Origin of the sequence: Pseudomonas sp. Z8(2022) (genome assembly GCF_025837155.1) — a bacterium.
Taxonomy (GTDB): domain Bacteria; phylum Pseudomonadota; class Gammaproteobacteria; order Pseudomonadales; family Pseudomonadaceae; genus Aquipseudomonas.
Window position 1 is genome coordinate 2138695 of record NZ_CP107549.1, and the last position, 110594, is coordinate 2249288.

General features: G+C 61.4%; 110 protein-coding genes and 1 pseudogene (2 of these 111 only partly in view). 62 read left to right on the top strand and 49 right to left on the bottom strand.

Translation table 11 applies throughout. The features are described 5' to 3' along the window. Positions 1-203, top strand: the 3' portion of a protein-coding gene (locus OEG79_RS10165) for a DUF3291 domain-containing protein (protein WP_264148594.1). The gene continues 34 nt to the left of window position 1, outside the view; 203 of the gene's 237 nt are visible here — the last part of the coding sequence; its start codon lies off the left edge, out of view; its stop codon occupies positions 201-203. A gap of 14 nt (positions 204-217) precedes the next feature. Beyond that, positions 218-1411, top strand: coding sequence for a winged helix-turn-helix domain-containing protein (locus tag OEG79_RS10170; protein ID WP_264148595.1), 1194 nt, complete (start codon positions 218-220; stop codon positions 1409-1411). A gap of 113 nt (positions 1412-1524) precedes the next feature. On the opposite strand, the gene OEG79_RS10175 is transcribed toward OEG79_RS10170, so the two are convergent. The 7 genes from OEG79_RS10175 to OEG79_RS10205 form a co-directional block, all read right to left on the bottom strand. Further along, on the bottom strand, positions 1525-2280 hold the full coding sequence (locus OEG79_RS10175; protein WP_264148596.1) for a M48 family metalloprotease: 756 nt from the start codon (positions 2278-2280) through the stop codon (positions 1525-1527). A 161-nt stretch (positions 2281-2441) separates the two neighbouring features. Next, positions 2442-3788, bottom strand: coding sequence for a class II 3-deoxy-7-phosphoheptulonate synthase (locus tag OEG79_RS10180; protein ID WP_264148597.1), 1347 nt, complete (start codon positions 3786-3788; stop codon positions 2442-2444). A gap of 93 nt (positions 3789-3881) precedes the next feature. Next, positions 3882-5675, bottom strand: a complete 1794-nt coding sequence (locus OEG79_RS10185) for an N-acyl-D-amino-acid deacylase family protein (protein ID WP_264148598.1) — start codon at positions 5673-5675, stop codon at positions 3882-3884. Further along, the gene (locus OEG79_RS10190) at positions 5672-6415 is read right to left on the bottom strand and encodes a sulfite exporter TauE/SafE family protein (RefSeq protein WP_264148599.1); all 744 of its coding nucleotides are present in this window, start codon (positions 6413-6415) and stop codon (positions 5672-5674) included. The genes OEG79_RS10185 and OEG79_RS10190 overlap by 4 nt, the downstream gene beginning before the upstream one ends. Then, the gene (locus tag OEG79_RS10195) at positions 6412-7194 is read right to left on the bottom strand and encodes an SDR family NAD(P)-dependent oxidoreductase (RefSeq protein ID WP_264148600.1); all 783 of its coding nucleotides are present in this window, start codon (positions 7192-7194) and stop codon (positions 6412-6414) included. The genes OEG79_RS10190 and OEG79_RS10195 overlap by 4 nt, the downstream gene beginning before the upstream one ends. Beyond that, positions 7194-8120, bottom strand: coding sequence for a bile acid:sodium symporter family protein (locus OEG79_RS10200; protein ID WP_264148601.1), 927 nt, complete (start codon positions 8118-8120; stop codon positions 7194-7196). The genes OEG79_RS10195 and OEG79_RS10200 overlap by 1 nt, the downstream gene beginning before the upstream one ends. Before the next feature lie 2 nt (positions 8121-8122). Next, a complete protein-coding gene (locus OEG79_RS10205) occupies positions 8123-9451 on the bottom strand; it encodes a flavin-containing monooxygenase (RefSeq protein ID WP_264148602.1) in 1329 nt (442 codons plus the stop codon). Between the two features lie 136 nt (positions 9452-9587). On the opposite strand from OEG79_RS10205, the gene OEG79_RS10210 reads away from it, so the two are divergent. Together OEG79_RS10210 and OEG79_RS10215 are read left to right on the top strand one after the other, a co-directional pair. Then, on the top strand, positions 9588-10361 hold the full coding sequence (locus OEG79_RS10210) for a spermidine synthase (RefSeq protein WP_264148603.1): 774 nt from the start codon (positions 9588-9590) through the stop codon (positions 10359-10361). Between the two features lie 275 nt (positions 10362-10636). Further along, positions 10637-12349, top strand: coding sequence for a DEAD/DEAH box helicase (locus tag OEG79_RS10215; protein ID WP_264148604.1), 1713 nt, complete (start codon positions 10637-10639; stop codon positions 12347-12349). A gap of 86 nt (positions 12350-12435) precedes the next feature. Here OEG79_RS10215 and OEG79_RS10220 read toward each other — a convergent pair whose 3' ends face one another. From OEG79_RS10220 to OEG79_RS10230, 3 genes are all read right to left on the bottom strand, one after another. Beyond that, entirely contained in the window at positions 12436-12834 is a 399-nt protein-coding gene (locus tag OEG79_RS10220) for a transcriptional regulator (RefSeq protein WP_264148605.1), read from the bottom strand. A gap of 139 nt (positions 12835-12973) precedes the next feature. Next, positions 12974-13471, bottom strand: a complete 498-nt coding sequence (locus OEG79_RS10225) for a DUF934 domain-containing protein (protein WP_264148606.1) — start codon at positions 13469-13471, stop codon at positions 12974-12976. Beyond that, complete coding sequence (locus OEG79_RS10230; protein WP_264148607.1) at positions 13455-15113, bottom strand: nitrite/sulfite reductase; 1659 nt, start codon at positions 15111-15113, stop codon at positions 13455-13457. Before OEG79_RS10230 ends, OEG79_RS10225 begins: the two co-directional genes overlap by 17 nt. Before the next feature lie 443 nt (positions 15114-15556). Between OEG79_RS10230 and OEG79_RS10235 the strand changes: the two genes are divergently transcribed. Then, positions 15557-16606, top strand: a complete 1050-nt coding sequence (locus tag OEG79_RS10235; RefSeq protein WP_264148706.1) for an ABC transporter substrate-binding protein — start codon at positions 15557-15559, stop codon at positions 16604-16606. Here OEG79_RS10235 and OEG79_RS10240 read toward each other — a convergent pair whose 3' ends face one another. After that, complete coding sequence (locus OEG79_RS10240; RefSeq protein WP_264148608.1) at positions 16607-16834, bottom strand: DUF2970 domain-containing protein; 228 nt, start codon at positions 16832-16834, stop codon at positions 16607-16609. A 118-nt stretch (positions 16835-16952) separates the two neighbouring features. Between OEG79_RS10240 and OEG79_RS10245 the strand changes: the two genes are divergently transcribed. Genes OEG79_RS10245 through OEG79_RS10260 form a run of 4 tightly spaced genes read left to right on the top strand, consistent with a single transcriptional unit; the run spans position 16953 to position 20730 of the window. After that, positions 16953-17774 carry an AraC family transcriptional regulator gene (locus OEG79_RS10245; protein WP_264148609.1) on the top strand — a complete coding sequence of 274 codons (822 nt, stop codon included), beginning with the start codon at positions 16953-16955 and terminating at the stop codon, positions 17772-17774. 45 nt (positions 17775-17819) lie between these two features. Continuing rightward, positions 17820-19223 (top strand): NAD(P)/FAD-dependent oxidoreductase, encoded by a 1404-nt coding sequence (locus tag OEG79_RS10250; protein ID WP_264148610.1) that lies wholly within the window; start codon positions 17820-17822, stop codon positions 19221-19223. Positions 19224-19257: 34 nt separating this feature from the next. Further along, a complete protein-coding gene (locus OEG79_RS10255) occupies positions 19258-19599 on the top strand; it encodes a cupin domain-containing protein (RefSeq protein ID WP_264148611.1) in 342 nt (113 codons plus the stop codon). A 54-nt stretch (positions 19600-19653) separates the two neighbouring features. After that, positions 19654-20730 carry a polyamine ABC transporter substrate-binding protein gene (locus OEG79_RS10260; RefSeq protein WP_264148612.1) on the top strand — a complete coding sequence of 359 codons (1077 nt, stop codon included), beginning with the start codon at positions 19654-19656 and terminating at the stop codon, positions 20728-20730. A gap of 65 nt (positions 20731-20795) precedes the next feature. On the opposite strand, the gene OEG79_RS10265 is transcribed toward OEG79_RS10260, so the two are convergent. From OEG79_RS10265 to OEG79_RS10275, 3 genes are all read right to left on the bottom strand, one after another. After that, positions 20796-22679 carry a methyl-accepting chemotaxis protein gene (locus OEG79_RS10265; protein WP_264148613.1) on the bottom strand — a complete coding sequence of 628 codons (1884 nt, stop codon included), beginning with the start codon at positions 22677-22679 and terminating at the stop codon, positions 20796-20798. A 126-nt stretch (positions 22680-22805) separates the two neighbouring features. Further along, entirely contained in the window at positions 22806-23858 is a 1053-nt protein-coding gene (locus OEG79_RS10270) for an RNA methyltransferase (protein ID WP_264148614.1), read from the bottom strand. A gap of 45 nt (positions 23859-23903) precedes the next feature. Beyond that, a complete protein-coding gene (locus tag OEG79_RS10275; RefSeq protein ID WP_264148615.1) occupies positions 23904-25643 on the bottom strand; it encodes an N-acyl-D-amino-acid deacylase family protein in 1740 nt (579 codons plus the stop codon). 114 nt (positions 25644-25757) lie between these two features. Here OEG79_RS10275 and OEG79_RS10280 point away from each other — a divergent pair, with 114 nt between their 5' ends. After that, complete coding sequence (locus OEG79_RS10280) at positions 25758-26762, top strand: AraC family transcriptional regulator (RefSeq protein WP_264148616.1); 1005 nt, start codon at positions 25758-25760, stop codon at positions 26760-26762. A 10-nt stretch (positions 26763-26772) separates the two neighbouring features. Here OEG79_RS10280 and OEG79_RS10285 read toward each other — a convergent pair whose 3' ends face one another. Continuing rightward, entirely contained in the window at positions 26773-27819 is a 1047-nt protein-coding gene (locus OEG79_RS10285; protein ID WP_264148617.1) for a DUF2914 domain-containing protein, read from the bottom strand. 139 nt (positions 27820-27958) lie between these two features. Between OEG79_RS10285 and OEG79_RS10290 the strand changes: the two genes are divergently transcribed. Continuing rightward, a complete protein-coding gene (locus tag OEG79_RS10290) occupies positions 27959-28252 on the top strand; it encodes a DUF1883 domain-containing protein (RefSeq protein WP_264148618.1) in 294 nt (97 codons plus the stop codon). A gap of 213 nt (positions 28253-28465) precedes the next feature. On the opposite strand, the gene osmE is transcribed toward OEG79_RS10290, so the two are convergent. Then, positions 28466-28801 (bottom strand): osmotically-inducible lipoprotein OsmE, encoded by a 336-nt coding sequence (gene osmE / locus OEG79_RS10295; RefSeq protein WP_264148619.1) that lies wholly within the window; start codon positions 28799-28801, stop codon positions 28466-28468. Positions 28802-28952: 151 nt separating this feature from the next. Beyond that, on the bottom strand, positions 28953-32663 hold the full coding sequence (gene metH, locus OEG79_RS10300) for a methionine synthase (RefSeq protein WP_264148620.1): 3711 nt from the start codon (positions 32661-32663) through the stop codon (positions 28953-28955). 152 nt (positions 32664-32815) lie between these two features. Between metH and OEG79_RS10305 the strand changes: the two genes are divergently transcribed. After that, on the top strand, positions 32816-35092 hold the full coding sequence (locus OEG79_RS10305) for a fatty acid cis/trans isomerase (protein ID WP_264148621.1): 2277 nt from the start codon (positions 32816-32818) through the stop codon (positions 35090-35092). A 226-nt stretch (positions 35093-35318) separates the two neighbouring features. After that, on the top strand, positions 35319-35903 hold the full coding sequence (nfuA, locus tag OEG79_RS10310; protein ID WP_264148622.1) for a Fe-S biogenesis protein NfuA: 585 nt from the start codon (positions 35319-35321) through the stop codon (positions 35901-35903). A 48-nt stretch (positions 35904-35951) separates the two neighbouring features. Here nfuA and OEG79_RS10315 read toward each other — a convergent pair whose 3' ends face one another. From OEG79_RS10315 to OEG79_RS10330, 4 genes are all read right to left on the bottom strand, one after another. Beyond that, on the bottom strand, positions 35952-36179 hold the full coding sequence (locus tag OEG79_RS10315) for a DUF1272 domain-containing protein (RefSeq protein WP_264148623.1): 228 nt from the start codon (positions 36177-36179) through the stop codon (positions 35952-35954). Positions 36180-36279: 100 nt separating this feature from the next. After that, entirely contained in the window at positions 36280-36546 is a 267-nt protein-coding gene (locus OEG79_RS10320; protein ID WP_264148624.1) for a hypothetical protein, read from the bottom strand. Positions 36547-36718: 172 nt separating this feature from the next. Then, a complete protein-coding gene (locus OEG79_RS10325; protein WP_264148625.1) occupies positions 36719-37912 on the bottom strand; it encodes a catalase family protein in 1194 nt (397 codons plus the stop codon). Between the two features lie 33 nt (positions 37913-37945). Next, complete coding sequence (locus OEG79_RS10330; RefSeq protein ID WP_264148626.1) at positions 37946-39820, bottom strand: di-heme-cytochrome C peroxidase; 1875 nt, start codon at positions 39818-39820, stop codon at positions 37946-37948. A gap of 227 nt (positions 39821-40047) precedes the next feature. Here OEG79_RS10330 and OEG79_RS10335 point away from each other — a divergent pair, with 227 nt between their 5' ends. Together OEG79_RS10335 and OEG79_RS10340 are read left to right on the top strand one after the other, a co-directional pair. Next, positions 40048-41253, top strand: coding sequence for a sigma-54-dependent transcriptional regulator (locus tag OEG79_RS10335; protein WP_264148627.1), 1206 nt, complete (start codon positions 40048-40050; stop codon positions 41251-41253). A gap of 67 nt (positions 41254-41320) precedes the next feature. Continuing rightward, entirely contained in the window at positions 41321-41788 is a 468-nt protein-coding gene (locus tag OEG79_RS10340; protein ID WP_264148628.1) for a DUF3429 domain-containing protein, read from the top strand. Here OEG79_RS10340 and OEG79_RS10345 read toward each other — a convergent pair. Genes OEG79_RS10345 through OEG79_RS10360 form a run of 4 tightly spaced genes read right to left on the bottom strand, consistent with a single transcriptional unit; the run spans position 41756 to position 45180 of the window. Continuing rightward, the gene (locus tag OEG79_RS10345) at positions 41756-42307 is read right to left on the bottom strand and encodes an AAA family ATPase (RefSeq protein ID WP_264148629.1); all 552 of its coding nucleotides are present in this window, start codon (positions 42305-42307) and stop codon (positions 41756-41758) included. The two genes, OEG79_RS10340 and OEG79_RS10345, sit on opposite strands and share 33 nt — an antisense overlap. Continuing rightward, a complete protein-coding gene (pnuC, locus tag OEG79_RS10350; protein ID WP_264148630.1) occupies positions 42304-42873 on the bottom strand; it encodes a nicotinamide riboside transporter PnuC in 570 nt (189 codons plus the stop codon). The genes OEG79_RS10345 and pnuC overlap by 4 nt, the downstream gene beginning before the upstream one ends. A 50-nt stretch (positions 42874-42923) precedes the next feature. Next, positions 42924-43538, bottom strand: coding sequence for a hypothetical protein (locus tag OEG79_RS10355; protein WP_264148631.1), 615 nt, complete (start codon positions 43536-43538; stop codon positions 42924-42926). A 7-nt stretch (positions 43539-43545) separates the two neighbouring features. Further along, complete coding sequence (locus OEG79_RS10360; protein ID WP_264148632.1) at positions 43546-45180, bottom strand: methyl-accepting chemotaxis protein; 1635 nt, start codon at positions 45178-45180, stop codon at positions 43546-43548. A gap of 250 nt (positions 45181-45430) precedes the next feature. Between OEG79_RS10360 and OEG79_RS10365 the strand changes: the two genes are divergently transcribed. The 3 genes from OEG79_RS10365 to OEG79_RS10375 all read left to right on the top strand — a co-directional run bounded on the left by OEG79_RS10365 (position 45431) and on the right by OEG79_RS10375 (position 47946). Beyond that, a complete protein-coding gene (locus OEG79_RS10365) occupies positions 45431-46261 on the top strand; it encodes an undecaprenyl-diphosphate phosphatase (protein WP_264148633.1) in 831 nt (276 codons plus the stop codon). After that, positions 46258-46980, top strand: coding sequence for a cold shock and DUF1294 domain-containing protein (locus OEG79_RS10370; RefSeq protein WP_264148634.1), 723 nt, complete (start codon positions 46258-46260; stop codon positions 46978-46980). Before OEG79_RS10365 ends, OEG79_RS10370 begins: the two co-directional genes overlap by 4 nt. A gap of 192 nt (positions 46981-47172) precedes the next feature. Continuing rightward, positions 47173-47946, top strand: a complete 774-nt coding sequence (locus OEG79_RS10375) for a hypothetical protein (protein WP_264148635.1) — start codon at positions 47173-47175, stop codon at positions 47944-47946. On the opposite strand, the gene OEG79_RS10380 is transcribed toward OEG79_RS10375, so the two are convergent. Beyond that, complete coding sequence (locus tag OEG79_RS10380) at positions 47941-48288, bottom strand: MmcQ/YjbR family DNA-binding protein (RefSeq protein ID WP_264148636.1); 348 nt, start codon at positions 48286-48288, stop codon at positions 47941-47943. The genes OEG79_RS10375 and OEG79_RS10380 overlap by 6 nt on opposite strands. A gap of 243 nt (positions 48289-48531) precedes the next feature. Here OEG79_RS10380 and OEG79_RS10385 point away from each other — a divergent pair, with 243 nt between their 5' ends. Continuing rightward, positions 48532-50388, top strand: a complete 1857-nt coding sequence (locus OEG79_RS10385) for a diguanylate cyclase (protein ID WP_264148637.1) — start codon at positions 48532-48534, stop codon at positions 50386-50388. 69 nt (positions 50389-50457) lie between these two features. Here OEG79_RS10385 and OEG79_RS10390 read toward each other — a convergent pair whose 3' ends face one another. The 4 genes from OEG79_RS10390 to OEG79_RS10405 form a co-directional block, all read right to left on the bottom strand. After that, on the bottom strand, positions 50458-51846 hold the full coding sequence (locus tag OEG79_RS10390; RefSeq protein ID WP_264148638.1) for an efflux transporter outer membrane subunit: 1389 nt from the start codon (positions 51844-51846) through the stop codon (positions 50458-50460). Further along, positions 51843-55022 (bottom strand): efflux RND transporter permease subunit, encoded by a 3180-nt coding sequence (locus OEG79_RS10395; RefSeq protein ID WP_264148639.1) that lies wholly within the window; start codon positions 55020-55022, stop codon positions 51843-51845. Before OEG79_RS10395 ends, OEG79_RS10390 begins: the two co-directional genes overlap by 4 nt. A 27-nt stretch (positions 55023-55049) precedes the next feature. After that, the gene (gene mexE, locus OEG79_RS10400) at positions 55050-56288 is read right to left on the bottom strand and encodes a multidrug efflux RND transporter periplasmic adaptor subunit MexE (RefSeq protein WP_264148640.1); all 1239 of its coding nucleotides are present in this window, start codon (positions 56286-56288) and stop codon (positions 55050-55052) included. A gap of 185 nt (positions 56289-56473) precedes the next feature. Then, on the bottom strand, positions 56474-57388 hold the full coding sequence (locus tag OEG79_RS10405; RefSeq protein ID WP_264148641.1) for a LysR family transcriptional regulator: 915 nt from the start codon (positions 57386-57388) through the stop codon (positions 56474-56476). A gap of 218 nt (positions 57389-57606) precedes the next feature. Here OEG79_RS10405 and OEG79_RS10410 point away from each other — a divergent pair, with 218 nt between their 5' ends. From OEG79_RS10410 to OEG79_RS10420, 3 genes are all read left to right on the top strand, one after another. Next, on the top strand, positions 57607-58629 hold the full coding sequence (locus OEG79_RS10410) for a zinc-dependent alcohol dehydrogenase family protein (RefSeq protein ID WP_264148642.1): 1023 nt from the start codon (positions 57607-57609) through the stop codon (positions 58627-58629). Between the two features lie 59 nt (positions 58630-58688). Continuing rightward, positions 58689-59579 (top strand): chemotaxis protein CheV, encoded by an 891-nt coding sequence (locus OEG79_RS10415; protein ID WP_264148643.1) that lies wholly within the window; start codon positions 58689-58691, stop codon positions 59577-59579. A gap of 336 nt (positions 59580-59915) precedes the next feature. Then, on the top strand, positions 59916-60779 hold the full coding sequence (locus tag OEG79_RS10420; protein ID WP_264148644.1) for a helix-turn-helix transcriptional regulator: 864 nt from the start codon (positions 59916-59918) through the stop codon (positions 60777-60779). Positions 60780-60824: 45 nt separating this feature from the next. On the opposite strand, the gene OEG79_RS10425 is transcribed toward OEG79_RS10420, so the two are convergent. Beyond that, positions 60825-62030, bottom strand: coding sequence for an NAD(P)/FAD-dependent oxidoreductase (locus OEG79_RS10425; RefSeq protein ID WP_264148645.1), 1206 nt, complete (start codon positions 62028-62030; stop codon positions 60825-60827). 122 nt (positions 62031-62152) lie between these two features. On the opposite strand from OEG79_RS10425, the gene OEG79_RS10430 reads away from it, so the two are divergent. Next, positions 62153-63652, top strand: a complete 1500-nt coding sequence (locus tag OEG79_RS10430) for a PLP-dependent aminotransferase family protein (protein WP_264148646.1) — start codon at positions 62153-62155, stop codon at positions 63650-63652. Positions 63653-63689: 37 nt separating this feature from the next. Here OEG79_RS10430 and OEG79_RS10435 read toward each other — a convergent pair whose 3' ends face one another. The 4 genes from OEG79_RS10435 to imuA all read right to left on the bottom strand — a co-directional run bounded on the left by OEG79_RS10435 (position 63690) and on the right by imuA (position 70357). Continuing rightward, entirely contained in the window at positions 63690-64943 is a 1254-nt protein-coding gene (locus OEG79_RS10435; protein WP_264148647.1) for an OprD family porin, read from the bottom strand. A gap of 314 nt (positions 64944-65257) precedes the next feature. After that, positions 65258-68326 carry an error-prone DNA polymerase gene (locus tag OEG79_RS10440; RefSeq protein WP_264148648.1) on the bottom strand — a complete coding sequence of 1023 codons (3069 nt, stop codon included), beginning with the start codon at positions 68324-68326 and terminating at the stop codon, positions 65258-65260. Continuing rightward, entirely contained in the window at positions 68323-69732 is a 1410-nt protein-coding gene (locus tag OEG79_RS10445; protein WP_264148649.1) for a Y-family DNA polymerase, read from the bottom strand. Before OEG79_RS10445 ends, OEG79_RS10440 begins: the two co-directional genes overlap by 4 nt. A gap of 7 nt (positions 69733-69739) precedes the next feature. Next, entirely contained in the window at positions 69740-70357 is a 618-nt protein-coding gene (gene imuA / locus OEG79_RS10450; RefSeq protein WP_264148650.1) for a translesion DNA synthesis-associated protein ImuA, read from the bottom strand. 186 nt (positions 70358-70543) lie between these two features. Here imuA and OEG79_RS10455 point away from each other — a divergent pair, with 186 nt between their 5' ends. Both OEG79_RS10455 and OEG79_RS10460 read left to right on the top strand, forming a co-directional pair. Beyond that, on the top strand, positions 70544-70870 hold the full coding sequence (locus OEG79_RS10455) for a hypothetical protein (RefSeq protein ID WP_264148651.1): 327 nt from the start codon (positions 70544-70546) through the stop codon (positions 70868-70870). Then, positions 70867-71286: a DUF1810 domain-containing protein gene (locus OEG79_RS10460; protein WP_264148652.1), complete on the top strand. Its 420-nt coding sequence runs from the start codon at positions 70867-70869 to the stop codon at positions 71284-71286. Before OEG79_RS10455 ends, OEG79_RS10460 begins: the two co-directional genes overlap by 4 nt. 3 nt (positions 71287-71289) lie before the next feature. Here the strand turns inward: OEG79_RS10460 and pdeM are convergent, their stop codons facing one another. From pdeM to OEG79_RS10480, 4 genes and pseudogenes are all read right to left on the bottom strand, one after another. Next, complete coding sequence (gene pdeM / locus OEG79_RS10465) at positions 71290-71970, bottom strand: ligase-associated DNA damage response endonuclease PdeM (protein WP_264148653.1); 681 nt, start codon at positions 71968-71970, stop codon at positions 71290-71292. Positions 71971-71980: 10 nt separating this feature from the next. Further along, positions 71981-74593 (bottom strand): ligase-associated DNA damage response DEXH box helicase, encoded by a 2613-nt coding sequence (locus tag OEG79_RS10470; protein ID WP_264148654.1) that lies wholly within the window; start codon positions 74591-74593, stop codon positions 71981-71983. Beyond that, positions 74593-76132 (bottom strand): annotated as a pseudogene (locus OEG79_RS10475) (ATP-dependent DNA ligase). The gene OEG79_RS10470 and the pseudogene OEG79_RS10475 overlap by 1 nt, the downstream one beginning before the upstream one ends. After that, positions 76129-77136 (bottom strand): ligase-associated DNA damage response exonuclease, encoded by a 1008-nt coding sequence (locus OEG79_RS10480; protein ID WP_264148655.1) that lies wholly within the window; start codon positions 77134-77136, stop codon positions 76129-76131. The pseudogene OEG79_RS10475 and the gene OEG79_RS10480 overlap by 4 nt, the downstream one beginning before the upstream one ends. A gap of 391 nt (positions 77137-77527) precedes the next feature. Here OEG79_RS10480 and OEG79_RS10485 point away from each other — a divergent pair, with 391 nt between their 5' ends. After that, entirely contained in the window at positions 77528-77782 is a 255-nt protein-coding gene (locus OEG79_RS10485) for a hypothetical protein (RefSeq protein WP_264145000.1), read from the top strand. Positions 77783-78051: 269 nt separating this feature from the next. On the opposite strand, the gene OEG79_RS10490 is transcribed toward OEG79_RS10485, so the two are convergent. After that, a complete protein-coding gene (locus tag OEG79_RS10490; RefSeq protein WP_264144991.1) occupies positions 78052-78252 on the bottom strand; it encodes a hypothetical protein in 201 nt (66 codons plus the stop codon). Between the two features lie 110 nt (positions 78253-78362). Here OEG79_RS10490 and OEG79_RS10495 point away from each other — a divergent pair, with 110 nt between their 5' ends. The 9 genes from OEG79_RS10495 to OEG79_RS10535 all read left to right on the top strand — a co-directional run bounded on the left by OEG79_RS10495 (position 78363) and on the right by OEG79_RS10535 (position 84040). After that, a complete protein-coding gene (locus tag OEG79_RS10495; protein ID WP_264144992.1) occupies positions 78363-79400 on the top strand; it encodes a phage/plasmid replication protein, II/X family in 1038 nt (345 codons plus the stop codon). Positions 79401-79408: 8 nt separating this feature from the next. Further along, positions 79409-79633 carry a hypothetical protein gene (locus tag OEG79_RS10500; protein WP_264144993.1) on the top strand — a complete coding sequence of 75 codons (225 nt, stop codon included), beginning with the start codon at positions 79409-79411 and terminating at the stop codon, positions 79631-79633. A gap of 65 nt (positions 79634-79698) precedes the next feature. Next, positions 79699-80001, top strand: coding sequence for a hypothetical protein (locus tag OEG79_RS10505; protein ID WP_264144994.1), 303 nt, complete (start codon positions 79699-79701; stop codon positions 79999-80001). A 101-nt stretch (positions 80002-80102) separates the two neighbouring features. Then, the gene (locus OEG79_RS10510) at positions 80103-80303 is read left to right on the top strand and encodes a hypothetical protein (protein WP_264144995.1); all 201 of its coding nucleotides are present in this window, start codon (positions 80103-80105) and stop codon (positions 80301-80303) included. Positions 80304-80319: 16 nt separating this feature from the next. Beyond that, a complete protein-coding gene (locus OEG79_RS10515) occupies positions 80320-80520 on the top strand; it encodes a major capsid protein (RefSeq protein WP_264144996.1) in 201 nt (66 codons plus the stop codon). Between the two features lie 538 nt (positions 80521-81058). Continuing rightward, positions 81059-81967 (top strand): virulence factor TspB C-terminal domain-related protein, encoded by a 909-nt coding sequence (locus tag OEG79_RS10520; protein WP_264144997.1) that lies wholly within the window; start codon positions 81059-81061, stop codon positions 81965-81967. A gap of 1 nt (position 81968) precedes the next feature. Then, entirely contained in the window at positions 81969-82271 is a 303-nt protein-coding gene (locus OEG79_RS10525; protein ID WP_264144998.1) for a DUF2523 domain-containing protein, read from the top strand. An 8-nt stretch (positions 82272-82279) separates the two neighbouring features. After that, the gene (locus OEG79_RS10530) at positions 82280-83467 is read left to right on the top strand and encodes a zonular occludens toxin domain-containing protein (RefSeq protein ID WP_264144999.1); all 1188 of its coding nucleotides are present in this window, start codon (positions 82280-82282) and stop codon (positions 83465-83467) included. 318 nt (positions 83468-83785) lie between these two features. Continuing rightward, a complete protein-coding gene (locus OEG79_RS10535; RefSeq protein ID WP_264145000.1) occupies positions 83786-84040 on the top strand; it encodes a hypothetical protein in 255 nt (84 codons plus the stop codon). A 269-nt stretch (positions 84041-84309) separates the two neighbouring features. Here OEG79_RS10535 and OEG79_RS10540 read toward each other — a convergent pair whose 3' ends face one another. Further along, a complete protein-coding gene (locus tag OEG79_RS10540) occupies positions 84310-84510 on the bottom strand; it encodes a hypothetical protein (RefSeq protein ID WP_264144991.1) in 201 nt (66 codons plus the stop codon). A 110-nt stretch (positions 84511-84620) separates the two neighbouring features. Here OEG79_RS10540 and OEG79_RS10545 point away from each other — a divergent pair, with 110 nt between their 5' ends. The 9 genes from OEG79_RS10545 to OEG79_RS10585 all read left to right on the top strand — a co-directional run bounded on the left by OEG79_RS10545 (position 84621) and on the right by OEG79_RS10585 (position 90298). After that, positions 84621-85658: a phage/plasmid replication protein, II/X family gene (locus tag OEG79_RS10545; protein WP_264144992.1), complete on the top strand. Its 1038-nt coding sequence runs from the start codon at positions 84621-84623 to the stop codon at positions 85656-85658. Between the two features lie 8 nt (positions 85659-85666). Beyond that, positions 85667-85891, top strand: coding sequence for a hypothetical protein (locus tag OEG79_RS10550; RefSeq protein ID WP_264144993.1), 225 nt, complete (start codon positions 85667-85669; stop codon positions 85889-85891). A gap of 65 nt (positions 85892-85956) precedes the next feature. Beyond that, positions 85957-86259, top strand: coding sequence for a hypothetical protein (locus tag OEG79_RS10555; protein ID WP_264144994.1), 303 nt, complete (start codon positions 85957-85959; stop codon positions 86257-86259). Between the two features lie 101 nt (positions 86260-86360). After that, positions 86361-86561, top strand: coding sequence for a hypothetical protein (locus OEG79_RS10560; protein ID WP_264144995.1), 201 nt, complete (start codon positions 86361-86363; stop codon positions 86559-86561). A gap of 16 nt (positions 86562-86577) precedes the next feature. Beyond that, entirely contained in the window at positions 86578-86778 is a 201-nt protein-coding gene (locus tag OEG79_RS10565) for a major capsid protein (RefSeq protein WP_264144996.1), read from the top strand. A gap of 538 nt (positions 86779-87316) precedes the next feature. After that, positions 87317-88225, top strand: coding sequence for a virulence factor TspB C-terminal domain-related protein (locus OEG79_RS10570; protein WP_264144997.1), 909 nt, complete (start codon positions 87317-87319; stop codon positions 88223-88225). Between the two features lies 1 nt (position 88226). After that, positions 88227-88529, top strand: coding sequence for a DUF2523 domain-containing protein (locus tag OEG79_RS10575; protein WP_264144998.1), 303 nt, complete (start codon positions 88227-88229; stop codon positions 88527-88529). 8 nt (positions 88530-88537) lie between these two features. After that, positions 88538-89725 (top strand): zonular occludens toxin domain-containing protein, encoded by a 1188-nt coding sequence (locus OEG79_RS10580; protein ID WP_264144999.1) that lies wholly within the window; start codon positions 88538-88540, stop codon positions 89723-89725. Positions 89726-90043: 318 nt separating this feature from the next. Continuing rightward, positions 90044-90298, top strand: coding sequence for a hypothetical protein (locus OEG79_RS10585; RefSeq protein ID WP_264145000.1), 255 nt, complete (start codon positions 90044-90046; stop codon positions 90296-90298). A 269-nt stretch (positions 90299-90567) separates the two neighbouring features. Here OEG79_RS10585 and OEG79_RS10590 read toward each other — a convergent pair whose 3' ends face one another. Then, positions 90568-90768, bottom strand: coding sequence for a hypothetical protein (locus OEG79_RS10590; protein ID WP_264144991.1), 201 nt, complete (start codon positions 90766-90768; stop codon positions 90568-90570). Between the two features lie 110 nt (positions 90769-90878). Between OEG79_RS10590 and OEG79_RS10595 the strand changes: the two genes are divergently transcribed. From OEG79_RS10595 to OEG79_RS10630, 8 genes are all read left to right on the top strand, one after another. Then, positions 90879-91916 carry a phage/plasmid replication protein, II/X family gene (locus tag OEG79_RS10595; RefSeq protein WP_264144992.1) on the top strand — a complete coding sequence of 346 codons (1038 nt, stop codon included), beginning with the start codon at positions 90879-90881 and terminating at the stop codon, positions 91914-91916. A gap of 8 nt (positions 91917-91924) precedes the next feature. Then, positions 91925-92149 (top strand): hypothetical protein, encoded by a 225-nt coding sequence (locus tag OEG79_RS10600; protein ID WP_264144993.1) that lies wholly within the window; start codon positions 91925-91927, stop codon positions 92147-92149. A gap of 65 nt (positions 92150-92214) precedes the next feature. Continuing rightward, complete coding sequence (locus OEG79_RS10605; RefSeq protein WP_264144994.1) at positions 92215-92517, top strand: hypothetical protein; 303 nt, start codon at positions 92215-92217, stop codon at positions 92515-92517. Between the two features lie 101 nt (positions 92518-92618). After that, complete coding sequence (locus tag OEG79_RS10610; RefSeq protein ID WP_264144995.1) at positions 92619-92819, top strand: hypothetical protein; 201 nt, start codon at positions 92619-92621, stop codon at positions 92817-92819. 16 nt (positions 92820-92835) lie between these two features. Beyond that, a complete protein-coding gene (locus tag OEG79_RS10615) occupies positions 92836-93036 on the top strand; it encodes a major capsid protein (RefSeq protein ID WP_264144996.1) in 201 nt (66 codons plus the stop codon). Positions 93037-93574: 538 nt separating this feature from the next. Then, positions 93575-94483: a virulence factor TspB C-terminal domain-related protein gene (locus tag OEG79_RS10620; RefSeq protein ID WP_264144997.1), complete on the top strand. Its 909-nt coding sequence runs from the start codon at positions 93575-93577 to the stop codon at positions 94481-94483. A gap of 1 nt (position 94484) precedes the next feature. Then, on the top strand, positions 94485-94787 hold the full coding sequence (locus OEG79_RS10625) for a DUF2523 domain-containing protein (RefSeq protein ID WP_264144998.1): 303 nt from the start codon (positions 94485-94487) through the stop codon (positions 94785-94787). 8 nt (positions 94788-94795) lie between these two features. Next, positions 94796-95983, top strand: coding sequence for a zonular occludens toxin domain-containing protein (locus tag OEG79_RS10630; protein WP_264144999.1), 1188 nt, complete (start codon positions 94796-94798; stop codon positions 95981-95983). 199 nt (positions 95984-96182) lie between these two features. Here OEG79_RS10630 and OEG79_RS10635 read toward each other — a convergent pair whose 3' ends face one another. Further along, positions 96183-97094, bottom strand: a complete 912-nt coding sequence (locus OEG79_RS10635; protein ID WP_264145001.1) for a bifunctional GNAT family N-acetyltransferase/nucleoside diphosphate kinase regulator — start codon at positions 97092-97094, stop codon at positions 96183-96185. A 284-nt stretch (positions 97095-97378) separates the two neighbouring features. Here OEG79_RS10635 and OEG79_RS10640 point away from each other — a divergent pair, with 284 nt between their 5' ends. Both OEG79_RS10640 and OEG79_RS10645 read left to right on the top strand, forming a co-directional pair. Then, positions 97379-98551: a ferritin-like domain-containing protein gene (locus OEG79_RS10640; protein ID WP_264145002.1), complete on the top strand. Its 1173-nt coding sequence runs from the start codon at positions 97379-97381 to the stop codon at positions 98549-98551. A 10-nt stretch (positions 98552-98561) separates the two neighbouring features. Continuing rightward, positions 98562-99281: a ferritin-like domain-containing protein gene (locus tag OEG79_RS10645; protein WP_264145003.1), complete on the top strand. Its 720-nt coding sequence runs from the start codon at positions 98562-98564 to the stop codon at positions 99279-99281. A 43-nt stretch (positions 99282-99324) separates the two neighbouring features. Here OEG79_RS10645 and OEG79_RS10650 read toward each other — a convergent pair whose 3' ends face one another. Together OEG79_RS10650 and OEG79_RS10655 are read right to left on the bottom strand one after the other, a co-directional pair. Beyond that, entirely contained in the window at positions 99325-99588 is a 264-nt protein-coding gene (locus OEG79_RS10650; RefSeq protein WP_264148707.1) for a DUF2061 domain-containing protein, read from the bottom strand. A gap of 38 nt (positions 99589-99626) precedes the next feature. Further along, positions 99627-100136: a ferritin-like domain-containing protein gene (locus OEG79_RS10655; RefSeq protein WP_264145004.1), complete on the bottom strand. Its 510-nt coding sequence runs from the start codon at positions 100134-100136 to the stop codon at positions 99627-99629. 282 nt (positions 100137-100418) lie between these two features. Between OEG79_RS10655 and OEG79_RS10660 the strand changes: the two genes are divergently transcribed. Beyond that, the gene (locus OEG79_RS10660) at positions 100419-101900 is read left to right on the top strand and encodes an FAD-dependent oxidoreductase (protein ID WP_264145005.1); all 1482 of its coding nucleotides are present in this window, start codon (positions 100419-100421) and stop codon (positions 101898-101900) included. 21 nt (positions 101901-101921) lie between these two features. On the opposite strand, the gene OEG79_RS10665 is transcribed toward OEG79_RS10660, so the two are convergent. The 3 genes from OEG79_RS10665 to OEG79_RS10675 form a co-directional block, all read right to left on the bottom strand. Next, positions 101922-102350 carry a PA2169 family four-helix-bundle protein gene (locus tag OEG79_RS10665; RefSeq protein ID WP_264145006.1) on the bottom strand — a complete coding sequence of 143 codons (429 nt, stop codon included), beginning with the start codon at positions 102348-102350 and terminating at the stop codon, positions 101922-101924. 87 nt (positions 102351-102437) lie between these two features. Beyond that, a complete protein-coding gene (locus OEG79_RS10670; protein WP_264145007.1) occupies positions 102438-102902 on the bottom strand; it encodes a ferritin-like domain-containing protein in 465 nt (154 codons plus the stop codon). 127 nt (positions 102903-103029) lie between these two features. Beyond that, positions 103030-103581 carry an ATP-dependent Clp protease proteolytic subunit gene (locus OEG79_RS10675; protein ID WP_264145008.1) on the bottom strand — a complete coding sequence of 184 codons (552 nt, stop codon included), beginning with the start codon at positions 103579-103581 and terminating at the stop codon, positions 103030-103032. A 393-nt stretch (positions 103582-103974) separates the two neighbouring features. Here OEG79_RS10675 and OEG79_RS10680 point away from each other — a divergent pair, with 393 nt between their 5' ends. Beyond that, a complete protein-coding gene (locus OEG79_RS10680; protein WP_264145009.1) occupies positions 103975-104388 on the top strand; it encodes a CopD family protein in 414 nt (137 codons plus the stop codon). Between the two features lie 79 nt (positions 104389-104467). Here OEG79_RS10680 and OEG79_RS10685 read toward each other — a convergent pair whose 3' ends face one another. After that, positions 104468-104926, bottom strand: coding sequence for a DUF2231 domain-containing protein (locus OEG79_RS10685; protein WP_264145010.1), 459 nt, complete (start codon positions 104924-104926; stop codon positions 104468-104470). Positions 104927-105073: 147 nt separating this feature from the next. Between OEG79_RS10685 and coxB the strand changes: the two genes are divergently transcribed. The 6 genes from coxB to OEG79_RS10715 all read left to right on the top strand — a co-directional run. Further along, a complete protein-coding gene (gene coxB / locus OEG79_RS10690) occupies positions 105074-105964 on the top strand; it encodes a cytochrome c oxidase subunit II (protein ID WP_264148708.1) in 891 nt (296 codons plus the stop codon). Further along, complete coding sequence (ctaD, locus tag OEG79_RS10695) at positions 105961-108492, top strand: cytochrome c oxidase subunit I (protein WP_264145011.1); 2532 nt, start codon at positions 105961-105963, stop codon at positions 108490-108492. Before coxB ends, ctaD begins: the two co-directional genes overlap by 4 nt. Next, positions 108492-108845: a hypothetical protein gene (locus OEG79_RS10700; protein WP_264145012.1), complete on the top strand. Its 354-nt coding sequence runs from the start codon at positions 108492-108494 to the stop codon at positions 108843-108845. Before ctaD ends, OEG79_RS10700 begins: the two co-directional genes overlap by 1 nt. Continuing rightward, on the top strand, positions 108836-109657 hold the full coding sequence (locus tag OEG79_RS10705; RefSeq protein WP_264145013.1) for a cytochrome c oxidase assembly protein: 822 nt from the start codon (positions 108836-108838) through the stop codon (positions 109655-109657). The genes OEG79_RS10700 and OEG79_RS10705 overlap by 10 nt, the downstream gene beginning before the upstream one ends. Before the next feature lie 273 nt (positions 109658-109930). Next, positions 109931-110248, top strand: a complete 318-nt coding sequence (locus OEG79_RS10710) for a hypothetical protein (protein ID WP_264145014.1) — start codon at positions 109931-109933, stop codon at positions 110246-110248. 105 nt (positions 110249-110353) lie between these two features. Then, positions 110354-110594 carry the 5' portion of a hypothetical protein gene (locus tag OEG79_RS10715; RefSeq protein WP_264145015.1) on the top strand. Its footprint extends 119 nt past the window's final position, so 241 of the gene's 360 nt are visible here — the first part of the coding sequence; its start codon is at positions 110354-110356; its stop codon lies off the right edge, out of view.

Here is a 110594-nt window from a genome sequence, read left to right on the forward strand (position 1 = left end):
CCTGGATGAAGGCGCCACTAGCGTCGCCGCAGATGGCTGATTTCGTCGCCAACCTTGAGCGCATCAATGCCCTAGCCGAGGACTCGCCCGTTTACATCTGGCGTTTGCAGGACGAAGCGGCCGAGCGCCTGGCCCATCTACGCGAGCACGGTGCCACGGAGCATGCATTTACCTTTCGCCATGCGTTTGCGGCGCCGGCCTGATAGGCTGAGTCGCCATGACCGACTCTCTTTCCCTCGCCGAAGCTCGCCGCCTGGCCCTGGCGGCTCAGGGCTTTGGCCGAACCCCGCGCGGGGCCGTTGCCCACAAGCACTTGCAGGCGCAGATCGAACGTCTCGGCGTTTTGCAGATCGATTCGGTCAACGCCCTGGTGCGAGCGCATTATCTTCCGGCGTTTTCCCGGCTCGGTCATTACCAGGCCGAGCATCTCGACGAACTGGCCTGGAGCCGCGGGCGGCGCCGTCGTCTGTTCGAATACTGGGGGCACGAAGCCTCGTTGTTGCCGCTGGAGCTATACCCGCTACTGCGCTGGCGCATGCGTAGGGCCGCCGACGGCCTGGGCATCTACCGGCAACTGGCGAAGTTCGGTGTGGAGCGGCGCGACGTGATCGAGTCCGTGTTGCAGGCCGTGCGTGAGCGCGGCGCGTTAGGTGCCGGTAGCCTCAGCAGCCGCACCGAGAAGGCCGGCCCCTGGTGGGACTGGAGCGCTGAAAAGATGGCGCTGGAATGGCTGTTCGCCGCAGGTGAGGTGACGGTGGCTGGGCGGCGGGGCTTCGAGCGTTTGTACGATTTGCCGGAGCGGGTGATACCGGCGGCGATGCTCAACCAGGCCGAACCGGATGAAGACGAGGCGCAGAGGCGCCTGTTGCTGCGCTCGGCTGATGCCCTGGGCGTGGCGACCGAGAAAGACCTGCGCGACTACTACCGGCTCGATGCCGGTGACAGCAAGCGACGTATCGCCGAACTGGTGGAGGCCGGCGAGTTGCACGCGGTTAGGGTGCAGGGCTGGCGGCAACCTGCGTACTGCCGGGGCGAGTCGCGCATTCCGCGACGAGTGCGCCATAGCGCATTGTTGTCGCCCTTCGACTCGCTGATCTGGGAGCGCGACCGTACACAGCGGTTGTTCGACTTCCGCTATCGCCTGGAAATCTATACCCCGCAGGCCAAGCGTGTGTATGGCTACTACGTGCTGCCATTTCTGCATCATGAACGCCTGCTGGCGCGGGTGGACCTGCGTAGCGAGCGAGCAGCCGAACGCCTGGCGGTACATGCGGTGCATCTGGAGGATGCGCCGTTGAGCGAGGAAGCGTGCCTGGCGCTGGGGGATTCACTGCGTGCGCTGGCGCACTGGCTGGGGCTGGACGAGGTGTGGCTGGCGCCGAGCGTCAGCCTGCGCGGACTAGTGGGCTAGCCGCCATTCACAACTTCAATTCATCGAGGCGCCGGATGTTCGGCCTCGTCTGGCAGGTGTAGTACAGCGGTGAGCCGCTGGGAAAGGGGCCGCGTTGCAGCCCCTCGAGGCGCTTACTTGGCAGCCAGACGGGTACGCATGTTGTTGGCACGGTCGCTGGAGCCCGGGTGCGAGGAGAACATGCTGCCCTCGCCGCCGCCCAGCTTGGCCAGTTTCTCGAACGCTGTGACCAGGCCTTCACGCGGGATGTTGCGCTGAGTCAGCAGGTCGAAGGAGAAATTGTCGGCGGCGTTTTCCTGGCTCTGGGAGAACTGCGCATTGACCAGTTTCTCACCCAGGGCACCGATCTGCGATGCGGACAGGACGGCGACGGTGCTATTGCCGGAGCCGGCAGCGGCATTGCGCGCCGCGTTGGTAGCGTAGGCGGTCTGCATGGCCTTCTTGCTGTGACCGAGGGCGACGTGACCGATCTCGTGTCCGAGCACACCTTCCACTTCGTTGTCGGTCATCAGGTCCATCAGGCCGCTGTAAACACGTACGCAGCCGTTGGCCATGGCCCAGGCGTTGACATCATCGGCCTGGTAAACCTTGTAGGTGATCGGCGTGCCGCTGATCTGATGGCCGAGGTTGTTGGCGATCTTGTCCAGGCGCTTGGTGTAGGGGCTGTTCGGGCCGGCGATGTTGGCCTCGGCGTCCATCTGGGCGCAGGCCTGGTCGGCCATGCTGCGCACTTCGGCGTCACTGAGGGTGACCGCCTGTACGGCCATCAGACCGGATTGCAGCATGGCGTCGGGAGACATGTTCTGGCAGCCGGTCAGCAGAGCGGCGCCGGAGAGGGCGAAAGCGGAGAGGGTGGTTCGCAGTTGCATGAAGCATCGTCCTTGTTGGTGGTGTTGGCCGCGAGTCCTTTCCGGCTGGGTAGCATTTTCGGCACCTGCACGGCGCTCGCGTTGGGGTGGCATTATGCCTGACAGGGCTCAGAAGAAGTGCGAGCCGGTTCGCGCCCTGGCCGCTGGCCAGGCGCAGCGATTCAGCGGCGGACCTGCTTCAGCGTATCGGCGATCATGAACGCCAGCTCCAGGGACTGGTCGGCATTCATGCGCGGATCGCAATGGGTGTGGTAGCGATCAGACAAACCGTCCTCGGTGATCGGTCGCGAGCCGCCGATGCACTCGGTGACGTTCTGGCCCGTCATCTCGATATGGATACCGCCGGCGTAGGTGCCCTCGGCCTGGTGCACGGCGAAGAACTGCCGTACCTCGGCGAGGATCTGTGCAAAGTCGCGGGTCTTGTAACCGCTGCTGGCCTTGATGGTGTTGCCGTGCATGGGGTCGGAGCTCCACAGCACCTCGCGGCCCTCGCTCTTGACCTTGCGCAGCAGGCGCGGGAAGTGCGCCTCGACCTTGTCGGCGCCCATGCGCACGATCAGGTTGAGGCGGCCCGGGTCGTTGTCCGGGTTGAGCGTGTCGATCAGGTGAATCAGCTCGTCCGGATCCATGCTCGGACCGACCTTGACCCCGATGGGGTTCTCGATGCCGCGCATGAATTCGACGTGCGCGCCATCCAGCTGACGGGTGCGGTCACCAATCCACAGCATGTGCGCCGAGCAGTCGTACCAGCGGCCGGTGAGACTGTCACGGCGAACGAAGGCTTCCTCGTAGTTGAGCAGCAGAGCTTCGTGGGCGGTGAAGAAGCTCACTTCGCGCAACTGCGGCGCGCTGTCCATGCCGACCGCGCGCATGAAGGCCAGGGTCTCGTCAATGCGATTGGCGAGTTGGTGGTACTTCTCGGCCAGAGCCGAGTTGGCGATGAAATCGAGGTTCCACTGGTGCACTTGGTGCACGTCGGCGAAGCCGCCCTGGGCGAAGGCGCGCAGCAGGTTGAGGCTTGCGGTGGCCTGGTGATAGGCCTGCAGCAGTCGCTCCGGGTCGGGTACGCGGCTGGCAGCGTCGAAGCCGATACCGTTGACGATGTCGCCACGGTAGGCGGGCAGGGTGACGCCGTCGATGGTTTCGCTGCCGGATGAGCGCGGCTTGGCAAACTGGCCGGCCATACGCCCCACCTTGACCACCGGGCACCCGGCGGCGAAGGTCATGACGATGGCCATCTGCAGCAGCACCTTGAAGGTGTCACGAATCTTCGCCGCGGAAAATTCGGCGAAACTCTCGGCACAGTCGCCGCCCTGAAGCAGGAAGGCGCGCCCCTGGGTCACTTCGGCAAACTGACGGCGCAGCTCGCGCGCCTCGCCGGCGAACACCAGCGGCGGGTAGCCGGCCAGGGTCTGCTCGACGCGGGCAACGTGGGCGGCATCAGGGTATTCAGGCTGCTGCTGGATGGGCTTGACCCTCCAGCTATCGGGACTCCAGGCGTGCGACATGCTGCGTCTCTAGCGATTGATCGACGGAGGCGCATGTTAACCGATAAGCCCTGTAAGCCGTATGGGTACATGCGCCTGCTGCCGCGCGATGCATCATGCGGTCGCTGCACCACCGAACTGCGGTGCCGGCTGCTGGCGCAGCAGCACGTCGCGGCTTGGCAGGAAACGGCCGTACTGCTGGATCTTGCCCAGCTCGTCCGGGTATTCCAAGCCACGCTGATAGGCGATGCGGCCATTGATCAGGGTCATCTCCACCGCGGCATCGTTACGTTTGACCACCCGTTCCAGGCCGAGCACCTCCATCGGCGCCTCGTGCAGTTCGTCCAGACTGTCGTCGAGACCTTCGGGGTTGATCAGGACCAGATCGGCGCGGTCACCGACGCGTATGTAGCCGGCGTCCACCCCGATGAAGTCGGCCAGTTCACCGCTGCAGCGCCGCACCGCCTGGCCCAGCTCCATGAACGGCTCGTTCGCCAGCTCGGCGTCACGCACGTACTTGAGAAAGCGCAGCGGGAAGTTGTACTGGGCGATGGAGCGCAGGTGCGCGCCGGAGTCGGCGAAGCCCGGGTGGGTCCAGGGGCTGGCCAGCAGCTTGCGCATGATAGGTTCGCGCTGGTTGCCGTAGCAGGTGGTCCACTTCAGGTCTTCGCGGTATTGGCAGGCCAGCTCGAAGTAGGCGTCCACCGCATCCAGGCCGCGGCTTTCGCCGAGCTGTTTGAAATTCTTGCCGACCATCGACGGGTCCGGGCACTCGGTTACCCAGCAGTCGGAAAAGTCGCGGTGCCACAGGCCCTTGGTGAGGATGGCCTTGACCTGCTTCTTGAACAGGGCGCGGAACTCCGGCTCTTTGACCTTGGCATAGAGTTCGTCCGGGTCCTTGATGTTGCGCAGGATCTCGCCGGCACCGAACTCCTCGAAGGCGTTCACGTTGAGCCCTTCCAGGCGCAGGGTGAAGGGCGCCGGGAGGGTCTGCCAGCGGAAGTGGCCGCGCAGCACCTTGTTGGCCAGCCAGCCGGAGAGACGGGTGAAGCGGTGCAGCAGCGGCTGCGACTTGAGATCCAGCGCGGTGAGCATGGTGCACTTGAGTGGCTTGCGGAACCAGCCGTGGGCCTGCCAGAGGAAGGCGAACACGTTGACCTTGGTCACCGCATTGGGCGCGCCCTGCAGCACGGCACCGCGCCTACGGAGGATGGCGAACAGCCGCGAGAACTCCTTCCAGCTGGCGAAGGTAGAGGGCAGCGGGCTGGACCAGGCCCGGTCGCCGTCCATCTTGTCCAGCCGCGTGGTCATCACCGAAAGGCCGATGCAGCCGGCGTCCAGTGCTTCTTCCAGCAACTGCTCCATGCGCTGCATTTCCGCTTCGGTCGGCTTGACCCGGCTGGTGGCACGCTCCAGGCCCATGACCGCCACGCGCAGCTCGGAGTGACCGAGGAAGGAGTTGACGTTGGGGCCAAGCGCCAGCTGGTCGTAGAAGGCGCGGTAACCAGCCGCGTCACGCCAGGTCTTCTTCTCCTGGAGGATCGGCAGCACGTATTCGCGCGGTACTGCCTCGACGCGGGTGAACAGGTCGGAGCAGTCCTCGGCATCGGCCAGCACCATGCTGATCGAGCAGGAGCCGATGGTGACGGTGGTCACGCCGTGGCGCACCGATTCCTTCAGCGCCGGCGCGGCGATGACCTCCGCATCGTAGTGCGAGTGAATTTCCAGAAAGCCCGGAGTGAGCCATTTGCCGGTGGCGTCGATGACGTTCGCACAGCCGCTTTCGTCCAGCGGGCTGAGGCTGAGCACGTCGATGCGGCCATTGCGGATGCCGACATGGCGTTGCACGCCGGGTGCGCCGGTGCCGTCGAAGTACAGGCCGTTCTTGATGATGATGTCGTAACTCATAGCAATCTCCAGGGCGCCAGCAGCAGGATGCCGGTGGCCAGCAGCAGGATGTAGATGGCGATGCGGAAATGACGCTCGTCGAAGCGCCGGTGCAGGCGTTCGCCGAGCCAGACGCCAAGCAGCAGCAGCGGGGCGTAGCCAAGCACTTGCGGCAGGGCGGGTTGCAGGCGTCCGTCGAGCAGGAAGGCGAGGGTCAACAGGCTGTTGAGGGTGAACCAGACACTGATCAGGGTGGCGCGCAGCCGGGCTTTGTCCAGTTGGGTGCCCGCCAGGCCGAACACCAGTAACGGGCCGCCCGAGGCGAACAGACCATGGCTGAGTCCGGCTCCAAGGGTGATCAGACGAGTCAGCCACTGTGGCCGGACCGGCAGCACTGCGGCATGGCGCAACCGCCAGAGCTCGCGTCCGGCGAACCAGAGGATGAGTGCGCCAAACACTGACTTGAGCGCCTGGGTGTCGAGGTAGGGCAGCAGCCAGTAGCCCAGCAGGGTGCCGGCCACCATGCTCGGCAGGATGGTGCCGAGCAGCAGGCGCACGTCGACCATGCGCCAATGGCGATACACCAGATAACCGGTCATGCAGATGTTCAGTGGCACCAACACTGGCAGCAACTGATCGATTGGCAGCAGCAGGGCGCCCAGTGACAGGGCGATGACGATGCTGCCGAAGCCGGTGATGGCCTCCAGCGTATAGGCCAGCAGTATGAATGCGCCCAGCGCATAGGGAACAAAGGCGCTCATGCCATCTCTCCGGCGAAACGCTGACTCATCTTGCGGTAGTAGAAACCGGGAGCCAGGCGCCAGAGCAGGCTGGCCAGCCAACTGCCGCGATCGGGGAACAGCCGTTGCTGGCGCCGATGCAGGGCAGCGACGATCTGCGCGGCCATCCAGTCGGCACCGCGAATGGCGCCGACGGTCGAACGTGCATGTGCAGCCGGCCTGCCGTCCGCGCCCAGCGCGTTGCGCTCGATTGGGGTGTCGAGAAAGCTCGGGTAGACCATCAGCAGGCCGATGCCGTCACGGGCGATTTCCGCACGCAGCACCTCGAAGGCCTGGCCCAGTGCGCTCTTTGCCGCGCAGTAGCCGGCACGGCCGAGCACCGGCATCCAGCCGGCCATCGAACCGATGGCGACGACCTGCCCGGCGCTTTCGCGCAGCAGCGGCAGGGCGGTCAGGGTCAGTTCCAGCGGCGCGTGGAAGTCCACCGCCATGACCTTGCGGAACACCGCCGGTGCGGTGTTTACGGTGGGCGACCGATGGGTGATACCGGCATTGTTGATCAGCACGTCCAGGCGACCGAAGCGAGCACGGCAGGAGTCGATCAGCTGCTTGTGCAGCGCAGGGTCGGTGATGTCGCCACTGAGCCCCAGAACGCGTTCCTCGCCCAGCTCGGAAACCCGCGCGGCCAGGCCGTCTGCGTCGATGTCGGTGAGCAGCAACGCATCGTCGCGGGCATGGCAGGCACGTGCGAGCTGCCAGCCGAGGCCGCTGGCGGCCCCGGTGATAAGGGTCACGCGCATCAGGATTCTCCCAGCTGCGGTATCGCGGCCGGCTCGCCTGCCGGCGGACGGCGCGACCAGAACCAGGCCAGGCTCAGCCCCGATACCAGGTGCCAGCAGCCCCAGAACGCCGCGATCAGTACCATACCGCCGGCCTGCGGGAAGAAGGTGAAGATGATCACCAGCCCCAGGGCGGAGTTCTGGATGCCGGTTTCCAGCGTCACGGCGCGCGCATCCTCTTCGCTCAGGCGGGTCAGGCGCGCGCTGCAGTAACCGATCAGCAGGGCCAGCAGGTTGTGCCCCACCACCAGCCAGAAGAACAGGTGGAAGTGGCTGACGAACTGGTCGAGGTTGCGGCTGAAAGCCAGGCCAACGAAACCCAGCATCACCGCCAGACTGGCCAGGCGCAGCGGTTTTTCAACGCGCAGGGTCAGCATGGGGAAGCGCCGGCCGATGGCCATGCCGGCAATCAGCGGTACACCAAGCACCAGCACCACCAGTAGCAGCAGGCCCAGCGGGTCGATGTCGATTTCGGTGAGCAGCGGTCGGGTATGCGGGTTGAGCCAGGCATACAGAGCGAAATTAAACGGCGTCAGTACGCTGGCCGCCAGGCTGGAAACGGCGGTCATGCTGACCGATACGGCCACGTTGCCGCGCGCCATCCAGGTCATGATGTTGGAGAAGCTGCCGCCGGGGCAGGCCGCGACCAGGGTCATGCCCAGTGCCAGTTCCGGCGGAATCCGCAGCAGCCAGCAGGCCAGGCAGGTCAGTGCCGGCAAAAGCAGGAACTGCGCCAGCAGGCCGATGAAGGGCGCACGGGGAGAACGCACGATGCGGCGGAAATCCTCGGCGCGCAGTTCGAGCGAGACGCCGAACATCATCAGCGCAACGATCAGGTTGATCAGCACCAGGCTGCTCGGGTCGAAGGCGATTCTAACCTCGTCCATCCTCAGACCTCCTGTACCGCAGGCAGGGTGGCGCTGCTCAGTTCGCGGCGCAGTGCAGCACTGTGCTCGGCGATGCGCCGGCGGTAGCTGTCCTTGTGTACGTAGTAGGCCATGCGCTCGAGCTCAAGATAGCGATAGCCTCCGTCGACGCGTTGCCCGGCCTGTTCACGGATGGTCTTGCGCAGAGCCTGCGCCGCGGGGCTGCCGGCCTGAAGCTGGCGGATGTACAGCGCGACCAGTTCGGCCTGCTCATCGCGACCCTGCCAGCCGAGGCCCGATGCTTCGACCATGCCGAGCATGAAGATGTCATCATGTTCGGGGTGGAACACGTTGAGGTACAGCTGCGGTGCACCGGCACCTTGCGGCCAGTTCAGCTCGCTGCGCTCGATGAACGGGTAATCGAGCTTGTAGCCGGTGGCCATGAGGATCAGGTCGTAGTCGGCCTGCTGGCCATTGGAGAAGGTCACGCTCCGGCCATTCACTGCGGTGATATCACCACGCGGACGGATGTCACCGTGGCCAATGTGATGCAGTACCAGCGAGTTCATCACCGGATGCGATTCGTACAGGCGATAGTCGGGATCGGGCAGCCCGTACTGCGAGGGCTTGCCGACCAGGGCGCGCACCAGCAGGCCGTCGAGCATCTGCTTGAGCCGGCGTGGCAGTTTGATCGCGCCGCCGAAGGTATCGGTGGGCTTGCCAAGGATGAACTTGGGCAGGAAGTGGTAGCCGCGGCGCACGGAGATGTCTACCGAGGCCGCACGGTGCACGGCATCAACTGCGATATCACAGGCCGAGTTGCCGCAGCCGACCACCAGCACGCGCTTGCCGGCGAAGATGTCGGCGCTCTTGTAATCGCTCGAATGCAGCAGCTCACCGCTGAAGGCGCCGGGCAGAGGCGCCAGATTCGGCGTGTGCAGGGTTCCGTTGGCGATCAGCACACCGTCGAAATGCCATTCACGCTGCTCACCGTTGCGCTCGCTGATCAGCTTCCAGCCCTGCGTCTGACGCTCGACTCGCAGCACGCGAGTGTCGAACTGGTAGTGCTCATACAGGCGAAAGTGCCGCGCGTAGTCACGGAAATAGCGGCGCATCTCGCTGTGATGCGGGTAGGGCGCCACTTCGGCGCGCATGGGGAATTCACGGAACTCGGTGGTGCCCTTGGAGGAAATCAGGTGGGCCGAGTGGTACATGGTGCTGTGCGGATTGTCGATGTCCCACAGACCGCCGACGTCGCTATGCAGCTCGAAGCCGACGAAATCGATGCCGTGTTTTTTCAAATGCCGGGCCGTGCACAGGCCCATGGGGCCGGCACCTATGATGGCGTACATGGAGAACCTCGTTATTGTTATGAGTAGCAGCGCAAGTGTGAGAATTATCGCGTGACCCGGGGCCTGCGATTCAATGACAATCGGCGCCTTCGACCCGCCGCTTGTGGTTCGGGATGTCACTGTGGGAGAAGTATCGATGCCTGGGTTGCCGCCAGACGATGAAATGCAGGACGAAGTCCTGCTGGCCGAGGTGCACGATGCGTTCGGGGTGATTCGCGTGGTGCAGATCGGCGCCTACCGCTTTCTCGAGTTCGGTGATGCCATCGAACAGAGCTGCGTATTCCAGAGCGATCCCAGCTGGCTCGAGTACGACTACACCCGTGCCATGCTGCTTGGCGCGCTTTGCCACGATGCGCCGGAAACCGCGCTGTTTCTCGGCCTCGGCGCCGGCAACCTGACCCAGGCGTGTCTGAAGTACCTGCCGCTGGAGGATGTCGAGGCCATCGAGCTGCGCCCGGACGTGCCACGTCTGGCCATGGAATACCTCGGCCTCGACGATGATCCGCGGCTGACCATTCGCATCGGGGATGCCATCGAGCTGCTCGACAGTGCGGAAACCGCCGACCTGATCTTTCTCGACCTGTATACCGATCAGGGGCCGGGCGTCGGTCACCTGGCCTGGCGCTTTCTCGAAAACTGTCGTGAGAAGCTCAACCCGGGCGGCTGGCTGATCATCAACCAGTGGGCAGGCAACGACGGCAAGCCACTGGGAGCGGCGCTGCTGCGCGGTCTCTATCACCGGTATTACTGGGAGTGCCCGGTGAAGGAGGGCAATGTCGTACTGCTGATTCCGGCCGACCTCGACCAGCGTCTGGACATGGTTCGTCTGCAGGCGCGTGCGGTCGAGCTGGCGCCGCGCCTGGGCTATTCCCTGCAACCGCTGATCGACGCCCTGCGCCCGGCTACCTGAGGCCAGGGGCCGTCTGAAACCCCGGCAGGGCGCAGTGCAGAAAGGCGCAGAACATAAAAAAACGCACCCTGGCCGGGATTTTCCGGTATGATGCGCGCCGGCCATTTCATTGGCCACGTTCAGGTAGTGCAACTCGCCCGGAAAATTGACTTCCGGCAGCCAGTCCCAAGCGGACTATCCTTGACGATTCACTTTCATCACGTTTTCGCAAATCCCGCCGACCAGGCTGCCAGGGTGACCCACAAGGTCTTACAAGGCACGCGCAGCTTTGGGACATGGGCCTTTGCGGATGCATTAGAGGCAGACCCATGACCCAGGAAACCGGCGGCTTCGCCGCGCTCGGACTTCATCCCAATATTCTCGCCGCCCTGACCGCAGTCGGTTACGAAGAGCCGTCTCCGATTCAGGCCCAGGCCATTCCGGTGATCCTCGCCGGCCACGACATGATCGGCCAGGCGCAGACCGGCACCGGCAAGACCGCGGCCTTCGCGCTGCCGCTGCTGTCGAAGATCGATGCGGCCAAACGCGAGCCGCAGGTACTGATCCTTGCTCCTACCCGCGAGCTGGCCCTGCAGGTGGCCACCGCGTTCGAAACCTATTCCAAGCAGATGCCGGGCGTTAACGTCGTCGCCGTCTATGGTGGCGCACCGATGGGCCCGCAGCTCAAGGCCATCCGCCAGGGCGCGCAGATCATCGTGGCCACCCCGGGCCGCCTGGTCGACCACCTGCGTCGCGACGAGAAGGTGCTGTCCACCATTCAGCATCTGGTCCTCGACGAAGCTGACGAAATGCTCAAGCTGGGTTTCATGGACGATCTGGAGATCATCTTCGAAGCCATGCCGGAAAGCCGCCAGAGCGTGCTGTTCTCCGCGACCCTGCCGCATTCGATCCGCGCCATCGCCGAGAAGCACCTGCGCGAGCCGCAGCACATCAAGATCGCCGCCAAGACCCAGACTGTCTCGCGCATCGAGCAGGCGCACCTGATGATCCATGCTGATCAGAAGACCAACGCCGTGCTACGCCTGCTGGAAGTCGAGGAATTCGACGCGCTGATCGCCTTCGTACGAACCAAACAGGCCACCCTGGATCTGGCCAGCGCGCTGGAAGCCAAGGGTTTCAAGGCCGCTGCGCTGAATGGCGATATCGCCCAGAACCAGCGCGAGCGCGTGATCGAGTCGCTCAAGGATGGCCGTCTGGACATCGTCGTCGCCACTGACGTCGCTGCCCGTGGTATCGACGTGCCGCGCATTACCCACGTGTTCAACGTCGACATGCCGTACGACCCGGAGTCCTACGTACACCGTATCGGTCGTACCGGCCGTGCCGGCCGCGATGGTCGTGCGCTGCTGCTGGTGACTCCGCGCGAGCGCCGCATGCTGCAGGTGATCGAGCGGGTTACCGGGCAGAAGGTCGGTGAGGTGAAACTGCCGAACGCCCAGCAGGTGCTGGATGCGCGCATCAAGAAGCTGACCAGCAGCCTGGCGCCGCTGGTTGCTGACGCCGAAGCCAGCCATGGCGATCTGCTCGATCGCCTGACCGCCGACATCGGTTGCAGCCCGCGTGCCCTGGCCGCTGCGCTGCTGAAGAAGGCCACCAACGGCCAGGCGTTGGATCTGGCCAGCGTCGAGCGCGAGCAGCCGCTGGTGCCGGGCGTTGGCGCCCCGCGTGAGCGTCGCGAGCGTGATGGTGACCGTGGCGGCGAGCGTGGCGAATACCGCGAGCGTCGTGCGCCGATGCCGCTGGCCGAGGGGCGCGTGCGTTGCCGTACCGCACTGGGCACTCGTGACGGCATCGCTGCGAAGAACCTGCTGGGCGCGATCCTCAACGAGGGCGGTCTGGCGCGCGAAGCCATTGGCCGCATCCAGATCCGCGAGACCTTCAGCCTGGTCGAATTGCCGGAAGATGGCCTGGACCGTCTGCTCGGCAAGTTGAAGGACACCCGCGTCGCCGGCAAGGCGCTGAAACTGCGCCGCTACCGCGAAGATTGATCCGGCAGGTGTGATGCCTTGCCCGTGATCAGCAGAACGCCGCGCCCCGATAAAGGGCGCGGCGTTTTCGTTTCTGCATCGGTCTGTCAGCCGGTTTCGAGATTGGCCTTTGGCGCCAGGCGGTCGAATACCTCGGCTGTCAGTGCCGCCTCACCGGCTTCGTCGAGCACTTCACGCGGGTGTTCGCTGCCGGGAATGCTGCTGTCGAGCATGCTCAGTAACTGAGCGCCGCGCGCAGTAAGAATGAAGTTCTCGCCGTTGCCACCTTCTTCCTCTGGACGTGGCTCGATAAAGCCGTTGTGCAGCAGGCTCGCTTCGTAGCGGGCGGCCTCGGCGCGCAGATGGTCAAGGTTGGCCACGGGTTCGCCGGCGTTTTCATGCTCTTCGGCCAGGTCTTCGGCGTAGCGACGCGGGGCAAAGGGTTTGCCGGCGGAGTTCTGTGCCTCGTGCAGCAGGCGTTCGATCAGGTCCCAGTCATGTTTCATGGCGGTACTCCCTAAGCGATGGGCTTATAGGGTCCGACTTCACTGGCGCGGTACGGTTCGACCCAATTGCCTGAGCGGTCCGTGCAAAGCAAAACGCCCCGAACCAGTCGGGGCGTTTCAGGTGCCTTGCCGGCTGCGATCAGGCGCGGCGGCGGAACAGCGGTTGTGGCTGGTCGGCCGAAGCCTGGTAGACCTCGCTGTAGTCGTCGAAGGCCTTCAGTGCGTCGTACGGGTCCTTGTCGGCGCGCACGGCGAAGGCGTCGAAACCGACGCGGCGCAGGGCGAACAGCTGGTCACGCAGGACGTCGCCGATGGCGCGCACTTCGCCCTTGTAGTTGTAGCGGGTGCGTAGCAGGTAGGCGCTGGAGGAGTGACGGCCGTCGGTGAAGGCAGGGAACTCCAGAGCGATGACCTGGAAATGTGCCAGGTCATCGGCGATTTCCTCGATTTCCTCGCCGGCTTCCAGCCATACGCCGAGACCGCCATCGCGGGCCTTGAGCGCGTGCGCATGCTCGCGCCAAAGGCTCAGCGGAACGATAATGTCGTCGCAGTTGGGGATGGCGTCCAGGGTCACGTCCTTGGCCAGCAGATGCCAGGTTTCGTCGACCACCTGACCGTTCTTAATGATTCGCTGCATAGACGCGCTCCTTGAACGGGTCGATACCGATGCGGCGGTAGGTATCGAGGAAGCTTTCTTCTTCGGTGCGTTGTTCGACATAGACGTTGATGATCTTGTCGATCACGTCCGGCATGTCGTCCTGGGCGAAGGACGGGCCGAGAATCTGCGCCAGGCTGGCTTCGCGACCGGCGCTGCCGCCGAGCGAGACCTGATAGAACTCCTGGCCTTTCTTGTCCACGCCGAGAATGCCGATGTGGCCCACATGGTGGTGACCGCAGGCGTTCATGCAGCCGGAGATGTTCAGGTCGATGTCGCCGATATCGAACAGGTAGTCGAGATCGTCGAAGCGGCGCTGAATGGCTTCGGCCACCGGGATCGACTTGGCGTTGGCCAGGGAGCAGAAATCGCCACCTGGGCAGCAGATGATGTCGGTCAGCAGGCCCACGTTCGGTGTGGCGAAACCCTGTTCGCGCAGCTCGCCCCACAGGGTCAGCAGCTGACGCTGCTCGACGTCGGCAAGGATGATGTTCTGGTTGTGGCTGTTGCGCACTTCACCGAAGGAGTAACGGTCGGCCAGATCGGCGATGGCGTCGAGTTGCTTGTCGGTGACGTCGCCCGGCGCCACTCCGGTGGGCTTGAGCGACAGGGTTACGGCCACGTAGCCGGGTTTCTTGTGGGCAAAGGTGTTGCGCTGGCGCCAGCGGGCAAAACCCGGGTGCTCGGCGTCCTGCTGGGCGAGCAGGGCAGCTTCGTCCTGCAGGGAGAGATAGTTCGGGTCGACGAAGTGGGCGGCGACACGGGCGACTTCAGCCTCGGTCAGAGTGGTCGGGCCGTCCTTGAGGTGCGCCCATTCGGCGTTGACGCGCTCGGCGAACACCTCGGGAGTCAGCGCCTTGACCAGGATCTTGATGCGCGCCTTGTACTTATTGTCGCGACGGCCATAGCGGTTGTACACGCGCAGGATTGCGTCGAGGTAGCTGATCAGGTGCTGCCAGGGCAGGAATTCGTTGATGAAGCTGCCGACGATCGGAGTACGACCCAGGCCTCCGCCAACGGAAACACGGAAGCCCAACTCGCCAGCCTCGTTCTTCACCGCTTCCAGACCGATGTCATGGACTTCGATGGCCGCGCGGTCGCTGACTGCACCGTTGACGGCGATCTTGAACTTGCGCGGCAGGTGGCTGAATTCGGGGTGGAAGGTCGACCACTGACGGATGATTTCGCACCAGGGGCGCGGATCGACGATCTCGTCCTTGGCCACGCCGGCGAACTGGTCGGTGGTGGTGTTGCGGATGCAGTTGCCGCTGGTCTGGATGGCGTGCATCTGTACGGTGGCCAGCTCGGCGAGAATCTCCGGCACGTCTTCGAGATCCGGCCAGTTGAACTGGACGTTCTGACGGGTGCTGATGTGGGCGTAGCCCTTGTCGTAGTCGCGGGCGATCTTGGCCAGCATGCGTACCTGGGTGGACGACAGCAGGCCGTAGGGTACGGCGATGCGCAGCATGGGCGCATAACGCTGGATATACAGACCGTTCTGCAGGCGCAGCGGGCGGAATTCCTCGCCGCTCAGCTCTCCGGAGAGATAGCGGCGGGTTTGATCGCGGAACTGCTTGACGCGATCCTCGACGATCTTTTGATCGTACTGGTCATATACGTACATGAAGGGTCCTGTTTTCAGGCTACTTACTGCCAATCAGCGCGCACGGCCGCGCACTCCCCGAGGAGCCGGGGCACGATACCAGCTCAGGTTTATGCGTAAAAGTGATGTTTGAATATATAAACCTGCCTTTAGGGAATAAGACTGGTGCAGAGCATAACCAGATGGTTTGAGCGAAGGCCGATGCTGGTCTTAAATGCTGTGTGCGTCACCCACAATCACAAGAAGAGGGGGAGCCATGAGCGAACACACCAATACGGACAATTCCGACAGCGTCATTGATGCCTGGGCGATCTTCTGCCTGATTCTGATTGCAGTGGGCACGGCGGTTTTCTGGGTCAGCGGGCAGTGAGGACAAAGGCCGGCGTGCATTAGCTGTCGGCCTTTTTTCATTTGCGTCTTATACTGCGCCCCGTTAACTGAGGAGGGGCGGTGTGATCAGGTGGATGCTGGGCCTGGGGTTACTGTGGTGTTGTTCACTGGTGGCAGCGCAATCGCGTGTGCCAACGGTGGTTTTTCTCAGCCCCGGCTATTCCAATGAACCGTTCTGGACCGACTATGCCCACTACATGCAGGACGCTGCAGGCGATCTCGGCTTCGAGCTGAAAGTGCTCTACGGCGAGCGCGATATGACGCGCATGCTGGGCAACGCCCGGCAGGTTCTGGACGGGGAGCTTCCCGATTACCTGATCTTCACCAACGAGCAGTTTCAGGGGCCTTTGCTGCTACGTCTGTTCGAAGGTACTCAGGTACAACTGTTCGCCCTGCACAGCACGCTCACCGAAGAACAGCAGGCTCTGATCGGCGGCAGCCGCGAACGTCATCGCAACTGGCTGGGAAGCCTGGTACCCAATGATGAAGAGGCCGGGTACCTGACGGGGCGTGACCTGATCGCGCTCAGTCACGGCGAACCGGCCGAAGTGCTGGCGTTCACCGGAGTCAAGCAGACACCTTCTTCGGTGTTGCGTCTGGCCGGCCTGCAGCGTGCGCTGAACGAGGCGCCGCACGTGCGCCTGGTGCAGGCCGTGCATGGTGAATGGCTGGAGCAGCGTGCCTACGAACAGGCGGTCAGCCTGTTGCCGCGCTATCCCGGAGTGAGCCTGGTCTGGTCCGCCAATGATTCGATGGCTTTCGGTGTCATGCAGGCGGCAGTGGAGCAGAAGCGGAAACTGCACTATTCCGCGCTGAACAACTCGGCGCGGGTGCTGCAGGCGCGTATCGATGGAAAGATCGACGTCCTGGCCAGCGGACATTTCCTCCTGGGCGCCTGCGCGATGGTGATGCTCCATGATCACTATCACGGGTTTGACTTCATCGAGCGTGGCGGCAAGGACCAGGTGGCGCGTTTGCTGCGCACGGTCGACGGCAGCGAGTCGCAGAAGCTGCTCAAGCGTCTTGGTCAGGAGGATATAGGCATGGACTTCCGTCAGTTCAGCGCGGTGTCGCAGCCACAACAAGAGCGCTACGACTGCTCGATTGCACCGCTGCTGGACTGATCAGCCGGTTGCCAGGTGCAGGATCAGCTTGACCGCGCCCAGCAGCACGATCACGAACAAGGCAGTGAAGATGACCCCGAGCAGAATGAAGTGACTGGGTTTGCCGCGGCTGAAATCGCGGCTGCGGTTCTTCCCGCTCTGTACGCCGAGCGCTGCCGCCAGCACGCTCTGCAGCATCTCGCGCAGCGTCAGCGGGGCCTGTTGAGGGTCTTTGTGCTGATCAGTCATGGTCAGTCTCTCCTTCGTTCCTGCAAGCATAGCCCGCAACCTGCCTGGCGGCACGAGGGGGCTAGGCTGGCTTCAGCGAATCAGGCAATCTGCCAGCGCCTGACCAACGACGCTTACCATGCCTGACGACCTTTTTGCCGACGACGCCGCGCAGACCGAGCGCACCCGCGAAACCATCCTGCTCTATCACCTGAGCTGGAAACATCGCGACCTCGAAGCGGTGATGGCGCTGTATCACCCCGATATCGAATACAACGATTTCTATCAGCAGCGTTGCATGCGTCTGGCCGATTTGCGCGAGTACGTCGAGGCCAACCTGCCGCGCCGCCCAGGCGAGTTGCTGGAGCACATCGATCGTATTCGCATCGATGGTCATACTGCCTTCATCCAGTACCGCACCAGCCTGCAGGGCGGAGAAGGGCTGGTGTCGTTTCGCACCGGTGAAGCCATCACTGTGCGTGACGGGCTGATCTGGCGTATCAACGAATACGCCACCCTGGTGCGCGAGCTTCGTGGCACCAGCGAAACCGTCACCTCGCGCCCGGCGATCAGCCGCCTGGGGCTGTCTACGCGTCAGCTTGGGCAGCTGGCGCAGGATCTTCAGGATTATTTCCAGCGCAGCCAGCCCTTTCTCGACCCGGAGCTGGACCTGCAGCAGGTGGCAGCGGCGACCGGTTACAGCCGCAACCAGATTTCCCATCTGCTCAACCAGGTTCTAGGCGAAAGCTTCTATCGCTACGTCAATCGCGCTCGTCTGCAGTACCTGCTCGATGGCTTGCAGGCAGGAAGCGACCTCAAGCGCATCGACGAGTTGGCCTTTGCCGCTGGCTTCAATTCGTTGTCGGCTTTTTATAGCTGTTTCAAGCGTTACACCGGGCTGTCGCCCAAGGCGTATCTCAAGGAAATTTCCTCGCGGGCACGCACGCAAGACAGCGCCTGATCGCCACTACTAGCCTTGCGTCATCAACCGATGACGGAGGCGTGGATGAACTGGCGCAACATCAGTCTGTGGATAGATCAGCTCGATGATCCACTACAGGCGCGGCCCAGCCTGCTGCACGATATTCAGGCAGACGTGGCCATCATTGGCGCCGGCTACACCGGCTTGTGGACGGCCTATTACCTCAAGCGCCAGGCACCGCAGCTGCGGGTGGTGATCGTGGAAGCCGAGACCGCCGGCTTCGGTGCTTCCGGGCGCAATGGTGGCTGGCTGATGGGCAACCTGCTTGGCGAAGACCGGTTGCTCGCCGGCTTGCCGGCAACCGAGCGCAAGGCCTCGTTCGAACTGCTGCACGCCATTCCCGATGAAGTGGCTGAGGTCGTCGCCCGTGAAGGGATCGACTGCGACCTGCGCAAGGGTGGGGTGCTGTATTGCGCAGCGCGTTATCCGGAGCAGGAGTTGCGCCTGCGGGACTATCTCAAGGAGCTGCGTGCACTGGGCCTGAGCGAGGACGACTACCGCTGGCTGCCGCCGAGCGAACTGGCTGCGCAGCTGCGCCTGGCCAATGCCTATGGTGCGCTGTACAGCCCGCACTGCGCGACCATTCAGCCCGCCAAACTGGTACGGGGCCTGGCGCGTTGCGTCGAAAATATGGGTGTCGAGCTCTACGAGCGCAGCCCGGTGATCGACTGGCAGCCAGGCCAGGTACGCACGGCACAGGCTCGTGTGACGGCCGATTGGGTGGTGCCGGCTATCGAGGGTTACGCGGCCACCTTGTCGCCGCTGGGTAATCATCAGTTGCCGGTGCAGAGCCTGATCGTGGCCACCGAGCCACTACCGGCGGACGTCTGGGCCGGTATCGGCCTGGAGCGCGGGCAGGCGTTCAGTGAATTCAGCCGCCAAGTGACCTACGGCCAGCGCAGCCTCGATGATCGTCTGATCTTCGGCGCACGCGGCGGTTATCGTTTTGGTGGACGTCTGCGCAGCGATTTCAACCTCACCGAAGAAGAACTGGGCCTGCGCCGCTATTTGATGGGGGAAATCTTCCCGCAACTGCGCAGCGTCCGCTTCAGCCACTCCTGGGGCGGCAACCTGGGCATGGCGCGGCGCTTCCAGCCGCACATGCTACGTGACTCACGCAACCGCATCGCGTTGTCTGGCGGCTACGGCGGCGAGGGTGTAGGTGCCAGCAACCTGGGCGGACGCACGCTGGCAGATCTGATTCTGGGGCGCGACAGCGAACTGCTACGCCAGCCCTGGGTGCTGAGTGACAGCCCGATTTCCCGTTTGCCTCGCTGGGAGCCCGAACCCTGCCGCTGGCTCGGTTACAACACGATCATCCGCAGTTTCGTTCACGAGGACGAAGTACTCGCCAACCCACGCAGCCCAGCCTGGCGGCGGCGTCTGGCGCAGGCGTTGGCTGCGCGTATGGAAAGCCTGATGGGCTGAGCGAATGCCAGCCGTCCCTTTATCTGGAGTCCCCATGAACATTACCCATTTTCGTGACACCCCCAACATCGTTCTGGATGTGTCCAATCCTGTCGCCGTCCCGCTGGGCGAGCCGGTGGCTGTCGCTTCGACCACCAGTGTCGAGCGCAGTGACGGCGTCGAGACCGGGGTATGGGAATGCACGCCGGGGCGCTGGCGCCGGCAGATCGTGCAGCAGGAGTTCTGTCACTTCGTGGCTGGGCGTTGCACCTTCACGCCTGACGGCGGTGAGCCTATCGAGATCCACGCGGGCGACGCGCTGATGATGCCGGCCAATACCGTCGGCATCTGGGACATACAAGAAACGGTGCGCAAGACCTATGTGCTGATCTTCTGACCAGCACCTTTTCAGTGACTGCCTAAAACAACAAGACCATCGACGAGGTATTCCATGCTGAAGAAACTCCTGCCGTGTCTGATCCTGGCCGGCACCGCCCATGCCGCTGACAGCGTGCGCATCTACAACTGGACCGACTACATCGCCCCGGACACCCTCAGGGAGTTCGAAAAGATCAGCGGCCTGGGCACCCATTACGATGTCTATGACAGCAACGAGACGCTGGACGCCAAGCTCATGGCCGGGCGCTCCGGCTACGACGTGGTGTTCCCTTCCAACCACTTCATGGCCCGGCAGATCCAGGGTGGTGCGCTGAAGAAACTCGATCGCAGCAAGCTACCGAACTGGAACAACCTCAACCCGGTGCTGATGAAGGCGCTGGAGGTCAATGATCCGGGCAACGCACACGGCTTCCCTTACCTGTGGGGCAGCACGGGTATCGGTTACAACGTCGACAAGGTGCGTGCGGTGCTGGGCGATGCGGTGAAGATGGACAGCTGGGACGTACTGTTCGATCCGGCCAAGCTGGCCAAGCTCAATGAGTGTGGCGTCGCGATCCTCGACAACGGCCCGGAAATGCTGCCGATTGCCCTGCATCATCTGGGGCTGCCGCACCACAGCAAGAACCCCGAGGACTACAAGCGCGCCGAAGCGCTGCTGATGGAGATGCGCAAGAACGTGCGCTACTTCCACTCCTCCAAATACGTTGGCGATCTGGCCAATGGCGAAATCTGCATGGCGGTCGGCTTCTCCGGCGACATCATGCAGGCTGGCGCGCGTGCTGCCGAGGCAGGCAATGGTGTGAAGATCCAGTACGAGATCCCGAAAGAAGGCGCGCCGATCTGGTTCGACATGGTGGCCATGCCGGCCGATGCCGGCAACGAGGAGGGGGCCTACGCCTTCATGAACTACCTGCTGCAGCCAGAGGTGATGGCGGGTATCAGCAACCATGTGAAATACGCCAACGGCAACCTCAAGGCCGATAGTCTGGTCGATCCCGCGCTCAGGGCAGACCCGACCGTTTATCCGCCTGAGGCGGTGATGGACAAGCTGTACACGCTGGAGGCCATGCCGCTGAAAATCGACCGGGTGCGCACGCGCATCTGGAGCAAGGTCAAGAGTGGCGTCTGATCGCTACGATTAAAAAGCCCCGGCATGCCGGGGCTTTTTCTTGCGCGTGATCTGAGGCGCTTGGCTCAAACCTTGAACCGGCCGAGCAGACGATCCTGCTGGCCGACTTGCTCCACCATCGAGGCGCACTGCTGTACCTGCTGTTCAGCGCCACCGGCTAGTTCATGGCTGATGTCGCGGATGTTGGTGGTGTTGCGGTTGATTTCCTCGGTGGTAGCGCTCTGCTCTTCGGCTGCGGTGGCGATCTGCAGGTTCATGTCGTTGATGCGGGTGATCGCCTCGCGAATACGGCCGAGCATGTCGTTGGCCGCATCAGCCTCTCCGGCGGTCCTGCTGGCGGTATCGCGGCTCTGCTGCATGCGGCTTTCGGCCTGACGCACGCCGCCTTGCAACTGGTCGATCATCTGGCGGATTTCCTGCGTGGCCTGTTGCGTGCGTGAAGCCAGAGAGGGGACTTCATCGGCGACCACGGCAAAGCCCCGGCCGGACTCACCGGCGCGCGCGGCTTCGATGGCTGCGTTCAGCGCCAGCAGGTTGGTCTGTTCGGCGATGCTGGTGATCACCTGCAGAATCGACTCGATATTGTGGCTGAGCTTGGCCAGTTCGTTGATCGCCTGGCTGGTCTCGTCCATCTCATCGGCCAGATGGCGGATCGCCGAACTGGATTGCGAGACCACGCGCACGCCGTTCTCGGTTTCCTCGTTGGCGGCGACCGCAGCCTGGGCTGCAGCCTGGGCATTGCGCGCCACTTCTTCGGCAGTAGAGGCCATCTCCTGCATGGCGGTGGCCAGCTGGTCGAGCTCCTGCAGTTGCTCCTGCAGACGTCGGGCTGCCTGTTCCGATTCGTTGGAGGTCAGTGCGGTGCTTTCACGAACCTGATGCGAACTGCTCATCACATCGCCAATCAGCGTCTGCAGAGTCTGCAGGAAGTGGTTGAACTCCTGCGACAGCTCCCCGATCTCGTCGTTGCTGGAGATCGCCAGACGCCGGGTGAGGTCACCTTCACCGCTGTTGATTTCGCGCAGCGAGCTGCTGAGCAGACCCAGAGGTTTGAGCAGCTTGCCCATCAGCAGGCCAAGCACGACCAGGCTGATGGCCACGCCGACCACGGTGCCGACTATCGCCAGCCAGGTCAGACGGTTGGCTTCGGCCATTACCACGCTCTCGTCCAGCACCACACCGATGTACCAGTCCATACCGCGCAGGTTGGACAGTGGCGTGAAGGAAACCATCAGGTTCTGCCCGCCGGCCTCGATCTCGCGCAGCTCCTTGTCGAGCGCAGGGCTCTGGCCATCGAAGAGCGAGCTGTAGGGCTTGCCGTTGTAGTCGGCATCGGGGTGGGAAATGATGTTTCCTGAGCGGCTGAGCAGAAAGGCGTAGCCGGCGCCATTGAAATCCAGGGTGTTGACCGCATCGGCTACCGACTGCAGGCGGATATCGCCACCGAATGCGCCGAGAACTTTGCCGGCATCACTGATTCGGGCCACGGCGGAGATGAGGATCTCGTTGGTGGTGGAATCGACGTAGGGTTCGGTCAGCACTGCCTGGCTGCCGGCCTTGCCGGATGCATACCAGGGGCGCTTGCGGCCATCCCAATCGGCACTGGGGTTCCAGTCATCGCTGTTCTTGATTGGTTTGCCGTCGGCCTCCAGCGCACCGAAGATCAGAATGAATTCGCTCTTGAGCAGTGGCGAATCGAACACGCGCTGGTTTTCTTCAGGGCTGTAGTTGCTGTCGATGATCTGCGACATCAGGTCGATCAGACGCAACTTGGCGTTGAGCCAGTTTTCGATCTGGCGCGCCAGCGCGTTGCTTGACTCGGAGATGCTGGATTCAACCTGATCGCGCAGGGTATCGCGTACCTGGCTGACCTGAGACAGCGACAGCAGGCTGGTAGTAAGAAACAGCACTGCAGCGGCCGCAATGCCGACCTTGTGGGCGATCTTCATGAATGGCTCCTAGTACACCTGAACGGCGGGACTACATCGATGCAAGGCAGACAAACCGGGTACAGCGCCGGTTTTTTCCGGCAGGGCTTATCGCCTCTCTGTACGCTCTTTATCGGTCTGTAGCGCTTACTCTTGAGTCCTGGCCGCTTTTCTGTGCAGGCGACTGGTATTGATCACGTCCACTGCGCGGGCGCGGAGCTGACCGCAGCCGCCGTCGACATCCTGGCCGGCCGAGTTGCGCACCTTGGTCAGCACGCCACGGCTGTGCAGGTAACGCACCATTTCGACGATGCGCTCGCCATCCGGGCGCTGGTAATCGTCGGCTTCCAGGCTGTTGTAGGGGATCAGGTTGAGCACGGCGAACTTGCCCTTGAACAGGCGCAGGATGTTGTCCATCTCTTCCTGGCTGTCATTGACGCCCTTGAGCAATGTCCACTGGTACTGGATCGGGTAGTCGATGCTGCGGGCATAGGCTTCACCCAGCTCCATCAACTGTTCCGGGTCGATGCGCGGCGCTCTGGGCAGCAGGCGCTGGCGCAGCTCGGCGTTGGTGGTGTGCAGCGACAGCGCCAGGGCAGGGCGCACACGCTGCTTGGGCAGGCGCTCGAACACACGGGGATCGCCGACCGTGGAGAACACCAGGTTGCGGTGACCGATGCCGCCTTCGGTACCGAGCAGGTCGATGGCTTCCAGCACGTTGTCGAGGTTGTGCGCGGGTTCGCCCATGCCCATGAACACCACTTTCTTCACCGCACGCCGGCGACGACCCAGCACCACCTGAGCAACCATTTCGGCAGCACTGAGCTGGCGCAGCAGGCCGCTCTTGCCGGTCATGCAGAAGGTGCAGCCGACGGCGCAACCGACCTGGCTGGAGATGCACAGGCCGTCGCGAGGCAACAGCACGCTCTCGACCATCTGCCGGTCGGCCAGCTCCACCAGAAGGCGCGATGAACCGTCAGCGCCCGGATGTTCGGCACTGACCCGGGCCAGCTGCTCAAGGCTGGCGGCAATGGCTGGCAGCCCTCCACGTACCGTCAGCGGCAGGAAGTTCTCGGTTTTCTGATGCCTGGTGCCGGTATCCAGCGGCTTGCCCTGCAGCCAGGCACGGGTGATGCGCCCGATATGCTGGGGTTTGGCGCCGAGGTCGGCGAGGCGTTGGTTGAGTTCGGAGAGCTGCATGGGGCGCGCATGCTACCACTGCCGCGCGCACCTGCGTAGGCCGTTTCAGCGGGCGGCGAGGAACTGGCCGAAACCGCGTTCGTTGCCCAGGTCAGGGGCGATACGCTCTTCGTCCACGGCCAGCCTGCCGTTGATCAGCACGTGGCTGACACAGCCTGGATTGCGGCAGACCATGCGCTGGATGCCGAAGCCCTGCATCTCGTCCCAGTTTTCCCGTTCCAGGTTCTGCTGCAGTCCGGTCGGGTCTAGCACCACCAGATCGGCACGATCGCCCGGGCGGATGTAGCCGGCCTCGATGCCGAGCCAGTCGGCCTGCTCGCCGGTGAGGCGGTGCACGGCACGCTCCAGGCTCATCACCGGCTGGCCTTCGTCGTGGCTTTCCTTGACCAGTTTGAGAAAGCGCAGCGGCAGGTTGTAGAAGGCCATGTTGCGGATGTGTGCGCCGGCGTCGGAGAAGGTGATCAGGGTGTTCGGGCTTTGCACCATGCGCCGCAGTTTCTCCTGGCGGTGGTTGCCGATCACGGTGAACCAGCGCAACTGACGGCCGTACTGCACCACCATGTCGAGGAACAGGTCGACCACGTGCAGACCGCGCTCCTGCGCCACCTCGGCAAAGTTGCGGCCGACCAGCGAGGCGTCCGGGCAGCCGAGGATGACTGCATCGCCGAAGTCGCGTTGCCAGACCCGCGGCGACAGCTTGTCCGAGTAGAACTTGCGGAAGGTGCGGCGGTACTGCTCGTCTTGCAGCAGTTTGTTGCGCTCGAGCTGATCCTTGACGTCGAGGGCCATTTCGCCTGCGCCGAATTCCTCGAACAGCACCACATCCATGCCGTCGGCATAGATGGCGAAGGGGGTCGGCAGCAGCTGCCAGCGGAAGTCGCCGCCGAGTCGGTTGGTCAACCAGCCGGAGAGGCGGGCGAGGAGCGCCAGGCTGCGATTGCCCTTGAGGTCGAGCAGGGAGATCAGCGTGGTCTTCAGCGGCTTGCGCAGCAGGCCGATGGCCTCGCCCAGGTACTGGGTGATCTGCAGCGGATTGGCCGCGTTCGGCGCACCCTGGTGCACACGGCCGCGCTGGCGCAGCAGGCGGTTGAGGCGGCGCACCTCGCGCCAGCGCGCGTAGGTGCTGGGCAGGCTTTTCGACCACTCGCGGTCGCCGTCGATCTTGTCCCACTTCAGGCACATGGTGGACAGGCCGAGGAAGCCGCAGTCCAGTGCCTCGCCGAGTACCGCCTCCATGCGCTGCATCTCGGCCTCGCTGGGTACCACCTGGCGGTCGGTGGCGCGGTGCAGGCCCATGACCGAGACGCGCAGGTCGCTGTGACCTAGGAAGCTCACCAGGTTCGGGCCGAGCGGCTGCTGGTCGACGAACTCGCGCCATCGCCGCGGGCTGTTCCAGGTCTTGCGCTCGTGCAGGATCGGCAGCACCTTCTCGCGCGGCACGGTTTCCACCCGGGTGAAGATATCCGAGGCATCCTCGGCGTCGCTGCAGACCATGCTCAGCGAGCAACTGCCGACCAGCACCGTGGTCACGCCGTGGCGCACCGACTCGGAAAGGCTGGGGGCAACCATCAGCTCGGCGTCGTAGTGGGTATGGGTGTCGAGGAAACCCGGGGTGATCCACTTGCCCTGGGCGTCGATGACCCGCTCGGCCAGGCTGGCGTCGAGCGGCTCGGCGCTGACCAGGGCAATTCGCCCGTCCTTGATCGCCAGGCTGCGGATGGCGGAGGGGACAGGGCTGCCGTCGAAATAGCGGCCGCCCTGGATGATCAGGTCGTAGTGGGACATGGCTGTGGCCTCGGCTCTTGTTGTTGTGAGATCAGACTAGGCGCCTGTGCAGTGCAAAACTTGTCATTACACGACAGTGTTGGCATCTTCGCGTTGTCTGCCGGGAGGGGCGCCATGTCCGTTCGCTATGAAGTACGCAGTGCAGCCCTGACCGGGCTGGCAGCCGCGGTAACGAGCCTGGGGGGCGATCTGCAGACGCTCCTGGCACGCGTGGGCATGAGCGCTGATGCGCTGGACGACGGCGATGGTCCGATTCGCATCGATCAGTTGATCCGTCTGCTGAACGAAGCAGCCGTGCAGCTGGAGTGTCCCGATCTGGGCCTGCGCGTGGCTGGCCACCAGGGGCTGGAGATGCTCGGTCTGCTGGGCCGCCTGCTGGTGCGCGAGGCGAACCTGCAGGCCGCCTTCACGGCGGCTCAGCGCTACCTGGCGCTGCACAACAAGGCCGAGCATTGGCAGCTGCTGACGCTGGAGGGTCGTATTCAGGTTCGCCGTATCGAGCATTTCTTCGCGCTGGAGGGAGCGCAGCAATATCGGGAGATGGCCATCTGCGCCTATGCCCGCCTGGTGCGTGCGGTAGGCGGCGCCGACCTGCGCCCGCTGCGGGTGGAGTTCAGCCATAGCCCGGTAGCTCCGCGTGCCCGCTATCGCCAGCATCTGGGCTGCGAGGTGCTGTTCGATCAGGAATACGACTGCCTGGTGTACGACGCCAGTATCCTGCAACGCCCGGTACTGTCCATGGCTCGCGATGATGCCCAGCGCTTCGAGGAGGTGCTGCGCGGACATCTGGACAGCCTGCAGGACAACCTGGAGCTGCAGGTGCGCAGCCTGATCGTGCAGACCCTGGGCATGCGCCAGCATTCGCTCGGGCATATCGCCGAACTGCTCGGCCTGCATCCGCGAAGCCTGCAGAGGCGCTTGCGGGATGAAGGGCTGTGCTTCAAGCAACTGGTGCATCAGGTGAAGATGGATACTGCCGGTTGGCAGGTAAGGGCATCAAGCATGCCGCTGACGTTACTGGCCGATGTGCTCGGCTACGCCGACCAGGCGGCCTTCAGCAAAGCCTTTCGCAATCACTTCGGCCAGTCGCCCTCGAGCTGGCGCAAGGTTCATCGCTGAAAGGCGGTCGCTAGAAAGGTGGTGCGCTCGGCTTGCGCTGCGCAGAGGCGACCACCTCGAAACGCAGCACGCCGATCATCTGCCCGGCCTCGGTGACCACTCGCACCCGCCAGCGCCCTTCGGGGGAGGCAGGGAAGTTGAGCTTGTGCGTCCAGGCACGATAACCCTCCTTGCGCCCGCCGCTGATGTTCAGGGCAATGCGATCGACTTCCCGGCCGTTGTGCTGCCAGACGTGATAGATGCGCTCGTTGAGGCCGCGTGGGGCATTGATCGAGGTGTAGGCGTAGAGACCGTTGGCATGCAGGCGCTGCGGCGTGATCTGCGTCAGGCTCTCGCCGGGCGTGCGCTGTTTGCCGTCGAAGCGGTCACTGATTGCCACTTCGGTCAGCCACAGGGTTGCCGGCGGTACCCATACCCGTGCCATCCAGCCGGCGCTGGCCATGGCCAGTGGCAAGACGGCAAGCAGCAGGATGCGTCGCCAGCCGGTAGCACCGACCAGTCCCGGCAGGCTCGGCAGCGCCAGCAGCGTGGCGGCCGCCAGGGCGATGCGATAGCTCTGCGGCGTGCTGAGGTGAAAGATGACCGGTAGGGCAGTGAGCGTCACCGCAAATAGCGTCAGGCTGTGAAATATCAGCAGCAGCCAGCGTCGGGGAGCCAGCCAGCGGTAGTAGACCGGGTCGGTAATCGATACCAGTGCAGCGATCGCCAGCAGCCCGCTGAACAGCAACTGGCCACTGTTCCAAGTGGTAGTGATGAAGAAGAACGGCAGGACGAAGAACAGGCTTTCTTGATGGATCATCTGCGTGCCGTAGCGCAGCAGCGGCAGCGGTAATTCGAAACCGAAGCGTCGTGCGATGCGTTCACGCAACAGGCTTTCCAGGATCAGCCAGACCCAGCTGACTACCAGCACTACGCCCAACACCTTGGCCAGATGTGCCTGGCGGTCGACCAGCAGAAAACTGGCCACCCCCGAGACGAAGCCGAACAGCGCGACCAGCCCGGGATAGCGCTTGAGCAGGGCAATCAGAAGGGGAATGCGGTCGAGCAGGGCTTTCATGGGCGCGGAGCGTTGGGGTGTTGGGCGCGCATCCTAGGCAGCGTCCGCTTCGGGTGCAAGCGAGTCGTCAGCTGCGCTGGCGATGCCGCGCCGCTTGCGGCAGTATTGCGCCCCCGTTTCACCACCGAGTCCGAATACGATGAAATTCATCCATCAACGCGAGCATCTGGAAGAGGGCGATCTGGTGGTCATCCAGTGTTCGCAGCCCTGCAACATCCGCCTGATGAACGATGCCAACTTTCGTGCCTTCAGGAACCGTGGTCGGCACAGCTACCACGGCGGGGCGTTCATCAAGTTTCCGGCGAAGATCCGCGTTCCCTCCAGCGGTTTCTGGAATATCACCCTGGATACCGTTACCCGGCGCGCCGTGAGCATGACGCGCAAACCGCAGATGGAATACAGCATCAGGATCGTTCGCCGCCCGGGCGCCTGATCGCCGCTGCTGCGGCTCGAGAAAAAAGCTAAACGCTGGTGGCCGTTTCGCGGTCACAACTCCTGAATTCCGAAAAAGGAGAGCCAGCATGCTCAAGTTTCTAGGCGGCACCGTCGGTATCATTTTCATCATCGGCCTGATCGTGGTGATCGGGTTGCTGAAACTGATCTTCTAGCCATACCAGCCCCGCTGCAAGCAGCGGGGCTGGTTGCATCAGAGCCTCTTGCGCTGGTTGCCCTGGTGTTGTTCGCAGGTCATGAAGCCCTTGCTGTCTACCCGCTCGCTGAGGTCGAAGTCCACGTAATAGGGCTGTTCCAGTCCATCGACGTTCATCACGTAGTTGTTGCAAGTGCCGCCGGTGACGTCGTTCTGTACTTCCGAAGAGGGCGGCCCGCCCAGAGTGCGTACCTGTTCCTTGGTCATGCCGCGTTCGACCTGCTTGACCAGAGGCTCGTTGCGAAAGGTCACGTAGTCAACCGGGTTCTCCATAGTCGAACAACCACTCACTGCGGCCGCTACGGCCAGTACTGCAAGGCTGTGTTTGTACATGTCATCGCTCCGTCGAATGAGCCGAAATGGCTCGACAGAATTTGGAGCGGTGCTCATGCAGGGAGTTCGTGTTTTTCGATGATCGGCGCCAGTTGCCTGGGTGTTGCTCGCCTGTGAATGAAAAGAGCCCGCTTTCGCGGGCTCATTTGCATCAGTCGTCGTAACCGAGGTTCGGCGCCAGCCAGCGTTCGCTGACCGCGATATCCTGGCCCTTTCGCTCGCTGTAGCGCTCGATCTGATCCTTGTCGACCTTGCCCACGGCGAAGTACTGCGCTTCAGGGTGGGCGAAGTACCAGCCGGAGACGGCGGCGGCCGGGAACATGGCGTAGTGCTCGGTGAGGAACACGCCACTGCGACCGGCCTTGTTGTAGTCGGCCGCGGGATCGAGCAGTTTGAACAGCGTGGCCTTTTCGGTGTGATCCGGGCAGGCCGGATAACCAGGGGCAGGGCGGATGCCCTTGTACTGCTCGCGGATCAGCGCGTCGTTGTCCAGTTGCTCGTCCTTGGCGTAACCCCAGTACTCCTTGCGCACGCGTTCATGCAGCCATTCGGCGCAGGCTTCGGCAAGGCGGTCGGCCAGTGCCTTGACCATGATCGAGTTGTAATCATCGCCCTTGGCCTCGTAGGCCTTGGCCACTTCCTCGGCACCGATGCCGGCGGTGGTGATGAAGCCGCCGACGTAATCAGTCACACCGCTTTCTTTCGGCGCGACGAAGTCGGCCAGCGACAGGTTCGGCTTGCCGTCCGGCTTGATGGTCTGCTGGCGCAGGTGGTGCAGGGTGGCGAGCGGCTCGCCGTTCTCCCCGTAAACCTCGATATCGTCGTCCTGCACCTGATTGGCCGGCCAGAAGCCGAACACGGCGCGGGCCTTGATCAGCTTCTCGTCAATCAGCTTGCGCAGCATCGCCTGGGCGTCATTGAACAGGCTGGTGGCCGCTTCTCCGACCACTTCGTCGGTGAGGATGCGCGGGTATTTGCCGGCCAGGTCCCAGGAGATGAAGAACGGCGTCCAGTCGATGTATTCGGCCAGCACGTTGAGGTCGATGTCGTCCAGCACCTGTGCGCCGGTGAAGCTGGGTTTCGGCGCGCTGTAGCCGGCCCAGTCGAAGGCCGGCTTGTTGGCGATGGCGTCGGCATAGCTCAGACGCTCGGTGCGGGTCGCCCGGGCGGCAGTGCGCTCACGCACCACTACGTATTCGTCGCGGGTCTTCTGCACGAAGTCGGCCTTCAGCTCCCTGGACAGCAGCTGGGTGGCCACGCCTACGGCACGCGAGGCGTCGGTGACGTAAACCACCGCGTCGTTGCTGTACTGCGGGTCGATCTTCACCGCGGTGTGGGCCTTGGATGTGGTTGCACCGCCGATCATCAGCGGCAGGGTAAATCCCTGGCGCTGCATTTCCTTGGCGACATGCACCATCTCGTCCAGCGACGGAGTGATCAGACCGGACAGCCCGATGATGTCGCACTTCTCGGCAATCGCCGTCTGCAAGATCTTCTCTGCCGGCACCATTACGCCCAGGTCGACGATGTCGTAACCGTTGCAGCCCAGCACCACGCCGACGATGTTCTTGCCGATATCGTGCACGTCGCCCTTGACAGTAGCCATGAGGATCTTGCCCTTGGCTTCCGGCTTGTCGCCTTTCTCGGCTTCGATGAAGGGGATCAGGTGCGCCACGGCCTGCTTCATCACCCGGGCGGACTTGACCACCTGGGGCAGGAACATCTTGCCCGAGCCGAACAGATCGCCGACCACGTTCATGCCCGCCATCAGCGGCCCTTCGATCACTTCGATCGGGCGCGCGCATTGCTGGCGGCATTCTTCGGTGTCTTCCACGATAAAGGCGGTGATGCCCTTGACCAGAGCGTGTTCCAGGCGCTTGTCCACCGGCAGCGAACGCCATTCCTCGTTCTCGACTTCCTTGGCCGCACCGTCACCCTTGTATTTGTCGGCGATGGCCAGCAGCGCCTCGGTGGCACCGTCGTTACGGTTGAGCACCACGTCCTCGACCGCATCGCGCAGCTCTTTGGGAATCTCGTCGTAGATCTCCAGCTGACCGGCGTTGACGATGCCCATGGTCAGGCCGTTCTGGATCGCGTAGTAGAGGAATACCGAGTGGATTGCCTCGCGCACGGGGTTGTTGCCGCGGAACGAGAACGACACGTTGGACACGCCGCCGGAGCTCAAGGCGAAGGGCAGGTTGTCGCGAATGAAGGCGCAGGCCTCGATAAAGTCCACCGCGTAGTTGTTGTGTTCCTCGATGCCGGTGGCCACGGCGAAGATATTCGGGTCAAAGATGATGTCTTCCGGCGGGAAGCCCACTTCGTCCACCAGGATGTCGTAGCTGCGCTTACAGATCTCTTTTTTGCGTTGCGCGGTATCGGCCTGGCCGACCTCATCGAAGGCCATCACCACCACAGCGGCGCCGTAGCGCTTGCACAGCTTGGCGTGGTGCTTGAAGGCCTCGACACCTTCCTTCATGGAGATCGAGTTGACGATGCCCTTGCCCTGGATGCATTTGAGGCCGGCTTCGATCACTTCCCACTTGGAGGAGTCGATCATGATCGGCACGCGGGAGATGTCCGGCTCGCCGGCGATCAGGTTGAGGAAGCGGACCATGGCAGCCTTCGAATCGAGCATGCCTTCGTCCATGTTGATGTCGATCACCTGGGCACCGGCTTCAACCTGCTGCAGGGCGACTTCCAGGGCCTCGGTGTAGTTCTCCTCGCGGATCAGCCGGGCAAACTTGGCCGAACCGGTGATGTTGGTGCGCTCGCCGACGTTCACGAACAGCGAATTGCGGTCGATGGTGAAGGGCTCAAGGCCCGACAGCCGGCAGGCCTTGGGGATGTCCGGAATCGCACGCGGCTTGTGCCTGGCCACGGCTTCGGCAATCGCCTTGATATGCGGCGGAGTAGTGCCGCAGCAGCCGCCGATGATGTTGAGCAGGCCGCTGGCAGCAAACTCCTCGACCACTTCGGCCATCTGCTCCGGGGTTTCGTCGTATTCGCCGAAGGCGTTGGGCAGGCCGGCGTTGGGGTGGGCGGAGACGTGGGTGTCGGCCTTGGCTGCCAGCTCGGCCAGGTACGGACGCAGCTCCTTGGCGCCGAGGGCGCAGTTCAGGCCGATGGAGATCGGCTTGGCATGGCGGACCGAGTTCCAGAAGGCCTCGGTGGTCTGGCCGGACAGGGTGCGGCCGGAGGCATCGGTGATGGTGCCGGAGATCATGATCGGCAACTCGACGCCGTCTTCGTCGAACACCTGCTGCACGGCGAAGATCGCTGCCTTGGCGTTCAGGGTATCGAAGATGGTCTCGATCAGGATCAGATCGGCGCCGCCTTCGATCAGGCCGCGGGTGGCCTCGGTGTAGTTCTCTACCAGCTCGTCGAAGGTGACGTTGCGGTAGCCGGGGTCGTTGACGTCCGGGGAGATCGAGCAGGTGCGGCTGGTCGGGCCGAGCACACCGGCGACGAAACGCGGGCGGTCCGGGGTTTCCAGGGTCTTGGCGTCGGCCACTTCACGGGCCACGCGGGCGCCAGCCACGTTCAGCTCGTAGACCAGATCCTCCATGTCGTAGTCGGCCTGGGACACGCGGGTAGCGTTGAAAGTGTTGGTTTCCAGGATGTCGGCACCGGCATCCAGATATGCCTTCTCGATAGCGGCAATGATCTGCGGCTGGGTAAGCAGCAGCAGGTCGTTATTGCCCTTGACGTCGCTGGGCCAGTCGACGAAACGCTCGCCGCGGTAATCGGCTTCCTCCAGCTTGTAGCTCTGGATCATGGTGCCCATGCCGCCGTCGAGGATCAGGATGCGCTCCTTCAGGGCTTGCTGGAGGGCTTGGAGGCGGGCGCTGCGATCGGACATGAGAACTACCTGAGCAAAGCTGGAACAAAGGTGCGCGATGATAGCAAAGCTGCAGGGTTCTGGAGCGCCTTGGCGGTTTCCATGAATTTCATTCATGTTGCTGAGATCGCCGTCTCGCTAGAATCGTCGGCACCGGATTCAAGGACGTGGCCATGCTCAAGCCTGCTGCACTGCTATTTCTTTCCTTCGCAGCTGGCCTGGCCCGCGCCGAAGCAATTTCCTACATTGATGACGTTCAGCCCATCCTCACTCACAAATGTGTGGCCTGCCACTCCTGTTACGACGCGCCCTGTCAGCTCAATCTCGGCAGCGGTGAGGGCATTCTGCGTGGCGCCAGCAAGCAACTCGTCTATGACGGCACGCGTACCAAGGCGCAGCCGACCACGCGGTTGTACCTGGATGAGCAAGGCGAGGGCGCTTGGCGCAAACGCGATTTCCATTCGGTGCTCGATGGTCAGAGCGGTCAGGCTGCGCTGATCAAGCGCATGCTGGAACTTGGGCGAAGCCGACCGCTCGAGCCCAACGCCAAGTTGCCCGACAACCTGGATATCGCCATCACTCGCGCCAACAGTTGCCCGACGCCGGTCGAATTCGCTGCCTATGCGCAGAAAAATCCCCATGGTGGTATGCCATTCGCCGTAACCGGCCTGAGTGATGGCGAGTACGCCACTCTGCAACAGTGGATGGCGCAAGGAGGTGCTGTTACCGAACAGACGCTTGAGCCCAGTGCGGCCGAGCTGCGCCAGATAAAGCAGTGGGAAGGCTTTCTGAATGCTCCCGGTGCGCGACAGGACCTGGTGTCGCGCTGGTTGTACGAGCATCTGTTCCTCGCTCATTTGTACTTCGGGGACGGCGAGCCAGGGCATTTTTTCCAGATCGTGCGCTCCCGTACCCCTGGCGGCCAACCCGTCGATCCCATCGCCACCCGTCGCCCGAACGACGATCCCGGTTCCGAGTTCTACTACCGCCTGCGGCCGATTCAGGGGGTAATCGTGCACAAGACGCATATCACCTATCCCCTGGGCGAGGACAAGCTGGCACGGGTCAAGGCGCTGTTCTTCGGCGAGGACTGGGCACTCGACGCGGTACCGGGTTATGGCGCGCAACGTCGTGCCAACCCGTTCGAAACCTTCGCCGCGATCCCGGCAAAGGCGCGTTATCAGTTCATGCTCGATGACGCCGAATACTTCGTGCGCACCTTCATCCGTGGCCCGGTGTGCCGCGGGCAGATCGCCACCGATGTGATTCGCGACAATTTCTGGGCGTTGTTCCAGGCGCCGGAGCACGATCTGTACATCACCGATGCCGAGTATCAGCGCGAGGCCACGCCACTGTTGGCCATGCCTGGCCAGTTCGACGATATCGGCGATCTGCTGGGGCTGTGGCGCAACTATCGTGACAAGCGCAACGCCTATGAGCGCTTGCGCAAGGATGCCTACGCCGACGCGCCGCCGGCGGACTGGGAACATGTCTGGAGTCGCAACGACAATGCGCTGCTCTCGATCTTCCGCCAACACGACAGTGCATCGGTTCGCAAAGGGCTGTTGGGGGAGGTTCCGCAAACCCTCTGGTGGCTGGATTACCCGCTGCTGGAGCGCACCTACTATCAACTGGTGGTCAACTTCGATGTATTCGGCAATGTCTCGCACCAGGCGCAGACACGCCTGTATTTCGACCTGATCCGCAACGGTGCGGAGGTGAATTTCCTGCGCCTGTTGCCGGCTCCTTCTCGCGAGGGTTACCTCGACGACTGGTATCAGAACAGCGGAAAACTGAAGATGTTGCTGGATTACACCTCGGTCGATCACCGCTCGCCAAGCGCCCTTGGACTGACGGACAAGGACCCGAAGAAGCAGTTCGCCGAACAGTTGCTGCAACGCTATGCGAGGCTCAATGCACGGCCTGATCCGATCAACCGCTGCCTGGGGGCGCACTGTTATCGCAACGGTCTACCCAAGGAGCTGCAGCAGGCCGAGCAGGCACTGTCGCGTCTGGCCAGTCGTCCGGCAGCGGGCTTGCGGGTGATTGATCATCTACCGGAAGCGACCATGCTGCGGGTGGAGCTGGGCGACGGCTCGCGCGAGATCTACAGCCTGCTGCGCAACCGTGCACACAGCAACGTGGCCTTCATGCTGGGTGAGGAGCTGCGCTATCAACCGCGCCTGGACACCCTGACCATCTACCCGGAAGTGCTGAGCAGTTACCCGAACTTCCTGTTCAGCGTGAAGGCCGGTGAGGTGGATGCCTTCGTCAGACAGATGGAAGGTGTCAGCAATGCAAAATCCTTCGAGCGTATCGTTCAACGCTGGGGCGTGCGCCGCAGCCATCCCGAGTTCTGGCGTTATTTCCACGATCTGGCCGAGCATATCCGTGAAACCCAGCCGCTGGAGGCAGGGGTACTGGATATGAACCGCTACCAGAATCTCTAGCAAAGCGCGAAAACAGCGCGCCTCTGCCCATACACCGGCCTTTCTCCCGCCAGTGAGGTCGGACCTTGGAGCGTTCAGTCAGGCAACCGGTCTGAAACCAGCGAAGAAGGATTTCGGTTAGCAAACCGAGCGAGAGGGTTGTGGCTGCTATCCCGAGTAATTTAGTAGGACTTTATTCGGGTCGTCACTTGGCGTACAATCTGCCGCATGACCGTGAGGAGTTGCCATGAGTGCCATCACCATTACCCAAGCTGCCGAAGACTATCTGGCTGAGCTGCTGAGCAAGCAGGACACCCCGGGTATCGGCATCCGCGTTTTCATCACCCAGCCGGGTACGCCCTATGCGGAAACCTGCATCGCCTACTGCAAGCCGGGTGAGCAGAAGCCTGAAGACACCGCCGTTGGGCTGGCCAGCTTCACGGCCTGGATCGACGCGATCAGCGAGCCTTTCCTCGAAGATGCCGTAGTCGACTACGCTACCGACCGCATGGGCGGCCAGCTGACCATCAAGGCGCCGAACGCCAAGGTGCCGATGGTCAACGAGGATAGTCCGCTGAACGAACGCATCAATTACTACCTGCAGACCGAGATCAATCCCGGTCTGGCCAGCCACGGCGGCCAGGTCAGCCTGGTCGACGTAGTCGATGAAGGCATCGCCGTGTTGCAGTTCGGTGGTGGTTGCCAGGGCTGTGGTCAGGCTGATTACACCCTCAAGGAAGGTATCGAGAAAACCCTGCTCGAACGTATTCCCGAACTCAAGGGTGTGCGTGACGTGACCGACCACAGCAATCGCGAAAACGCCTATTACTGATAGGCGCTTGCGCATGAAAAGGGGCGACAGTTGTCGCCCCTTTTTTGTTCAGGCCTTGTGCACGCGTTTGCTGGAGGCAGGAAAACGTTTGAGTTTTTCCGCTGGACGGATCGGCCGCCTTACCAGTTCACCGCCACAGTTCGGGCAGCGTAATGCCAGAACCGACTCGGCGCAGGAGCGGCAGAAGGTGCATTCGAAGGAGCAGATCAGAGCGTCAGGACTGGCTGCCGGCAGATCGCAGTCGCAGTTCTCGCAATTGGGGCGCAGTTCAAGCATCGTCCGGACTCGGCACGTTGGGGTTGCAGGAGTCTGCAATCTTCGGAGAGCCGGGTGCAACGGGAAAATCTGGGGGCGCGCAAGGCGCCCCGGAAAGGACTTACTCGGGCATGCTCCACGGTGCCAGGTCGAAACCCTGGCTACGCAGCTCGTCGCGGGAACGCTGCAGCGCCTCTTCCAGCTGTTGCGGGTCGGTATAGGTTGCGCTGGACAGTTGGCGACCGAGCAGACGGGTGCTGGTGCGGTCGACGACGCTGATGTTGACGATACCGGTGCCATTCTGCGCTTCCCAGGCCACGCACTGGAACGGGCGGAAGGCGCGATCGGCAATCAGCAAGGCTTCGTTGAAACGCAGTGGTGTATTCATGGGTTCGGTATCTCCGAGTTGATCCCAACAATTTAATTGCGGCCAGCATGTTGGCCTTACATTGCTGTTGATGAACTCAATGAACCCAAAAGTCACAGGTTGCTGGAAAAAGTTTTATTGCTGCGCGAAGTGCCTCAATTAAAACTTCGGACGTCTCGGCGATTACAACTTTCTACTGTGAAAGTTCCACCTCTGCCTGCCCGTCCTTTACCTGCGGCTCAGGCGCAGCGGGGGGCGGAGCGTTGCGCTGATGTCGGTAGGCACTTACCGCTTCATATACCGACTTGCGCAAACGGTTAATCCCACCGATAGGGCGGTGTTCGGGCAACGCATGCCAGGGGTTGAAGGACAAATTGTCGCAGAACAGGTTTTGTTCGTGACTATCGAAGTCCTGAGGTTGCACGGTTATGCGCGCGACGCTTTCGAAGGGCGATATCTTTTCACTCCATACCACTGTCGGATCTTCGATGGGCATGTAGTACTGCGCGTTCTGTTTTTGCACCTGAAGTTCGAAGCATGCGGGGGCGCGATCCAGTGACAGCTGCTGGTAAAGCGCGTTGCGCAGGAAATTGGGCAAATCGGTGTTCTGTTCCGGCAACTCATAGGGTGGGCAATTCTGCGGTGCCGGTATCACACGGTACTTGATGTTCAGCTCACCGAGCTTGAACGGAGCGATGGAGTTGTAGGTCGTAGCCACCGGGCTTTGCGGTGCAGGCGCCAGGGTCTTGAGCGCGATGATCATGTGGCGTATTTCCCAGGTTCGCGGGTCCCAGCTGGGAAAGAACGCCTGGACCTTCTTGCCGTCAGCCTGGGCGGCGAAGTTGCTGCGATACTCGGCCACGTCGCGCACGAAAAAGGCCGGGTGATTGAACATCACGAAATCCTGCTCCCCGGCATGTGCCGGGTTCTTCATGAGTTTTTCACCTGGCACGTCGAGCAGCTTCAGAGCCATGCCGCGGGCATCGCGGGCGCGGTCGAACTGCGGGTAGGCATTGCCGTTGGACAGACGCATCCAGGCTTGCCAGGTATGCCCTGGCTCACTGAATACGCCGTGGCGCAAGGATTCGTCCAGTGTGTCCAACACCTGTACCTCGGCTCTGACGCAACCGTGTGCCTTGGCATGGGCGTCGCGCAGTACGCGGGTATTGTCACGGTGCTGTTCGACGATGCGCACCGCATCTTCAATGATCAGCCGGCTCAGGGCGGCTTCATCCGGGGCGATCTCTTCCTGGGTGGAAACCGGGCCGGAGAATTTCCAGGCGTAATAGGCTTCGCCCAGTCCCCAGCCAACCAGACCGACGAGCGTGACGGTCAGCAGCAGTTTGCCAAGCAGACGACCCAGCCAGATCCAGAAGCGTTTCAACATCGTTGCAATCCTTGTTCTTGGTATCGGTTGAAATCAGCCTTCGCAGCTCGGGCCCGGCGTCCAGGGGCGTACCGGCACATCACTGAGCTGGCTTTCCAGTTCGGCATTGCCGAGCACCTTGAGGTATTCGATCAGTGCCAGGCGCTCGTCTGGTGACAGGGCCCGGCCGATCACACCTTCCTGACGGCAGCCATCGCGGAACTCGTGGCCACCGTTGCCATTGCCGGTGATGCGGGTGTCGAACAGGAAGCCGCCGGCGAACTGCTCGCTGCGATAGCCCACCCGTACCGGATCGTATTCAAAGTTGCCGACCCAGAACTGAGGCTGCCGTTCATAAACAGGGGAGAGCAGTTCGAACAGATTGGGTACCGAGCCGTTGTGCAGAAAAGGTGGCGTGGCCCAGATACCGTCGAGCGGGCGCGCCTTGTAGCCGCGTTTCTCCTGTACGCCGATGGGCAGGCCGTAACCGTCCATTTTCTCGCGCTGACGTGGTCCTATGCCGGCGTCCTGATAGGCGCGGTTTTCCACATAGGCGGTGATGTAGGCCAGGGCCTTGGCACTGGAGATGTTCTTGAAGTCGATGTCATCAAGATTGGCGCCGAATAGCTTCACATCCAGCTTCGACAGCTCGGCCTTGGTCCAGCCCAGCCGGCTGATGTCGAAACGATGGTCGGCGATGTTGTTGGCCGTGGTCGGATCGGTGCCGACGATGGTGAGCGGCACCACGCGCATGCGCCACTCGGGATCGCGTGATGGTGCCAGGCGCTCGTTGTGCGGCTTGGGATCGGCCGCGTGGCAGTAGGCGCAATTTTCAAGATAGAGTGCCTTGCCGCGGCTGGCTTGGGGCAGGTCCACCTTGCCGAATATGGCTTGCGGCCATTTGGGTGGCTGCAGCTGCTTAAGGGTTTCTTCGAGGGTATACAGGTCGTGCAGGCGCACGCCTGAGGCGTAACGGTCGGCTTCGGCCACGCCTTGGCCGTGTTCATCAAGCAGGTGCAGGCTGGCGCCTACGCCAAGAGCCTCGCCGACATTGCGCGCCATTGGCTGCATGGCCGAACCATTCCACTGTACCCAGTCGAATTTCCAGATATCCCAGAGATGTGGATAGCTCACCGGGGCATTGGCGACTCGGTAATTGACGGCGTCCAGCGCGTCGCCGAATACGGTGTTGGCGATCCGCCCGAATGCATCGGTACGGCCAAACCCTTCTTCGGTCGGGTAAAGACCGCGATGCCAGTCGTTGAATGCCGTCGCCAGCAGGCGGTCGAGTACCTGCTTGAACTCTTCACGTAGCTGGTCACGGCCCTGCGGATACCGGTCCCCCAGAACTTCCTGAGCGAAACGACGGAATTTCAGCGGGTTGTAGTAAGTGAAGGCCATGCTCATGCCCAGCGCCTGACCGAAGCCTCCGCCGCGCAGAGTGGGAACGGTGGATGCCAGCGAGTGCAGGGCGGCGCCACCGTCGATACGCACGGCCTGGCCCTTGTAGCGCAGTTCGCCGGTGTGACAGGCGGCGCAACTGATATCGAGAAAGTGCTCTCCGCTCTCGCTGTCCTGATGGCGGGTAAAACCCACGGGCAGGTTGCCCGGATTGAGTGCGCTCGGCTGCTGCTGAGGATCGGTGAGAAAACCGAAGCGGGCGAGGTGATCGAGACGAGCGAACTTTTCAGTCCCGAATGGCATCTCCAGGGCGCTGAACCAGTCGTAGCGCAGTCCCTTAACCGTGGTGCCTTGCGGTGTGTAGTAATAGGTCTGGCGCTGCTCGTCGCTCCATTGCTGCAAATAATGCAACTCTCTGGGCTGCTGGTAGGTCGGCAAGTTGGGGTTGGCCACGTAATACAGGGCCACTGCCAGGACTATCAGCGCCAACAGAATGACGAGCTTCAGGGTACGACGGAGCAGACGCATCGGAAACATCCTTGTAGCGTTCTTATTAGTTCGCCTCTTATGCCAATACTGCAGAGTGTTGGCAAGGTGCCATCGTTCCGATAATGCAATCTACGCAATAACTAACAGGAACAAGGTTTATAAATAAATGATCCATTAAACGTCAAAGTTCTTGCTAGCGTTACAGTTAGAAGCGCCAACGCATTGTTTTTATTGAACTTACAAAATAATGGCGCCAAGGATGAAGTATGGAGGCGGTATCCGTCCTATCACGGCATCTGCTGGTGCTAGAACCTTTCGCAGTATGTGAGTGGCTGACCGAGTCGCTGCAGGCTGCGGGTTGGACCTTGCAGCCATGTACGCCAGAAACGGTCCATGAGCACTTTGGCGATGCGCTTTTGCTTCACCTCGATCAACAACCTGGCCATATTCGCAACGACCTGCGTCATGCAGGCCTGGCGTGCGTGGCATTGGTGAGTACTCAGCTCGCGAAGTCGAACGATATAGAGGAGCTGCTCGCTGATTGGCTCTTCGCGGCGCTGCCATTACCGGTGGACATGGCAAGCCTGCTGGAAACCTTGCAGCAGGCGCAGGCCTGCACGCGCCTGCTCAGGTTGAATAGCGGGCGGCAGCCGCTGCATTTTCTGGGCAACAGTGGCCCGGCGCGAAGTCTGCGCAAGCAGGTGGATCATCTGAGCCGGATCGAAGCCCCATTGCTCATCAGCGGCGAGCGGGGCAGCGGCAAGCATATGCTGGCTCGCTTGCTGCACCAGCGTTCATCGCGCCAGACACAGCCCATGCGCTTCATGGATTGTGCCGCGCACTTCGACGACGCGACGATGGCCGCTTCGAATGCCACCACTGTTCTGCTGGATAATGCCGCAGAGCTGTCCGATGCAGCCCAGCAGCGCCTGCTGACATACCTGTTGGCTCATCCCCGAGCCGCGCTAGTGACTCTGGATCGAGGGGAACTGACGCAGGCGGTGCAGCAGGGACATTTCAGTCGGGCTCTGCATCATCTGCTGGCAACGCAACAACTGCACACGCCGAACCTGCGCGAGCATCCCGGCGATCTGTTGCTGCTGGCCGAGCATTTCGCCAAACAGCACGGCGCACTGATCGGCCGGCACCACCGGCGTTTCAGCGAGGACGCGATCAACGCCATGATCGGTCATGCGTGGCCGGGCAATGTGCGCGAACTGCACCATCGCGTGGTCCGGGCGCTGGTACGAGCACAGGAGCGACAGATTCTGGCGACCGATCTGGAACTGCAGCCGATTGCGCTCGATAGGGACGCGCCGGTGACGCTTGAGGAGTACATCCTGCGAGCCGAGCGCCAGGCGCTGAACGACGTGCTCGCGCGCTACACCCACAACATGAGCCAGGCGGCGCGCTCGCTCGGGATTTCCCGGCCAACCTTCTATCGCCTGTTGCACAAGCATCGCTTGCGCTGAGGCTCTTGCTGTAACGCCGGGGAAACACTGCTAAGGTGCTCGTCGAACTAACGCCAAGGAGATCTGCATGCACCCGTTCGACGCCGCGAAGCCGCCGAAGCTGGCCATGTTGCTGGGGTACGCCGGGCTGTTGCCATTCGTCGGTGGCGCCCTGGGTATCTGGGTGATCCCCTTGGGCTGGCGACCTTTCGTGCTTGATGCACTGCTGGATTTCTCGGCCGTGATCCTGGCCTTCATGGGGGCCATTCACTGGGGCCTGGCGATGCGCGCGGAAGAGACCGACGAGCATGCCCAGTTGCAGCTGGGGCTTTCGGTGATTCCCCCGTTGCTGGGTTGGGCTGCGCTGGCCGGCGGGCTGCCCGTGAGCCTGTCGCTGCCGATCTTCCTGTTTGCCTTCATCGGCCTGTATCTGGCCGATATGCATGCAGTGCGCGTCGGGCTGGCGCCGCAATGGTACCCGGCGCTGCGCACGCCTCTGACGGCGGCGGTCTGTCTGAGCCTGTTAGTGGCCTGGGCCAGCGTGCTGATCAGATGATCCGAGTAGCGCCGCCACCTGCTCCAGCGCCGCCTGGCGCCGTTCGCTCCAACTGCCGGACAACTCGCTGAACGGCTGGCGGTGCAGCAGCAGCCAGTCCCGGCAGGCGCGATGAAACACCTGGCGCTCACTCAGCTGCGGTTGGCAGCGCTGGCCATCCTCGACCCAGGGCACTCCAGCGGGATCGAGCAGCAGGTGCTGGTCATAGTGACGTGCAAGCAGCTCGTTCTCCAGCCAGTCCGGGCAATCGTCAAACAGGCACCGGCTCCACAGCATGTTGCTCAGCAGGTGCGTGTCGAGAATCAGTAGCGAAGGTCTGACAGCCCGAGCGGTGTCCTCCCAGGCCAGTTGGCCGCGGGCGATTTCGGCAATATCGGCGTAGCAGGTATCCCGCTGCTGCGTGTCGATGAAGTGGCGGACGTATTCGCCTACCACCACGCCGCCGAAGTGCGCCTGTATTTCCCCCGCCAGCCAGCTCTTGCCGCTGGATTCCGGCCCGGTCAGTACCAGTACTTTCATGGTGCAGTCTGCAAGGCAGAGTCGCGGCGCCAGCTCAGCCAGCCGCTGACAGCCAGGGCAGTGAAGGCTGCGTAGAGCGCGGCGGTGAGCAACAGCTCGCTATACAGAAAGAAGGCTACGTAGCAGAGGTCCACGATTACCCACAGTGCCCAGCATTGCAGGCGTTTCTGCGCCATCCACAATTGCGCGACGAGACTGAAGGCCGTCAGTGCCGAGTCCAGCCAGGGTGAGCTGGCGTCGGTATAGGTGACCATCAGGTAGCCGAGCAGCCAGGCGCCGAGAGCCCCTGTCAGCAGGCCGGCAGCAAGCGAAAGGAATCCCAGTCTGCTGACCTTGCGCCCGTCGTGACGTTCGCCGCCGCGGGTCCACTGCCACCAGCCGTAGAGTTGCAGGGCGGCGAACAGCAGTTGCAGGAGCAGGTTGGAGTACAGGCGCCAGTCGTAGAACAGCCAGGCGTAAAGCAGCACCATGACCAGCCCGATGGGCCAGCACCAGGGATTCTGCCTGACGGTCAGCCAGACCGCGATGATGCCGAGCCCGGCAGCAATGAGTTCGAGCCAGGACATGCGGCGTCCTCAAAGAGAAAGGGGCTGGCGATTGTACTGATGTCGCCGGTTCAGCACACCAGGCTGTCGGCCTGCCGGTAGAGCATCAGCAACTTGCGGGTAATGGTCTGCTGGATGTCCTCACGCTCGAAGCTCGACAAGCGCTCCAGGCGCGCCAGTTGCAGGCGATGCAGGTGGATGTAGGGCATCTGTTGGTCGAACTCGCGCAGATCGCCCTTCATCAGTACGGGAAGGAACAGATCACCGATCTTCTTCTGGTTGCTGATGATCTGCGCCAGAGCCGGTTTGAATGGCATCGTCTTCGGGGCCGGCCCGCCGTCCTTGATCTGGGTGCTGAGCAGCAGACCGGGTTTGCCCTGCACCTTGCCCGGCAACACGCACAGACCGGTCTTGCGAATAGCCTGGCTGTCGATGCCGTGCAGGGTGTCGTGGAAAGCGTAGGGGTTGGGCAGCACCACCATCTTGCGTCCGAGGTCGGTGGGGAAGTGCAGGCTGTAGTTGGTGTACAGCTGCCCCACCGATTCGGAGTAAACGCACAGACGGTTCTCGAACAGCTTGATGAAGCGTTCAGCCAGCTCCCGCCGGGCCATGCTGTCCAGGTCCCAGATCAGGTCCTGGTTCTGTGGCCGACTGAAATCGACCTCCTGATGCTGCATGCTGCTCATGCGTGCCTCATACGCGGAACTGCCCGAGCAGACGATTGAGTTGGTCGGCCAACTGTTTCAGATGCTGACTGGCCGCGCTCGACTGTTCGGCAGCCTCGGCGGTGTTATGAGCCAGCACTGCGGTCTGCGTAACGTTCTGATTGATGTCTTCCACCACGTGCGACTGTTCCAGGGTGGCGCTGGCGATAGACGCGTTGAGCCCGGTCAGGTTACGCAGCGACTGGGCGATCTGGGCGAGGCTTTCGCCGGCCTGGCTGGCTTGCTCCACGGTCAGTTGAGAGGCGCGGCTACTTTCGTGGATGACTTTGACGGCCGCCTCGGAGTTGCCCTGCAGGCGCTCGATCATGCTCTGGATTTCGGCAGTGGACTGCTGTGTACGCTGGGCCAGAAGCCGCACCTCGTCCGCAACCACGGCAAACCCCCGGCCCTGTTCGCCAGCGCGCGCCGCTTCGATGGCTGCGTTGAGTGCGAGCAGGTTGGTCTGCTCGGCGATGGAGCGTATCACTTCCAGCACGCTGCCGATCTGCGTGCTTTCGCTGGCCAGCGACTGGATGACCTCTACGGCCTTGTCGATGGTGCCCGAGAGCTGGTCGATCTGGCGCAGGCTTGCTTCGATATTCTGCTGGCCCTGACTGGCCTGATCCTCAGCCGAATGCATTTCGCTGGAAGCGTGCTCGGCGTTCTTCGCCACGTCCTGGACGCCGTAGGTCACCTCATTGACAGCGGTAGCCACCAATTCCATCTGTTGCGCCTGTTGCTGGCTGTGGCGTTGCGCTTCACTGGAAATGTCGCCGAGTGTCCGCGCGGCCTGATCCAGCGAGCCGGCCGAATCGAGCATCTGCCGGATGACGTGGCGCAACTTCTCGGTAAAGGCGTTGAAATGCTTGGCCAGCGAGGTGAGTTCATCGCGGCCGTGGGCGTCCAGGTTGCGGGTCAGGTCGCCTTCGCCGCTGGCGATGTTGGCCATGGCGTCCACGGCGGCCTGTAGCGGCTGCACGATGCTGCGGGTGATCAGCACCACCAGTGCGGTAAGGAGGAGGGCGATCAACAGGCCGATGCTCATGGCTTTGATCGCCTGGGCCCTGAATTCCTCCTGCACGTCATCGACATAGACGCCGGAACCGATGATCCAGCCCCAGGGCTGGAACAGCTCGACGTAGGAAATCTTCGGTACGGGATCGCTGGCACCCGGCTTCGGCCAGCGGTAATCGACCTGGCCGGCGCCCTTGCTGCGGGTGATGGCGACCATCTCGTTGAACAGCGCCTTGCCATCCGGGTCCTTGAACCCCGAGAGATTCTGTCCCTCAAGCTTGACGTTCATCGGATGCATGAGCATGACGGGGGTCTGGTCGTTGATCCAGAAGTACTCCTGACCGTCGTAGCGCAGGCCGCGTATCGCTTCCATCGCCTGTTTCTGCGCGTCTTCGCGGCTCAGGGTGCCGGCGCTTTCCAGATCATGGAAGTATTTGAGGATACCTGCCGCACTCTGCACCACATGCTCGGTCTTCTCCGATTTGCTGAGGTAGAGGTCGGCATGGATCTGGCGCAGCATGTAGGTGCCTTGCAGGATCAGCGTCAGGATGGCCAGGGCCAGAATCAGCCACAGGCGGCGGCTGATGGGAAGACTGCGTAAGCTATTCATGGACGAATACCAGGATGTTGTAATTATCGACAACCGAGCGCCTCCAGGATGCGCGAGCCAATACTGTCACATTGAGGCGTTATTCACTCTAGTTGTCTGATAGCATTTCGGCAGCTGGGCGCAGAACCTGAACAAGCACTTGCCCAGCCCCACGCGAGGAACCTCCGCGGTGGGTTTGTGTCCCACGGCCGGGCCTATGTTCACGTTTCAGTTTTACGCGTAGGTGAGTCGCCGCGCTTTGGGGGATTTGATGGATATCTGGATGGCCTTTCAGGCCCTGATTCTGGGCACGGTGGAAGGCCTGACCGAGTTCTTGCCCATTTCCAGTACCGGGCATCTGATCGTGGTCGGTGACCTGCTGGGCTTCGAGGGGGAAAAGGCAACCGCATTCAAGATCATCATCCAGCTTGGCGCCATCCTGGCCGTCATCTGGGAATTTCGCGCGAAAGTGCTCGGCGTGGTAATGGGCTTGCCCAATGATCCGAAGGCCCAGCATTTCACCTTCAATCTGCTGCTGGCATTCATTCCGGCAGTCATCTTCGGTCTGGCCTTCGCCGATCTGATCGAACACTGGCTGTTCAATCCCATTACCGTTGCCATGGCACTGATCATCGGTGGTGGCGTCATGCTTTGGGCCGAGAAGCGTAATCATGCGATCAGGGCCGAAACGGTGGACGAGATGAACTGGAAGCTGGCGCTGAAGGTAGGCTTCGCCCAGTGTCTTGCGCTGATTCCCGGCACTTCGCGCTCGGGCGCCACCATTATCGGTGGCCTGGTATTCGGTCTGTCGCGCAAGGCCGCTACCGAGTTCTCCTTCTTCCTGGCCATGCCGACCATGGTGGCGGCCACGGTCTATTCGCTGATCAAGTACCGCGACATTCTGCAGATGAGCGATTTGCCGTTTTTCGCCGTCGGTTTCATCAGCACCTTCATCGTCGCGATGATCACCGTGCGTGCTTTGCTCAGATTCATCACCAATCACAGCTACGCAGTGTTCGCCTGGTACCGAATCGCTTTTGGTCTGCTGATTCTCGCCACCTGGCAATTGCACCTGATCGACTGGAGCACTGCGCAGCCGTGATCGATACCGAGCGCAAGGGGCGCCTGAAAAGCTGGGATGACGACAAGGGCTTCGGTTTCATCCAGCCGCAGGACGGTGGAGCCGAGGTTTTTGCACATATCTCCGTGATGCGCGGTGATCGCCGGCCGCAACTCGGTGACGAGGTGCTGTTCATCCAAGGGCGTGATCCTCGCGGCCGGCCGCGCGCCGAGCATATGCGTCTGGCGGGCGCGCTGAGTCTCGATCGCCAGGCGATCCGGCGAGAATCAAGGCGTCCGGAAAAGGCTGCTCCGGCCGCACGAAGGCCTCCTGCCAGGCCTGCGCAAAAGGCAGTAGCGCAAGGATCCATCCGGAATTTCTCCAGCAAGGCCGTGATATTCGCGCTGCTGTGCGCATTGCCGTTGCTCGGTGCCTTGCAACTGTTCGGCAAGGGGTTCTGGTGGCTGTTGCCGCTTTATCTGCTGGCCAGTCTGCTGAGCTTTGCCCAGTACTGGCTGGACAAGCGCAGCGCCCAGACTGGAAGTCGTCGTACGCCCGAAAACACCTTGCACCTGGTAGAGCTGGCCGGGGGATGGCCAGGCGCGCTGATTGCCCAGCAGACCTTCCGCCACAAGACGCGCAAGGCGTCCTATCAGGCGATTTTCTGGCTGATCGTCGCGGCTCATCAGGCGTTCTGGATCGATCTGCTGCTACTCGACGGCAGGTATGTAGCGCACTACATCCTGTCACTGACGGCGTAGCAGGACAGGCTGCGGAGGCACTGGCATTTACCCGAGGTAAACGACTATTTTTGGAGTCCGGAGTCCGCAGGGGAGGGACTCCGTCAGCCTGGCGAGAGCAGTATGCCAACGACAATAACAATGAAAAAAAGCAGGGCAGCCGGCGCGGGACAGCGCCTTGCGGCCTGTGTCCGAATCTTTGGCCTCGTCCTGTTGGGCTGGCTTTCCGTTTCCGCGCATGCTTCTGCCGTGGTGCACCTGGCCCTGGGCGGCACGCCCGAGTCAGTAGCCTATTCCCGCCTGCTGCTCGAGCAGGCTCTTGCCTTGGGGGAACATCGGGTCGTCGTGCAGGAGCTTGGCAATCTGCCGATGACGCGCCTGGAGCTCATGTTGCAGCGTGGGGACGTCAGTGCACTGATCCTGGGGCCTACAGCAGAGCGTGAGCGCCGGTTTCTGCCGGTTCGGGTGGATATGACCGACAATCTGGTCAACCAGCGCATCCTCTTCATTCCCAAGGGGAGGCAGGCGTTGTATGACTCGGTGCGGGGGCTGGAGGACTTTCGCCGTCTGCAGCTGGTGGCAGGCATGGGCTCGGCCTGGGCGGATCGGACCATCTGGGAAATGAACGGCCTGCCAGTGACGACTGTCGACGGGGACTGGAAACGGCTCTACCGCATGGTGGCCTCGCAGACGCGGCCGATCGACTATCTGCCTCGCGGCGCCCACGAGATGGCGAGTGAGTGGAGCCAGCATCCCGGCCTGGAAGTGGAGCGCAACCTGGTATTCAGCTACGCACAGGATCACATTCTCTACGTTTCACCGGCGCGCCCGGAGCTGCACCGGTTACTGCAGGAACTGTTGCCGCAGGCACAACGCAGCGGTCTGATCCGCCGCCTGGCCAGGGAACACTATCGTCAGGTCTTCGAGCCTCCAGTCAGCCTGCAGCAGCGACGGATCATTCACCTGGAGATGACCACCCCGCTATAGCAGCAGCCCCGGCTGCAGGCGTTTCGGCAGCCTGCGCACTACCAGCTGATGCGAGCGAGTCAGCAACTGGCGCAGTTCGTCGTCGCCCAGAGGCAGTTGTCGGCTGCTCATGCTGATCCAGTGTGCGCGGGCCAGATAGGGTGCAGGGCGAATGCCCGGGCGGTCGACATAGCCGAGGAACAGGTCGTCATCGACCTTGAAGGCCAGATCCTCGCCGACGAAGTGGAGAATGGCGAACATCTTGTTGCCTGCCACCGAAAACACCCGATTGCTCCCCCATTTGATGTCTTCGCGAGCGCCAGGCAAGGCGAGACAAAAGGCGCTGATCTGATCCGTTGTCATGAATGTCTCCTTGAAGGTCTGCAGCGCAGTCTAGTGTGCGCTGCGCCAATAGGCTGCTGCGTTCTGTTATCTGGCGGGGCGGTTTCCACTGGGATAGCGTTCCTGCCCAAGCCGAGGACGGTGCACGTCAGACCGAATTGCCAGCAATTCATGGCTTTTCGGCATCATGTATGGCTGTCCTGTAGACTCCGCGTCCCGTGATCATCCGCGAGCTGGCGCCATCTGCTGCCGGTCGATACCCCCATGAAAGCCCGTAGCCGCTTCTGGTTCATCCTCTGTCTGCTGTTCAGTCTGTCGGTATCGGCCATGCCGGCCTGGGCTGGTGCTCGGCTGCTCGACGCTGCAGGCGAGAACCAGTGGCCACTGGCCCTGACCACCCATGTCGGTTTGCTGGAAGATCCTTCGCGGACGCTGACACTGGCGGATGTCAGTTCCCCCGGGTTCGCCGGGCGATTTCACTTCGAGCAGGCCGACAGTGCCTCCTTCGCCCTGGGTTTTACCCGCTCGGCCTACTGGTTTCGTCTGGATATCGGCAACTCCGGCGAGCAGCCAGTGAGCCGTTTGTTGGTGGTGGACAATCCACGCATTTCCTTTGTCGATGCCTTCGTGCCGGACGGGCAGGGTGGTCATCACAGCTGGTTCACCGGGGCGGACCGGCCGCAGAGCGCCAAGGCGTACAGCAACCGCAACTTCGTCTTCCCGCTGCACCTGCCGGCCCACTCGCGCCAGGTGATCTACGTTCGGGTCGAATCGAGCATCGGCCTGCTGGTACCACTGAAACTCTGGTCGGTGGAGGCGTTTCATGCCTACGAGCGCGAGGACTACATGGCACGTGCCGGCTACATGGGCATTGCCGTGGCGATGATGCTGTTCAACCTGATGCTGTTCATTGCGCTGCGTGACCGCCTCTACCTGCTCTACGTGATCTTTGTGCTGTGTGCCGTCTGCGCACTGACGGTCAAGAACGGCATGGCGCCGGACTGGACATTGTTCGGCCTGCCGCTCAACTCCAACGTGGCGTACTACTCGGGCGCATCGCTCGCGCTGAGCGGGATGCTGCTGTTTATGCGCCGCATGTTGCAGACCTCACACCTACTGCCGCGAACCGACCGCTGGTTGTTGGCGCTGGTGGCCATATATCTGGTTTCACCACTGATCTATGCCAACATCCTGCCGCAGGTCTCACGTATGGCCATCGTGGTCAATCTGCTCACGGCGCTGATAATGATGGGGGTGGGTCTGGTCTGTGCCTTCAAGCGTCAACGCAGTGCCTACTTCTTCCTCGCAGCCTTTGGCCTGCTGATTCTCGGCGGTGCCACCACCACCCTGCGAGCCCTGGGCATCTTGCCGACCAACGCATTCACCGAAGACGGCCTGCAGATCGGCTCGTCACTGGAGATGCTGCTGCTGGCCTTCGCCCTGGCCGATCGCATCAACGTCATGCGTCAGGAAAAACTCCAGGCCCAGGCCTGTCTGCTGCAAACCCAGACGCAGCTGGTGGAAACCCTGCAACGCTCCGAGCGTGACCTCGAGGACCGTGTCGCGGCCCGGACCGCAGAGCTGCAGGTGCTCAACAGCCGCCTGGAAGTTCTCAGCCTGACCGATGCCCTGACCGGACTGGCCAACCGTCGGCATTTCGATGAGGTGCTGGCCAGGGAGTGGAAACGTGCCCAGCGTCTCGGCGAGCCCCTGGCCCTGGCTGTGGTGGATGTCGACTGGTTCAAGGCCTACAACGACCATTATGGCCACCCGGCCGGCGACGCCTGCCTGCAGCAGGTGGCGAACATCCTGAAGTCAACCATCAGCCGTTCCACCGACCTGGCGGCGCGTTACGGCGGCGAGGAGTTCGTATTTCTCGCACCAGCCACGGGGCTGCCTGGCGCACGGAGCATGGCCGAGAAGCTGGTGAGCACCGTGGCTGGGCTGGAACTGGCGCACGCTGCATCGCCTCTGGGCCATATCAGTATCAGCGTAGGGGTAGCGGTAATGCAGGGCGAAACTGCTGGCGCTGCGCAAGTCCTACTGCAACGCGCCGATGCAGCCCTGTACCAGGCCAAGAGCCGGGGGCGTAACCAGGTGGTATGCGATGGGCAGGTATAAAAAAGCCCCAGGGTGTCGACCCCAGGGCCAAGGGCGGTCGGCAGGGCTACCGACCAGGGGAGAGCAGGTTCAGGCCTGTGGCTGCCAACCACCACCGAGCGCCTTGTAGATCGCGACGATGCCGCTGTACAGCTCGACTTCGGCCGAAGCCTGGGCATCCTCCGCAGCCAGACGCTCGCGTTCGGCGTCCAGCAGCACGAGAAAGTCCACCGTGCCTTCGCGATAGCGAATCGCCGCCTGCTCGGCAGCCGCGCGGCTGGCTTCGGCCTGGCGCACCAGGGAAACCAGACGCTGCTGACGTTTGGCGTAGTCGCTGAAGGCGTTTTCAGATTCCTCCAGTGCCAGCAGCACCTGCTGCTCGTACTGCGCCAGGGCACCGTCGGCCTCGGCTTCGGCGCCGCGCAGACGGGCGCGCACGCTACCCAGATCGAAGGCTGCCCAGCTGATGCTCGGTGCCACACCCCAGGCGCGTGCCGCCGAGGCGCCCAGCTGCGAGCCACGACCAGCGGTGAAACCGAGAAAACCGGAGAGGCTGACGCGCGGGAACAGGTCTGCGGTCGCCACACCTACGTCTGCCGTCGCTGCCGCCAGTTGCCTCTCGGCTGCCTGGATATCCGGACGGCGACGCAGCAGTTCCGCCGGGTTGCCGATCGGCAGCGCCTTGGCGATCACCGGCAAGGGCCGTGGCGCCAGGTCCACCTGCAACTGCTCCGGCCGCTGGCCGAGCAGGGTGGCGATGCGGTTCTGCGCCCGTACCTGCTGCGCCTGCAGTTGTGGCAGGCTGGCTTCGGTGGCCGCGAGACGGGCATCGGCGCGCAGTACATCGAGCTCGGTGCCGACACCGGCATCACGCAACTGCTCGGTGATGGCGCGCGAGTCCTGCTGATTCTTCAGGTTCTCGCGGGCGATGCTTTCGCGCAATTGCGCGCCGCGCAGGGTGCCGTAGGCATCGACCAGTTCGGCAATCAGGCTGACCTGTAGCTGGTAGTAATCCGCCTCGGCCACTTCGATGCGCGCTTCGCTGGCTTCCAGCTGGCGCTGGATGCGGCCGAACAGATCCACTTCCCAGGCCATGTCCAGACCCAGGTCATAACGCTCCTGACGGATGCGCTGGTCCGTGGTCGGCGGTTGCTGAGCTTTGCCGAATTCGCCACTGGCGCGGCTGGTGACGGTGGGGAAACTGTCGTTGGCGACGTCGTCACGAATGGCGCGTGCGGCACGCAGGCGGCTGAATGCGACGCGCAACTCGCGGTTGTCCTGCAGCGAGCGCTGCACCAGCTGGTTCAGCGTCGGGTCGTCGAACTGCTGCCACCAGGCCGCTTCGAAACGGCTGCGGTCGTAGTCGGCCGCTTCCAGCGCGGCAATGCGCGCTGGCTCGGTAACAGGCGCTCGGTAGTCCGGGCCGACGGCGCAGGCCGACAGCGTCAGGGTCAGGAGAGCGGGGGCAAAGGCTTTCATGCATGCGACTCCTGCAGACGGGCGGTTTTAGGGGCTTCGCGTTTCTCCACGAAGCCACGGATCAGAACGTAGAACACTGGCGTCAGCAGCAGGCCGAAGAAGGTCACGCCGATCATCCCGGAGAACACCGCCACACCCATGGCATGGCGCATCTCGGCACCGGCACCACTCGAAAGAACCAGCGGTACCACGCCCATGATGAAGGCGATGGAGGTCATCAGAATCGGGCGCAGGCGCAGGCGGCAGGCCTCCAGCACCGCGGCGACACGATCCATGCCTTCCTCCTGTTTGTCCTTGGCGAACTCCACCAGCAGGATGGCGTTCTTGCAGGCCAGGCCCACCAGTACGATCAGGCCGATCTGGGTGAAGATGTTGTTGTCGATGCCGGCCATGATCACCCCGGTAATGGCGGCTAGCAGCACGGTCGGCACGATCAGGATCACCGCCAGCGGCAGGCTCCAGCTCTCGTACTGGGCGGCCAGCACGAGGAAGGCCAGCAGCACGCAGAGCGGGAAGATGAAGATCGCGGTATTGCCGGCGAGGATCTGCTGGTAGGTCAGATCGGTCCACTCGAAGGTCATGCCGATCGGCAGTTCCTCATTGAGCAACCTGGCGATGGCGGCCTCCGCCTGGCCCGAGCTGTAGCCCGGCGCGGCAGCACCGTTGATCTCGGCGGTGAGGAAACCGTTGTAGTGCATCACCCGGTCCGGGCCGGCGCTGTCGTCGACCTTGACGAAGGTCGACAGCGGTACCATCTCGCCACGGTTGTTGCGTACCTTGAGCTGGCCGATCTGCTCCGGCTCCAGGCGGAACTGCTGGTCGGCCTGGACGTTGACCTGATAGGTACGGCCGAAGCGGTTGAAGTCGTTGGCATACAGCGAGCCCAGGTACACCTGCAGGGTGTCGAAGATGTCGCTGATGGCCACGCCATGGGTCTTGGCCTTTTCGCGGTCGATGGCGGCATCGACCTGCGGCACGTTGACCTGGTAGCTGGTGAACACCGACATGGGGTTCAGCTCCGGCAACTGTCGGGCCTTGTTGAGAATGTTCTGGGTCTGTACGTACAGCTCGTCATATCCCAGGTTGCCGCGATCCTGAATCTGCAGGCGGAAGCCGCCGATAGTGCCCAGGCCCTGCACCGGTGGTGGCGGGAAAATGGCGATGTAGGCATCCTGAATGTCGGCGAACTGGGCATTCAGCTCGGCGGCGATGGCGCCCGCGCTCATCGACGGATCCTTGCGCTCGTCGAAGGGCTTGAGCGGGGTGAACACGATGCCGCTGTTGGGGCTGTTGGTGAAGCCGTTGATCGACAGGCCCGGGAACGCCACGGTGTTTTCCACGCCAGGATGCTTGCCGGCAATCTCGCTCATGCGCTTGATCACCGCTTCGGTGCGGTCGAGCGTCGCGGCGTCCGGCAACTGGGCAAAGGCCACCAGATACTGTTTGTCCTGCTGCGGCACGAAACCGGTCGGTGTGCTGGAGAACCCCATGTAACCGAGCCCCAGCAGGCCGGCATAGACCAGCATGGCGATGCTGCTGCCACGCAGCACGCGGCGCACGGTACCAACGTAGCCATGGCTGGCACGCTCGAACAGACGGTTGAACGGACCGAACAGCCAGCCACCGAACAGCTTGTCCAGTACCCGCGAGAAACGGTCCTTCGGCGCGTGATGGTCCTTGAGCAGGATGGCCGACAGGGCAGGCGACAGAGTCAGCGAGTTGACCGCCGAAATCACTGTGGAAATGGCGATGGTCAGCGCGAACTGCTGGTAGAACTGCCCGGTGAGGCCGGAAATGAACGCGGTCGGGATGAATACGGCGCACAGCACCAGGGCGGTGGCAACGATCGGGCCGGTAACTTCCTTCATGGCCTGGCGCGTGGCCTCCACCGGAGACTTGCCCAGTGCGATGTTGCGCTCGACGTTCTCCACCACGACGATGGCGTCATCCACCACGATGCCGATGGCCAGCACCAGGCCGAACAGCGACAGGGCGTTGAGCGAGAAACCGAACAGGTGCATCACCGCGAAGGTGCCAATCAGCGATACCGGCACGGCGGCCAGCGGGATGATCGAGGCGCGCCAGGTCTGCAGGAACAGGATCACCACCAGCACCACCAGCACGATGGCCTCGAGCAGAGTGTGTACCACCGCCTCGATGGAGCCACGGACGAAGATGGTCGGGTCGTAGACGATTTCGTAGTCCATACCCTGCGGGAAGCTCTGCTTGAGCTCGGCCATGCGCTCGCGCACCGAGTCGGAAATCTCGATGGCGTTGGAGCCGGGGCGCTGGAACACCGGGATGGCCACGGCCGGCTGGTTGTTCAGCAGCGAACGCAGCGCATACTGGTTGGAGCCCAGCTCGACGCGGGCAATGTCGCGCAGGCGGGTGATCTCGCCATTGTCGCCGACGCGGATGATGATGTCCTCGAACTCTTCCTCGCTGACCAGGCGGCCCTGGGTGTTGATCGACAGCTGGAAGCTGTTTCCGGCGTCGGCCGGCGGCGCGCCGAGGGCACCGGCGGCGACCTGGCGGTTCTGTTCACGAATAGCGTTGACCACATCGGTGGCGGTCAGCCCGCGCGAGGCCACCTTGTTCGGGTCGAGCCAGACGCGCAGCGAGTAGTCACCCATGCCGAACAGCTGCACGTCGCCCACGCCGTCCAGACGAGCCAGCTCGTCCTTCACGTTGAGCGCGGCATAGTTGGACAGGTAGAGCATGTCGTAGCGCTGATCCGGCGAGGTCAGGTGAACCACCATGGTCAGATCGGGTGAGGCCTTGTCCACGGTCACGCCGAGACGCTGCACCTCGGTGGGCAGGGTCGGCATGGTGCGGGTGACGCGGTTCTGCACTTGGACCTGGGCGTTGTCCAGATCGGTGCCGAGAGCGAAGGTCACGGTCAGGGTCAGCTTGCCGTCGTTGGTCGACTGCGACGACATGTAGAGCATGCCCTCGACCCCGACGATGGCCTGTTCCAGCGGCGAGGCTACGGTCTCACCGATCACCTTTGGGTTGGCACCGGGGAAGTTGGCGCGCACCACCACGGTCGGTGGCACGACTTCGGGGTATTCGCTGATAGGCAGCTGGAACAGCGAGATGGCGCCGCCGATCAGAATCAGCAGCGACAGCACCGCGGCGAAGATCGGCCGCTGGATGAAGAATTGCGAGAAATTCATGGGTCTTTCCTCAAGGCGCAGGCTGGATCAGCCGCGTGGCGCGCGAGCGTCGATTTTTTCGGCGGCAATACGCGGGGCCTGGCTACCGTCGACGGCCTGGCGCATGCGAGCCAGCTGTTCGAGGGTGCTGTCATCGGCCATGGTCACTGGCTGCGGATCGACGGTGGAGCCCGGCATGGCGCGTTGCAGGCCGTTGACGACGATCTTCTCGCCCTTGCTCAGGCCGCTGCGGACGATGCGCAGGCCTTCGAGCTTCGGTCCCAGTTCAATCGAGCGGTAGGCCACGGCGTTGTCTTCGCCGAGCACCAGCACGTACTTCTTGCCCAGGTCGGTACCGACTGCTTCATCCTTGATCAGGGTGGCCGCATAGGGCTTGCTGCCCACCAGTTTCAGGCGAGCGTACAGACCCGGAGTGAAGCGGCCGTCCTGGTTGTCGAACACGGCGCGTCCACGGATGGTGCCGGTGCGCGGGTTGACCTGGTTGTCGAGAAAGTCCAGCTGGCCCAGATGCGGGTGGCCGGTTTCATCAGTCAGGCCGAGGTACACCGGGCTGGCGCCACGGGCGTCGGCCCCGGACTCACGGGCCAGCTGCACGTACTTGAGGAAGGCGCGTTCGTCGGCGTCGAAATAGGCGTAGACCTTGTCGGTGGAAACCACCGAAGTCAGCAGGCTTTCGCCAGCGCCCACCAGGTTGCCTTCGGTGATCTCAGCGCGACTGACGCGGCCGTCGATGGGTGAGGTGATACGGGTGAAGCCGAGGTTCAGACGAGCGTTTTCCAGCTCGGCGGCGATCGCTGCTACCTGCGCCTGGGCTTCGGTAGCGGCGCTGGAACGAGCATCGGCGAGTTCGGCGGAGATGGCGTTGCTCTGGCGCAGACGCTCGCCACGGCGCGCCTCGTTGGTGGCACGCGCCTGGTTGGCACGGGCTTGTTGCAGTTGGGCTTCGAGGCGCTTGACCTCCGCCTGGAAGGGGCGCGGGTCGATCTGGAACAGCAGATCGCCTTTCTTCACCAGCGTGCCTTCATCGAAGGCGACCTTGTCGATATAGCCGGAAACGCGCGGGCGAATTTCTACGGATTGTGGCGCTTCGAGACGGCCGGTGAACTCATCCCATTCGTTGACCGGTTGTTCGATGACCTCGGCCACACTGACCTTGGGTGCAGGCATCTGTGCCTGGGTCTGCGCTGCCTGATCGCAACCGCCGAGGGCAAGGGCGCCGGCAAGGGCCAGGGGGAATATCCAGATTTTGTTGTGATGCTGTTCCATGGGGGACTCCGCCAGTCGTATTTGTGGATGGGCGGAGTCTGCTGCGAGTCTTGGAGGGCTACGAATCGAACGATATGAATTTGAATATCAGCCGGAATGATGAAAGACGCACTTATATCAATTTGGATTCATAAGGGTGCGCCGAGGTTCCAGACTGCACTCTGATAGTGCGGTTACAGAATGTTCTAGAGGCTGTCCGGGTCGCCGCAGAACATCTGAATGCGCGAGCGCAGCCAGCGCTCGGCCGGATCATTGTCCTGAGCGCCGCGCCAGGCCATGTGCAGCTCGAAGCTTCGCGTCTGCAGGGGCAGGTCCTCGGCACGCAGCCCGCCGGCGGCGGTCAGCGCGGCGGCGGTGTAGTCGGGCACGCTGGCGACGATATCGGTTTCAGCCAGCAATGTGCCCAGGCCGTTGAACTGCGGTACCGCCAGCACGACATGTCGCTCGCGACCAAGCTTGGCCAGTTCTTCATCGATGAAACCGGTGAGGTCGCCGGCGAAAGACACCAGTGCATGGGGGCGTGCGCAGTAGTCGTCGAGGCTCAGTGCACCGGGCACGGTATCGGCACGCAGCAGCTTGGCCTTGCTGCGACGCAGTACCTTGCGCTTGGCATTGGCCGGCAGTTCCTCGGTGTAGGCCACGCCAACGGAGATCTCTCCGGACGCCAGCAGCGTCGGCATCATCAGGTAGTTGGTGCGACGGATCACCAGCACCACGCCCGGCGCTTCGGCGCGCAGGCGACGCAGCAGGGCAGGGAGCAGGGCGAATTCGACATCATCGGAAAGGCCAATACGAAATACTGCCTTGCTGGTGGCCGGGTCGAAGTCGGCGGCGCGACTGACGGCGGTGGAGATCGAGTCCAGCGCCGGCGAGAGCAGGGCGAAGATCTCCTGTGCTCGCGGCGTTGGCTCCATGCTGCGGCCGGTACGCACGAACAGCGGATCGTCGAACAGGGTGCGCAGACGGGCGAGCGCCGCACTGATGGCCGGCTGTCCCAGAAACAGCTTCTCTGCCGCCCGGGTCACGCTGCGTTCGTGCATCAGGGTCTCGAAGACGATCAGCAGGTTGAGGTCGAGGCGACGCAGGTCGTTGCGGTTCATCCGGGTACCATTCGAGGGATACGGGCCTTGTCAGCATGGCGTTGCAAATGAGAGCCTTTGCCCCGGCAATAGTACGAGCAGTGTGCAGCGGATTGAAAGACGCCGAATCACTGACAGGCATGAAGACTATCGATAGAGTCTGATGGTGCCCCCGCCGCCCAGCGGATAGAGTCCACAGTCATTGAAGTGTTAATCCGCGATCAAGCCCGAGGTAAGCGATGTCCCGCATGATCCGTTTTCATAAGTTCGGCGATGCCGATGTGCTCCAGTACGAAGAGGTCCCGACGCCTGTGCCCGGTCCTGGTGAGGTGCTGGTGCGCGTTCAGGCTGTCGGCCTGGGCTGGAAAGACGTGCTGTGGCGGCAGAACCTGGCGGCCGAGCAGGCCAAGCTCCCGGCCGGTATCGGTTTCGAACTGGCCGGCACCGTGGCGGCACTGGGCGATGGTGTGAGTGACTTCGAGGTCGGCACTGCCGTTGCCGGCTTCCCCGCCAGCACGCCGAATCGTTATCCGACCTGGGGTGATCTGGTGCTGATGCCCAGCCACGCCCTGACCCGTTATCCCGAGGTGCTCAGCCCGGTCGAAGCCAGCGTTCACTACACCGCTCTGCTGTTCGGCTATCTGGCGCTGGTCGATCTCGCCCATCTCAAGCCTGGTCAACACGTGCTGATCACCGAGGCCAGCCAATGCATGGCGCCACAGACGGTGCAACTGGCCAAGGCGCTCGGCGGCAAGGTCATCGTCTCCACCAGTTCACCGGAAGATCGCGATTTCCTGCGCAGCCTGGGCGCGGACAAGGTGATCGTGACCGAAGAACAGGACCTGGTCCTGGAGGTCGAGCGTTACACCGAAGGCAAGGGCGTTGAGGTGATTCTCGACCAGTGTGCCGGCCCGCAGATGAAGCTGCTGGGTGATATCGCTGCGCCGCGTGGCAAGCTGATCCTGTACGGCATCAATGGCGGCAACGATACGGCGTTCCCGGCCTGCGCCGCGTTCAAGAAACACCTGCAGTTCTTCCGTCACTGCGTGCTGGACTTCACCGGTTGCCCGGAACTGGGCATCGAACCGAACAACGAGGCGGTACAGCGGGCGCTCAAGCACATCAATCAGATGACCGCGGACCGCCTGTTGACGCCGGTGATCGACAAGGTATTCGCGTTCGAAGACTTCATCGCCGCACATCGCTACCTGGAAACCTGCCCGAATCGTGGACGGGTGGCCCTGAAACTGGCCTCGGATTAAAGTCCGTGGCCAGGCGGTCGTTATAGCTTAGGTCTACGTTCGTTCTAAGGATTAGGTTCATGAGTCTGGTTACTGGCGACGCACTATCGCTGTTGTTGTTTCGTCTGCATAGCGGCCGTCTGCTGGGGATCAATCTGCTCAAGGTCAACGAGATCATTCCCTGCCCGCCGTTGACCAAGCTACCCAATCGTCACCCTAACGTACGCGGCATCGCCACCTTGCGCGGTGCGGCGATGACGGTGATTGACCTGGCGCGCGCGATTGGTGAGCGCGGCGCGGCTGATGCAGACGACGGTTGCCTGATCGTCACGGAGTTGAGCCGTTCACGTCAGGGGCTGCACGTGAAGAACGTCGAACGCATCGTGCAATGCTCCACCCGTGATGTGCGTCCGCCACCTGCCGGCTCGGGTAATCGCGCGTTCATCACTGGGGTGACCCAGATCGATGGGGCCATCGTGCAGATTCTCGATATCGAGAAGGTGCTGCACGATATCGCGCCGGCTCTGGAGGAGGCGCCCATGGGGCTGCTCGAAGGGCAGGATGCCCGGCTGCTGCAGGGGCGCCGCGTGCTGCTGGTCGACGACTCGCAAGTTGCGTTGCAGCAGACCCTCCACGTGCTGCGCCAGTTGGGGCTCGACTGCACGGCAGTGCGCAGCGGCAAGGCTGCCCTGCAGCAACTGCATGAGTATCACCAGGCCGGCATGGCCTTCGAGTTGCTGGTTTCGGATATCGAAATGCCCGAACTCGATGGCTACAGCCTGGTGCAGGAAATCCGTCGCAGCTCTGACATTGCCGACACTTATGTGCTGTTGCATACCTCGCTCGACAGCACCATGAATACCGAGAAGGCCCGCTCGGTGGGCGCCAATGCGGTGCTGACCAAGTTCTCCTCGGTCGACCTCAGCCAGGCACTGCTCGATGCCTTCCGGCAAATGAGCGAGCCAGCCTGACCCCGCAACGGCACCCTTGCCGCACTGTGGCAGGGTCTGCCTTTGATGCCTCAAAAAACCTGCAGAATCCGATTTCAATGGCTCGGGTGAGCGCCACAAGCTGGCTGCGCCTTGAGGCAAAGGCTGCTCTTGCAGGCAGGCTGATTCGAGCGGTTTCGCTCGCGCTCGATGAGAACGGCGTATGCGGCAGGAAGCGGACAGTGAAAATTGTCCATTTGCCCATGTGGCCACTGGGAATTTTTTACGGCTGAACTGTCTATCAATCAACAGCGGTTCAGCCTTCACGGGCTGCAACTGGATTGACTTTTCCCAAGAATCTTCAGTTCGTTCTCAGATATGGATGTTCTCTCCGAGTTCTTCGAGCGCACGAGCCTGCAGGGGCGAGTGATATTCGCCGGCTCGGTAGAAGGAACCCTGGTGCTGGACAAGCCTCCAGGCATGGCCTTCATTCACGTGCTCGAGCGTGGCGCACTGGATATGGTGCACGCCGAAAAACCACGCGTCGCGATCGATCAACCCAGCGTACTGTTCTGTCCCAGTTGCTGTTGTTACAAGCTGCGCGCCCACGAGCCAGAGGGTGCGGATCTGATCTGCGCGTCGTTCCAGTTCGGGCGTACCGGGCAGCAGCCTTTTGAGTTGGGCCTGGAGGAAACCCTGGTGTTTCCACTGAGTGCCCTCGAGCGGCTGGGGCCGATCATTGGTTCTCTGGTCAACGAGTTCCGTACCCCGGCTCCCGGGCGCAGCAAGGTGCTCAACCTGTTGTTCGAATATGTATTCGTTCTCCTGGTGCGTCGAGCCGTGAGCGAGGGCCGTATCACCAGAGGGCTGCTTTATGCGCTGCAGGATGGCCAGTTGGGCCCTGTGCTGATCAGCATCCACCAGGAGCCACAGGTGGCCTGGAGCGTAGAGCGACTGGCCGACCTGGCGAAGATGTCGCGCACCAGATTCGCTGCGCTGTTCAACGAGGTGATGGGGATGACGCCCATGGCCTATGTGACGGCCTGGCGCATCAAGGTGGCGCAGGATCTGTTGCGCGAGGGGATGCCGATCAAGGTGATCGCCGATGCAGTGGGTTATGGTTCGCCGGCAGCCTTCTCACGCACGTTCGCCCAGCAGATAGGGCAACCGCCCGGAGAGTGGTTGCGCGGCGAAGGACAGGAACCGCCAACGAAACTGCAGGTGCAGATCTTCCGCGATTGAGTCACTCAGCCCCAGGGCAACTGATGCCCGGGGTTGCATCAGCATTCAGGCAACAACCGGAATCAAAGGGTCGGCTGCGGCCAGGGCGATGTCACGCTTCGCCTCTGGCGGGTAGATCCACCTGGTATTGATTTCGGTCTTGATCGCCTTGCCTTCCTTGCCAGTGAGCACCACCTTGCGATCCCAGCCCTCGGTGAACACTGCGCCCCAGTCGCCCAGGTCGAGACAGGTGACGTACTTGGGCTGAGTGTAGGGGGTTGGCTCGACGCCGAGTAGATCGGCCGCGGCATTGTTGCCGGATGAGCGGCCGAGAGCTATGGCATGCTGGCAGGTCATCAGGGCGTGATTGCCTCGATCATCCACCGCTGCGTAAGCCGTATCGCCCGTGGCGTAGACGGCGTTCTGTCCCAAGACCCTGAGGTTGCGATCGACATGCAGGCGGCCGGAGGCATCACGCTCGCCATCTATCTGCTGCGTCAGTGGCGAGGCCTTCACGCCGACGGTCCAGACCACGGTACTGGCTTCGATACGTTCGCCGTTGTCGAGTCGCACCCCCTGTTCATCGACCATCGATACCGGACTGCCGAGTTTCCAGGTCACACCGAGCATGTCGCTGGCTTCGGCGATCACCGAGGCAATCTGCTCGCCCATGAGACTGCCGACCTGTTCGCCCATGTCGACGACGATGACGCGGATATCGGCTTCATCACCCAGGATGGCGCGCAGCCGCGCCGGCATTTCGGTGGCCGTTTCGATACCGGTAAAGCCTCCGCCCACGACCACCACGGTGTTGCGTGCCCGGCTACAGGGTCGATGACGCAGGCCTTGCAGGTGAACTTCGAGCTTCTGCGCCGATTCCAGGCTGTCGACATCGAAGGCGAAGCGGTCGATACCGGCCAGCGGCGGACGGGCGACCTGACTGCCCGAGGCGAGAATCAGCCGGTCGTAGACCAGCGTCGACTGCTCGCCACTGGCACTGCGGTAGAACGCCTGCCTGCTCTGCGTATCGATACGGGTGGCGCAACCCTGCACGAACTGTACGCCGACTGCATCGAACAGCGGGCCGAGCGGGGCGACGGTGGTCTTCAGGTCGGCTTCATAGAAGCGCGGGCGTACACGCAGTTCGGCCTGTGGGGCGAGGATGGTGACCGCGACATCCCGGCGCTGATGCTGCTCCAGCAGGCGAACGGCGCTCAATGCACTCCACATGCCGCTGAAACCGGCACCGATGATCAGAATCTGCTGTTTCATATCCTGTAATCCCGTAGTGAAAAGAAAGGTACTGGCTGTCGACGGGAAGGATTCTGTGGTTGTTTTGGATCAATGTATTGATCCAATATCCGCAAATATCAATAGTCCACTCAAGGTCCGCCATGCCTCTCGGAAAAGCCCCGCCACAAGTGATCTTTCTGCCGCTTGGAGCACCGGAGGAGGGGGCCAGCCTGCAAGGCTGGCTGTATGAGTCGCTGCGTGGTGCGATTCTGGGCGGCCGCCTGCCAGCCGGCAGCAAGCTGCCCAGTACCCGCGCCATGGCCGAGCACTACAGCCTGGCGCGGGGCACCGTGCAGGCGGCCTATCAGCAATTGCTTTCCGAGGGCTATCTGCAAGCCCGCACTGGCAGCGGAACGCGTGTCAGCGAGGTATTGCCGGACCCAACGCTGAATGCCGGTTACGTTCGCCGCCGGGTGGTGGCCGAGGCGGGGGAGAAACGCACGGCTCCCGAAACGCCCTGGCTGCAACGCCTGGCCAGGATCGAACCGATCTTCTCCGCGCGCACCTTGCCTTCCGGCTTTCGCCCGTTCTTTCCGCATCGTGGCGATATCAATGCCTTCCCCATCGATCTGTGGCGCAAGCTGTATACGCAACAACTGCGCAGTTCGCGGCTGTCCATGCTGCTCGATGGCACCCCGGCCGGGCTGCCCCGGCTGCGCGAGGCCATCGCCGGGTACCTGGCCATTGCTCGTGGGGTGCAGGTGTCGCCGGATCACATACTGGTGCTCGGCAGCGTGCAGCAGGGCCTGGACATCTGCCTGCGGTTGCTGGCGCCCGGCGACTCGCAGGTCTGGATGGAGGACCCGGGTTACCCCGGGGCGCGGCAGCTGATGGACATTTCCGGCGTGCGCCGCGTGGACGTGCCAGTGGATCGCTTCGGCCTCAGGGTGGACGAGGGGATACGCCTGGCACCGGACGCCCGATTGGCCTATGCCACGCCGTCGCGTCAGGCCCCGCTGGGTGGCGAGCTGTCGCCAGCCCGACGTCTGGCCTTGCTGCGCTGGGCGGCGGAGCAGGGCAGTTACATCTTCGAGGACGATTACGACAGCGAGTACCGCTTTATCGCCAAGCCGATTCCGGCGTTGCGCTCGATGCCGGGTGCCGAGCAATCGGTGATCCTCGCAGGTACCTTCAGTAAGTTGCTGTTTCCATCGGTTCGCCTGGCCTATCTGGTGGTGCCCGAGCATCTGATCGAGAGCTTCACCCGTGCAGCAGCGCTGATGTCGCGGCACGCCAACAGCCTGGCCCAGGCCGTGCTGGCCGACTTCATTCACGAGGGACACTTCGACCGCCACGTGCGACGCATGCGCAAGATCTATGCATCGCGGGCCGATGCCTTTGCCGAGGCGGCACACAAGCACTGGCAGGGGCTGATCGAGGTACCGGAAATTCGTGCAGGTATGGATATCGCCTGCCGCCTGCTGGTCGAGAACGAGCAGGACGCTTCCGCGCGTTTGCAGGCTGCCGGTATCGATGCGCTGCCGCTGGCGAGCTACTGCGTCAATCCCAGGGCTCCGGGCGTAGTGATGGGTTTTGCGCCCTACGAGGAGCGGGCAATCGACGAGGCCGCTCAGGCAGTCGCCCACGCCTTGCGCGGCTGAGTGAAAGCTGCCCCGGGCAGGCCCGGGGCAGCGACCATCAGAGGATGCTCAGCGGGTATTCGACGAACGCCCGAATCTCGTTGAGATCCGGCCCTACGTCGGTGCTGGAGCGGTAGATGGAGTTGCGCAGGCGCAAGTGCAGATCCTTGGCCGCACCACTCTGGATGGTGTAGCCGATCTGGTTGAAGATCTCGCGCTCGGTGCCGTTGTTGTCGTTGCCGGTATCGATGTTGTCACCGCGTACATAGGCGAACTTGTAGCGCAGACCCGGCACGCCGTACTCGGCGAAGTCCAGCTCGTAGCTGGCCTGCCAGGAGCGCTCGTCCTTCAGGTTGAAGTCCGAGTAGTAGGAGTTGGCCAGGTAGATGCTGGCACCGCCGTCACCGTAGTCATAGGCGAAACCGGCGTCGCCGCTGTTGCGCTGATGGGCGACGATGAACGCATGGGCGCCGATGCTGTACTTGGCGGCCAGGCTCCAGATGGTGTTGCGATCGCCCTGGCCGTCACCGCCCAGCTCCACTGCGGCCACCGAGTCGGTGTCGTACTTGGTGCGGTAGATGTTGAAGTCGAAGTTCAGCGCCTGATCGGCAGCCAGTGCCAGGTTGTAATTGACGTTGGCGTAATAGCGCTTGTACATGTCTTCGAGGTCGGCGTGATAGACCGCCAGGCTCAGGTCATCGCTGACGGCGTAGCTGCCGCCGAGCACATCGATGCTCTTGAGGCGGTTGGGGTCGCGGGCCGAGTCGCCCATCGGGCTGTCGGCGGTGAAGCGACCTGCATTCAGTTCCAGCCCTTCGATTTCGTTGCTGGTCACCAGCGTGCCGGTGAAGGACTGCGGCAGCAGACGGCTGTCGTCGTGAGCCAGAACCGGCAGAGAAGGGAACTGGTTGCCATATCTGATCACGGTATCGGAAACGCGCAGCTTCACCGCGCCCCCGGCCTGGGACAGGTCGTCCACCGGGCGACCTTCGCTGTCGGTATCGAAGAAGGCGCGATAGTTGCGACCACGACCACTGTCGAGTTTGACCCCGAGCAGGCCAAAGGCATCGACACCGAAGCCGACCGTGCCCTGGGTGAAGCCGGACTCGAAGGTGGCGATAAAGCCCTGGCCCCAGGTCTTGGCGTCGTTGGTGTTGTCCTTGTAGTCGCGGTTGAAATAGGCGTTGCGTAGCAGCAGATCGAGGTTGGCGTCCTCGATGAAACCCTTGGCTTCGGACTGGCTGCTGGCGTGAGCCAACGGCCCTCCCAGCGCGAGGCTGCAAGCCAGCGCGAGACAGTGTTTCTTGTTCATGGATGCTCCGGTATTGGGATTGTTCTGAACGCGCCTCACAGCGAGGTGAGACCCGGCCCAGAGGGCGCGCCTAGAGTTATCACTCCGTCTGCCGATGCACTATTCAAGCTGACTGATAATTACTATCAACGACTTCGATGCGCCGTTGCGCTCGTTCGGCGATAGGCTTGCCTCCGATGAAGAATCAAGGGACGGCGGTTTTGTAAGACTCCCCAAAACCTTCGTTCTTGTTCCACTTCATCTCCTTTGGTTAAGACGACTTGTGGCCGCCTGGTGATCCAGTGCGGCCTTTTTTTGCTGTCGCATCTGGTGACTCAGTGGAAGTCACGGCTGCGTATGTCCAGCCCGGTGAGCATTGCCGTCATGTCCGTCAGACGTCCGGCGATCACGTGACGTACGCCATCCTGGGTTTCCAGATGGCCATCGATGCGCAGCATCTGCGATTGCACCAGTACTCGCCGCTGACGCTCGGCCAGGTCATGCCAGACGACCACATTGACCAGGCCGAACTCATCTTCGAGCGTGACGAAGATGACGCCGCTGGCGGTTTGCGGTCTTTGCCGACCGATCACCAGGCCGGCAACGCTGACCGGACGGCCATGCTCGACTGCCTGCAGTTCACGTGAACTGCGGCAGCGCTGCGCACGCAGGGCCTGGCGCAGCAGAGCCAGAGGATGCGGGCCGAGGGTGGTACCGAGGGTGGCATAGTCGGTCAGCAGATCTTCCCCCTGTGAAGGTGTAGGCAGCTTCAGAGATGCCTCGTCTGGCGCCGATATACCGGCGAACAGCGGCAACTGTTCCTCGACGCCGGCCACCGCCCAACGCGCCTGGTAGCGGTGGCCAGCCAGACCACCGAGCGCGCCGGCATCGGCCAGCCGCTCACGCGCCGAGGCATCCAGACGTGCACGCCTGCTGAGGTCTTCGACATCGCGGAATGCGCCTGACAGGCGTGCCTGTTCGATGCGGCGCGCGTCGTCCTCGCGCATGCCGCGAATCATCCTCAGTCCCAGGCGGATGGCCGGTTCGCCATGTTCGTCCGGCTCCAGGCTGCAGTCCCAGTCGCTGTAGCGCACATCCACGGGACGCACCTCGACGTCATGCCGCCGCGCGTCCTGCAGCACCTGGTCGGGACTGTAGAAACCCATCGGCCAGCTGTTGACCAGAGCGCAGGCATAGGCCGCAGGCTCATGACACTTCAGCCAGCAGCTGGCGTAGGCGAGCAGGGCGAAGCTGGCCGCATGCGACTCGGGGAAGCCGTAACTGCCAAAACCTTCGATCTGGCGGAAGATCCGTTCGGTGAATGCCTGCGAGTAACCCTTTTCCAGCATGCGCGAGGTGAGCCGCTGGCGATGGGGTTCGAGACCTCCATGGCGTTTCCAGGCGGCCATGCTGCGGCGCAGTTCATCCGCTTCGCCTGGAGTGTACTCGGCTGCGACGATGGCCAGTTCCATCACCTGTTCCTGGAACAGCGGCACACCTAGGGTGCGCTCGAAAACCGGCCTGAGTTCATCGGAGGGGTAGTCAATGGCTTCTTCGCCGTTTCGCCGGCGCAGGTAGGGATGCACCATGTCGCCCTGGATCGGCCCCGGACGGACGATGGCCACCTGAATTACCAGATCGTAGAAGGTTTGCGGACGCAGCCGTGGCAGCATCGCCATCTGTGCGCGGGACTCGATCTGGAATGCACCGATGGTATCTGCGCGGCTGATCATGGCGTAGGTTGCCTGGTCCTCCTTGGGCAGAGTGGCCAGCGTCCACTGCTTGCCACGGTAGCGCTCGATCAGGCCGAAACAGCGGCGCAGCGCACTGAGCATGCCCAGAGCCAGCACGTCGACCTTGAGCAGGCCGACCCTGTCCAGATCATCCTTGTCCCATTGGATGACCGTGCGTTCGACCATGGTCGCGTTCTCCACCGGCACCAGCGTGTCGAGTGCGTGCTCGGAAATGACGAAGCCGCCCGGATGCTGCGACAGATGACGGGGAAATCCGACCAGCTCGCCAGTCAGGATCAGTACACGTCTGAGCAGCGGATTCTGCGGGTCGAAGCCCGCTTCCAGCAGGCGCTGCGGCGTTGGCGGGCCGCTGCTCCAGCGGCCACAGCAGTCAGCCAGGGCATTGACCTGATCCGGCGGCAAGCCAAGGGCCTTGGCGACATCGCGTATCGCCCCGGCGCCGTGATAGGTGTTGACCACGGCGGTGAGCGCCGCACGGGTTCGCCCGTAGCGGCGAAACACGTACTGGATGACTTCTTCGCGGCGCTCATGTTCGAAATCGACGTCGATATCCGGTGGCTCATTGCGTTCGCGGGAGAGAAAGCGCTCGAACAACAGCCGGCTCTCGGTGGGGTCCAGCTCGGTGATGCCAAGCACGAAACAGACGCTGGAGTTGGCCGCCGAGCCCCGGCCCTGGCAGAGGATGTGCTGCTCGCGGGCAAAGCGGACAATGTCGTGCACGGTCAGAAAGTAGCTCTCGTATTTCAGCTCGGCGATCAGCTCAAGCTCATGCTCGATCTGCGCGCGGGCGGCGGCCGGCACACCCTTGGGCCAGCGCTCGGCGGCGCCACGCTCCACCAGAACGCGCAGCCAGGAGGTGGGATCATGCTCTGCAGGCACCAGCTCGTGCGGGTAGTGATAATTCAGTTGGCTGAGATCGAAACTGCAGCGCTCGACGATGCGTAGTGTTTGCGCGAGCAGCTCGGGCGGGTACAGCTCGCCCAGTTCCTCAAGCCGGCGCAGATGCCGCTCGCCATTGGCGAATAGATGGGCACCGGCCTCGGCCACGGGTAGATGATGACGGATGGCGGTCATGCAGTCCTGCAGGGCGCGGCGGCCACGGGCATGCATGTGCACGTCGCCACAGGCCACCGCCGGCAAGTCATGGGCCGCGGCCAGTTCGAGCAGGCGCTGCAGACGCGCGCTATCGTCCGCGCCGCGATGCAGTTCGACGCCCAGCCACAGAAGCTCGGGAAAAACCGAACGAAGCCAGGGCAGGGCAGTGGTATCGCCTGCGCTGAGCCAGATGGCCAGCAGGCCATCGAGCGGCGCCACGAAATCCTCTTGCAGCAATCGGTAGCTGCCCTTTGCCGACCTGCGTCGCGCCCGAGTGATCAGACCGCATAGCGCCTGATAGCCCGTCAGGTTCTCGGCCAGCAGCACCAGTTTCGGGCCTTTCTCGATCTGCATTTCGCTGCCCACGATCAGCTTTACCCCGGTTTTTTTCGAGGCCTCCCACGCGCGCACGATACCGGCCAGGGTACATTCATCGGTGATCGCCAGGGCCTGGTAACCCAGCCGAGCCGCACGTTCGAACAGCTCCTGAGCGCTGGATGCGCCGCGCTGGAAGGTGAAGTTCGACAGGCAATGGAGCTCGGCGTAATCGCTCATGCGAACCAGCCGTGCAGCAACAGCGGCCCATCACTGCCGACCGGGCGATAGGCCCAGCCGCGCTGGCCGGCATGGGTCTGCACCACGTAATAGTCGCGGCGTACATCCTCGCCATCCCACCAGCCAGACTCGATGCGCTCGGGGCCGGCGAGAATGCGCAGCGAAGCCTCATGCAGCGGCTGGGGTTCGCTCAACAGCCAGCCTGGCCGAGGGCCTCTGGGCGGCAGCACGGAGCTGGTCGCCTCGTTGGACCAGGCACGCTCGGGGCGGTGATCGGCTCTGGCACCCAGGCCATGCAGGGCCTCATCACCGAGACGCGCCCGCAATCGTTCACGCAATTGCTCCCAGGGCTGGTTCTGCTGTGGGCGCTCTTCGAACAATTGCTGGTGCTGCGGCGCAAAAGCCGGCAGTTCACGCGCCACCAATCGTACGGCCAACACCGGTGCCGGCAGCTGCTGATGCTCCAGGCGGCCGCGTGTCAGCTCAAACAGCATGGCGGGATCACGCTCGGCGCTGAGCAGGCCAACCTGTATCTGCGTATTGGCGCCCGAGCGGTGTTCCAGGTGCAGGGCGAAACGCTGCACGCCGCTGTCACGACCGGCCAGGTAGGCGGCCAGGTCGGCGGTCAGCCGGCGCAACGGGAACAGCAGCGCCTGATGGGATTCCACCTCGAAATTCAGTTCGATGCGGGCAACGAACACATCGGCTGGCGTAAAGAAATCCAGCGCCAGTGGTCGCAGACCCAGCAGCGTATCGAGATGGAGCAACACTTCGGCAGGAAAACGCCTGGCCAGGCTGTCGCGCGGCAAGGCCAACAGCTGCCGCAGTTGCCTGAGCCCCATGCGGTTGAAGGCTGTGGTTGCCGCAGCGGAAAGCCCGAGCCGATCGACGGGCAGGGGATCGAGCATCTGCCTGAGCACCTGCCCATCACTTGCCATCAGGCCATCACCGATATTGACCAGCACCCGCGCAGCCGCCGGGTTCGGTGCGACGGCAATACGATGCTGGAAGGCCAGTGCCGAGAGCTCGGCGCGCAAACGAGCCTCGAAACGCGGCCAGGGGCCGAACAGCCCCATGCTCGATTGCACTTCCAGTAGCAGGCAGCGTGGGTAATGCAGGCTGACCTGGGCACTGAAACCGTAAGCCCAGGCGGCCAGAAACTGCTGCCAGCGCTCGATGGCCGCGAGGTCGTATTCTGCGCTGGCAAAGCCGCGCGTCAGGGCCTGCGCCGCCGTCAGCGACTGACCGGGCTTCAGCCCCAGTGCACGAGCCGCCGAATTGACGGCCTGCACGACGCGCCGTTGTGGCGAGCCAGTGAGCAGCGCCAACGGCTCGTCGGGATTGGCGCGGTTACGCTGCACGCCGTCCATGGCCAGTTGTGGCAGCAGGATGCAAGCCCAGAGCATGGCAGGCTCAATGCCAGGCAAAGACGAGCGGCCGGGCAGGCGGCAAACCACCGCGGCACTTGATCACCCGAACTTGTGCCGGCTGGCTTTCGAGCACCAGGCGCAGCGCCGCCGGTGACGGGTTGGCAGCCTCTGCCTGCGGCCGGTAGGCAAATGCCAGGGTCTGCCCGGTCGCGGCGGCCACCTGCAGGCGCCTCAAGGCTCGGTCATCGGCCTGGCGCAACCAGCTCAGCACCGCGCCACAGCTGCCCGAGCGCAGGCATTGTTCAGCCGCCCACAAAGCGTCGCGGCCATCGGCCTGGATGATGCTCAGTTGCCGCAGATCGACGCCGGCCTGAATCCAGGCCTGAGGGTAGGGCAGGTGAGGCGGGGCGATCAGCACGACCCGCTCGCTGGCGGTCGTCAGCCTGGCAAGGGTCGGCCACAACAGACTCAGCTCGCCGATGCCCGGCACGGCGGTGAGAATTTCGCTGAGCGCAGCCGTGGGCCAGCCGCCACCGGGCAGTGCGGCGTCGAGAAAACGGTGTCCGGTTGAGAAATTGGCACTCGCTGGCGATGAAACGGCCTGACCTCGCCATACGCGGCGGGCGTCGATCAGCCGGTCGAGTGCTACCACGGATGACATGGGTAACGACCAAAATACTGTATATAGATACAGTATTGAGCCGGCCATCGTATCGGTCAAGGGGCTGAGCAGGGCAGTTCGTCGCCGCCCATGCTCCAGCGCGATGCGATAAGCGGTCATCCAATATGACAGAACATCGCAGAAGCGCACCTGTCAGCTGATAGGTCACCTTCAGGAAGAGTTGCCATGAAAGAACACACCGACAACAACCTCCACGACTGGCAGCGCTACGCGTCGCTTGGTAGTGGTCTGGCGTTGATAGGCGCCGGTTTACGACGCGGCGGATTGCTGGGCCTGGCGGGCGCCGCCCTGGGTGGGTGCTTGCTGGCTCGCGGCCTTGGCGAGCATCACGAGTTCAAGCGCGCGCGGCTGGCCGACCCACTCGGGCCAGGTGCCGAGAAGGCCCGGTACGCGCACATGCCGCTGGATTCCGAGGTGCACAGCCCGGACTTCGCCACGCAGGGTACGCTGCCCGATACCACACCCATGGGGCATGAACGGTCAGGACCATGAACGATCCGTTCGATCTGGCGCGTTTCGTCGAGGCGCAGCAGCGCGATTATCAACAGGCCCTCGAAGAGCTGTGTGCCGGGGCCAAGCGCAGCCACTGGATCTGGTACGTGTTTCCGCAGCTGCGTGGCCTGGGTCGTAGTGAAATGGCCGAGCGTTACGGCATAAGCGGGCTGGCCGAGGCGCGGGCCTACCTGGCGTACCCGTTGCTCGGTTCGCGCCTGGAGGATTGCGTGCGAGCGCTGTTGTCCCATCGCGGGCGCCCGGTGCGGCAGATCATGGGCTCGCCGGATGACCTCAAGCTGCGTTCGAGCATGACCTTGTTCCAGGCCGCTGCGCCGACGCAGCCGCTGTTCGCTGAGGTGCTGCAGGCGTTCTACGACGGTGAGCAGGATGCTGCGACCTTGCAGCGCCTGTAAGCCTCATGGCTCGCTGCGGCGGACGGGCCAGATCCCGCCGTCGCCAACCACCACGATGCGCTGATCGGGTTCTGCACGAAAGGTCATTGTGCCGGTGAAGCTGCCGAATGCCGGCAGCAGGCTGACCTCATCGCCCAGCACGAAGCAGGGCAGGCGCAGGCGTTGTCGGCCCCGGCCATGCAGCGTGTAGGCCGGGTGTACGTGGCCGGCCAGCACGTGGTGCGTGGTATGCGCGCGAGGCTCATGCTGCAGGGCGAAGGGGCCGAGCAGCAGCGGTTCTTCCACTACCGCGATGCGCAAGTCTTCAGGAGGGTCGCCCGCACGTTTGTCGTGGTTGCCGCGCACCAGGGTCATGGCCAGTTCGGCGTGGCGCGCGCGCCACTCAGCCAACGCCGACAGGGTAGCCGGCGTGCGGGAGCCGGGGGCATGGAGAAAATCACCGAGAAAGATCAGCTGGTGACAATCGAAACGCTGCAACAGGGCGTCCAGACGCTGCAGGTTGGCGGCAGTGGTGCCTTGTGGAACCGGCTGGCCTAGGGCGCGATAGGCCGCAGCCTTACCGATGTGTATGTCGGCGACCAGCAGCGCCTGCTGCTGCGGCCACCAGATTGCCTTGTCCGCCAGCAGCCAGAGTTCGGCACCGGCCAGTTGCACGCTGTGATAATTGGTAGGGGGTTCGGTCATTGGATCTCTATCAGCGGCGTTTTTTCGGGCGCTGCGCCGGTGGCCGGGGCAGGCCGTCCTTGCCCTGACGCGGAGAGCGGCCTTTGCGCGGCGCCGGGCGCTCGTCGTCGATGGCGAATGCCGGGTCCTGATAACCGCCTGGCCCAGCGGCCTGCTCCAAATCGGCCACCATGCGCCGGATACGGTCGGCGAGCTTCTCCGAACTCAGGCTTTCGCGATAGCGCTCCACCAGCAGCGGGAAGGCGAAAGGCGTAGCGCGCTTGACCGTGCGGATATCCAGGCGGCGCGATTGCAGGCGCTGCAGGGTGTGCTGCAGGCGCTGCACGTCCAGCTCCTGGCGCAACACTTCTTCCTGGGCCTGGCCGAGCAGCAGATTACCGGGGTCGTATTGGCTGAACACGTCGAAGAACAGCGCGCTGGAGGCCTGAAACTGGCGGGCACTCTTTGGCGCACCGGGGTAGCCGCTGAACACCAGGCCGGCGATGCGGGCAATCTCGCGAAAGCGCCGGCGCGCCAGTTCACCGGCGTTGAGGCTGGCAAGTACGTCGGGCAAAAGATCGTCCGTGCTGAACAGCTCGGGCGTGAGCCGCGCGGCGAAATTCACTTCACTGGGGCAGAGCAGCTCCAGGCCGTAATCGTTGACCGCGATGGACAGGCTCAGTGGCTGTTCTCGGGCCAGGCGCCAGGCCAGCAGACTGGCCAGTCCCAGATGCACCGAGCGCCCGGCGAAGGGGTAGAGGAACAGGTGCCAGCCTTCGCGGGACTTGAGCACTTCTGCCAGCAGGGTGGTCGCGCCGGGCAGGGCGGACCAGGCCTGCTGCACGTCGAGCAATGGACGCAGCAGCTGCATCTCGGGGCCGACGTATTCTTCCCTGGCTGCAGCATCGAGCTTGGCCAGCACGGCGTCCGCCAGTTCGCTGGAGAGCGGCATGCGCCCGCCGTTCCAGCGCGGGATCGCAGCCTTGCGGCTGGTGGCGCGGCGCACGTAGACGGTCATGTTTTCCACCCGCACCAGCTCCAGCGTGCGGCCGGCGAAAAGGAAGGTGTCGCCGGGGCGCAGACGGGCGATGAAACCTTCCTCGACGCTGCCCAGCGAGCCTCCACCGCCGCCTTTGCTCCAGTATTTCACCGCCAGGCTGGCGTCGCTGACGATGGTGCCGATGCTCATGCGATGACGCCGCGCCAGACGCACATCCGGCACCTGCCACAGACCGTCGGCATCCGGCTCGGCGCGGCGGTAGTCGGGGTAGGCGGTCAGCGAATGGCCGCCGTGGCGGATGAAGGCCAATGCCCATTGCCATTCATCGTCGCTAAGGCTGCGATAGGCCCAGGCGCTACGGACTTCGGCCAGCATGGCATCGGCCAGAAAACCGCCGCCCAGGGCCATGCTCACCAGATGCTGGACCAGGACGTCGAGCGGCTTGTCCGGCGATTGCCGCGCTTCCACCTTGCGCTCGGCCACGGCGGTTTTAGCGGCGGCAGCTTCCAGCACTTCCAGGCTGTGGGTGGGCACCAGCGTGGCGCGGGACGGACGCCCCGGGGCGTGGCCGGAGCGCCCGGCGCGCTGCATCAGACGAGCCACGCCCTTGGGCGAGCCGATCTGCAGCACCCGCTCCACCGGCAGAAAGTCCACGCCCAAGTCCAGGCTGGAGGTGCAGACCACGGCTTTCAAACGGCCTTCCTTGAGCGCCAGTTCGACCCAGTCGCGCACCTCGCGCGACAGCGAGCCGTGGTGCAGGGCGAGCAGACCGGCCCAGTCCGGGCGGGCTTCAAGCAACGCCTGATACCAGGTTTCAGCCTGCGAGCGGGTGTTAGTGAACACCAGGGCGGTGCTGCTGGCGTCCAGTTCCTCGACCACCTGCGGCAGCATGCGCAGCCCCAGATGTCCGGCCCAGGGGAAGCGCTCCAGTCCGGGTGGCAGCAGGCTGTCGATGCGCAGGTCTTTGGCCAGCTTGCCCTGGACCAGGCGCCCGGCTTGCATCAGCACCTCGCGGGCATGTTCGAGGTTGCCGAGGGTGGCGGACAGCGCCCATACCAGCAGCTCCGGATGCCACAGGCGCAGGCGCGCCAGGGCCAGTTGCAGCTGCACGCCGCGCTTGTTGCCGAGCAGCTCGTGCCATTCATCGATTACCACCATACGCAGGTGAGCGAAGGCCTCGCGCGCATCGGCACGGGTCAGCAGCAGGGACAGGCTTTCCGGCGTGGTGATCAGCGTGGTTGGCAGTTTGCGGCTTTGCCGAGCACGTTCGGCAGAGCCGGTGTCGCCGGTGCGCAGGCCAATGTTCCAGGGAATTTGCAGGTCATCCAGCGGCGCCTGCAGGGCGCGGGCGGTGTCGGCGGCAAGGGCGCGCATCGGGGTGATCCACAGCACCGTCAGTGGCGCCATCAGCGGTTTCTTGCGGGGGCGAGGACTGGCGCTGACAGCAGGAGAGGGCGTGGCGAAGCGGTCCAGGGCCGCGAACCATACGGCGTAGGTTTTGCCGGCGCCGGTAGATGCGTGTAACAGGCCCGACTCGCCAGCCTTGACCGCCTGCCAGACTTCCTTCTGAAAGGCGAAGGGCTTCCAGCCGTGCCGGGCGAACCAGGCACTGGACAGACTGCGACGGCGAACGGGTTGATCCATCAGAGCAGGCCCTGCAGCGTGGCCAGAGTGTCGGCGTCTTCCACCTTTTTGTCGGTACGCCAGCGCAGCATGCGGGGGAAACGCACGGCGACACCGCTCTTGTGCCGCTTGGACAGGGCGATGCCCTCGAAGCCCAGCTCGAACACCAGGGTCGGGGTAACGCTGCGCACCGGGCCGAACTTCTCCACGGTGGTCTTGCGGATGATCGCATCGACCTTGCGCATCTCGTCATCGGTGAGCCCGGAGTACGCCTTGGCGAAGGGCACCAGTACGCGCTCGCCGGCGGCGGAATCGTCCCACACGGCGAAGGTATAGTCGCTGTACAGACTGGCCCGGCGACCGTGGCCGCGCTGGGCATAGATCAGCACCGCATCGACGCTGAACGGGTCGACTTTCCATTTCCACCACAGGCCCAGGTCACGGGTGCGGCCGACGCCGTACAGGGAGTCGCGACGCTTGAGCATCAGGCCTTCCACGCCCAGCTGGCGAGAGGCTTCGCGCTGGTGGGCGAAGTCCTGCCAGTCGCTACCGGTGAGTTGCGGCGAAAGTTGCAAACGGGCGTCGCCGACCTCCGCCACCAGCAGCTCCAGCCGTGCCCGGCGCTCGTCCTGGGGGCGCGAACGCCAGTCTTCACACGGCGCCACTGCCTGTGGCGGGCTCCTTCCAGGCCACCAGCTCACCATCGAGCACGCTGCCGTCCGGCAGCACCTCGGCCAGTTCGTGCAGCTCCGGGAAGCGATCGGTGATGAGTTCTTCGCCGCGGGACCACAGCCACAGGCGCCCGTCGCGCTTGACCAGCTGCGCACGGATGCCGTCCCACTTCCATTCCACCAGCCAGTCGCTGGCCGGCCCCAGCTGAGCGTCAAACTGTTCCAGCGGCTGCTGTAGCGGATGGGCGAGAAAGAAGGGGTAGGGTTGGCCACCGCGCTGGGCGTGCTCGTCCTCCGATTCGGCAGCGATCAGTGCCAGATAGCGCTGCGCGGTGGGCCGGTGCGACAGGTCGGTGTAACCCACCAGCCGTTGCGCCACGCGCTTGGCGTCGATCTGCGCCAGGCCTGCCAGGGCACGAGTCACCAGCAGCTTGGAGACGCCGACGCGAAAGGCGCCGGTCAGCAGCTTGAGGCTGACCATCAGGCTTTGTCGATCCAGCTGCGCCCACAGTGGCGGCAGACGCTCGGCCAGCTCGGCGGGAGGCAGGCCGCGCAGGGGCAGCAGTTGTTCTTCCAGCCACCAGGCCAGGCCTTGGTCGGACAGGTGTTGTGACTCGGGCAAGAGCAGGGCAATGGTTTCCGCCAGATCGCCAACAGCCTGGTAACTCTCCTCGAACAGCCAGTCGGAAAGGCCGGAAAGCTCCGTGGCCAGCTCGCGCAGCACCCGTGTCGGCACGATCTGACGTGGCCGGCCGCCAGCCAGGAAGTACACCGCCCAGGCCGCATCGGCTGGCGGCGCTTCGGCGAAATACTCCTGCATGGCCTGCAGCTTGGCATTGCTCGAGGTGGTGGCGTCCAGTCGTGCGTAGAGTTCGGCGAAGGCTTTCATGAAGTCGGCTCCACGTCGTCTTCATCGCCGTATTCAGTCTGAAACGCACGGGCGTCGAGGCCTCGTTCACGCAGGTAACGCACCAGCACGTTGACCTGGCCGTGGGTGACCATCACCCGTTCGGCGCAGGTCTGTTCGATGGCCCACAGCAGGCCGGGCCAGTCGGCGTGGTCGGAGAGGGCGAAGCCGCGGTCCACGCCGCGCCGCCGGCGTGTGCCGCGCAACAGCATCCAGCCGCTGGCGAAGGCGTCGCTGTAGTCGCCGAAACGGCGCATCCAGGTACTGCCGCCGGCCGAGGGCGGCGCGAGGATCAGTGCCCGGCGCAATAGCGGGTCATTTCTGGCGATGTCACCGGCGTACCGGGTGGGCGGCAGGAATACGCCGGCAGCGCGATAGACCTCGTTAAGCGGTTCTACGGCGCCGTGCACGAAGATCGGTCCGATACTGGCATCGATACCGTGGAGAATGCGCTGGGCCTTGCCGAAGGCATAGGCGAACAGCACGCTGGCCTTGCCAGCTGCGGCATTGGCGCGCCACCAGGCGTCGATGCCGGCGAAGATCTCGGCCTGGGATGGCCAGCGATAGATCGGTAGACCGAAGGTGGATTCGCTGATAAAGGTATGGCAACGCACCGGCTCGAAGGGCGCGCAGGTGCCATCCGGTTCGACCTTGTAGTCCCCAGAGGCGACCCAGATTTCGCCCTGGTATTCCAGGCGCACCTGGGCCGAACCCAGTACGTGTCCGGCGGGATGAAAACTCAGGGTTACGCCGTGGTGCTCGAGACGCTCGCCGTAGGCCAGGGTCTGCAGACGAATATCGTCGCCCAGGCGCGAACGCAGAATGCCTTCGCCTGGAGCTGCCGCGAGATAATGACCGTTACCACGGCGAGCATGATCGCCGTGGGCATGGGTGATGATCGAACGTTCGACGGGGCGCCACGGATCGATATAAAAATCACCGGGCGGACAGTAAAGACCTTCGGGACGGGCAACGACCAGATCCATGAATATCTCTTGGTGGCGTGGTAGTGCTTAGAACTCCAGGAAGAAGATTAGGTTCGGGTTCCCGACTCAGCGCTCACGCATCTGAATATCGGTTCGCCGAGAATCCGAGATCGAAAAGCGTGAAGACTGGCTGGCATCCCCCAACACCTTAGTTCGCATAATGTGGTTTCGGGTTATGTTGAGCCGGTGCCGTGGGACTATCCCCGGCCACGGCATGCCCGCCAGGGCAAGGCGTAACATCACCCGGTATTATGCGAAGCGGTACCGTTTTGCTCGTCCAGGTCATCGAGGATCTGGCGAAAATGGTACCGAAATCTTTTGAGGTCTTGCGTTGATTTGGTACCATTTCCCCGATCGAGGATCTAACCTGGTTAAACGGAAAGGTACCAAAATGCTTATAAAATTCGACGCTGATCAAGACATGGTTGACCGCCTCAAGCTGCATACTGGCGAGCGCGTGGCCAGCAAGGCTTACAAGTTTGCTGCTGAGGACGTTCCCGATATGGCCGCTGAAATCCGCGACCTGCGCCGTATAGTCGAGGATCGTAACCTTGAGATTCGTCGTCTCAAGGTAGTGATTGAACAGGCCCGTTCTGCTGCCGCTTTGCTGCTCGAAAAGACTGGCCAGACCGACGCATTTAGCTGACTGGTCAAGTGCCGCGCCCCCGGCTCGTCGTGACAAGCTTCACCGTCGCGGCGAACGGAGGCACGGGCGAAGCGCACACTTGAACACCCCTCGACCCTCGTACTCTCCGCCTGGGGTGCAGGGAGAGCTTTACCCCCTGCATCCCTGGCCTCGCCGAGAGTCCCCGAAGGGCCCCCGGAGGGTGCTTTAGCGCCTTCTCGGGCTGCGCCGAGGTGGCGGCAAAGTCGGGTATAGGTGATACCCGACTTTTCTCCCATTTTGGGAATTCCTCAGTCCTTCCCTAGTACCTTCTCGCGGTACTCCAGCACGTCCTTGGTTGTCAGGTCTTTCAGGTGCTTCCAAAGCACAGCGTTGACTAAATCGGCCTCTGCCACGTCTTCGCGGGTCTCCACGATCATGTTGATTCGGCGCTCTTTGATCACGTCGACGAATTCGTCTCTGACGCGGTAGGGCTTGGTCACGTTGCTCATTTCCTGTCGTGCCTCTGGTGGTGGTTATCTTGTCACGTGTTGCTCTGTAACGCGTAACAGCGTATAAGTTCCCTGAACCTGTAACGCGTTACGCTGAAACGGATAGCCGGATGATCGATTGGATAGCCGCCATCATTGAGCTTCACCACGCGCCCTTGCGGAGCGGTGAGGTTATTTGCGTCGAGGCTGACGGCTCTGTGGCCTGGTCTACTCCTCGCAAAATGCTGGTTCGCGGTTCCCATGAATCAACGATCCATGTCCGCAGCATAGGCGGCGACGGCAAGGGTAATGCCACCCACCTGTATCTCGATGGCAATCCTTCCAAGTGGCTCCAGGGCCATAACCTCGTCGGCTCTGATGATCTGCTTGCCCTGGTCTTCGATGCTTTTACTCGCCTGGTTGCTGTTCTTGGTTTGACTCCGAATGATTTTGAAGTTCGAAAGGTGAGGGTAGGGGAGTATCGAATAACTCGGGTTGACTATAACCGTATGTTCGAACTTCCAAGCCGCGCAGATGTTCGCGCCTGGCTCCGCGCCGGTGAATTCAAGTGTAAGTCACGCCATGGGCGTCCTGTTGCGAACAGGGGCACACTTACTTTCGGTAAGGGTTCGTCGCACTGGTCTGTCGTTTGTTATTGCAAAGCTGATGAAATTAACGCGGGCGGCTCTCACCGACTTCCAGAGGAACTGCATCAGTTCACTGAAATTTATGACTGGCTCGACAATAAGCTTCGTGTCGAGCTTCGTTTACGCAGCAAGAAGCTTAAAGCGCTTGGCTTTGAAACGGCCAAAACACTTACCCCGGCGGCTTTATGGGCTCTGTACCGCCAGTTTATAGGGGAACTTGATATGTCAGAGCAAATTGAACTCAATTCTGAGCAACTCCTTGAGCTTCCTACTAAGGTGCGAGGTACTTATGCCCTTTGGAAACAAGGTCATGACTTGCGGGAAATGATGCCCAACGGTACATATTACCGTCACCGTGATGTTCTCATGGGTTTCGGTATTGATATCAATATTCGCTGTGATCGTCGCGACGACAGTAACGTTATTCCGATGATCCGCGTTATTGAAGCCGCCCCCGCCAAAATTCCTTCGTTCTTTTTTGAGAAGGGTCTTGTCCATCATTCAACTCGGCGGGTTGGTTAATGAAAAGCATGTTTGATACTTACTTTGGCGGCGCAGTTTCTTCTAGGGCTAAGATGCAAGAAAAGATTCGTCAGATGAAAACAGACGGCAGCGTCATTGAGGAAACGGCTAAGGCTGTCGAATCTCGCACGGCTGCTGAACTTGTTGACGCTCAAGTTTCAATTAACAAAGAGCGCCAATGGAAAATCATTCAAAACACAAAGTCCGCTCCCTACTGTGGTGAGCGTTATTAATCTGCCCGGTTGGGCATTAACTAAGCTGGCATAAGTTCCAGCGCCGCAACTCAAGAGGCTACACAATGGAAATTACTGTTCTCGTAACTGCAAGCTGCACTTACCGCTCCGGCACTTCTGGCAAGGGTAATCCTTACACTATGGCTGAGGCGTTCGCTGTTCTCCCTGGTGTCGATTTTCCGCAAAAGTTCTCCTACTACTGCCAGGATGTTCGTGAGGTTCTTCCGCAAGGTGAATATCTCGCGCCGTTGACTGGTGAAGTAAAAGACGGTCGTCTCGTCTTCAACGTCGATCCCCGCCAGGCTCGCCGCAAGGCCGCTCCTGAAAAGCCTGCTGCAGCTCAACAGCAGCAATCAAAAACGGCCTAAGGGGAGACCGCCGCCATGCTTCGTTACCTCTCGATGTTCGCTATAGGCCTCTGCACTGGCTACGTGTGGGCGTTCGCTGACTTCGCTCTGGCGGCCACCTTTTGAACGCGATTACCTGCGATGGCACTTGGTCAACTTCCGGCGGCACTCCCGTGTGCACCGGAACTTTGCAAAGTGTCTCGCTCAACGAACTTAACCAGCCCTGGTTAAGCGCCGAAGAATATGAGCAACTGCGCGGCGACGCAATTCAGTTGTTCATGATCGTCTTTGGCTTTCTTGTGCTCAAAAAGGCACTTTCTTAGCAATGGAGTAATACAAATGAAAGCATTCAATGTCGTGCGTAAGTACGGTCGTCAAGCTGCTGTTGCTGCGACTTCTCTTCTGGCTGTTCCGGCCTTCGCCGCTGTCGATACCACCGAGCTCGATGGTGCAAAAACTGACGCTATGGCTGTCTGCGCTATCGTTTTCGGCATTCTCGTGGCTATTGCCGCGTACAAGTACGTCCGTCGCGCCCTGTAATCGGGCTGGCGTCAATAAAGCCCGGTACTCGTTATCGGGCTTTTTTTTGAGGGGTAGGGCATGGACGGTAATTTTATAGTCTTCGTTATTGTCCTGATTTGTTTTTGGACAATCTTTTTCGGGCGGGTTTGATATGCGTATATGTATAATCCTTGCTCTGTCTCTTTTGTTTTCAACTGCAAGTTATGCCGAGAGGTATTATTGGCGCGTAGCATTTCCCGAACCCTCCGCCACACAATATCCGTCTGCTGCTGCTGCATGTGCTGCTAACCATCAGTATTACGCGTCCGTTCATGGTGGCTCATATGCAGCGATTGAGCATGAAATAATTAAGAATTCGGAAACTGTTTGGACGTGTGAGACCTACGGGCTTAATAGGAACCCTTATAGCGGTCAGTTGGAGAGATATGGCAAGTGGAGCAACGCTGCTCAGCGATATGGTGATGGGTGCGAGGGGTTGGACTATGACCCGTTAACTGGCGGCTGTAAGGCTCCCTCGCAGTGCGAATCCAAGGCTGGCCAGAGCACCACTTGGTCAATGCTGCGCCCCGACCTTAACGGCCTTGGTCCTATCGAATATGGCTGTGAGGCTGGCTGCCGTATCGCTCTTGGTACGTCTGAATGCGCCCCGGTATCGGAAGGTGCTGAAACCGGCGTTTGCTGGGGCGTTGGCAGTTATACCGGCGCCGAATGTGAGCCCGGCGATAACCCTACCGGTGGCACGCCGCCGACCGATCCAACCGACCCAACTGACCCGACCGACCCGCCGCCAGATTGCGGCGACGATCATGTCTGGTCGGGCACTACCTGCGTGCCGAAGCCGCCGGAAGACTGCGACCCAAGCACCGGCGAAGTCTGCCCACCTGATGATGGAGACGGCGATGGCGACGGCGATGGTGACGGCGATGGCGACGGTGACGGTGATGGCGATGGCGATGGCGACGGCGATGGTGAATGTGATCCTGCTACCGATCCGGCTCAATGCGCTGGTAATGGCGGTGGCGACTGCGACCCTCTAACTGATCCTGATCAATGCAAGGGTAACGACGACGGCAAGCCATCCGTCCAGGGCGAAGGGTGCGACGCCGAACTCAAGTGTTCGGGCGACGTTATTCAATGCGCCATTCTGCGCAAACAAAAAGAGCAAGTTTGTTCCTGGGACTATGACAAGGCCAAGGATCAAATTGAACAGGCCGTTAATTCTCCTGAGTACGAACTTAATACTGAGACCATCAACCTGGGCAACTCATTCTCGGAGGGCGCTAACGGCTCGCGTTGGCTTAGTTCCGGTTGTCCTTCGCCTCGTTCTTTCTCTGTAATTGGTCGTTCTTATTCGCTGTCTTGGGAGCCTGTCTGTGACTTCGCGTCTTCGCTGTCGTACGTGATTGTTGCTATGGCTGGCTTGTTCTTCGCTGTTTATGTTGGTCGCGGTTTAGGAGGTCAGTGATATGCCTTTTGTTGCTATTTTCAGCTTTCTATCAACTATTGCCGGGCCGTTGGTTCGGCGCATTCTGACCGCCCTGGGCATCGGCATGCTGACGTTTGCCGGTTTTCAGGTTTCGGTTAATGCTGCGAAAACATATGTACAAAACAACTTTTCCGGGTTGCCGTCTGACGTTGTTCAGATTCTCGGCCTGCTCAAGTTCGATATTGCCGTGAATATCGTGTTTGCCGCTGTTATTACTCGCGCTGTAATCGCTGGTATGGACAAAGTAACGGGCGGCATTAGCAAGCTCGGTCCGGTCAAGTGAGGTGATGTATGTTTGTTCTTCGCACAGGCCTCCAGGGCAACGGCAAGACACTGAACACCATCAAGGAAGTCGACTTGAAAGCCGCCAAGGAAGGGCGTCAGGTCTACTATCACAACATTCGCGGTTTCAACCCTGGTGCGGAAGTGCTCCAGGCCGCCTGGGAAGAGTTCGACGATCCGTTGAAGTGGCACCTGCTGCCGCAGAACGCCATGATCGTCATCGACGAAGCTCAGACCTTTTTTCGTGTCCGCAAGGCTGGTTCTGCCGTTCCTGACTACGCCAGTGCTCTGGAAACGATGCGTCATCGTGGGCATGAGCTGCACTGCATCACGCAGAATCCCGGCCTGCTCGACAGTCACTTCCGCAAGCTCTGCAACTCGCATATCCACTACGTCCGCGGCCACAAGGGGAAGGTCGTCAAGCGCTGGGAGTTTGAGCGGGTCAATCCAGAGGTTGAGAAGCGGAACAACTTCACCGATGGCCAAGCCACCCGCATTCTGCTCGATAAGAAGTATTTCGGCGTGTACCAGTCCGTTGCCGAAGGTTCAGAGCATCACATGAAGTTCAAGCCGCCTCGGGCGCTGTTCGTCCTGGGCGCTGCGCTGCTGGTTGTCGCTGTCCTGGGCTACCGTGTTTATCAGAGCCGCATTGCCACTCCTGACGACGCAGGGGCGCCTGTAGCAGAGCAGGGCGCAGGTTCGTTCATTCCGTCTCTACCTGCACCTGTTGCCGATGGTTCATTGCAGCCTCTGACCGTTGAGGAATACGTCGATCTGCGCGTGCCCAGGCTGCCGGATGTTCCCAGCTCTGCGCCGATCTATGACGAACTCACGCGGCCTGTCACGTATCCGAAGCTCTCGTGCGTCAACTCCAGCAACTCCGAGATGGTCGCGAGGAACCATAAGCGCATGGTCATGGGCTACCGTGACGGCAAGGTCTACGGGTGTCGCTGCAACACGCAGCAAGGCACGCGTTACGACGTGTCGTTTGAGGCGTGCATGGCGTACGTGGAGAACGGTGCATTCGATCATGCGAAACCCGACCGGGATCAGTTGCAGGCCGTCGCAGGGACCGGGACGGGCGACGCAGGAGCCGGCACGGGCACAGCGATGGCCGGCTATCATTCCCGACCAGTTGAGCCTGTGAGAGTGACCGTGATTCCCGATAGCAGCCGTCAACCCCGAAAGACTCTGTGAGGCCATTTCCATGTTTGAACTCGATCACTTGGTTGTCGCTGGAATCATCATCCTCGCCACAGGCGTCTTCGTCCTAGGCTTCGCATAATGTGGTTTCGGGTTATGTTGAGCCGGTGCCGTGGGACTATCCCCGGCCACGGCATGCCCGCCAGGGCAAGGCGTAACATCACCCGGTATTATGCGAAGCGGTACCGTTTTGCTCGTCCAGGTCATCGAGGATCTGGCGAAAATGGTACCGAAATCTTTTGAGGTCTTGCGTTGATTTGGTACCATTTCCCCGATCGAGGATCTAACCTGGTTAAACGGAAAGGTACCAAAATGCTTATAAAATTCGACGCTGATCAAGACATGGTTGACCGCCTCAAGCTGCATACTGGCGAGCGCGTGGCCAGCAAGGCTTACAAGTTTGCTGCTGAGGACGTTCCCGATATGGCCGCTGAAATCCGCGACCTGCGCCGTATAGTCGAGGATCGTAACCTTGAGATTCGTCGTCTCAAGGTAGTGATTGAACAGGCCCGTTCTGCTGCCGCTTTGCTGCTCGAAAAGACTGGCCAGACCGACGCATTTAGCTGACTGGTCAAGTGCCGCGCCCCCGGCTCGTCGTGACAAGCTTCACCGTCGCGGCGAACGGAGGCACGGGCGAAGCGCACACTTGAACACCCCTCGACCCTCGTACTCTCCGCCTGGGGTGCAGGGAGAGCTTTACCCCCTGCATCCCTGGCCTCGCCGAGAGTCCCCGAAGGGCCCCCGGAGGGTGCTTTAGCGCCTTCTCGGGCTGCGCCGAGGTGGCGGCAAAGTCGGGTATAGGTGATACCCGACTTTTCTCCCATTTTGGGAATTCCTCAGTCCTTCCCTAGTACCTTCTCGCGGTACTCCAGCACGTCCTTGGTTGTCAGGTCTTTCAGGTGCTTCCAAAGCACAGCGTTGACTAAATCGGCCTCTGCCACGTCTTCGCGGGTCTCCACGATCATGTTGATTCGGCGCTCTTTGATCACGTCGACGAATTCGTCTCTGACGCGGTAGGGCTTGGTCACGTTGCTCATTTCCTGTCGTGCCTCTGGTGGTGGTTATCTTGTCACGTGTTGCTCTGTAACGCGTAACAGCGTATAAGTTCCCTGAACCTGTAACGCGTTACGCTGAAACGGATAGCCGGATGATCGATTGGATAGCCGCCATCATTGAGCTTCACCACGCGCCCTTGCGGAGCGGTGAGGTTATTTGCGTCGAGGCTGACGGCTCTGTGGCCTGGTCTACTCCTCGCAAAATGCTGGTTCGCGGTTCCCATGAATCAACGATCCATGTCCGCAGCATAGGCGGCGACGGCAAGGGTAATGCCACCCACCTGTATCTCGATGGCAATCCTTCCAAGTGGCTCCAGGGCCATAACCTCGTCGGCTCTGATGATCTGCTTGCCCTGGTCTTCGATGCTTTTACTCGCCTGGTTGCTGTTCTTGGTTTGACTCCGAATGATTTTGAAGTTCGAAAGGTGAGGGTAGGGGAGTATCGAATAACTCGGGTTGACTATAACCGTATGTTCGAACTTCCAAGCCGCGCAGATGTTCGCGCCTGGCTCCGCGCCGGTGAATTCAAGTGTAAGTCACGCCATGGGCGTCCTGTTGCGAACAGGGGCACACTTACTTTCGGTAAGGGTTCGTCGCACTGGTCTGTCGTTTGTTATTGCAAAGCTGATGAAATTAACGCGGGCGGCTCTCACCGACTTCCAGAGGAACTGCATCAGTTCACTGAAATTTATGACTGGCTCGACAATAAGCTTCGTGTCGAGCTTCGTTTACGCAGCAAGAAGCTTAAAGCGCTTGGCTTTGAAACGGCCAAAACACTTACCCCGGCGGCTTTATGGGCTCTGTACCGCCAGTTTATAGGGGAACTTGATATGTCAGAGCAAATTGAACTCAATTCTGAGCAACTCCTTGAGCTTCCTACTAAGGTGCGAGGTACTTATGCCCTTTGGAAACAAGGTCATGACTTGCGGGAAATGATGCCCAACGGTACATATTACCGTCACCGTGATGTTCTCATGGGTTTCGGTATTGATATCAATATTCGCTGTGATCGTCGCGACGACAGTAACGTTATTCCGATGATCCGCGTTATTGAAGCCGCCCCCGCCAAAATTCCTTCGTTCTTTTTTGAGAAGGGTCTTGTCCATCATTCAACTCGGCGGGTTGGTTAATGAAAAGCATGTTTGATACTTACTTTGGCGGCGCAGTTTCTTCTAGGGCTAAGATGCAAGAAAAGATTCGTCAGATGAAAACAGACGGCAGCGTCATTGAGGAAACGGCTAAGGCTGTCGAATCTCGCACGGCTGCTGAACTTGTTGACGCTCAAGTTTCAATTAACAAAGAGCGCCAATGGAAAATCATTCAAAACACAAAGTCCGCTCCCTACTGTGGTGAGCGTTATTAATCTGCCCGGTTGGGCATTAACTAAGCTGGCATAAGTTCCAGCGCCGCAACTCAAGAGGCTACACAATGGAAATTACTGTTCTCGTAACTGCAAGCTGCACTTACCGCTCCGGCACTTCTGGCAAGGGTAATCCTTACACTATGGCTGAGGCGTTCGCTGTTCTCCCTGGTGTCGATTTTCCGCAAAAGTTCTCCTACTACTGCCAGGATGTTCGTGAGGTTCTTCCGCAAGGTGAATATCTCGCGCCGTTGACTGGTGAAGTAAAAGACGGTCGTCTCGTCTTCAACGTCGATCCCCGCCAGGCTCGCCGCAAGGCCGCTCCTGAAAAGCCTGCTGCAGCTCAACAGCAGCAATCAAAAACGGCCTAAGGGGAGACCGCCGCCATGCTTCGTTACCTCTCGATGTTCGCTATAGGCCTCTGCACTGGCTACGTGTGGGCGTTCGCTGACTTCGCTCTGGCGGCCACCTTTTGAACGCGATTACCTGCGATGGCACTTGGTCAACTTCCGGCGGCACTCCCGTGTGCACCGGAACTTTGCAAAGTGTCTCGCTCAACGAACTTAACCAGCCCTGGTTAAGCGCCGAAGAATATGAGCAACTGCGCGGCGACGCAATTCAGTTGTTCATGATCGTCTTTGGCTTTCTTGTGCTCAAAAAGGCACTTTCTTAGCAATGGAGTAATACAAATGAAAGCATTCAATGTCGTGCGTAAGTACGGTCGTCAAGCTGCTGTTGCTGCGACTTCTCTTCTGGCTGTTCCGGCCTTCGCCGCTGTCGATACCACCGAGCTCGATGGTGCAAAAACTGACGCTATGGCTGTCTGCGCTATCGTTTTCGGCATTCTCGTGGCTATTGCCGCGTACAAGTACGTCCGTCGCGCCCTGTAATCGGGCTGGCGTCAATAAAGCCCGGTACTCGTTATCGGGCTTTTTTTTGAGGGGTAGGGCATGGACGGTAATTTTATAGTCTTCGTTATTGTCCTGATTTGTTTTTGGACAATCTTTTTCGGGCGGGTTTGATATGCGTATATGTATAATCCTTGCTCTGTCTCTTTTGTTTTCAACTGCAAGTTATGCCGAGAGGTATTATTGGCGCGTAGCATTTCCCGAACCCTCCGCCACACAATATCCGTCTGCTGCTGCTGCATGTGCTGCTAACCATCAGTATTACGCGTCCGTTCATGGTGGCTCATATGCAGCGATTGAGCATGAAATAATTAAGAATTCGGAAACTGTTTGGACGTGTGAGACCTACGGGCTTAATAGGAACCCTTATAGCGGTCAGTTGGAGAGATATGGCAAGTGGAGCAACGCTGCTCAGCGATATGGTGATGGGTGCGAGGGGTTGGACTATGACCCGTTAACTGGCGGCTGTAAGGCTCCCTCGCAGTGCGAATCCAAGGCTGGCCAGAGCACCACTTGGTCAATGCTGCGCCCCGACCTTAACGGCCTTGGTCCTATCGAATATGGCTGTGAGGCTGGCTGCCGTATCGCTCTTGGTACGTCTGAATGCGCCCCGGTATCGGAAGGTGCTGAAACCGGCGTTTGCTGGGGCGTTGGCAGTTATACCGGCGCCGAATGTGAGCCCGGCGATAACCCTACCGGTGGCACGCCGCCGACCGATCCAACCGACCCAACTGACCCGACCGACCCGCCGCCAGATTGCGGCGACGATCATGTCTGGTCGGGCACTACCTGCGTGCCGAAGCCGCCGGAAGACTGCGACCCAAGCACCGGCGAAGTCTGCCCACCTGATGATGGAGACGGCGATGGCGACGGCGATGGTGACGGCGATGGCGACGGTGACGGTGATGGCGATGGCGATGGCGACGGCGATGGTGAATGTGATCCTGCTACCGATCCGGCTCAATGCGCTGGTAATGGCGGTGGCGACTGCGACCCTCTAACTGATCCTGATCAATGCAAGGGTAACGACGACGGCAAGCCATCCGTCCAGGGCGAAGGGTGCGACGCCGAACTCAAGTGTTCGGGCGACGTTATTCAATGCGCCATTCTGCGCAAACAAAAAGAGCAAGTTTGTTCCTGGGACTATGACAAGGCCAAGGATCAAATTGAACAGGCCGTTAATTCTCCTGAGTACGAACTTAATACTGAGACCATCAACCTGGGCAACTCATTCTCGGAGGGCGCTAACGGCTCGCGTTGGCTTAGTTCCGGTTGTCCTTCGCCTCGTTCTTTCTCTGTAATTGGTCGTTCTTATTCGCTGTCTTGGGAGCCTGTCTGTGACTTCGCGTCTTCGCTGTCGTACGTGATTGTTGCTATGGCTGGCTTGTTCTTCGCTGTTTATGTTGGTCGCGGTTTAGGAGGTCAGTGATATGCCTTTTGTTGCTATTTTCAGCTTTCTATCAACTATTGCCGGGCCGTTGGTTCGGCGCATTCTGACCGCCCTGGGCATCGGCATGCTGACGTTTGCCGGTTTTCAGGTTTCGGTTAATGCTGCGAAAACATATGTACAAAACAACTTTTCCGGGTTGCCGTCTGACGTTGTTCAGATTCTCGGCCTGCTCAAGTTCGATATTGCCGTGAATATCGTGTTTGCCGCTGTTATTACTCGCGCTGTAATCGCTGGTATGGACAAAGTAACGGGCGGCATTAGCAAGCTCGGTCCGGTCAAGTGAGGTGATGTATGTTTGTTCTTCGCACAGGCCTCCAGGGCAACGGCAAGACACTGAACACCATCAAGGAAGTCGACTTGAAAGCCGCCAAGGAAGGGCGTCAGGTCTACTATCACAACATTCGCGGTTTCAACCCTGGTGCGGAAGTGCTCCAGGCCGCCTGGGAAGAGTTCGACGATCCGTTGAAGTGGCACCTGCTGCCGCAGAACGCCATGATCGTCATCGACGAAGCTCAGACCTTTTTTCGTGTCCGCAAGGCTGGTTCTGCCGTTCCTGACTACGCCAGTGCTCTGGAAACGATGCGTCATCGTGGGCATGAGCTGCACTGCATCACGCAGAATCCCGGCCTGCTCGACAGTCACTTCCGCAAGCTCTGCAACTCGCATATCCACTACGTCCGCGGCCACAAGGGGAAGGTCGTCAAGCGCTGGGAGTTTGAGCGGGTCAATCCAGAGGTTGAGAAGCGGAACAACTTCACCGATGGCCAAGCCACCCGCATTCTGCTCGATAAGAAGTATTTCGGCGTGTACCAGTCCGTTGCCGAAGGTTCAGAGCATCACATGAAGTTCAAGCCGCCTCGGGCGCTGTTCGTCCTGGGCGCTGCGCTGCTGGTTGTCGCTGTCCTGGGCTACCGTGTTTATCAGAGCCGCATTGCCACTCCTGACGACGCAGGGGCGCCTGTAGCAGAGCAGGGCGCAGGTTCGTTCATTCCGTCTCTACCTGCACCTGTTGCCGATGGTTCATTGCAGCCTCTGACCGTTGAGGAATACGTCGATCTGCGCGTGCCCAGGCTGCCGGATGTTCCCAGCTCTGCGCCGATCTATGACGAACTCACGCGGCCTGTCACGTATCCGAAGCTCTCGTGCGTCAACTCCAGCAACTCCGAGATGGTCGCGAGGAACCATAAGCGCATGGTCATGGGCTACCGTGACGGCAAGGTCTACGGGTGTCGCTGCAACACGCAGCAAGGCACGCGTTACGACGTGTCGTTTGAGGCGTGCATGGCGTACGTGGAGAACGGTGCATTCGATCATGCGAAACCCGACCGGGATCAGTTGCAGGCCGTCGCAGGGACCGGGACGGGCGACGCAGGAGCCGGCACGGGCACAGCGATGGCCGGCTATCATTCCCGACCAGTTGAGCCTGTGAGAGTGACCGTGATTCCCGATAGCAGCCGTCAACCCCGAAAGACTCTGTGAGGCCATTTCCATGTTTGAACTCGATCACTTGGTTGTCGCTGGAATCATCATCCTCGCCACAGGCGTCTTCGTCCTAGGCTTCGCATAATGTGGTTTCGGGTTATGTTGAGCCGGTGCCGTGGGACTATCCCCGGCCACGGCATGCCCGCCAGGGCAAGGCGTAACATCACCCGGTATTATGCGAAGCGGTACCGTTTTGCTCGTCCAGGTCATCGAGGATCTGGCGAAAATGGTACCGAAATCTTTTGAGGTCTTGCGTTGATTTGGTACCATTTCCCCGATCGAGGATCTAACCTGGTTAAACGGAAAGGTACCAAAATGCTTATAAAATTCGACGCTGATCAAGACATGGTTGACCGCCTCAAGCTGCATACTGGCGAGCGCGTGGCCAGCAAGGCTTACAAGTTTGCTGCTGAGGACGTTCCCGATATGGCCGCTGAAATCCGCGACCTGCGCCGTATAGTCGAGGATCGTAACCTTGAGATTCGTCGTCTCAAGGTAGTGATTGAACAGGCCCGTTCTGCTGCCGCTTTGCTGCTCGAAAAGACTGGCCAGACCGACGCATTTAGCTGACTGGTCAAGTGCCGCGCCCCCGGCTCGTCGTGACAAGCTTCACCGTCGCGGCGAACGGAGGCACGGGCGAAGCGCACACTTGAACACCCCTCGACCCTCGTACTCTCCGCCTGGGGTGCAGGGAGAGCTTTACCCCCTGCATCCCTGGCCTCGCCGAGAGTCCCCGAAGGGCCCCCGGAGGGTGCTTTAGCGCCTTCTCGGGCTGCGCCGAGGTGGCGGCAAAGTCGGGTATAGGTGATACCCGACTTTTCTCCCATTTTGGGAATTCCTCAGTCCTTCCCTAGTACCTTCTCGCGGTACTCCAGCACGTCCTTGGTTGTCAGGTCTTTCAGGTGCTTCCAAAGCACAGCGTTGACTAAATCGGCCTCTGCCACGTCTTCGCGGGTCTCCACGATCATGTTGATTCGGCGCTCTTTGATCACGTCGACGAATTCGTCTCTGACGCGGTAGGGCTTGGTCACGTTGCTCATTTCCTGTCGTGCCTCTGGTGGTGGTTATCTTGTCACGTGTTGCTCTGTAACGCGTAACAGCGTATAAGTTCCCTGAACCTGTAACGCGTTACGCTGAAACGGATAGCCGGATGATCGATTGGATAGCCGCCATCATTGAGCTTCACCACGCGCCCTTGCGGAGCGGTGAGGTTATTTGCGTCGAGGCTGACGGCTCTGTGGCCTGGTCTACTCCTCGCAAAATGCTGGTTCGCGGTTCCCATGAATCAACGATCCATGTCCGCAGCATAGGCGGCGACGGCAAGGGTAATGCCACCCACCTGTATCTCGATGGCAATCCTTCCAAGTGGCTCCAGGGCCATAACCTCGTCGGCTCTGATGATCTGCTTGCCCTGGTCTTCGATGCTTTTACTCGCCTGGTTGCTGTTCTTGGTTTGACTCCGAATGATTTTGAAGTTCGAAAGGTGAGGGTAGGGGAGTATCGAATAACTCGGGTTGACTATAACCGTATGTTCGAACTTCCAAGCCGCGCAGATGTTCGCGCCTGGCTCCGCGCCGGTGAATTCAAGTGTAAGTCACGCCATGGGCGTCCTGTTGCGAACAGGGGCACACTTACTTTCGGTAAGGGTTCGTCGCACTGGTCTGTCGTTTGTTATTGCAAAGCTGATGAAATTAACGCGGGCGGCTCTCACCGACTTCCAGAGGAACTGCATCAGTTCACTGAAATTTATGACTGGCTCGACAATAAGCTTCGTGTCGAGCTTCGTTTACGCAGCAAGAAGCTTAAAGCGCTTGGCTTTGAAACGGCCAAAACACTTACCCCGGCGGCTTTATGGGCTCTGTACCGCCAGTTTATAGGGGAACTTGATATGTCAGAGCAAATTGAACTCAATTCTGAGCAACTCCTTGAGCTTCCTACTAAGGTGCGAGGTACTTATGCCCTTTGGAAACAAGGTCATGACTTGCGGGAAATGATGCCCAACGGTACATATTACCGTCACCGTGATGTTCTCATGGGTTTCGGTATTGATATCAATATTCGCTGTGATCGTCGCGACGACAGTAACGTTATTCCGATGATCCGCGTTATTGAAGCCGCCCCCGCCAAAATTCCTTCGTTCTTTTTTGAGAAGGGTCTTGTCCATCATTCAACTCGGCGGGTTGGTTAATGAAAAGCATGTTTGATACTTACTTTGGCGGCGCAGTTTCTTCTAGGGCTAAGATGCAAGAAAAGATTCGTCAGATGAAAACAGACGGCAGCGTCATTGAGGAAACGGCTAAGGCTGTCGAATCTCGCACGGCTGCTGAACTTGTTGACGCTCAAGTTTCAATTAACAAAGAGCGCCAATGGAAAATCATTCAAAACACAAAGTCCGCTCCCTACTGTGGTGAGCGTTATTAATCTGCCCGGTTGGGCATTAACTAAGCTGGCATAAGTTCCAGCGCCGCAACTCAAGAGGCTACACAATGGAAATTACTGTTCTCGTAACTGCAAGCTGCACTTACCGCTCCGGCACTTCTGGCAAGGGTAATCCTTACACTATGGCTGAGGCGTTCGCTGTTCTCCCTGGTGTCGATTTTCCGCAAAAGTTCTCCTACTACTGCCAGGATGTTCGTGAGGTTCTTCCGCAAGGTGAATATCTCGCGCCGTTGACTGGTGAAGTAAAAGACGGTCGTCTCGTCTTCAACGTCGATCCCCGCCAGGCTCGCCGCAAGGCCGCTCCTGAAAAGCCTGCTGCAGCTCAACAGCAGCAATCAAAAACGGCCTAAGGGGAGACCGCCGCCATGCTTCGTTACCTCTCGATGTTCGCTATAGGCCTCTGCACTGGCTACGTGTGGGCGTTCGCTGACTTCGCTCTGGCGGCCACCTTTTGAACGCGATTACCTGCGATGGCACTTGGTCAACTTCCGGCGGCACTCCCGTGTGCACCGGAACTTTGCAAAGTGTCTCGCTCAACGAACTTAACCAGCCCTGGTTAAGCGCCGAAGAATATGAGCAACTGCGCGGCGACGCAATTCAGTTGTTCATGATCGTCTTTGGCTTTCTTGTGCTCAAAAAGGCACTTTCTTAGCAATGGAGTAATACAAATGAAAGCATTCAATGTCGTGCGTAAGTACGGTCGTCAAGCTGCTGTTGCTGCGACTTCTCTTCTGGCTGTTCCGGCCTTCGCCGCTGTCGATACCACCGAGCTCGATGGTGCAAAAACTGACGCTATGGCTGTCTGCGCTATCGTTTTCGGCATTCTCGTGGCTATTGCCGCGTACAAGTACGTCCGTCGCGCCCTGTAATCGGGCTGGCGTCAATAAAGCCCGGTACTCGTTATCGGGCTTTTTTTTGAGGGGTAGGGCATGGACGGTAATTTTATAGTCTTCGTTATTGTCCTGATTTGTTTTTGGACAATCTTTTTCGGGCGGGTTTGATATGCGTATATGTATAATCCTTGCTCTGTCTCTTTTGTTTTCAACTGCAAGTTATGCCGAGAGGTATTATTGGCGCGTAGCATTTCCCGAACCCTCCGCCACACAATATCCGTCTGCTGCTGCTGCATGTGCTGCTAACCATCAGTATTACGCGTCCGTTCATGGTGGCTCATATGCAGCGATTGAGCATGAAATAATTAAGAATTCGGAAACTGTTTGGACGTGTGAGACCTACGGGCTTAATAGGAACCCTTATAGCGGTCAGTTGGAGAGATATGGCAAGTGGAGCAACGCTGCTCAGCGATATGGTGATGGGTGCGAGGGGTTGGACTATGACCCGTTAACTGGCGGCTGTAAGGCTCCCTCGCAGTGCGAATCCAAGGCTGGCCAGAGCACCACTTGGTCAATGCTGCGCCCCGACCTTAACGGCCTTGGTCCTATCGAATATGGCTGTGAGGCTGGCTGCCGTATCGCTCTTGGTACGTCTGAATGCGCCCCGGTATCGGAAGGTGCTGAAACCGGCGTTTGCTGGGGCGTTGGCAGTTATACCGGCGCCGAATGTGAGCCCGGCGATAACCCTACCGGTGGCACGCCGCCGACCGATCCAACCGACCCAACTGACCCGACCGACCCGCCGCCAGATTGCGGCGACGATCATGTCTGGTCGGGCACTACCTGCGTGCCGAAGCCGCCGGAAGACTGCGACCCAAGCACCGGCGAAGTCTGCCCACCTGATGATGGAGACGGCGATGGCGACGGCGATGGTGACGGCGATGGCGACGGTGACGGTGATGGCGATGGCGATGGCGACGGCGATGGTGAATGTGATCCTGCTACCGATCCGGCTCAATGCGCTGGTAATGGCGGTGGCGACTGCGACCCTCTAACTGATCCTGATCAATGCAAGGGTAACGACGACGGCAAGCCATCCGTCCAGGGCGAAGGGTGCGACGCCGAACTCAAGTGTTCGGGCGACGTTATTCAATGCGCCATTCTGCGCAAACAAAAAGAGCAAGTTTGTTCCTGGGACTATGACAAGGCCAAGGATCAAATTGAACAGGCCGTTAATTCTCCTGAGTACGAACTTAATACTGAGACCATCAACCTGGGCAACTCATTCTCGGAGGGCGCTAACGGCTCGCGTTGGCTTAGTTCCGGTTGTCCTTCGCCTCGTTCTTTCTCTGTAATTGGTCGTTCTTATTCGCTGTCTTGGGAGCCTGTCTGTGACTTCGCGTCTTCGCTGTCGTACGTGATTGTTGCTATGGCTGGCTTGTTCTTCGCTGTTTATGTTGGTCGCGGTTTAGGAGGTCAGTGATATGCCTTTTGTTGCTATTTTCAGCTTTCTATCAACTATTGCCGGGCCGTTGGTTCGGCGCATTCTGACCGCCCTGGGCATCGGCATGCTGACGTTTGCCGGTTTTCAGGTTTCGGTTAATGCTGCGAAAACATATGTACAAAACAACTTTTCCGGGTTGCCGTCTGACGTTGTTCAGATTCTCGGCCTGCTCAAGTTCGATATTGCCGTGAATATCGTGTTTGCCGCTGTTATTACTCGCGCTGTAATCGCTGGTATGGACAAAGTAACGGGCGGCATTAGCAAGCTCGGTCCGGTCAAGTGAGGTGATGTATGTTTGTTCTTCGCACAGGCCTCCAGGGCAACGGCAAGACACTGAACACCATCAAGGAAGTCGACTTGAAAGCCGCCAAGGAAGGGCGTCAGGTCTACTATCACAACATTCGCGGTTTCAACCCTGGTGCGGAAGTGCTCCAGGCCGCCTGGGAAGAGTTCGACGATCCGTTGAAGTGGCACCTGCTGCCGCAGAACGCCATGATCGTCATCGACGAAGCTCAGACCTTTTTTCGTGTCCGCAAGGCTGGTTCTGCCGTTCCTGACTACGCCAGTGCTCTGGAAACGATGCGTCATCGTGGGCATGAGCTGCACTGCATCACGCAGAATCCCGGCCTGCTCGACAGTCACTTCCGCAAGCTCTGCAACTCGCATATCCACTACGTCCGCGGCCACAAGGGGAAGGTCGTCAAGCGCTGGGAGTTTGAGCGGGTCAATCCAGAGGTTGAGAAGCGGAACAACTTCACCGATGGCCAAGCCACCCGCATTCTGCTCGATAAGAAGTATTTCGGCGTGTACCAGTCCGTTGCCGAAGGTTCAGAGCATCACATGAAGTTCAAGCCGCCTCGGGCGCTGTTCGTCCTGGGCGCTGCGCTGCTGGTTGTCGCTGTCCTGGGCTACCGTGTTTATCAGAGCCGCATTGCCACTCCTGACGACGCAGGGGCGCCTGTAGCAGAGCAGGGCGCAGGTTCGTTCATTCCGTCTCTACCTGCACCTGTTGCCGATGGTTCATTGCAGCCTCTGACCGTTGAGGAATACGTCGATCTGCGCGTGCCCAGGCTGCCGGATGTTCCCAGCTCTGCGCCGATCTATGACGAACTCACGCGGCCTGTCACGTATCCGAAGCTCTCGTGCGTCAACTCCAGCAACTCCGAGATGGTCGCGAGGAACCATAAGCGCATGGTCATGGGCTACCGTGACGGCAAGGTCTACGGGTGTCGCTGCAACACGCAGCAAGGCACGCGTTACGACGTGTCGTTTGAGGCGTGCATGGCGTACGTGGAGAACGGTGCATTCGATCATGCGAAACCCGACCGGGATCAGTTGCAGGCCGTCGCAGGGACCGGGACGGGCGACGCAGGAGCCGGCACGGGCACAGCGATGGCCGGCTATCATTCCCGACCAGTTGAGCCTGTGAGAGTGACCGTGATTCCCGATAGCAGCCGTCAACCCCGAAAGACTCTGTGAGGCCATTTCCATGTTTGAACTCGATCACTTGGTTGTCGCTGGAATCATCATCCTCGCCACAGGCGTCTTCGTCCTAGGCTTCGCATAATGTATATTATGTTAAATTCCATGTTGCTATGCAGATGCACTTCCTCGCCCGGTTCGCATCAGGCACGGGCTCTCTTTCTTTGGAGAACTCGTGCCTGACTTTCAACCATGATTACAGATGGAAATCGCCCGCCGCTTCCGGCTGGTAAAGCACTTTCCTGATCTCGATTCGGCGGGTTCTATCGGATATTCGCCAGTCGATGGCGTCTCCCTCCTGGTAGCCGAGGATGGCGGCGCCGATCTCGGAACACACCGAATGCTTGCCGGCACTGCTGTCCGCGTCTTCTGGGTAAACCAGAGCCACTTCGATCTCTTCGTCGTCCAGTTGCAGCAAGGTCCTGGAGTTCATCGTGACGACATTGCGCGCTACCTGCTGCGGTTTGACGACGATGGCCCGTTCAAGCTCATGTTCGAGTTCAACGATGGCCGGCCCTTGCTCGCACGCGATCAGGTTCTCGAGCCTGGCCTTGTCGATCTCCGTGACGTAGATCCCCGTGGAGTCAGCAATGGTGCCTTCGCGCAAACGCTGCAGATAGCGCCCCTGCGTTATGGAAAAGGACTTCAGGGTCGGTGTTTCGTTCTCAAGCTGAAAGCCGCTACTCAGGAAGGCGTTCAACGAGCGCGTGTTATCCGGATGAATCTTGGCGATGAGTTTCTCGGCCCGCATGTCGAGGAACGCCAGTTTCATGCCTTCGCGGATCGTTCGGGCACCAAGCTTTCGGCCCCACTTGCTGCTGTCGCCGATGACCAGAACTATCTCGCAATTCGAGCCGGTCTTGATCAGACGGACAAAACCTACCGGCGAGTCATGCCGGTCATAGGCCATGAAGAACCGGCCGCCCTGGTTGAACAGATGGGTCAGGATCGGCAGCTGCGTCCGATCGATGGCTTGCTCGATGGAACGGGAAACATGACGCGAGTCGCTCAGATAGCAGGTGACGCGCTCATCCTCCAACCAGTCCATCAGCGTCAGTGCATGTGCCCGAGTGATTTCAGGGCACAGCGAAATGAAAGGCTTGTTCATCTTCACCACACTCATATGTAAAGGATGAAAGCCCTTCATGGCGTGGCCATGACGGTTCTTTCGGCAACCGGCTACTTTAATCGATAACGCGGGAAATACCGAACAAACCGCGCACTTTCACTCGGTCAGGGACTCACCACTGCGCTCCCCTCCTCGCCGCACACGTTCTATCAAGGCACTCAGCCATCGCGATTGCCGCTCATCGCCTGACTGCAACATCGTGTCTGCACCTCCACTCAAGACGGAGAGGCTCTACTGCCCGCAACTGTTCCGGAGGAACACCGATGGAAACCCTGACAAGCCTGTTCGATACCAAGGGCTGCCCCTTGGAAAAACAAAAATTCACCTGGCGCGAAATGGCAGGGAAACCCATCAGCAAGCTCGATGACGATGCCTTTACCCGAGTGCGCATCATCCTGATGAACGGCATCGAAACCGACGCATTGCGCCTGAAGAACATTGGTGCGCGCTTCAACGGGCACCTGCGTCAGGCACTGGCCGAGGTGAGGCGCGCCGAGCAGCACCAGGCCACCATGGTCAACTGGCTGCTCTCGGCCGACCACTCGCCATTGGAAATCACCGTGGCCTATGAACAGGTGGCAATCGAAGTGACTGCCGCCGTGGCGCAGAACGAGCCTGATCCCTATCAGGCGCAGACCTATCGTTTCGGACTGCTCGAAGACTTCGACCACCTCTATCGCTATTCGGCGATGCTCGATCGTCTCGAAGGCAAGGACGCGAACAATATCCTCCAAGGCTACACCGACATCATCCCGAGCCGGCCGACCACCGTGCACCACCGGGCCCCCGAGGACGATCTGCGCGACTCCTACCAACGCGACAGCGCGGCGCTGATCACCAAGATTCACGCAGCGATGATCACCGCAGCCGAATACCAGACGCATGATTATTACATGAACATCGGCCCGACCTTTGCCGATCCCCTCGCCCGTCAGCTTTACGCCGAAATCGCCTCAGTCGAGGAACAGCACGTGACCCAGTACGGCTCGCTGCAGGATCCCGATGAGAGTTTTCTGGAGAAATGGCTGATCCATGAGGCAATGGAGGTCTACGCCTACCACAGCTGCATGGAGCAGGAGGAAAACCCGCGCATCAAGGCGATCTGGGAGCGCTTCCTCGATTACGAACAAGGCCATCTGCATCTGGTCAGCGAGCTGTTCAAGAAGTACGAGCGGCGTGATCCGGCGGAGATCCTTGGCGGCTCGGTGCCCAGATTGATCCAGTTCAAGAGCCAGCGCGAGTTCGTGCGCAAGACGCTGGCCGAGGAAATGGATCTGCGGACCAAGGGTCACGACTACGTCGACAAGAAGCACGAGGGCCACGCCAGCCGCGATTACCGCAACCACATGAATTCCGAAGGTGTTCCCGCCGAAGCGGTGTCCGCCGGATACCAATGGGCGCCGGGTACCGAACTCAGCCTGAAGAAAATCTCCTGAGGATCAAGTCATGCAGAACGCTACCAAGATGGGACTCAACTACACCGGCGTGCAGATGTCGCCAATCGACAGTGAGGCCATGCTCAAGGCCAGTCAGGAAGTGCCGCCAGATGTACCGGGCGACGAGCGCAAGCTGGCAGTGGTGCGTGGTGAGGAAGTGGCCCGGGCTGACAATGTCGGTTCGGTGCCGCTACCAGGCTCGGTCAAGGGCATGGTGAAGACGGCGCTGAACAAGCTCACCGGCGTCAGCCCGGAAATGCTCATCGACAAGCTGGGCGAGCGCCTGGCCTTCGAGCGCGCCGGCGTGCGCCTGTACGAGGCGCTGTTGGCCAAGGCGTCGGTGGTCGAGGTGGTCGACAAGACTCAGCTGGAGACCTTGCAGCGCTTTCGCGCCGAGGAAGCCGAGCATTTACAGCTGGTAGTGGCCGCGATGGAGAAGCTGGGTGCCGACCCAACGGCGATGACGCCCTGCGCAGACGTCGTGGGCGTGACCGGGATGGGTGTGTTGCAGACCATCACTGATCCGCGAACCAACCTGGCACAGTCGCTCAATGCCCTGCTTACCGCTGAACTCACCGATAACGCGGGCTGGGAGCTGCTGATCGAGCTGGCCGACACCTGTGGCCAAACCGAGATTGCGGAGAGTTTCTACAAGGCGCTGAACCAAGAGCAGGTGCATCTGGAAACCATACGAAGCTGGCTCAAAGATGAGGTCGTAAGACAGGTGTAGGCCTTCACGTGGAGGGGCATGCCGCCCCTCCACGCCTCATCGATCAGGGGCTTTCACTGCCACGCAACACGCGCCGCAATCCGTCCAGTATGCGGCCATGGTTGCTCTCTCCCGGCCCTTTCTCATCTGCGGCGTCCTTTTTCTCGATGCGCTTCCAGAACTTCTCGTGGAAGTAATACGCGACCGTGTTGCACGCCGGCTCCAGCAGCGCAATCAGGCCACCGGTGAGAATGTCTCCGGTCAGCGCGAAGGCGATACTGAAGGCGATGGAAAAGTGCAGGATGGCGAAAGTGAAGGTCTTCAGCATGGAAGGCCCCAGCACCGGTTTGCCGGTGCCGGGCTCGCTCAACGCTTGGCTTCCTGGTCAGGCGCGGCACTGCGCTGGAGGAACGCGGCGGTGATCTGTGGCAGGTGCTCACGCAGCCAGTCCGCCATCGCCACCTCCTGTTTCAGGATCTGCTCGCAGGCTGTCTGGGTCTGGGCGTCGCCAGCCTCTTTGGCGGCTGCAATCAGCACGGTGTAGGCCGCGATTTCCATGTTCTCGAACACGTAGCCGCTCATGGCACCTTTGACCACCTCATCGCTGACGGTCATGCCGGCAACGGCCTGGCCGAAGGCCATGACCTTGGCGGATAGATCCTTGAACGTCGACGGGCTGCTGCCCAGGCGCTGCAGGCAGGACTCCAGCAATTCACGCTGGCCGCGGGTCTCGTCGATGTGCTGGACGATACGTGCCTTGAGATCGGGGTAATGCTCCAGACGCTCGGACTGGGCGGTAAGCATCTTCTCCGCTTGTTGCTCCATGGCATGGGCGTCGCGTAGCCAATCCAGCAGGTTGTCGGTTGCAGTGGACATTGGGTCATCTCCTGTTGGTCTGATCGGGCCGCCCTCCTCTCGCACCTTCTGAAAACTGGCGGAGGGAGAAAGACGGTCATGGACGAAGCATCTGGAAAGGGCTGTCGCGATTGCGTTGGCCCTCCTTATTGATGAGTCCGCCCCGGCTGCGCCAGTTCAGGTTATTTGCCGGGGTGTTTGACGAGTGGCGTGGGCTTTTACCAATGGGCCGAAAGGTTGAACCGTGCGGTGAGGCGGGTTTTCTACACGGGAACCTGTCTCTGTAGAAACGAGGAAAAGTCCATGAGCGCGCTCTCTGCCAAACCCGGCTGCTGCTGGCCCGCTTCCGCTCCGGAAATCAACTTCCCAACCCTCTCCGGCCATAGCGAATGTGACGTAGCCGTAGTCGGCGCCGGCATTGCCGGACTCAGCACGGCGCTGGCATTGTGTGAGGCCGGCAAATCGGTGGTGGTACTCGAAGCGAGGAAGGTCGGCCTCCAGGTGACTGGCCTGTCCACCGCCAAGGTCACCACCCAGCACGCGCTCATTTATCGCGACCTGGTCGCCAAGGCTGGTCGCGCTATCGCACAGTCCTACGCGGATGCCAATCAACAGGCGCTGCAGCGCATCGCCGACTGGGTCGAGCAGTACGCGATCGACTGTGATTTCCAGCGTCGCTCGGCCTATGTCTACTCCCTCAGCGATAAGCAGGATGCCGCCCTCTCGGACGAAGCCGAGGCAGCGCGTTCGCTGGGCCTGGAGGCGCAGATTCTGGCGCGTGCGCCGCTACCGTTTGCTACGTCCAGCGCGCTGGAGTTTCCGCAGCAGGCCCAGTTCAATCCGGCCCATTATCTGCTGGGCCTTGCGCAGGCGGTGCAGGCCAGGGGCGGGAGTGTTTTCGAGGGTGTCCGAGCGACCGGCTTCGAACACCATGAGCGCTGGCAGATCGGCTTCGAGGGCGGCGTGCTCAGCGCAGACACGCTGGTCATCGCCACTCATATGCCGGTGAAGACTCCGGTGGACTATGTCAGCCCGACACAGCCGCGTTGCCATGTCGCCATTGCCTTTCGACCGCGTGCGGGCGAGGAGCTGGACGGAATGTTCATTGCGGCTGACGAGCCCACGCACTCCATCCGCATGGCGCAGGACGACGACGGGCCACTGATCCTGGTGCTAGGCCCGCGTTTCAATACGGGTCAGGAAGCTGACGTTGCGCAGCGTTTCGTCGAATTGGACAGGTGGGCACGTCAGCACCTACCGGTCGCTGAGGCCGTCTGGCGCTGGTGCAACGAGGATTACGACACCCCTGACCGCATGGCCTACGTCGGTGAACCGGATCCGGAGAAGGCTCCCGGCCTGTACGTTGCCACCGGGTTTAGCGCGTGGGGCATCACCAATGGCACCGCCTCCGGCATCGGCCTGGCGCAGCAGATCAACACCGGCCGCTGGCCCTGGGGCAAATTGTTCAATCCCAGGCGTGATGCGGGGCAAGACCTCAATCAGGGCAGCGACAGCCATACGCTGATCGATGATGTGCAGGCGCTGAAGCCCGGCCAGGGTGGAGTCGTCATGCGTGGCGATGAAAAGCTGGCGGTTTGGCGCGATGATGACGGTGCATTGCACGCCCTGACGGCGGAATGCACGCACATGGGCTGCCCGGTGACCTGGAACAATGCCGATCGCACCTGGGACTGTCCCTGTCACGGCTCGATCTTCGAGGCAGACGGCCAGGTCAGGCACGGCCCTGCCTGCGAGCCTTTGACCAAGCGCCAACTACAGGACTGAAGCGGGGGTCGTGAGCCGTGGTTACAGCTGTGCGCGAATGCGTGCTTCGAACTCGATGCTGCAGTTGTTGTGCTCCTGCAACTGCTGACGAAACTGCGGTGACAACTGCTCGGCCAGTGCCTGCTCGAAGCTGTGGCGCATCTGCCTTTCTGCGCGTAGTGCCGCACGCAGGCGGGCCCGCTCAGACATCCGCGAGGCGATCCAGCTGTTCCAGGCGTGACGAAGCATGCCGGGCATACTTGGACGCTCGACGGGTCGACCGCCATAGGTGAGTATCTGGGTGTGCAGACAGTCCATCAGCGCCGAGCACTGCTGCTCGCGCTCGCTGAATAGCTGTTTCTGCTCGGGGTTATCAGTAGCGCCTGCCAGGCGTCGATAGCTCAGGCTGGCGTCGTGACTGGCCATCAGGAGGTGATTGAGCCGGGTGATTGTCTTGTCCAGGGTCGGCATGCGTCGCGTCTCCCCCTTCGCTCGCTGGCTCGTGTGGAAACAAGCAACCGGTGGCGCGTTGCCCGCGCCACCTGGTAGCCAGCAAGATCAGCTCTTGGCGCGAGCCGCGTCACGCAGGGCTCGGACTTCATTGTGGTTGCGCAGCACACCCTGATACTGACGCTCCACGAGGGTGCGGATCTGCGGCGGCAGATTCTGGGTCAGGGCTTCGCTGTAGCGTTCCTTGGCCACGTCTTCGCCACGTTCGGCTTCGTTGAGGATCGCTTCTTCATCCTTGCCGGTAACCAGCGATTTCAGGTCGACCCAGCGGCGGTGCAGGTCGCCACTCACGCTGGTGCTGTCCTCCGGGTCGCCACCCAGTTCCAGTACAGTGCGCTGCAGCTCTGCCGCTGCTTCGCCGCACTGCCGCGAGCGCTGCGTGAACAGTTCCTTGATGTCCGGGCGCTTGATGTCTTCGGCGCAGGCCTTGAATCCGGCTTCACCGTCCTTGCAGTTTTCGATCAGCTTGTTGAGGGTGCGTACCAGGTCTTTGCGATCGTCTTTGAGATCCATGAGTCTCCTCCGGGCCGGATAAACGGCCATTGCTTGGTGGTATGTCCCTTGGCGGGGCCTACATGAATCCGACGTCAGGGCTTCGCTGAACGTTCAGGAAATTTTCCAGGCGGTCAGCCGAACCGCCTCAGCTATGCACGCACCAGTTGACCGATTCGGCCGGCATGCCGAGGCAGTCTTCGCGGTGAATCACGCCTGCTGCCAGTGCTTCTTCGACATTGAGAATGCGCGGCGCAGACATCAGGCACTCCAGTACGTTGAGGGGCGCCTGAGCGCCCTGCGTACGCTCGGCGACGATGTCGGCGTAGAGCTGCAGGTCGTAGTCCAGGCTCATGGCGTATTCGGACATGCGCGCATGGTCCACGGCGCCGTTGACCGTCCAGTGGAAGGGGTGAAAGAGGAACTTGCTGTGCCGGCAGGCCGTGCGTGTTTCGCCAGCGAGAAAGATGATGTTGCCCATCGATTCGACGGTGCCGAGGTTGTGCGTCTTTACCGGCACCGGCAGCGAGATGAGGAAGTTGTAGAGGGAGAAGCCATAGCTGCACTCCCCGCCCATTGTGGCGATCTTGATCACCAGCTCATCGGCCCCCTGGTGGACCGCCTGGCTGCATTTGTCGATCAGCTGGCCACAGGTGTAGGAGTTGATCGGTGCAGTGAAATGCACGACGTGAGTTCTCATGTTTGCTCTCCTCTGCCATGAAGCAGTTCGCGAGGCTGTTTCTTGAAGTGAGTGAAAACTCATCGGCGGGTTTCAATTTTCTGTCGGACGCTGTTGCCGAAGCGCCGCAGGCCCCAGGCAAAAAAGCTTGAACACCAGCGCGATAGGCAACTCTGTTTGTTTCAAGGAAGCTTGCCAGGCTATGAACCCGGCCCTGGCTGGCGCAATCGCGCCATTGAACGAGCAGACATGCTTCCCCCCGGGCCGCCGCACCGTCTCCTCCTTCTCCTTGCGGCGGTTCCGTTTTTTTCCCGGGAGGCGATCAGGCCGAACTCACATATGGTCAGGCAGTCACACAGTCATGACCTGCCCCTGGGCCACGTGCTCGAAACGAACGGACGCAAGGGAGCATCGATGCCACTGCTCAAACTGCTGCACTTCATGGCGCTGATCGGCTGGTGCGGGGCGCTGCTTTACCTGCCCGCGATGATTGCAGCCAGCACGCGCAGCAGCGATCAACTGTTCTACCGCGACCAGGCCCACCTCACCCGCGCGATCTTCAACCTGGTCGCGACCCCAGCCGCGTTGCTGGCCATCGGCTCGGGCACGGCACTCTTTCTGCGCGAATCGATCTTCGATCCTTGGCTCATCCTCAAGCTCACCAGCGTTGCCGGCATGGTGCTGTGCCATGCGCTGTGCGGCGTACTGATTCTGCGTACCGAGCGCGTCGTCGATCCCGCACTGCGCCGCCATTGCCTGCTGATCGGCCTGCTGCTGGCCGGATTGATCGGCGCCACGCTGTGGCTGGTGCTGGCCAAACCCTTCTGACCACGGAGTACCCGAGAACATGCATGCCCTGCCCCGCTCTCCTTGCTATCCAGTGGCCGACAGGCAGGGCTCGGGGGCTTCATCGCGTGTCCACACCGACCCCATGTTCGTACACCAGGCGCCCGCCCAGGTAGGCCGCCAGGCCGATCAGGACGGCAGTCAGCAGCGACAGGTACAGCCCCCAGCGTTCCATTCCATGCTCCGGGCCGGAGTAGCGCAGCAGCCAGTTCAGCGAGGCCAGCGACAGCATCATCACGGCGATGATGGCGTGACACCAGGCGGTGATCTTGCGCCGGATGCTGTCGACCGTGAGCAGATCGACCAGCCCGGCCATGCTTGCGGCCCAGCCGCCAAAGGCGCCGACGCCGGCCAGCCAGAGACTGGCACGCGCCCAGAACGGATCGGCCAACAGCAGATAGGCGATGTCGGTCGCTACCAGGCCCAGCAATGCCGCCACGGGAAAGTGGATCATCATCGGATGCAGCGGATGCCCGGCGATGGCCGCACGACTGACGATAACTTCCTTTATTTCGGCCATCCCGGCCTCCCTGAACGGATAAGTGATGAGGTGAAACGGCAGCGTCATTGGCTGACGCCCTGTTTCAAGTTGACCACGCTGACGCTGGCAGTTCCGTTTCTCGTTGCCTGCGAAGGGCCGCAGTCGGCGCTCGATCCGGCCGGGCCGATGGCGCGCGAGGTGGCGATCCTGTGGTGGGCGATGTGCGCGTTCTCCACCCTGGTGCTGATCGTGGTGACGGCCTTGTGGGTGCACGCCTTGCGCCGCAAGAGCCCGCAGGTGGATGCCGCACGGGCCCGCCAGCTGACGCTGCGTTGGCTGATTGGGGGCGGTCTGGTGTTGCCTACCTCAAGCATTCTGGTACTGCTGCTGTTCGGCATCCCCATCGGTCACCGCATGCTGCCCCTGCCACTGAGCGGCGAGCAGCCATTGCGCATCGAGGTGATCGGCCATCAATGGTGGTGGGAAGTGCGCTACCCGGACAGCGGCGTGGTCACCGCCAACCAGCTTCATCTGCCGGTCGACCGTCCGGTGGACCTCGACGTCACCAGTGCCGACGTCATCCACTCGTTCTGGGTGCCGCGTCTGGGCGGCAAGATCGACATGATTCCCGGCAGGCACAACCGCATCCGCCTGCAGGCAGACCTTCCCGGCACCTTTCGCGGGCAGTGTTCGGAGTTTTGCGGCACCCAGCACACCCACATGATTCTCGACGTGCAGGCCCACGCAGAAGAGGACTTCGCGAACTGGCTGCAGAGCCGCAGTGACTGGCAGGCCAGCGCCCTGCCCGGCCCGGCCGGCGAAGCTTTCGCGGCGCGCTGCGGCCAGTGCCACCGGGTGGCGGGCGTCAGCGACGGCAATCGCGCCCCGGATCTGAGCGATGTCGGCGCGCGAGCGATGCTCGGCGCCGGCGTGCTGAACAACGAAGCGGGCGCGCTGTTGCGCTGGCTGCAGGAGCACCAGCGGCTCAAGCCCGGCAATGCCATGCCGCTGCACGACGATCTCGACCCTGACCACCTCAGTGCCATCGCCGACTGGCTGGAGACCCTGCATCCGTGAGCAAACCAAACAACCAGGGCGTTGCCGATCCCGGGCAACTGCACGACCAGTTCAATGATGTCTGGGGCAACCCGCGCGGCTGGAAGTCGCTGACCATCGTCAACCACACCACCGTCGGCATTCGCTTCATGCTCACCGGGCTGGGCTTCTTCCTGTTCGGCGGCCTGCTGGCGATGCTGGTACGCACCCAGTTGGCGATCCCCGGTTACGAGTTTCTCGAGCCGGACATCTACAACCAGGTATTCACCATGCACGGCACGGTGATGATGTTCCTCTTCGCCGTACCGATGATGGAGGGCCTGGCGGTCTACCTGATTCCGAAGATGCTCGGTGCCCGTGATCTGGTGTTTCCGCGCCTGTCGGCGCTGGGCTACTGGTGCTACCTGTTCGGTGGGCTGATCCTGTGCGCCAGCCTGCTCCTGGGTATCGCCCCGAAAGCCGGCTGGTTCATGTACACGCCACTGTCCAGCGCGGTGCATACGCCGGGGCCCAACTCGGATTTCTGGCTGATCGGCATCACCTTCGTGGAAATTTCCGCTGTGTCGGCCGGCGTCGAACTGGTGGTATCGATTCTGCGTACCCGCGCCGAGGGCATGGCCCTGAACAGGATGCCGATCTACGCCTGGTACATCCTGGTCATGGCCATGATGATCGTGGTCGGCTTTCCGCCGCTGATCCTCGGCAGCATCCTGCTGGAACTCGAACGCGCCCTTGGCCTCCCGTTCTTCGAGGTCGCGCGCGGCGGCGATCCGATTCTCTGGCAACACCTGTTCTGGCTGTTCGGCCATCCCGAGGTGTACATCATCTTCCTGCCGGCAGCCGGCATCGTCTCGACCCTGCTGCCGGTGTTCTGCCAGCGACCGCTGGTGGGCTATCGCTGGGTGGTGCTGTCGATCCTGACCACCGGTTTCATCAGCTTCGGCCTGTGGGTGCACCACATGTTCACCGTGGGCATCCCTCAGTTAGCGCAGGCGTTCTTTTCCGCCGCGAGCATGCTGGTGGCCATCCCGACCGGCATCCAGGTATTCGCCTGGATCGCCACGCTGTGGGTCGGCAAGCCGCGCTACCACGTGCCGATGCTGTGGCTGGTGGGCTTTCTGGTGATCTTCGTCTGCGGTGGCCTGACCGGCGTGATGCTGGCCCTGGTGCCTTTCGACTGGCAGGTACACGACACCCATTTCGTGGTGGCGCACATGCACTACGTGCTGGTGGGTGGGATGTTCTTCCCGCTGCTGGCGGGCATCTACTACTGGCTACCGCATTTCTCCGGGCGCATGCCGTCGCTGCGTCTTGGCAAGTGGGGATTCTGGCTGGTATTCGTCGGCTTCAACCTGACCTTTCTGATCATGCACTGGACCGGCCTGATGGGCATGCCGCGGCGGATCTATACCTACCAATCCGGCCTGGGCTGGGATCTGCCCAACCTGATTTCCTCGGTCGGCAGCTTCATCATGGCCATCGGGATTGCCACGGTGCTGCTGGATATCGTGCTGCACTTTCGTTTCGGCCAGAAGGCGCCGAACAATCCCTGGGATGCGGATACCCTCGAATGGGCTACGCACCTGCCGCCCAGCGCCTACAACTTCGTCAGCCTGCCGCCGGTACGCACCCGCCACCCGATGTGGGAGTGCCCCGATCTGGGCCAGCGTATCGACAAGGGCGAATTCGCCCTGACCGTGATCGACCATGGCCGGCGCGAAACCTGGGGCGTCGAGCCGCTGACCGGGAAGGTGCGCGAGATCATTCACCTGCCCGGCAACAGCTGGCTACCGTTCATTGCAGCGGTATTCATTGCCGTCACCTGCCTGGGGCTGCTGAGCAAGTTCTACTGGGTTGCGCTGGCGGCGAGCATCGTAGCTGTACTGGTATTGCTGCGCTGGAGCTGGGAGAACGGTGCGCACCCACTGGCGGCGCCGGATGCCCGGGTACAGCCCGGCGAGCCGCCTCTGCACTCGCGCACCTGTGACGGGCCGGGGCTGTGGGGCATGGGTGTGACCCTGCTGGCCAACGGTGCCCTGTACCTTTCGCTGCTGTTCGGCTGGTTCTACCTGTGGACGGTGTCGCCGAACTGGCTGGTGCCGGACGAGCCGGTCATCGATCAGCGTCTGCTCTTGGCCAGCGCCGCACTGCTCAGCATCGCCGTGTTCTGGCAGCGGCCGGTGTTGCGTCGCCTGCGTCAGGGCCAGGGCGAGCCGGGTACGCTGATCACCTGCTTTGTCGGCGTTGCGCTGCTCGGTGCACTGCATGCCGGGCTGCTGCTCTGGGCATTGCTGGCGGGTGATCTGACGCCACGTGCCACCGCGCATGATGCGGTGATCACCGTCATGCTCGTCTACAGCCTGGCGCACGGCGCGCTGGCGTCCATCCTCAGCGCGTTGCAGGCGCTGCGCGTGCATTACGGCTACGTCTGCAAGCGCACTCCCTACGAACCACTGGTGGTCGAACAGCTCTGGCATTACAACCTCGCGGTGATGTGGATCACCTACTGCAGCGTGGTGTTGTTTCCGCCCACGTTCGGAGGTGTCTGATGCAACCGTTACGCTCACCCTACAACCCGATTCACATCCCGCTCGGCCTGGTGCTGTGGAGCATCTGGTTCGTGATCATCTATGGCGGCCTGTCGGTAGGTTGCGCGGTACTGCCACCTGCTCCTGGGCAAGGTCAGTGGACCTGGCTGAACGCCTCGCTGGCCGTGCTCAGCGTACTTACGGTAGTTGCCCTGCTTGGCCTGGCGCGGCTGTTCCACCGCGCTGCCAGAAAAGACGACGCCAGCCAGTCCGAGCGTTTCGTAGCCCGCCTCGCTGCGGGGGTGAACCTGATCGGCGCCATTGCCACCCTGTTCGTCACCCTGCCGACCCTGAGCCTGCCGCCATGCCTGTGATCGCTCTCGCACTGTTCCTGCTTCCTTGTACTGCCGCAGCGCATGGCCTGCTCGAAGGACACCTGCATCTGAGCGAACGCGTGCCGCTGTTTATAAGCGCCATGCTGCTGGGCGCTGCCTGGCTGCTCTACGGCATGGGCTGTCGCAAGGTACGCCCGCACGGGCGGGAGGCGCTGTGGATGCACCTGGCAATGGCCATCACCCTGTTTGCCGTATTCGGCCCCATCGATGACTGGGCGGAAACCAGCACCAGCCTGCATATGGTCCAGCACATGCTGTTCATGATCGTCATCGCGCCACTCTGGGCGCTGGCGCGGCCGCTACCGCAATGGCGTGCGGTGCTCGGCAGCTGGATGGCCCCGGTATCCAATGCGATTCTGCGCAGTGGCCGTTATCCGGTGGCTCTGGCGATGCTGCACGGGACGATGATCTGGGTCTGGCACACGCCCAGCCTGTACATGCTGGCACTGGACAACACCTGGTGGCATGCCATCGAACATGCCTGTTTTCTCGTCAGCGCCTGGCTGTTCTGGTGGTCCTGTCTGCGCGCCACTCCACGGCAGGTGCCACACGCGCTGATGGCCATTCTGCTGACACTGATGCACACCGGCCTGCTTGGTGCTCTGCTCACCTTCGGCAATGCGCCTTTCTACGGAGAGTCCCGCGATCTGGCGGACCAGCAACTGGCAGGCTTGCTGATGTGGGTACCCGGCAGCCTGGTTTATCTGGCCGCAGCCGGTTGGATCAGCTGGCGCTGGTTGACGCGCATCTGGCGCCGTCAGGCGGGAGAAAACGCCAGTAGCTCCCTGTAGTGCGCCAAGGCAATTCGCAAATGTGTGCGCGGCAATAAAAATGGGGCAGATAGTTGGTCGTATATTTTCCGTCACCGCCAACTCGTTGAATTGTTCTTCTGGCGCAAGACGCTGTATTCATAAAATAAAACCATCGCAACACATCCAGACTGTCTCAATTCGGTTCGATTTCGCAGTGATATCAGTTTGGTTTTTATTTTTACTAATCGTCCTAACTGTTGGTATGCGATGGATAGACCGCTATGTTTCATGAGGTCATTAAAGGAGATTCTCATGAAACACGATTTGGAAAGTATCAGATCGGCGTTATCCAGTTATCAAGTGGATATGACGTCGAGACCGGACGGCAGCATTGTGCTGACCATCGCCCACAGAGACCGCATGCTGGTTCGTGTTCTCGATGGTTCCTGCCCCACTCAGGAGGTGATAAGGCTGATTCATTTCGATATGACGCTGGAGGAAGATGGTGAATCGATTAATGAAGCAGTCAAACACTGTGATGTCACACAGCTACCAACCTACTCGCGCGAGCCGATTTTTCGCACGCGCTCCTCTCGCTTATGGGCCATGAGAAAGCTCACGAATGAATGAGGAGATACACACATGCCCAGATGCAAGGATTCAGCAACGATTCGGAACCTGTCCGAAGACCTGATGGGAATAATCAGAAGGCATATGCCCTGTCGACACCAACTGATGCACGAATGGCCCTACGCAGCCGGGTCGACATGCCTGGTGGTACTTCTGGTCTGGCAGCCCTTTCAGCCGGCGGCGCTGGCGGTGATGCTCACTCAACCGACGATACAGAGCGCTGAGCGCTCGCTACAGGAGATCGACTCGAACTGTTATCAGGTACGCAGTGAGGAACTCAGCGAGCAGACTTGCGAAAACTGCGACCAGGATAAAGTGGCCGGCACGCTTTCCGAGAGGGATTTTC

Bases quoted from the DNA above. Each gene is read 5' to 3' on its own strand.
- OEG79_RS10615 (WP_264144996.1), top strand. From the start codon at position 92,836: ATGAAAGCATTCAATGTCGTGCGTAAGTACGGTCGTCAAGCTGCTGTT.
- pdeM (WP_264148653.1), bottom strand. From the start codon at position 71,970: ATGACCGAACCCCCTACCAATTATCACAGCGTGCAACTGGCCGGTGCC.
- OEG79_RS10710 (WP_264145014.1), top strand. From the start codon at position 109,931: ATGAAACACGATTTGGAAAGTATCAGATCGGCGTTATCCAGTTATCAA.
- OEG79_RS10675 (WP_264145008.1), bottom strand. From the start codon at position 103,581: ATGAGAACTCACGTCGTGCATTTCACTGCACCGATCAACTCCTACACC.
- pnuC (WP_264148630.1), bottom strand. From the start codon at position 42,873: ATGTCCTGGCTCGAACTCATTGCTGCCGGGCTCGGCATCATCGCGGTC.
- OEG79_RS10425 (WP_264148645.1), bottom strand. From the start codon at position 62,030: ATGAAACAGCAGATTCTGATCATCGGTGCCGGTTTCAGCGGCATGTGG.
- OEG79_RS10340 (WP_264148628.1), top strand. From the start codon at position 41,321: ATGCACCCGTTCGACGCCGCGAAGCCGCCGAAGCTGGCCATGTTGCTG.
- OEG79_RS10700 (WP_264145012.1), top strand. From the start codon at position 108,492: ATGCAACCGTTACGCTCACCCTACAACCCGATTCACATCCCGCTCGGC.
- OEG79_RS10220 (WP_264148605.1), bottom strand. From the start codon at position 12,834: ATGAAACATGACTGGGACCTGATCGAACGCCTGCTGCACGAGGCACAG.
- OEG79_RS10680 (WP_264145009.1), top strand. From the start codon at position 103,975: ATGCCACTGCTCAAACTGCTGCACTTCATGGCGCTGATCGGCTGGTGC.
- OEG79_RS10605 (WP_264144994.1), top strand. From the start codon at position 92,215: ATGGAAATTACTGTTCTCGTAACTGCAAGCTGCACTTACCGCTCCGGC.
- OEG79_RS10600 (WP_264144993.1), top strand. From the start codon at position 91,925: ATGTTTGATACTTACTTTGGCGGCGCAGTTTCTTCTAGGGCTAAGATG.
- OEG79_RS10315 (WP_264148623.1), bottom strand. From the start codon at position 36,179: ATGCTTGAACTGCGCCCCAATTGCGAGAACTGCGACTGCGATCTGCCG.
- OEG79_RS10250 (WP_264148610.1), top strand. From the start codon at position 17,820: ATGAACTGGCGCAACATCAGTCTGTGGATAGATCAGCTCGATGATCCA.
- OEG79_RS10480 (WP_264148655.1), bottom strand. From the start codon at position 77,136: ATGGATCTGGTCGTTGCCCGTCCCGAAGGTCTTTACTGTCCGCCCGGT.
- OEG79_RS10525 (WP_264144998.1), top strand. From the start codon at position 81,969: ATGCCTTTTGTTGCTATTTTCAGCTTTCTATCAACTATTGCCGGGCCG.
- OEG79_RS10440 (WP_264148648.1), bottom strand. From the start codon at position 68,326: ATGAGCGATTACGCCGAGCTCCATTGCCTGTCGAACTTCACCTTCCAG.
- OEG79_RS10365 (WP_264148633.1), top strand. From the start codon at position 45,431: ATGGATATCTGGATGGCCTTTCAGGCCCTGATTCTGGGCACGGTGGAA.
- OEG79_RS10435 (WP_264148647.1), bottom strand. From the start codon at position 64,943: ATGAACAAGAAACACTGTCTCGCGCTGGCTTGCAGCCTCGCGCTGGGA.
- OEG79_RS10630 (WP_264144999.1), top strand. From the start codon at position 94,796: ATGTTTGTTCTTCGCACAGGCCTCCAGGGCAACGGCAAGACACTGAAC.
- OEG79_RS10585 (WP_264145000.1), top strand. From the start codon at position 90,044: ATGCTTATAAAATTCGACGCTGATCAAGACATGGTTGACCGCCTCAAG.
- OEG79_RS10290 (WP_264148618.1), top strand. From the start codon at position 27,959: ATGAAATTCATCCATCAACGCGAGCATCTGGAAGAGGGCGATCTGGTG.
- OEG79_RS10280 (WP_264148616.1), top strand. From the start codon at position 25,758: ATGTCCGTTCGCTATGAAGTACGCAGTGCAGCCCTGACCGGGCTGGCA.
- OEG79_RS10645 (WP_264145003.1), top strand. From the start codon at position 98,562: ATGCAGAACGCTACCAAGATGGGACTCAACTACACCGGCGTGCAGATG.
- OEG79_RS10235 (WP_264148706.1), top strand. From the start codon at position 15,557: ATGCTGGGCCTGGGGTTACTGTGGTGTTGTTCACTGGTGGCAGCGCAA.
- OEG79_RS10430 (WP_264148646.1), top strand. From the start codon at position 62,153: ATGCCTCTCGGAAAAGCCCCGCCACAAGTGATCTTTCTGCCGCTTGGA.
- OEG79_RS10270 (WP_264148614.1), bottom strand. From the start codon at position 23,858: ATGCAGCTCTCCGAACTCAACCAACGCCTCGCCGACCTCGGCGCCAAA.
- OEG79_RS10470 (WP_264148654.1), bottom strand. From the start codon at position 74,593: ATGGATCAACCCGTTCGCCGTCGCAGTCTGTCCAGTGCCTGGTTCGCC.
- OEG79_RS10705 (WP_264145013.1), top strand. From the start codon at position 108,836: ATGCCTGTGATCGCTCTCGCACTGTTCCTGCTTCCTTGTACTGCCGCA.
- OEG79_RS10495 (WP_264144992.1), top strand. From the start codon at position 78,363: ATGATCGATTGGATAGCCGCCATCATTGAGCTTCACCACGCGCCCTTG.
- OEG79_RS10305 (WP_264148621.1), top strand. From the start codon at position 32,816: ATGCTCAAGCCTGCTGCACTGCTATTTCTTTCCTTCGCAGCTGGCCTG.
- OEG79_RS10285 (WP_264148617.1), bottom strand. From the start codon at position 27,819: ATGAAAGCCCTGCTCGACCGCATTCCCCTTCTGATTGCCCTGCTCAAG.
- OEG79_RS10665 (WP_264145006.1), bottom strand. From the start codon at position 102,350: ATGCCGACCCTGGACAAGACAATCACCCGGCTCAATCACCTCCTGATG.
- OEG79_RS10575 (WP_264144998.1), top strand. From the start codon at position 88,227: ATGCCTTTTGTTGCTATTTTCAGCTTTCTATCAACTATTGCCGGGCCG.
- OEG79_RS10445 (WP_264148649.1), bottom strand. From the start codon at position 69,732: ATGCTCTGGGCTTGCATCCTGCTGCCACAACTGGCCATGGACGGCGTG.
- OEG79_RS10390 (WP_264148638.1), bottom strand. From the start codon at position 51,846: ATGAAAGCCTTTGCCCCCGCTCTCCTGACCCTGACGCTGTCGGCCTGC.
- OEG79_RS10180 (WP_264148597.1), bottom strand. From the start codon at position 3,788: ATGTCGCACGCCTGGAGTCCCGATAGCTGGAGGGTCAAGCCCATCCAG.
- OEG79_RS10335 (WP_264148627.1), top strand. From the start codon at position 40,048: ATGGAGGCGGTATCCGTCCTATCACGGCATCTGCTGGTGCTAGAACCT.
- osmE (WP_264148619.1), bottom strand. From the start codon at position 28,801: ATGTACAAACACAGCCTTGCAGTACTGGCCGTAGCGGCCGCAGTGAGT.
- OEG79_RS10230 (WP_264148607.1), bottom strand. From the start codon at position 15,113: ATGTACGTATATGACCAGTACGATCAAAAGATCGTCGAGGATCGCGTC.
- OEG79_RS10485 (WP_264145000.1), top strand. From the start codon at position 77,528: ATGCTTATAAAATTCGACGCTGATCAAGACATGGTTGACCGCCTCAAG.
- OEG79_RS10190 (WP_264148599.1), bottom strand. From the start codon at position 6,415: ATGAGCGCCTTTGTTCCCTATGCGCTGGGCGCATTCATACTGCTGGCC.
- OEG79_RS10185 (WP_264148598.1), bottom strand. From the start codon at position 5,675: ATGAGTTACGACATCATCATCAAGAACGGCCTGTACTTCGACGGCACC.
- OEG79_RS10320 (WP_264148624.1), bottom strand. From the start codon at position 36,546: ATGAATACACCACTGCGTTTCAACGAAGCCTTGCTGATTGCCGATCGC.
- OEG79_RS10685 (WP_264145010.1), bottom strand. From the start codon at position 104,926: ATGGCCGAAATAAAGGAAGTTATCGTCAGTCGTGCGGCCATCGCCGGG.
- OEG79_RS10590 (WP_264144991.1), bottom strand. From the start codon at position 90,768: ATGAGCAACGTGACCAAGCCCTACCGCGTCAGAGACGAATTCGTCGAC.
- OEG79_RS10395 (WP_264148639.1), bottom strand. From the start codon at position 55,022: ATGAATTTCTCGCAATTCTTCATCCAGCGGCCGATCTTCGCCGCGGTG.
- OEG79_RS10515 (WP_264144996.1), top strand. From the start codon at position 80,320: ATGAAAGCATTCAATGTCGTGCGTAAGTACGGTCGTCAAGCTGCTGTT.
- OEG79_RS10415 (WP_264148643.1), top strand. From the start codon at position 58,689: ATGAGTCTGGTTACTGGCGACGCACTATCGCTGTTGTTGTTTCGTCTG.
- OEG79_RS10555 (WP_264144994.1), top strand. From the start codon at position 85,957: ATGGAAATTACTGTTCTCGTAACTGCAAGCTGCACTTACCGCTCCGGC.
- OEG79_RS10655 (WP_264145004.1), bottom strand. From the start codon at position 100,136: ATGTCCACTGCAACCGACAACCTGCTGGATTGGCTACGCGACGCCCAT.
- imuA (WP_264148650.1), bottom strand. From the start codon at position 70,357: ATGTCATCCGTGGTAGCACTCGACCGGCTGATCGACGCCCGCCGCGTA.
- OEG79_RS10245 (WP_264148609.1), top strand. From the start codon at position 16,953: ATGCCTGACGACCTTTTTGCCGACGACGCCGCGCAGACCGAGCGCACC.
- OEG79_RS10265 (WP_264148613.1), bottom strand. From the start codon at position 22,679: ATGAAGATCGCCCACAAGGTCGGCATTGCGGCCGCTGCAGTGCTGTTT.
- OEG79_RS10175 (WP_264148596.1), bottom strand. From the start codon at position 2,280: ATGCAACTGCGAACCACCCTCTCCGCTTTCGCCCTCTCCGGCGCCGCT.
- OEG79_RS10670 (WP_264145007.1), bottom strand. From the start codon at position 102,902: ATGGATCTCAAAGACGATCGCAAAGACCTGGTACGCACCCTCAACAAG.
- OEG79_RS10500 (WP_264144993.1), top strand. From the start codon at position 79,409: ATGTTTGATACTTACTTTGGCGGCGCAGTTTCTTCTAGGGCTAAGATG.
- OEG79_RS10410 (WP_264148642.1), top strand. From the start codon at position 57,607: ATGTCCCGCATGATCCGTTTTCATAAGTTCGGCGATGCCGATGTGCTC.
- OEG79_RS10420 (WP_264148644.1), top strand. From the start codon at position 59,916: ATGGATGTTCTCTCCGAGTTCTTCGAGCGCACGAGCCTGCAGGGGCGA.
- nfuA (WP_264148622.1), top strand. From the start codon at position 35,319: ATGAGTGCCATCACCATTACCCAAGCTGCCGAAGACTATCTGGCTGAG.
- OEG79_RS10205 (WP_264148602.1), bottom strand. From the start codon at position 9,451: ATGTACGCCATCATAGGTGCCGGCCCCATGGGCCTGTGCACGGCCCGG.
- OEG79_RS10620 (WP_264144997.1), top strand. From the start codon at position 93,575: ATGCTGCGCCCCGACCTTAACGGCCTTGGTCCTATCGAATATGGCTGT.
- OEG79_RS10540 (WP_264144991.1), bottom strand. From the start codon at position 84,510: ATGAGCAACGTGACCAAGCCCTACCGCGTCAGAGACGAATTCGTCGAC.
- OEG79_RS10325 (WP_264148625.1), bottom strand. From the start codon at position 37,912: ATGTTGAAACGCTTCTGGATCTGGCTGGGTCGTCTGCTTGGCAAACTG.
- OEG79_RS10255 (WP_264148611.1), top strand. From the start codon at position 19,258: ATGAACATTACCCATTTTCGTGACACCCCCAACATCGTTCTGGATGTG.
- mexE (WP_264148640.1), bottom strand. From the start codon at position 56,288: ATGGAACAGCATCACAACAAAATCTGGATATTCCCCCTGGCCCTTGCC.
- OEG79_RS10635 (WP_264145001.1), bottom strand. From the start codon at position 97,094: ATGAACAAGCCTTTCATTTCGCTGTGCCCTGAAATCACTCGGGCACAT.
- OEG79_RS10215 (WP_264148604.1), top strand. From the start codon at position 10,637: ATGGGCCTTTGCGGATGCATTAGAGGCAGACCCATGACCCAGGAAACC.
- OEG79_RS10660 (WP_264145005.1), top strand. From the start codon at position 100,419: ATGAGCGCGCTCTCTGCCAAACCCGGCTGCTGCTGGCCCGCTTCCGCT.
- OEG79_RS10490 (WP_264144991.1), bottom strand. From the start codon at position 78,252: ATGAGCAACGTGACCAAGCCCTACCGCGTCAGAGACGAATTCGTCGAC.
- OEG79_RS10550 (WP_264144993.1), top strand. From the start codon at position 85,667: ATGTTTGATACTTACTTTGGCGGCGCAGTTTCTTCTAGGGCTAAGATG.
- OEG79_RS10385 (WP_264148637.1), top strand. From the start codon at position 48,532: ATGAAAGCCCGTAGCCGCTTCTGGTTCATCCTCTGTCTGCTGTTCAGT.
- OEG79_RS10535 (WP_264145000.1), top strand. From the start codon at position 83,786: ATGCTTATAAAATTCGACGCTGATCAAGACATGGTTGACCGCCTCAAG.
- OEG79_RS10460 (WP_264148652.1), top strand. From the start codon at position 70,867: ATGAACGATCCGTTCGATCTGGCGCGTTTCGTCGAGGCGCAGCAGCGC.
- OEG79_RS10650 (WP_264148707.1), bottom strand. From the start codon at position 99,588: ATGCTGAAGACCTTCACTTTCGCCATCCTGCACTTTTCCATCGCCTTC.
- OEG79_RS10580 (WP_264144999.1), top strand. From the start codon at position 88,538: ATGTTTGTTCTTCGCACAGGCCTCCAGGGCAACGGCAAGACACTGAAC.
- OEG79_RS10195 (WP_264148600.1), bottom strand. From the start codon at position 7,194: ATGCGCGTGACCCTTATCACCGGGGCCGCCAGCGGCCTCGGCTGGCAG.
- OEG79_RS10345 (WP_264148629.1), bottom strand. From the start codon at position 42,307: ATGAAAGTACTGGTACTGACCGGGCCGGAATCCAGCGGCAAGAGCTGG.
- OEG79_RS10170 (WP_264148595.1), top strand. From the start codon at position 218: ATGACCGACTCTCTTTCCCTCGCCGAAGCTCGCCGCCTGGCCCTGGCG.
- OEG79_RS10505 (WP_264144994.1), top strand. From the start codon at position 79,699: ATGGAAATTACTGTTCTCGTAACTGCAAGCTGCACTTACCGCTCCGGC.
- OEG79_RS10520 (WP_264144997.1), top strand. From the start codon at position 81,059: ATGCTGCGCCCCGACCTTAACGGCCTTGGTCCTATCGAATATGGCTGT.
- OEG79_RS10405 (WP_264148641.1), bottom strand. From the start codon at position 57,388: ATGAACCGCAACGACCTGCGTCGCCTCGACCTCAACCTGCTGATCGTC.
- OEG79_RS10380 (WP_264148636.1), bottom strand. From the start codon at position 48,288: ATGACAACGGATCAGATCAGCGCCTTTTGTCTCGCCTTGCCTGGCGCT.
- OEG79_RS10565 (WP_264144996.1), top strand. From the start codon at position 86,578: ATGAAAGCATTCAATGTCGTGCGTAAGTACGGTCGTCAAGCTGCTGTT.
- coxB (WP_264148708.1), top strand. From the start codon at position 105,074: ATGGCGCGCGAGGTGGCGATCCTGTGGTGGGCGATGTGCGCGTTCTCC.
- OEG79_RS10330 (WP_264148626.1), bottom strand. From the start codon at position 39,820: ATGCGTCTGCTCCGTCGTACCCTGAAGCTCGTCATTCTGTTGGCGCTG.
- OEG79_RS10545 (WP_264144992.1), top strand. From the start codon at position 84,621: ATGATCGATTGGATAGCCGCCATCATTGAGCTTCACCACGCGCCCTTG.
- OEG79_RS10360 (WP_264148632.1), bottom strand. From the start codon at position 45,180: ATGAATAGCTTACGCAGTCTTCCCATCAGCCGCCGCCTGTGGCTGATT.
- OEG79_RS10260 (WP_264148612.1), top strand. From the start codon at position 19,654: ATGCTGAAGAAACTCCTGCCGTGTCTGATCCTGGCCGGCACCGCCCAT.
- OEG79_RS10355 (WP_264148631.1), bottom strand. From the start codon at position 43,538: ATGAGCAGCATGCAGCATCAGGAGGTCGATTTCAGTCGGCCACAGAAC.
- OEG79_RS10240 (WP_264148608.1), bottom strand. From the start codon at position 16,834: ATGACTGATCAGCACAAAGACCCTCAACAGGCCCCGCTGACGCTGCGC.
- OEG79_RS10210 (WP_264148603.1), top strand. From the start codon at position 9,588: ATGCCTGGGTTGCCGCCAGACGATGAAATGCAGGACGAAGTCCTGCTG.
- OEG79_RS10530 (WP_264144999.1), top strand. From the start codon at position 82,280: ATGTTTGTTCTTCGCACAGGCCTCCAGGGCAACGGCAAGACACTGAAC.
- OEG79_RS10200 (WP_264148601.1), bottom strand. From the start codon at position 8,120: ATGGACGAGGTTAGAATCGCCTTCGACCCGAGCAGCCTGGTGCTGATC.
- OEG79_RS10595 (WP_264144992.1), top strand. From the start codon at position 90,879: ATGATCGATTGGATAGCCGCCATCATTGAGCTTCACCACGCGCCCTTG.
- OEG79_RS10570 (WP_264144997.1), top strand. From the start codon at position 87,317: ATGCTGCGCCCCGACCTTAACGGCCTTGGTCCTATCGAATATGGCTGT.
- metH (WP_264148620.1), bottom strand. From the start codon at position 32,663: ATGTCCGATCGCAGCGCCCGCCTCCAAGCCCTCCAGCAAGCCCTGAAG.
- OEG79_RS10225 (WP_264148606.1), bottom strand. From the start codon at position 13,471: ATGCAGCGAATCATTAAGAACGGTCAGGTGGTCGACGAAACCTGGCAT.
- OEG79_RS10275 (WP_264148615.1), bottom strand. From the start codon at position 25,643: ATGTCCCACTACGACCTGATCATCCAGGGCGGCCGCTATTTCGACGGC.
- OEG79_RS10455 (WP_264148651.1), top strand. From the start codon at position 70,544: ATGAAAGAACACACCGACAACAACCTCCACGACTGGCAGCGCTACGCG.
- OEG79_RS10640 (WP_264145002.1), top strand. From the start codon at position 97,379: ATGGAAACCCTGACAAGCCTGTTCGATACCAAGGGCTGCCCCTTGGAA.
- OEG79_RS10625 (WP_264144998.1), top strand. From the start codon at position 94,485: ATGCCTTTTGTTGCTATTTTCAGCTTTCTATCAACTATTGCCGGGCCG.